Below are 104,506 nucleotides of genomic sequence, written 5' to 3'. Positions count from 1 at the left end.
CATCACCGGGATCGACACCGCGGCGATGATGCCGTCGATCATGTCCGGATCCGACATGCGGGACACGCCGCCCTGGGCGCGGATGTCGGCCGGCACCCGCTCGAGCGCCATGACGGCGACGGCGCCGGCGTCCTCGGCGATCTTCGCCTGCTCCGGGGTGACGACGTCCATGATGACGCCGCCCTTGAGCATCTCGGCCATCCCCCGCTTGACGCGGGCGGTGCCGGTGGTGGAGGCGGTGTCGGGGGTGTTCACGGGGGCTTCTTCCTTCGAGGGAACGGATATGGGTTCGAGCCGAGTCGGTGCGGGGGGGCGCGCACGCCCCCCCGCACCGACTCGTTTCAGACGGATGCCTGCGCCGGGGCGTGCCGGGATGCGAAGGCGTGGATGCTCGCGACCACGTGCGCGAGTTCCTCGTCGGTCATGCCGTGGCTCATGCCGAGCGACATGCCGCGCTCGAACACCTCGTCCGCGTTCGGCAGGCCTGCCTCGGGCACGCGGTATTCGACGTTGCGCATCATCGGATGGCGGGTGACGTTGCCGCTCCACACCGTTCGGGTGTCGATACCCGCGCCTTCGAGTGACTCCTGCAGGTCCGAGCGGGTGAATCCGGCGTCCTGACGCACCGTGACCGGGTAGCACAGCCACGCGGTGTGGAAATCCTCGAGCTGGCGGGGCAGGCGGAACAACGTCGGGTAGGCGCCGAACGCGGCGCTGAACGCCTCGAAGATCTGTTCGCGGCGCTGGTAGTTGGTGTCGAGCTTGCTCAGCTGGACGAGACCGAACGCCGCACCCAGTTCGGACGGCTCGAAGTTCCACGGGAGCACGTCGAAGATGAAGTCGTTGTCGTACGCGACGCCGTCGAGGTCCTCGCGGAACACCCGGCCCTCGCCGGCCGATCCGAAGAGATGCGGCTCCGAACGCCGGCCCCAGCGTCGCAGCATCAGGCCCTTGTCTCGGAGCTTCTCGTCGTCGAGGCACACCATGCCGCCGTTGCCGGCGCAGGTGATGATGTGGGCCATCGCGAAACTGGTCACGGTGATGTCGGACCGCGATCCGGTCTTGGTTCCCCGCAGCGTCGTTCCGATGCAGTCGCACGAGTCCTCGATGACCTTGAGGTCGTGACGGTCGGCGATCTCCCGGATCGCGTCCCAGTCCGGCGCGTTGCCGGCGAGGTTCGGGACCAGGATCGCCTTGGTCTTGTCGGTGATCAGCTCTTCGATCTTGGTGACGTCGACGTTGTAGGTGTCGGGTTCGACGTCGACGAAGACGGGGATCCATCCACCGCGCACGATCGGGGACACGTCGGTCGAGAACGTGAGCGGCGAGGTGATGACCTCCGACCCCTTGGGCAGGTCGAGCAACTCGAGCGCGAGGTAGAGCGCGGATGAACCCGAATTGCACATCAGGCCCAGCTTCTTGCCGTACAGGTCGGCAACCCGGCGCTCCATCTCGGCGACGTTCTTGCCGATCTTGAGGGCGAACGGGCCGCCCCGCAGCACCTCGAGACATGCGTTGATCTCGGCCTCGTCGTGAACGCTTCGGGCATAGATGACCCTGGTCATGGGACCTCCTCTGTCGGGGTGTGGCGATGGTGGTGTGACGTCGCGGGCGAATCGCCGAGCAGCCCGTGACGTACCGGCGGATCGGTGCAACGGGAGCGAGAGTGCTCGAGCCTCGCGACGGGCCGGCGACCACCGTGTCGGCGCTTCCTGATCGTTACCAACTGAGCGCTTGCTCTGGAAGCTAGCTCTGTATCCGGGCTTCTGTCAAGCCCATTCACCAGCCGATATCCTTCTCGTTGTGGGGTATTGACGAGGTGCCGGTTCCGACTTAGTCTCGTTCAAAACTGAGCAAGTGCTCAAATGGGAGCGTCGCGGCCCAGAGTGCGGAGCGTCCGCCGCGGCATCGGCGGCAGCTGGAACGAGTGACCGAGAACCGGCCGGAAGGACCAGCATGGGAAGTCGATTGTCTGCGCCCGCAAGGATCCAGGCCGGCGGCTGCACGAGCGGCGCCCGAGTTCGGGTCCGCGGCAACCCGCTCCGCGGCCGACGTGGCGTTGACTCGGTCATTCGGGTTCACCTAGTGTTCGCCGAGCAACGACGAGAGGACCGCTCACCATGCCGCGCGCTGCCAACACGCGTCAACACATTCTCGACGTGTCGGCCGAGTTGTTCGCCAAACAGGGCGTGGCGCAGACCTCGGTGCGGCAGATCGCCGATGCGATCGGTGTCTACTCGAGCGCGCTCTACCACCACTTCCCGTCCAAGGACGCGATCGCCGTCGAGTTGATGGGGAACTACCTCACCGAACTGGCGCACAGCTACGAGACGGCAGCACCGGAGACGCTGCCGCCTCGGCAGCGCCTCCACGCCATCGTCCTGGTGTCGCTGAAGATGGCGGTGCGCTATCCCGCCGCCACCGAGATCTATCAGCACGAACTCACGCTGCTGAAGGAATCTCCCCAGTACCGGGAGGTCAAGAAGCTCGGTGATCGTGCTCAGCGAGCCTGGCTCGACACCATCGAGGCGGGAATCGAGGCGGGAGTATTCCGGAAAGACCTCCCTGCCAAGGTTTTTCACCGGTTCATCCGTGACGCGGTGTGGTTGTCGATCAAATGGCGGAACCCCCGCGGACGCTACACCGTCGAGCAACTGGCCGACGACTGCATCGCGATCTACCTCGACGGCTACGCGGTCGCCCCGGAGAAGTGACGACCGCGTGACCGCCGGTGCCGCTCATGTCGTGCGGAGCGACCGGAGGAAGGTCCTCACGTCGGCGACGAGCGCATCCGGAACCTCCAGTGCGGGGGGAAGTGGCCCCCGGTCACCGAAGTTCCTCCGCCCACTGCGTGCCGCGCGACGACGACACCACGGCCGCAGACCGCGAATCGCCACCGTTGCCACCGAAGGGATCTCGACCAATGCGCACCGAACCCGGCCAGTTCCTCTACGACCTCGCCGAACTCCACCACGTCGGCATCGTCGTCGAGGACATCGAGGCGGCCGCGGAGTGGGTCGAGCGGCTTTACGGGGTGACGGTGGCCGTCTTCGACGAAACCACCTACGCGTGCCGCATCGAGGGTGTCGAGCACAGCACCGTGCAACGGATCGGGCTGTCGGTGTCCGGTCCCCCGCACATCGAGCTGCTGCGCGCCGTTCCGGGATCGACGGTGTGGACACCCAAGCCGGGGGTCCACCACCTGGGGTTCGTGGTGGACGATCTCGCCGCGGCGTCGAAGGAACTCGAGCGTCGTGGAGCCCCCTTGTGGATGGGCGGGCTTCGTGACGGCCGGGCGCCCGCCGGAACCTGCTACCACCGAGACCCGTTGGGTCAGACCATCGAGCTGCTCGACCGCGCCACCCGGGACGGACTCGAGCGGCGCCTGCACGCGCGGTCGACGTAGACGGCCCGATGCTGCGGCCGGAGCCACCGCACCACTGTCACGGGATGCGGTGGCTTCGTCCGGTGCCGTCCGGAGCGGCGCGGCGGATGGTGGCTACACGCCGACCCGGCCACCACCGGCCGGCCACACCGCGACCACCGCGGGCCGCGGCTGGCTGGTGCCGCCGTCCGGCCAGTGCGAGGCCGGGGCGTCGGCGCTGGCGCCGTCCAGTTCGCCGGGATGCTGCACGCACACCATCACCCGGCTGTCGCCGATGATCGGGCCGCAGGTCTCGGCGCCCTTCGGCACGGTCAGGAACTGCTTCGTCTCACCGCGGCGAGCGCCGTCGAGGACGACGCTGAACAGCCCGTCGTTCGACTTCAGCGCGTTGCCGTCGGTGGAGATCCACAGGTTCCCGTGCGGGTCGAACGCCAGGTTGTCCGGGCAGGAGATCGGGCTGACCCGGGACTTGTCGAAGCCGCCGAAGTAGGTGTCGGCGGCGGCCGGATCGCCGCACACCAGCAGCAGGTTCCAGGTGAACTCGGTGCCCGCGTGGTCGTCCTCGATCTCGAGGACCTGGCCGTTCTTGTTGTTGTTGCGCGGGTTCGGCTCGTCCGCGGCCGGGGTGCCGTCCGCGCCGCGCTTGGAATTGTTCGTCAGCGCGACGTACACCTTGCCGGTCTTCGGGTTCGGTTCGAAGTCCTCGGGCCGGTCCATCTTCGTCGCCCCGACGCGGTCGCCGGCCAGTCGGGTGAACACCGCGACCTCCTCGGCGCTCATCCCGTCGACGAGGGACTCGCCGCGACCGTCGTCGCCGGTGCGCAGCAACGGAATCCACTGGCCTCGACCGGCGAACCGCCCGGCCGGAGGCAGGGTGCCGCTGCCGTCGATGCGGTCGGGCTCGTCGCCGGTGAGCGTGGCGACATAGAGGGTGCCGGCGTCGAGCAGGGTCAGGTTGTGCCGCATGCTGGCCTGGCCCGCGCCGGGCATCATCTTTCGGCTGGAGACGAACTTGTACATGTAGTCGAACCGCTCGTCGTCGCCGCTGTACGCGACGACGGTGCCGTCGTCGGTGACGTGGATCGTCGCGGCCTCGTGCTTGAACCGGCCGAGGGCGGTGTGCTTGACCGGGGTGGAGGCCGGATCCCACGGGTTGACCTCGACGACGTACCCGAATCGGTTGACCTCGTTCGGTTCCCGCGCCAGGTCGAAGCGCGGGTCGAATCGTTCCCACTTGCGCTCGCTCGCCCCGCCGGTCACGCCGTACCGCTTCAGCCGGGCCGCGGCGGTCGGGTCTGTGACCTGGTCGGCGTTCGCGAAGTACTGGTTGAAGTTCTCCTCACCGGACAGCACCGTGCCCCACGGCGTGATCCCGCCGGAGCAGTTGTTCAGGGTGCCGAGCACCCGGGTGGCGGTGGGGTCGGCCGTGGTCGCGAGCAGAGGCGAGCCGGCCGCCGGGCCGGTGACGAGAAACTCGGTGTTCGCGGTGATCCGGCGGTTGTTCGGGCCGAATTCCGGTGTCAGCCGTCCGGATCCCGGCTCACCCGCGACCTGCACGACGGACAGTCCGTGCGCCGCGATCGCCGTCTGGAACTGCTCGAGGGTCGGATTCTCCGCGTCGTATCCGCGGAACATGAACGGCTCGGTCGTGTACTCGTGGTTGACGACGAGAAGGTGGGTGTTCGGCCGACCCTCGACCGGCAGCAGACCGGCGAAGTCGTTGTTGAAGCCGAACTGCATCTCCTGCGCCCGCGGGGTCTGGCGGTCGAAGTCGAACGCCGGGGCGCCGGGCAGAACCGGGTCGCCCCAACGGATCACGACCGCCTGCTCGTAGTTCTCCGGGATCACCACGGCGTCCTCGGTGTTCGGCGCGACCGCGGTGAAGGCGGTCCCGGCCGGTGCCTGTCCCCCGCCCGCGGTCGTGGTCGTGCCGTCGGCCCCGCTGCCCGACTCGTCGGAACACGCCGCGAGCGCGCCACCCGCGCCGAGGGTCAGCACGGCGACCGCGCCCGACTTGAGCACCCCGCGCCGCGTCATCGCGGTGCGCACGATGTCGCCGAAGTACTGCCCGCCGGACGTGTTCGGCACCGCGTGCGAGCAGGCGTCGCCGCACTTGTACCGGCAGGTGACGGACGCCCGCGACGAGGTGCCGTCGTGGTTGACGAACAGCGCGAGGGGCAAGAGCTTCACGTGGGACTCCCGATTCCATGGTGGGCAACTCGGGGCACCGTAGAAGCCGGAAGCAATGGCAAGGGAAAGCGCAAGTGAACGACCGACCAATAAGGTGACCCTAACTGTGCCGTGATCGAAACCCGAACGACCGCAAGGACGCTCGCGTTCTTACCGCACAGAGGGAAAGAGCCTTGTCCGGCCCTGGGGCAGCGCCGACCATCGGTCGGATTCGGCGATGTGAACGACGACACATGGAGGACCCATGACGCGCAGCTCCACCCCCGACGGCGCGGTCCGCGAGATCGAGGCCGTGGCCGCCCCGACCCGGTTCGCCCGCGGCTGGCACTGCCTGGGCCTGGCCCGGACCTTCCGCGACGGCACGCCGCACTCGGTCGAGGTGTTCGGCACCAAGCTGGTCGTCTTCGCCGACGGCGAGGGCAGGCTGAACGTGCTCGATGCGTACTGCAGGCACATGGGCGGCGACCTGAGCCAGGGCACCGTCAAGGGCGACTCGATCGCCTGCCCGTTCCACGACTGGCGGTGGGGCGGCAACGGCAGGTGCACCGGCATCCCCTACGCCCGCCGTGTCCCGCCGCTCGCCCGCACCCGCGGCTGGCTCACCCTCGAGCGCAACGGCCAGCTGTTCGTCTGGCACGACCCGCAGGGCAACCTGCCGTCGGCGGACGTGACGATCCCGGAGATCGAGGGCTTCGGCACCGACGAGTGGAGCGACTGGACCTGGAACGCGGTGCTGATCGAGGGGTCGCACTGCCGTGAGCTGGTCGACAACGTCGTGGACATGGCGCACTTCTTCTACGTGCACTTCAACGTGCCGCGCTCGTTCAAGAACGTCTTCGAGGGCCACGTGGCCTCGCAGTTCATGAGTTTCACCCCGCGCTCGGACATGGGGGACGTGGAGTTCGTCGACTTCGGCGAGGAGAGCGTCACCCAGTCCGACGCCTCGTACTTCGGGCCGTCCTACATGATCGACAAGCTGACCGCGGACACCCCGGCCGGACCGATCGAGACGATCCTGATCAACTGCCACTACCCGGTCAGCTCGACCTCGTTCGTGCTGCAGTACGGCGTGATGGTCAAGAAGCTTCCGGGCATGTCCGACGAGCAGGCCGAGGCCATGGCGCAGCAGTTCGGGTCGGGCACGATGGCCACGTTCGAGCAGGACATCGAGATCTGGAAGAACAAGGCCAAGATCGACAACCCGCTGCTCTGCGAGGAGGACGGCCCGGTCTACCAGCTGCGCCGCTGGTACGAGCAGTTCTACGTCGACGTCGAGGACGTCACCGAGGACATGGTCAAGCGGTTCGAATTCGAGATCGACACCACCCGCTCGGGCAAGCACTGGGACGAGGAGATGACCGCGAACCGGGCCGCGCAGGCGGCGGAACGGGCCGGCGTCTGACGGAGGCGGTGGCGGGCCGGCGCGGGCCGGTGCCCGTCACCGTGTCGTGTCTTCCGGGACAATCGCGGTCGGGTGCGGGACAGTCGAGGTGCCGCCCCGATCGTCCCGGCGGCCGCGACCGGTGAGGGGAACCGTCATGTTCGACAGCGCTGTTCGGTCCGAGGTCACGGACGCCGTCACGACGATCACCCTGGACCGTCCGGACCGGCGCAACGCGGTCGACGGACCGATGGCAGGTGACCTGCGGAGGGCGTTCGAGGCGTTCGAGGCCGACGACACGCAGCGGGTGGCCGTGCTGTGGGGTGCCGGTGGCAACTTCTGCGCCGGCGCCGACCTCACCGCGATCGGTGATCCGGCCCGGGTACCCGAACTCGACCCGGAGGGCGGTGGCACCGGGCCGATGGGACCGACCCGGATGGCACTGAGCAAGCCGCTGATCGCCGCGGTCAGCGGCTACGCCGTCGCCGGGGGCCTGGAGCTGGCCCTGCTCGCCGACCTGAGGGTCGTCGAGGAGACCGCGACGTTCGGCGTCTTCTGCCGGCGCTGGGGTGTGCCGCTGATCGACGGCGGCACGGTCCGGCTGCCCCGGATCGTCGGGCAGGGTCGGGCCCTGGACATGATCCTGACCGGGCGCCCGGTCGACGCGACCGAAGCCCTCGCGATGGGCCTGGCGAATCGTGTCGTCCCGGAAGGGGGCGCGCTCGGTGAGGCGCAGCGGCTGGCCCGCGACATCGCCGCCTTCCCCCAGGTCTGCATGCTCACCGACCGCGCCTCCGCGTACCGTGGGCTGGATCTGCCGCTCGCGCAAGCCCTTCGGGACGAGGGGAAGGCCGGGGTGCCGGTCGTGTTCGCGGAGGGCGCGGCCGGCGCGGCCAGGTTCACGGGCGGTGCCGGCCGGCACGGAGCGCAGGCCTAGAGCACCTGGGACAGGAAAGACCGGAGCCGGTCGGTCTGCGGGTCGTCGAACACGGCCTCGGGTTCGCCGGTCTCGACGACGACGCCGCCGTCCATGAACAGCACCGTGTCGGAAACCGTTCGGGCAAAACCCATCTCGTGGGTGACGACGATCATCGACATGCCGCCGGATGCCAGGTCCGCCATCAGTGCGAGTACACCCTTGACCAGTTCCGGGTCGAGCGCCGAGGTGGCCTCGTCGAAGAACATGATCTCCGGCTTCATCGCCAGCGCCCGCGCGATCGCGACCCGCTGCTGCTGACCGCCGGACAGGTTGGCCGGACGGGAGTCCGCCTTCGCCCGCAGGCCGACGAGGTCCAGCTGTTCGAGCGCCAGCGAACGGGCCTCGTCCTTGGACAGTCCGCGCAGTTTGCGGGGGCCGAGCGCGACGTTGTCGGCGACCGTCCGGTGCGGGAACAGGTTGAACTGCTGGAACACCATGCCGATGCGCTGGCGCAGCCGGTCGGGGTTGTCCCCGAGAACCGACCGGCCGTCGAGCAGGATGTCGCCGGCGTCCGGTTCGTGGAGGCGGTTCAGAACGCGGAGCAGCGTCGACTTCCCGGAACCCGACGGCCCGATCACGGACGTGGTGGTGCCGGCGTCGACGTGGATGTCGACGCCGCGGAGGATCTTGTTGCGGCCGAACGCCAGGTGCAGTCCGGTGCCGGTCAGCGAACCGGATTCGGCGTCGGAGGCGGGTGCGGTCACGTCTCTATCCCCTCTCCACGACGATCGCCTGTTCGAGATCGTCGAGTGTGCCCGACGTGTCGGCCCTCCCGGTTCGCAGGCGCTTGTCGATGAAGTTCACCAGGTGGGTCAGCGGGATCGTCAGCACCAGGTAGAACAGGCCCGCCGCCACCAGCGGCGACAGGTTCCCGGTCTGCGCGTTCAGGTCCCGCCCCACCGCGAACAGTTCCCGCTGGGTGGCGAGCAGGCCGAGGAAGTAGATCAGCGAGGAGTCCTTGATCAGGGAGATGAACTGATTCATCAGCGCAGGCAGCACCCGGCGGACGCCCTGCGGGATCACCACCAGTGTCATCGCCCGCCGGTAGCCGAAGCCGATCGCGCGGGCGGCCTCCATCTGTCCGGGTTCGACGCTCTGGATGCCGGAACGGAAGATCTCCCCGATGTACGCCGCGGCCAGCAGCGCCAGCGCCGCCGCACCGAGCCAGTACGGGTTGTTGCCGGTGACGTTCTTGACCACCGGTCCGACGCCGAGGCCGACGATCAGGATGATGACGACGGCAGGCAGTCCGCGGAAGACGTCGGTGTAGACACGCGCGGGCCAGCGCAGCCACCGGGTGCGGGAGATGCCGGCGATCGCCAGCAGCATCCCGAGGGCGGTGCCGATCACCCCCGACGTCAGGGCGAGGATGACGGTGTTCGGCAGGCCGGTCCGGAGCAGGTCCGGGATCGCCTTGCGGTACAGCCCCCAGTCCAGGAACGTCTCTCGCAGCTGGGTCAGCGTCGACTTCGGGGCCGCCTGGCCGGTGCCGCCCTCCTGGGTGTGTTCGGCCGCGAGCGCGGCGAAGTCGGGCAGCACCGGGGCCGGCGCGGCCTTGCTGCCGGGCTTCCAGCCCGGCGGCAGCTGCCGCGGCACCCACTCGGTGTACAGCTTCGACCAGGTGCCGTCCGCGATGACCGCGTCGAGCCCCGAGTTCAACGCGTCGATCAGGGCCTGGTTGTCCTTGTTCACCGCCCAGCCGACGAAGTTGTTGAGGCTGAAGGTGTTCTGCACGATCGACGTGCCGTCACCGGGTTTGATCGCCCCCTCCGCCTGCTGCGACGGCGCCACCCAGGCGTCGATCTGCCCGGACTTCAGATTCGCGTACGCGGTGTTGTAGTCCGGGAACTTCACCGGATCCAGTTTCAGGGTGTTGACGACATAGTCGTCCTGCACCGTGCCCTGGACCACCCCGATCCGGGTGCTCGCGTTCAGGTCGGAGAAGCTCTGCACCTTCCCGCCGTTCGGTGCGACCAGCGAGAAGTAACCGAAGTCGTAACCGTTGGTGAACCCGACGGTCTTGCGGCGGTCGTCGGTCGTGGTGATCGACGACGACCCCACGTCGAAACGGTGGTTCGCGACCTGCGAGAGCAGCCCCGCGAACTCGGTCCCGGAGAACTGGATCTGCAACCCCAGCTTGGCGGCGATCGCCTTCAGCAATTCGTTGTCGAAGCCGGTGAACGTGCCCGCGGAGTTCACGCAGATGCTCGGCGGCGCGTCGGAGAGCGTGCCGACGCTGATGGTGCCGGGCACGATCAACCCCAGCGCATTCACGTCGATCTGGTCTACGGGTTTCGTGGTGTCGGTGGTGTAGCGGTCCTCCCCCGCCGCCGCGGCCGCCGAGTCGAGGTTGGTCGGCGCCGCGGCCGCCGCCCCGACCCCGGGCGGGGAGCACAGGTCCGTCACGGAACCGTTCGATCCGCCGGAACAGGCGGTCAGTGCACCCACCAGCAGCACCAGCAGGACGAGCAGCCAGGCGGCGACCGATCGGGAGCGGAACATGGGGAGAGCGTAGTCGCGGCCACCGTCCGACGCGCGGACCGAACCCCGGTCAGGCCAGACCGGCCAGCGGCTGGGGGAAGTGGTCGTCCCGCCAGCGCACCGCCTCGGCGAGCGCGCCCAGGTCGTACTCGGGGCCGCCGGCATGGGCGGTGAACAGGGTGACCCCGGCGTCCACGAACGCCGCCGCCGTCTCGGCGCCCGGCCACGCGACCGAGCGTTCGATGTGGAGGGCGTCGCGGCCCACGGCGGCGCAGTGGTCGGCGAGCACCTGCGACTTGTGCTGGAGGGCGTCGAGGTCGGCGAAGCTGTGCCAGATGTCGGCGTACTCGGCGGCCAGGCGCAGCGTCTTGCGCTCACCGCCGCCCCCGATCAGGATCGGGATGTTCCGTGTCGGTGCCGGATTCAGTTCCCCGAGGCGGGTGCGGATCCGGGCCAGGTTCTCCCCGAGCAGCCGCAAACGGCTTCCGGCGGTGCCGAATTCGTATCCGTACCGGTCGTAGTCCTTCTGGAACCAGCCGCCGCCGATGCCGAGGATCAGCCGGCCGCGGCTGATGTGGTCGACCGTGCGGGCCATGTCGGCCAGCAGGTCCGGGTTGCGGTAGCCGCCGCCCGAGACCAGGGCACCGATCTCGACCCGTTCGGTCTGCTCGGCCCACGCACCGAGCATCGTCCAGCATTCGAAGTGGGCGCCGTCCTGGTCGCCGTAGAGCGGGTAGAAGTGGTCCCAGTTGAAGACGATGTCGGCGCCGATGTCCTCCGCGCGCAACACCGCGTCGCGGATCAGCGTGTACTCGGGCGCGTGCTGGGGCTGGAGCTGGACGCCGATACGCACGGGACGGGTCATCGGAACTCCTTCGCACCGGGATCGCATCTCACCGTATCCCCGTAACAGGTTCGTCGCACGACGTTGGGGCGCACCCGCGCGGTCCGCGAATCGCCCGGCGTCCGGACCGGCCCGCCGGCCGGAAGCGCGGCCCGCCACCCGGGCCCTCACCGGATGAACCAGGGCCACCACCTGGCGCCGGAGCGCATCGGGCGATAATCTCCGCACCACCCGAACACGGACAGTCCCGGCAGGCACGCCGCCGGTGAAGGGATCGACGACATCCGATGGCGACAGTCACCTACGACTCGACGACCTGCCTGTTCCCCGGCTCCGACAAGCCGGCCGTGGACAGTTTGCAGCTGGACATAGCGGACGGTGAGTTCCTGGTGCTGGTCGGCCCGTCGGGCTGCGGCAAGTCCACGTCGCTGCGGATGCTCGCGGGGCTCGAGGACGTGCACGCCGGCCGGATCCTGATCGGCGGCCGCGACGTCACCGCGTCCGAACCGAAGGACCGTGACATCGCGATGGTGTTCCAGAACTACGCGCTCTACCCGCACATGTCGGTGGCCGAGAACATGGGCTTCGCGCTCAAACTCGCGAAGACGCCGAAGGACGAGATCCGGCGGCGCGTCGAGGAGACCGCGAAGATGCTGGACCTGTCGCAGTACCTGGACCGCAAGCCGAAGGCCCTCTCCGGCGGCCAGCGGCAGCGGGTGGCGATGGGACGCGCGATCGTGCGGCAGCCGCAGGTGTTCCTGATGGACGAGCCGCTGAGCAACCTCGACGCCAAGCTCCGGGTGCAGACCCGCACCCAGATCGCCCAGCTGCAGCGCAGGCTCGGCACCACCACGGTCTACGTCACCCACGACCAGGTCGAGGCGATGACGATGGGCGACCGGGTCGCGGTCCTCAAGGACGGCATCCTGCAGCAGTGCGCGTCCCCGCGGGAGCTGTATGCGCGGCCCGTCAACGTGTTCGTCGCCGGCTTCATGGGGTCGCCGTCGATGAACCTGTTCACGCTGCCCGTCGTCGACGGCGGTGTCCGGTTCGGCGAGGCGGTCGTTCCGGTGCCGCGTGACACCCTCGGCCTGGTGCACGAGTCCGAGGTCGTCGTCGGCCTCCGGCCCGAGCACCTCGAGCTGGCAGGCGCGAGCGACGCGACGGGGAACGGAGCGCAGTCGGGTGTCGAGATGGAGGTCGACGTGGTCGAGGAGCTCGGCTCGGACGCCTACATCTACGGCCGCGCCGCGCTGGCCGGTGTCGGGCAGGAGATCGTCGCCCGCGCGGACTGGCGGCGTCCGCCCCGCAAGGGCGACCGGGTCCGGCTGCACGTCGACCCGTCGGAGGTACACCTGTTCTCCACGGTCGACGGCCGGAGGCTGGGCTGACCATGACCGATCCAGTGCGGGGGTAATGACCGACAATCCGCTCCGACCGTGCCACAGTAGGCGACGACACATGCCTCGGCCCGGGTCGGTTCGGTGGCCGCGGAGGGTCGCGGACTCGTCTCTTTTCGAAAGGTGGACCATGCGTTCTTTCAACACGCGGTCGCGGATCGCGGTGGCGGCCTCGGCCGTCGCGCTGCTCGCGCTCGCCGGCTGCTCCAGTGACAACGGCGGCGGCAGCGTCGACGAGGCCGTCGGTCAGAACCTCGACGGTCGCGGCGCGATCTCGTTCGCGATGGGCAAGAACGACGTCGACAAGCTGCAGCCGGTGATCGAGAAGTGGAACGCCGCGCACCCCGACCAGCAGGTGTCGCTGAAGGAGCTGCCCGGTGAGGCCGACGACCAGCGCAACAAGCTGGTGCAGTCGCTGCAGGCCGGCAACGCCGACTACGACGTGATGGCGCTCGACGTCACCTGGACCGCGGAGTTCGCCGCGAACGGCTGGCTGCAGCCGCTCGACGGCAGCCTGGCGCTCCCGGTCGGCGACCTGCTGCCCGCCACCGTCGCCAGCGCCACCTACCGCGGCACCCTCTACGCGGGCCCGCAGAACACCAACGCCCAGCTGCTGTACTACCGCACCGACATGGTCCCGGCCGCGCCGGCGAACTGGAAGGCGTTGACCGACAGCTGCGCGGTCGCCACCTCGAAGTCCGTGGACTGCATGGTCACCCAGCTCAAGCAGTACGAGGGCCTGACGGTCAACACCACCCAGTTCATCAACTCGTGGGGTGGCGCTGTCGTCGGACCCGACGGCAAGACCCCCGAGGTCGAGTCGCCACAGTCGAAGGCAGGCATGCAGGCGATGGTCGACGCCTACCAGGGCGGGCAGATCGCGAAGCGGTCCACCGGGTTCACCGAGGAGCAGACCAACCTCGCGTTCGTCGGCGGTGAGTCCATGTACGCCTACAACTGGCCGTACATGTACACCAACGCCGAGAAGGACGGTTCCGCGGTGAAGGGCAAGGTCGGCGTCGCGCCGATCGTCGGCCCGAACGGTCCCGGCGCGTCCACCCTCGGTGGCTACAACGACGGCATCAACGTCTTCTCGAAGAACAAGGCCACGGCCCGCGACTTCATCGCGTTCATCCAGAGCCCCGAGAACCAGATGGCGTTCGCGGACGCCTCGTTCCCGCCGGTGCTCAAGTCCGTCTACGACGACGCGGCGCTGGTCGCGAAGTACCCGTACCTGCCGGCGCTGAAGGCCGCGCTCGAGAACGCGGTCCCGCGCCCGGTCACCCCGTACTACAGCGCGATCTCCAAGGCGATCCAGGACAACGCGACCGCCGCGCTGACCGGCAAGGCGACCGTCGACCAGGCGGCCGCGAACATGTCGGCCGCGATCGTCAACGCCGCCAAGTAGCGGACGAGGCCGGTTCGGCAGATCCGTTCGAGACGAGGAATCAGGTAGTTGAAGATGGCCGACTCTGCCGAGCCGGGCACCCACGACGGGGACGCCGTGACCGAAGTGATCGACTTCGGCCGCGGCGTCCCCTCGTCGGGTACGCCCGCCGATCCGCCGACCCGCCCGAAGCGGGCCCGCGACTGGCGGCCGCTGTACCTGATCGCCCCGACGATGGTGATCCTCGCGATCGTCATCGTGTATCCGGTCGTCAAGGCCGTCCTGCTGTCCTTCCAGCGCAACCCGGGCGTCGACCCGAACACCGGACGGTTCGTCAAGGGCGGGTTCGCCGGAATCGACAACTACCTGCTGTGGCTGACCGGCAACTGCGGCGCCGGTCGCGGCACCTGCCCGCCCGGCACCCTCGGCGCCGACTTCTGGCCCGCCGTCGGGGTGACGTTCTTCTTCGCATTCGCGATCGTCGGCATCTCGACGCTGCTCGGCCTGTGGATGGCGACGATCATGAGCCGCACGTTCGTCGGCCGCTCGTTCGTCCGCGCCAGCGTGCTGATCCCGTGGGCGATCCCGACCGCGGTGACCGCGAAGCTGTGGTTCTTCATCTTCGCCGAGGACGGGATCGCGAACCGGCTGCTCGGCACCGACATCGCCTGGACCACCGACCCGTGGGCGTCGCGGTTCGCGGTCATCGTCGCCGACGTCTGGAAGACCACCCCGTTCATGGCCCTGTTGATCCTCGCCGGACTGCAGATGATCCCGCAGGACGTCTACGAAGCGGCCCGCGTCGACGGCGCGACCGCCTGGCAGCGGTTCACCTCGATCACCCTGCCCCTGGTCAAGCCTGCGCTGATGGTCGCGGTGCTGTTCCGCACCCTCGACGTGCTGCGGATCTACGACCTTCCGGCGATCCTGTCCGGGACCTCCGGCGCGACCCCGGTCACCAGCGTGTCGATCCTGACCGTCGCGGACATCCGTCAGGGCAACCTGCAGAGCGCGTCGGCGCTCTCGACGCTGATCTTCCTGATGATCTTCGCGGTGGCCTACATCATGGTGAAGTTCCTGGGCGCCAATGCGGTGCGTACCCAGGACGAGCAGCGCAAGGGTGGTGACCACTGATGGGTCGGCACAGCAGACCCGAGGGTGGGGGCTCGGCCCCGTACGAGCGGTTCACCTCCGAGGTCCCGAACGACTCCCTCGAGACGACCGTGCTCCCCGCTGTGCCTGCAGCCCCGGAGCCCGATCCGTCCCGTTCCGCGACCGCCGGCGCCCGGGTGATCGAGGCCCCGGCTCCCGCCGCGGTCGCGCCCGCGGCCGCCCCTGCCCGATCGGCCGACGAGGGCTCTCCCGCACCCGCGCGGCGCCGGACCGTCGGCCCCGCGGCCCGCAACTACATCGGCGTCGTGATCATCCTGCTGTGGGGGCTCGCCCCGTTCTACTGGATGGTGGTCACCGCCTTCCGGGACAGCGCGTACACATTCGACACGACCCCGTGGCCGACGCACCTGACCCTGGACAATTTCCGGGACGCGCTCGCCACCGACAAGGGCAACGACTTCCTCGGCGCGATCGTCAACAGCCTGATCATCGGCGCGGTCACGACCGCGGTTGCGCTGCTGCTCGGTGTGTTCACCGCGTACGCGTTGGCGCGGGTCGACTTCCGCGGCAAGTACCTGGTCACCGGGATCATCCTCGGCGCTTCGATGTTCCCGACCGTCGCGCTGGTGACCCCGCTGTTCCAGCTGTTCGGCGACCTCGGCTGGATCGGCCAGTACCAGGCGCTGATCATCCCGAACATCTCGTTCGTGCTGCCGCTGACCATCTACACGCTGACCTCGTTCCTGTCGGACCTGCCGTGGGAACTCGAGGAGGCGGCGCGGATCGACGGCGCCTCCCGCGGGCAGGCGTTCCGGTTGGTGATCGTGCCGCTGGCCGCGCCGGCGCTGTTCACGACCGCGATCCTCGCGTTCATCGCGACGTGGAACGAATTCATGCTGGCGAGCCTGCTGTCGACGGAGCGGACCGAGCCGGTGACCGTGGCGATCGCCCGGTTCGAGGGCCCGGACGCGTTCAGTCAGCCGTACGCGGCGATCATGGCGGCGGGCACGCTCGTCACGATCCCGCTGGTGATCATGGTGCTGGTGTTCCAGCGGCGCATCGTCTCGGGCCTGACCGCGGGCGGCGTCAAGTCGTGAGCGAGGACCGCCGCCGGGCGCGGCGGCGTCAGCAGCTGGAGATGCTGGTCGGCGTGCTCGGCTTCTTCACCGTGATGGCGTTCCTCGGCGCGGTCGTCGGCATCGTCCGCGGTGACCAGGCGGTGACGCCGTCACTGGTGCTGCTCGGCTGCGTGGCCGCCCTCGGTGCGGCGCTGATGGCATGGCGGCGGAGCCGTTGACCGTCACCACGACGGACACGCTGGCGGGCCGGGTGGTGGACCTCGCCGTCGGGTGATGCCACGATGCGGGAGGGACGGGCGCACCCGCCCCGACACCGTCACGTTCTTCTGACCCATCAGGAGAGTGCATGTGAGCCAGCCGCCCGGCGCGACCTCGGAACCGCCCACACCCCCGGACGACCCGGGAGGTGACGGTCCCCCGGGCGACGTCGGGCCTCCCGACGGCGGTGACGGTGCGCAGCCCCCGCCCCGTCGACGGAGGGGCCGCCGGATCGTGTGGGCGGCGGTCGCGGTGGTGCTCGCGCTGGTGGTGCTGCCCGCCGCGGCGTTCGCGATCGCGTACACGCGGGCGGTGGTGCCCCGGCCGGCGGACATGCGCACCAACCAGGTCGCGACCGTCGTCGCCGCCGACGGGTCACCGTTGACGAGTGTGGTTCCGCCCGAAGGCAACCGCACGGAGGTGGCGATCGACGACATCCCCGTGCACGTGCGGATGGCGGTGCTCTCGGCGGAGGACCGCAACTTCTACTCCAACCCGGGATTCTCGATCAGCGGCTTCGTGCGCGCGGCCCGTGACAACGTCCTCGGCAAGGAGAGCGCCGGCGGCGGCTCGACGATCACGCAGCAGTACGTGAAGAACACCCTCGTCGGTGCGGACCGCAACGTGGTCCGCAAGTGGCGGGAGCTGGTGATCTCCTCGAAGATGGCCCGGCAGTGGTCGAAGGACGACATCCTGGCCGCCTACCTCAACACCATCTACTTCGGCCGCGGCGCCTATGGCATCGCGGCGGCGTCGAAGGCGTACTTCGGCAAGCCGGTCGGCGACCTCACGGTGTCGGAGGGGGCGGTCCTGGCGTCGGTGATCCGCAGCCCGTCGTCGTTGGATCCGGAGTCCAATCCTGCTGCCGCGCAAGCACGATGGGGGTACGTTCTCGACGGCATGGTCGAGATGGGTGCGCTCACCGCCGCGGATCGGGCCGCGCAGGAGTTCCCGCGGGTTCTGCCGCTGGCGCAGCTCGCCGACGCGGGTGCCGCTCGCGGACCGGAGGGACTCATCCGGTCGCAGGTCCTGGCTGAGCTGGCCGCGTTGGGCATCAGCGAGCAGGAACTCAACACCGAGGGGCTGCAGATCACCACGACGATCGACCCGGTCGCGCAGGCGGCGGCGGTGGAGGCGGTGACCGAGACACTCGACGGGGAGCCGGCCGAGCTGCGCACCGCCGTGGTGTCGATCGACCCCCGAACCGGTGGTGTCAAGGCCTACTACGGCGGCGCGGACGGCGCCGGATTCGACTTCGCGCAGGCACCGCTGCAGACCGGGTCGGCGTTCAAGGTGTTCGGCCTGGCCGCCCTGCTCGAATCCGGCAAGGGGCTGCAGACGACGTTCAACTCGGCGCCGGTGACCGTCGGCAACGTCACCATCACCAACGTCGAGGGCGAATCGTGCGGCACCTGCACGATCGCCGAGGCACTCAAGAGGTCCCTCAACACCAGCTTCTACCGGTTGACGCTGTCGATGGAGGACGGAGCGCAGAAGATCGCCGATGTCGCCCACTCGGCCGGCATCCCGCTGCACATCCCCGGCGTCGAGGGCATCAGCCTCAGCCAGGACGGTGGTCCGCCGGAGAACGGAATCGTGCTGGGCCAGTACCAGACTCGCGTGGTCGACATGGCGTCCGCATACGCGACGATGGCGGCGTCCGGGGTGTACCGCGCCCCGCACCTCGTGCAGCGGGTCGTCACCGCCGAGGGACGGGTGCTGTTCGACCGGGCTCCCGATCCCGGCGAGCAACGCATCCCGGCGGCGGTCGCGGACAACCTCACCCAGGCGATGCTGCCGATCGCGTCGTACTCACGCGGGCACGCGCTCGCGGGCGGTCGGCCGTCGGCGTCGAAGACCGGGACCGCGCAGCTCGGCGACACCGGTCAGAACAAGGACGCGTGGATGGTCGGGTACACGCCGTCGCTGGCGACGGCGGTGTGGGTCGGGACGGAACAGTCGCGGCCGCTCGTGAACAGTTGGGGCGGACCGGTGTACGGCTCCGGGCTGCCGTCGGACATCTGGAAGAAGACGATGGACGGCGCCCTCGACGACACGGACTGGGAGTCCTTCCCGTGGCCCAAGCCGATCGGCGGGCAGGCCGGGGTACCGGCCAACTCGGGAGCGGGGGGCGCGACCTCGACCGCGGGTCCGGGTGCCCCGGCCCCGGCCCCGGCCCCGGCCCCGGCCCCGGCTCCGGCGCCGGACGTGGCGTCCGCGCCGTCGGCACCCGCCCCGGCCCCGGCCCCGGCCCCCGTCCCGGTGCCGGTGGCCCCGCCGCCCCTGCCGCGGTCCGTGGAAGTCCTTCCGGGCGTGGTCATCCCGCTCCCCGGCTGACCCCGCCACCGGGGGTGTCACCGGTCAGCCCCGTGCGGGCACCAGCTTGGGTGGCTGCCAGGTGCCGCGCCGCACCGTGGCGCGCGGCCGGTACAACCGGACGAGGTAGTTCCACCCGTCGGTGGTGGGGATCGCGTTGGGGGTGCCGTCCGGGAAGTCGCCGAAGCGCACGGTCACCGACCCGTCGGTGTTCGGGGTCCCGGTGATGTTGTTGACGCTGTAGACGTTCCGCGGGTTCTTCTCGAAGTAGCCCTGCCCGTTGTAGACGGAGATCGACCAGAACCCGTCGACGGGCACGTCCCGAAGCGTGCACTCGTAGTTTCCCTCCGGGACGTCCGGGGTGACTCCGATGTAGGACGCCTCGTCGCTGGGGAGCCCGCCCCACCCGGCGGCGGTGCCGATCAGGTGCCGCACGGGATCGACCTGGTCGGGGCGGCCGAACGTAGAGTGGAATCCGGTGAGGCCGCCCGCGAGCGTCAGCAGTGTCTCCCGGGTGCTGTCCATGCTGGCGGTGTCGTACTCCGGCGGGACGAAGGCCTGTGCGGAGCCGGCCGTGATCTGCAGCCGGTCCTGCAGTTCCGAGACCGTCCGAACGTCCTCCACCGCGTTCGGGTCGACGAGTGTGCGCACGGCGACCAGGGCGTGCCGCGTGCCGAAGTCGGCGGCCCGCAACTCGTATGCGCCGGGATCGTGGAAGATGGCGCCCACGTAGTGATCCTGGTTGACGACCATCGCCGACAGGTAACGGTCGCCGTGCTCCGGAATCGTCAGCGTCGCGCCCGCGGCGAGGTCGACGACGGCGAAGCTGTACAGGGTGTCCCGGTTCATGCGGATCACGGTCTGCCGGTCGATCGACGCGGGTTCGCGATGGTGCATGAAGGTGTTGACCGCCCCGGCATCGCGTTGCAGATCCGCGAACATCCGGTCGGTCTCGGCTCGGACGAAATTGTCGACGCTGACGTGAATGTGCACGACTGTCAGTCCTTTTCCTTCGTGCCCGGATCGGGGACGAAGGTCTTCCGGTGCACGAACCCGGACCCGGGCGTCGGAGGCTGCCGTTGCCCGCGCCGGGGTCGTCGTACCGGCGACCGAGCAGCGGCACCGCCATGATGATGACGGTCTTCACCGTAGGCCATCGGCGGCGCGAACCGGGTGAACACGCAGCCGTGTCCGGGACCGAGAACTCCGGACCCCGTGTCGGGAGTGGAGGAAGACGATACGCTACGCCACGACGGATCGAGGTCACCTCGATCGGGTGGAGGACGAGGGATGGGCAGGAACGCGACGCGCGGCAACATTCTCATCACCGGGGCCAGTTCCGGACTGGGCCGCGGGATGGCGCGCGAATTCGCGGCGCGGGGACGCAATCTCGCGCTCGCGGCGCGCCGGACCGAGAGACTCGAGGAACTGCGGAGCGAGCTGGTGGCCGCCCACCCGGGCATCAGGGTCGCGATCCGGACCCTCGACGTGGACCGGCACGACGACGTGTTCGGCGCGTTCCGCGAACTCGACGACGAGCTCGGCGGCCTGGACCGGGTGATCGTCAACGCGGGGCTCGGAAAGGGGCAGCCCCTCGGAACCGGGTACTTCCGGGCCAACGCGGCGACCGCGACCACGAACTTCCTCGGCGCGCTGGCGCAGAGTGAGGCCGCGCTCGAGTTGTTCCGGCCCCGGAACGCGGGCCACCTGGTGCTGATCTCGTCGGTGAGCGCGGTCCGCGGGATGCCGCGCAACCTCACCACCTACGCGGCGTCGAAGGCCGCGGTCGCGTCGCTCGGCGAGGGCATGCGGGCGGACCTGGCCAGGACCGGCATCACCGTCAGCACGATCTTCCCCGGCTTCATCCGCTCCGAGATCAACGAGAACCTGACCAGGGTGCCGTTCATCGTCGACACCGAAACCGGGTGTCGCGCACTGGCTGCAGCCATCGAGAAGGAGCCGAGCACGGCGTACGTCCCGGCGTGGCCGTGGCTGCCGGTGGCCCTGGCGATGAAGGTGCTGCCTCTGTCGGTCGTGTCGAAGATGGCGTAGTTCCGGCAGCGACAACGGCAGCACCTCCCCTCGCGTCCGCGGTCACAGGGTGAACCGGTCGCCGCGGAACCGTTGGCGCATACGGCGATCGTGGGTGACCAGGACGACCGCGCCCGCGAACGAGTCCAGCGCATCCTCGAGTTCCTCGACCAGAGCCGGGGAGAGATGGTTGGTCGGCTCGTCCACCAGCAGCAGGTCGGCGCCGGAGGTCGCCAGCCACGCGACCTCGAGGCGCCGGCGCTGTCCGAACGACAGGTCCGCCAGCGGGCGATGCAGATCGTCGGGTCGGAAGAGGCCGAGCGAGAGCAGTTCGGCGGCCGCGTCGTCGGGGAAGCCGCGCCGCTGCCCGGCGTAGGCCTGCGCCAGGGTCGTGGTGTCCGGCCAGGTGCCGCCGCTCTGCCTCAGGAAGCCGACGCGGGCCGGTGCGTGCACCTCGCCGCTGTCGGGCGCGATCTCCCCGGAGATCACCCGCAGCAGGGTGGTCTTACCCGCACCGTTGGGTCCGGTCACCAGGAGTCGGCCACCGTGTGGCACCTCCAGTTCGGGAATCGACAGCCGCGACCCGACCCGCACGTCCCGCAGTCGCACCAGCGGTCCGCCGGACGCCCCCGAGGTGTCGGCGGACAGCATCGGGGTGAACCTCAGTGGCTCGGGAGGCGGCGTCACCCGGTCCCGGGTCAGTCGCTCGATCCGCTCCTTGGCGTTGCGGATTCGTCCCATCGTTCCGTGCTGGCGTCCGCGTGCCCGGAACGCGCCGTGCCCGAACCCGGCCTTCTCCTGCTTGCGTGGGATGGCATCGAGCCGGGTCGCGTTGGTCGCCACGAGCCGTTCGCTCCGGGCGAGTTCGGCCCGCCAGGCCTCGTGGTCCTGCAGTCGCCGTCGCCGCTCGGCGGCCTTCGCGACCAGATACCCGTCGTAGCCGTCGCCGTAGCGGCGCACCCCGCGCTCGGCGACCTCGAGGATCACCGGGGTCAGGCGCGCCAGGAAGGTGCGGTCGTGGGTGACCGCGACGACGGTTCCGCGGTGCTCGAGCAGCCGGCCCTCGAGCCAGGCGACCGCGGCGTCGTCGAGATCGTTCGTGGGCTCGTCGAGCAGGAGCAGGTCGGCGTTCGACGCGAGAGCCGTCGCCAGCGCCAGCCGCGCCTGCTCGCCGCCCGAGAGTGTGTCGAGGCGGCGCGACCGGTCGAGGTTCGGCAGGCCGAGCGTGTGCAGCCCGACGGCGACCCGGTCGTCGACGGCGTAGCCCTCCCGACTCTCGAAAAGGCTTGTCGCCTCGTTGTATTCGTCGAGCAGTGCGATCAGGGCGTCTCCGGTGGCGTACGCCAGCCGCCGTTCGACGTCGCGGACCCGCGACTCCAGTGCCCGCAGATCGCGCAGGATGTGGTCGATCGCCGCCTGGACCGTGGCATCGTCCGGTAGGTCCAGCGACTGCGCGGCGTGGGCGATGCCGCCGGGCGCGAGGGCGTGGACGGCGCCGTTGTCGGGGCGGGTCCGGCCGGCGATCAGGGCCAGCAGCGTGGACTTGCCGGATCCGTTGTCGCCGACGACGCCGACCTTGGTTCCGGGCGGAATCGACAGGTCGACACCGTCGAGGACGACTCGCTCGCCGAAGCGTTTCGTGACCGCGTGCAGGGACAGTCGAGGGACGGGCATGGGCGTGCTCCTGTGTCCGGACAGATCCGGATCGATCGGGGAAATGTGCCCTCGCACAGACGATCCGGCCGTGTTCGGCAGGATTGCGCGTGCGCTCAGGACGCACCGCGGAGCAAGCTCGACGCGGTGTCCCGATCTAGTGAATCAGTGTGCCCACGAAAGTCACCGTAGCACCGGGCGGTTCGACTGCCCAGTGAATATCGGGCACGGCTGTGCCCGAGGACGCCTGTGGCGGTGGTCGACGAATCGACCACCGCCACAGGAGGTTCACGCGGAGTCAGGCCTCGATGATGAAGGCCTCGAGCTCGGTGCGCGCCTTGTCGTCGGCCATCTGGACCGGCGGGGACTTCATCAGGTACGCCGACGCAGGCAGGATCGGGCCGCCGAGGCCGCGGTCCTTGGCGATCTTCGCCGCGCGGATCGCGTCGATGATGATGCCGGCGGAGTTCGGGGAGTCCCAGACCTCGAGCTTGTACTCCAGGTTCAGCGGGGCGTCACCGAACGCGCGACCCTCGAGGCGGACGTACGCCCACTTGCGGTCGTCGAGCCACTCCACGTAGTCCGAGGGACCGATGTGGACGTTGCGGTCGTGGACCTTGCCGGACAGCGGGCCGTTGAGGTTGGAGGTGACGGCCTGCGTCTTGGAGACCTTCTTCGACTCCAGGCGCTCGCGCTCGAGCATGTTCTTGAAGTCCATGTTGCCGCCGACGTTGAGCTGGTACGTGCGGTCGAGCACGACACCGCGGTCCTCGAACAGCTTCGCCATCACGCGGTGGGTGATGGTGGCGCCGACCTGGCTCTTGATGTCGTCACCGACGATCGGGACACCGGCGGCGCGGAACTTCTCGGCCCACTCCGGGTCGGAGGCGATGAAGACCGGCAGCGCGTTGACGAAGGCGACACCGGCGTCGATCGCGCACTGCGCGTAGAACTTGTCGGCCTCCTCGGAGCCCACCGGCAGGTAGGAGACGAGGACGTCGACCCGGGCGTCCTTGAGGGCCTGGACGACGTCGACGGGCTCGGCGTCGGAGACCTCGATGGTCTGCGAGTAGTACTTGCCGATGCCGTCGAGGGTCGGGCCGCGCTGGACGGGCACGTCGAGCGGCGGGACGTCGGCGATCTTGATGGTGTTGTTCTCGCTGGCGAGGATCGCCTCGGACAGGTCGAACCCGACCTTCTTGGCGTCGACGTCGAACGCGGCGACGAACTGGACGTCGCGCACGTGGTAGGAACCGAACTTCACGTGCATCAGGCCGGGGACGGTGGAGTTCTCGTCCGCGTCCTTGTAGTACTGGACGCCCTGGACCAGGGACGAGGCACAGTTCCCCACGCCCACAATGGCCACGCGCACCGCGGTGCTGTTCTCACCCATGGTCGGGTTCTCCTTCTTTCTTGGGTAACGCAGTTGATGTTTGCTCGGCGGCGATCAGCTCGTTGAGCCACCGCACTTCACGCTCGCTCGACTCCAGGCCGAGCTGGTGGAGTTGGCGGGTGTAGCGGTCCAGTGAGCCGCTGGCCCGCCCGATCGCGTCGCGGAGCCCTTCACGGCGCTCCTCGACCTGACGGCGCCGGCCTTCGAGGATCCGCATCCGCGCCTCGGCGGGGGTGCGGCTGAAGAAGGCGAGATGCACCCCGAAGCCGTCGTCGGTGTAGTTCTGCGGACCGGTGTCGGCCACCAGCTCGGTGAACCGCTGCCTGCCCTTGTCGGTCAGCTCGTAGACGCGGCGGGCGCGGCGCTTGACCGTCCCGTCCGGGCCGGCGTCCTCGGCGATCAGCCCGTCCGCCTGCATGCGGCGCAGCGTCGGGTAGAGCGAACCGTACGAAAAGGCACGGAAGGCGCCCAGGAGACCGGTCAGCCGCTTGCGCAGCTCGTATCCGTGCATGGGCGACTCGAGGAGCAATCCGAGAATCGCCAGCTCGAGCATTCGTGTCCACCTCCCCTGTCGTCCGAATCCATCCGTGTGATGCGACGCCCAACTATATCGCAGCGATATATACGAACGCACGGTGACGGTTTGTGTGACGAGCGGTATCTCTCAGATGCGCGGCTCAGTCGGCCGCGGGATACACCGACACGATCTCCCCGTCGAGCCCGACGGTCATGTGTCCGGAGCGTCCCGCCCGCTGGTCGGACAGGTGGATCGTCACCGCCGGACCGTGGTCCTCCGTCTTGATCGTCACGAAGGTCGAGTCCGGCGTGATCACCCGCAGGGACTGCGGCGCGCCGAGCAGCAGTCCGGTGACCGCACGCACGTCGAGCGCGTCGAGATCCACCGGAACCGTTCCCGGGGTGCGACCCGGTGAGGTGCCGTTGTCGTCGAGTCCGTCGTCGTATCGCAGGTTCCGCGACAGTCCCGGAGCGCCCGGTTCCGCGCGTTCGATCACCGCGTAGTCGGCGTGGACCGTCATCTCGTCGACGGTCGCGTCGCCGTACCCGCGGTGCAGGTCGGCCACGATCCGGGCCAGTCCCGCGGCCGACAGCGGCGAGTCGGGGCGGGCGTCGTCGGCGGTCGCCGAGTCGGTGACCCGTGACGCGACCACGCCCCCGGCCACGGCGATCGCGGCGACGGCGAGTCCGGCGATCCACCGGCGCGTGTGCTCGGCCGCAGGTACCGGCAGCCGGTCCCGCATCGGGCCGCGAACCTGCAGGTCCCGGACCAGCCGGTCGAGGTCCGCGAGGGTGCGCGCCTGCTCGGCGGCCTCCGCCCGTTGCCGGTGCTCGTCGGCGGACAGCTGCCCTTCCGTGTATGCGGTGTCGAGGAGTTCGCGGACGCCGACGCGGTCGCTGTCGCGGGCGCGCAGCCGGGGTGCGGGATTGCCGCGCATCGCGGGCTACCGGTCCCCGTAGGTGACGCGGATCGGATTGCCCTCCGGCGACACCGTCAGGTATCCGCTCATGCCCTCCGCGTTGTCGACGTAGATCATCACCTCGGGTGTGCCGTCGTAGGTGCGCATGATCAGGTGCGAGATCGTGCCGCCCGGGACGCGCACGCTGTCCGCGGCCCCGGCCAGGTGGCCGGCGAGGGCGTCGAGATTCAGCGCGGCCAGGTCGAACTGGGGCAGGTTCGGGTCGCGATTCGAGTTCGGGCTGCCCGAGGTGTCGAAGCCGCCGCGGAACGACCAGTCCTGACTGCGGCGGGGCTGCCCGGCCACCATCCGCTCCACGCTGACGTACTCGTCGTGGAACGAGGCGTCGTCGATCAGGGTGTCGCCGAACTTCGCCCGGTAGGCGTCCCGGAACTTGCCGATCCCGCCCGCGGTCAGCGGGTCGATCTGTTCGATCACGATCGGCGCGATGCCGGCGTACGGATCCTGCGGGCCGGCCGGGGAGTCCGGTGCCGCGGGGGCCTGCGCGACGGGCACTGTCGCCTGCGCCGGCTCGCCGTCGTCCGTGCCGGCGAACATCACCACCGCCGCGACCGCCACGGCGGTGACCAGCGCGGTCCCGACCGCGAGCCGGCGGACCGGGACCGGTTTCCGCGGCTCCGGCCGGGACAGCGCCGTGTCGGACGGCAACTGCAGGTCGGAGATCGTCGCGTCGAGTTCGGCGAGCGTCTTCGCGGACATCGCCGCGCGGGTCCGGTCCCGGTGTTCCTCGTCGGTGAGCTGGCCGTCGCCGAGCGCGGCGTCGAGGAGTCCGCACGTCTCCACCCGATCGGTGTCGCGGGCCCGCAGGCTGCTCGGTCGGTTTGCCACGGAGTGAATGATAGGAGCGGGTCCGCGGGGTGTGGGGACCGTCACCTCACCGCGCGATGGCCTGGCGATTCGGGGCGATCTCGGACCCGAATCGTCAGGATGACCCGAGACCGCGAGGAGCCGCCCACGTACTCTGGTCACCGTGCGATTGCAGCGGCAGGTGGTGGACTACGCCCTCCAGCGGCGATCCCTGCTGTCCGAGGTGTACTCCGGCCGCACGGGGGTCACCGAGGTGTGCGACGCCAGTCCCTACCTCCTCCGCGCGGCGAAGTTCCACGGGCGGCCGTCCGAGGTGACCTGCCCGATCTGCCGCAAGGAACAGCTCACCCTCGTCTCGTGGGTGTTCGGCGACAAGCTCGGCCCGGTGTCCGGGTCGGCCCGCACGTCCGAGGAGCTGGTCCGGTTGGCGGCGACGCAGGAGGAGTTCTCGGTACACGTCGTCGAGGTGTGCCGGACCTGCAATTGGAATCACCTGGTCCAGTCGTTCGTTCTCGGCGCGGTCCCCGCGCCGAAGCGTCCGCGGACCCGTTCGTCGCGCGGCCCGAGCCGGCGCACGGCGAGTGAGTGAGCCCGCACCGACGACCTTGACCGACGCCACGGCGTGACCGAGTGACACTGCTGTGTCCACGCGAGTACTGGAGAAGCCCCACGTGAGTTCCCCCTACAACGACCCGCAGGGCGGTCGACCCATTGGAGCGCCGCGACCGACCGGCGCGCAGCCGGGTGGCCGGCCTCCGGGGTACTCGCAGCCGAACCAGCCACCGCCGCCCGGTTACGGCCGTCCCGGACAGCCGGGGCCGATGCAACCGCGGTACACCGTCGGTGGTCCCGGGGGGCGTCCGCAGCCGCCCCGGCCGCCGCAGGCCGCGCCGCAGCGTCCGCCCGCGCCCCAGCACTCTGCGGCCGGAGCGCCGCCGCGCCCGGCCGCGCCGCAGGGCGCGCAGAAGCGTCCGCCCCAGGGGGCGCAGCAGTCCCGTCCGGCGGCGTCGCGTTCGCAGCAGGGGTCCGCGTCCCGGTCGACCGCACCGTCGCGGTCCACCCAGGGGGGCGGCGGTGGTCGGCCACCGTCAGGTCCGCCTCCGAAGGGCCGCACCGGCGGCTCCGGCGGTCAACCTCCGAAACCCCCGAAGAAGATGAAGTCGAAACGCTGGAAGATCGCTCGCCGGACCGTCTATGCCCTCGTCGCGGTCGGCATCCTGGTGCCGCTGCTCACGTTCATGGTCGCCTACGTCGCCGAGGACGTCCCGCGTCCCGGTGACATGAAGACCAACCAGGTCGCGACGATCTACGCCAGCGACGGCGGCACCGTGCTGAGCACGATCGTCCCGCCGGAGGGCAACCGCACGGACGTCACCGTCGACCAGATCCCGCCGCACGTGCGTAACGCCGTGCTCGCCGCGGAAGACCGCGACTTCTACTCGAACCCGGGCTTCTCGGTCAGCGGCTTCGCCCGCGCGGCCCGCGACAACGTCCTCGGCAAGGAGAGCGCCGGCGGCGGCTCGACGATCACGCAGCAGTACGTGAAGAACGCCATGGTCGGGTCGGAGCGGTCGATCACCCGCAAGATGAAAGAGCTGGTGATCTCCGCGAAGATGGCCCAGCAGTGGTCCAAGGACGACATCCTGGCCGCCTACCTGAACACCATCCCGTTCGGTCGCGGCGTGTTCGGCATCGCGGCCGCGTCGAAGGCGTACTTCGACAAGCCCGTCGAGCAGCTCACGGTCGAGGAGGGCGCGGTCCTCGCCGCGACCATCCAGCAGCCGTACGGCCTGGACCCGTCCACCAACCCGACCGGTGCCGAGTCGCGCTGGAACTACGTGCTCGACGGCATGGTCGACGCCAAGACCCTCGACGCCGGTCAGCGGGCCCGAATGGTGTACCCGCACGTCGTGCCGCTGTCCGAGGTGGACACCGGCGCCAAGGGCAGCGGCCCGGCCGGCCTGATCCGCAACCAGGTGGTCAAGGAGCTCGAGGCCAACGGCATCAACGAGCAGGTCCTCAACACCGAGGGGTTGCAGATCACCACGACGATCGACGAGCAGGCGCAGCAGGCCGCCGAGGACGCGGTCAGCAACAACATGGAGGGCGAGAAGCCGGAGCTGCGGACCGCGGTCGTCTCGGTCGACCCGAAGACCGGCGGCATCAAGGCCTACTACGGCGGCACCGACGGCGCCGGCTACGACTTTGCGCAGGCCGGTCTGCAGACGGGCTCGTCGTTCAAGGTGTTCGGACTGGCGTCGGCGCTCAACGAGGGCATCCCGCTGTCGAAGATGTACGACAGCGGCCCGCTGACGGTCGGCGGCACCACCATCACGAACGTCGAGGGCGAGTCCTGCGGCACCTGCACGATCGCCGAGGCGCTCAAGCGGTCGCTGAACACGAGCTTCTACCGGCAGATGATGGCGATCGAGAACGGCCCGGAGAAGATCGCCGACATCGCGCACGAGGCCGGCATCCCGGAGCAGATCCCCGGTGTGGCCGGCACCAGCCTGCAGGAGTCGAACGGCAGGTCCGAGTACGGCATCGTGCTCGGCCAGTACCAGTCGCGGGTCCTCGACATGGCGTCGTCGTACGCCACGCTCGCCGCGTCCGGCGTGTACCGGTCGCCGCACTTCGTCCAGAAGGTCGTCACGGCCGACGGCACCGTCCTGCTGGACCGCGGCTCCGCGTCGCCCGGTGAGCCCCGGCTCAAGCCGGCGGTCGCCGACAACGTGACCGCCGCGATGCAGCCGATCGCCCAGTACTCGCGCGGCCACGGGCTCGCCGGTGGGCGGCCCTCGGCCGCGAAGACCGGTACCGCGCAGCTCGGTGACACCGGCCAGAACAAGGACGCATGGATGGTCGGCTTCACGCCGTCGCTGGCGACGGCGGTGTGGGTCGGCACCGAGCAGGGTCTGCCGCTGCAGAATTCGTGGGGCGGACTGATGTACGGCTCCGGTCTGCCGTCGGACATCTGGAAGGCGACGATGGACGGCGCGCTGAAGGGCTCGCCGGTGGAGAGTTTCCCGACGCCGGAGGCGATCGGCGGCCAGGCCGGTGTGCCCGCGTACACCGCGCCGTACACGCCGCCGAAGACCACGTCGGCGGCACCCACCACGGCACCGGGGGCGCTGCCCACCCTGCCGCCGGTGGTGGTGACGCAGTCGCAGGTCGAGATCCTGCCCGGTGTCACCATCCCGATTCCCGGCATCAAGCCCTCCCCGACCGCGGCGGCGCCGCAGACGACCGTCGGGCCCGCGCCCGGCCAGCCGACCGTCGGCGAGGAGGACGCCGTCGGACCGGGCAACAGGCAGGCCGTCCCGCGCGGACAGGGGCAGTAGTCGGTCGGTAACCTCGCGACGGTGGCCGACGACTCAGGGGACAGCACGGCGGACGGCGGTGCGGGCACCACGATCGTGGTGTCGCCCGCACCGCTGGCGGACGACCGGAGGTGCGCGGACCGGGACCTGCCGGGACGCACCGATCCCCTGACCGCACAGGCGACCAGGGTCGTCGGCGGTCCGGTCGGCCGCCGCGCGGTGGTCGGGCGGCAGCGCTTCTGGACGCCGCTGCGGGTGATCCTGCTGCTCGCCGTCGTGTTCCTCGGATTGGGCTGGTCGACGAAGGCGGCCTGCATCCAGCAGGCGCCGAACGGGCCGAACGGCGCGCTCGGCCTGGACTGGAGCGGCAGCCGCCAGTACACGGCGCTGTGCTATTCGGACACCGTCCCGCTGTACGGGGCCGAGCGTCTCGACGAGGGTGCGCTCCCGTACAAGAAGTCGTGGGAGGAGAAGGCGCCGGACGGGTCGATGCAGGCCCGGTACATGGAATACCCGGTGCTCTCCGGTCTCTACCAGTACGCGTCGATGGGGGTCGCGAAGGCCTGGCACGCGGCGCCGTGGCTGCCCGGCGCGCTGCAGGTCGTGCTGTACTTCAACGTCGTCGCGTTCGGACTCGCGGTGGCGTGGCTGGTGACGGTGTGGTCGACGGTGCTGCTGGCCGGCCGCCGGGTGTGGGACGCCGCGTTGGTCGCGATCTCTCCCCTGGTCGTGGTGCACGCGTTCACCAACTTCGACCCGCTGGCAACGGCTTTCGCGGGCACCGGGTTGCTGGCGTGGGCGCGGCGGCGGCCGGTGCTGGCCGGGGTGCTGCTCGGGTTGGGCGGGGCCACCAAGCTGTACCCGCTGATGCTGCTCGGTCCGCTGCTCGTGCTGTGTGTGCGGGCCGGTCGCGTCCGGGACTGGTGGCGGGCCGCGGGCGCCGCGGCCGCGGCGTGGCTGGTGGTGAATCTGCCCATCGCGCTGGCCTTCCCGGCCGGATGGCGGGAGTTCTTCCGGCTCAACTCCGAACGCGGTGCGGACCCGGACTCGCTGTACAACGTCGTCAGCTCGTTCACCGGGTGGGCCGGCTTCGACGGGGTGCTGGCGCCCGGTGAGAGCCCGACGATCCTGAACACGGTGTCGCTGCTGCTGTTCGTCGCGGTGTGCGTCGGTATCGGGTGGATCGCGTTGACCGCGCCGCGCCGGCCGCGGGTCGCCCAGTTGTGTTTCCTGCTCGTCGCCGGGTTCCTGTTGACCAACAAGGTGTGGAGCCCGCAGTACTCGCTGTGGCTGGTGCCGTTGGCGGTGCTCGCCCTGCCGCACCGCCGGATCCTGTTGGCGTGGATGACGATCGACGCCCTGGTGTGGGTGCCGCGGATGTTCTACTACCTCGGTGTCGGGAACAAGGGCCTGCCCGAGCAGTGGTTCACCGCGACCGTCGTGGTCCGGGACCTCGCGGTACTCGCGCTGTGCGTCCTGGTGATTCGACAGGTCTACCGTCCCGGCGAGGACCTGGTCCGGGCCGCCGGCGTGGACGACCCGGTCGGGGGCGTCCTCGACCGCGCGCCCGACGCCCCGCCCGGATGGTTGCCGCGGTGGCTGCGACCGCGGGTCCCGTCGGCCGCATGGTCGGTGTCGGGTCCGCCGGCGCACGTGGCCTGACGCCACCCCGTTCCCGTCCCGCCGCCCGCCCACTCCGAGAGATCCGATGGGCGCGTCGCATGGGTGGTTCGCCCGGTTGTTGCTAACGTTAAGGAACAATCGGCACTACAAAAGGGAGGGGGTGTACAGGAATGCTTCTCGGATCTCTCGGGCTGACCGTCGACGGTCTGCTCCACGTGCTCGGTGGCGTGCTGGGCGGTCTGCTCGGCGGCCTCGGCAGCGTCCTCTGATCGCATGCACCACGCGAAACCTCCGCCGAAACCCCGACCCTCGGCGGAGGTTTCGTGTGTCACGGCCCGGCCGGTAGTCCGCATGCGGCCGCCGCCGCGAGGCGCGGTCTGCGCGCCCCTGCCGTTCCGGTCCGCGCTTCGCGTACGGCAGCGGTCGCGGATCGTCCTGTGCCGCAGCGACGAGCGCGTCGGCGTCCGCGACGTCACGGATCGTCGCTGCATGCCCGGACAGCGTGCTGCCGGGGCCGCCGCACATGAGCGCGGCGGTGGTGCGTTCGAGCTGGGTGGGAAACCCGTTGTGCAGCAGAACGAGTCCGGGCCGGATGCGCTTCCGGGTACCGCCCTGCAGGCAGCGTGCGGAGATCGTCGCGGGTGCGGCACCGAATTCCGCGAGGACACGGCAGCCGGAGAACGGCGAGGCCGTTGGGACGGCTCCGGAGGCGCCCACCGGTGGATCGATGGCCGGCCTGTGGACAGGCCCGGTCGGATCCGTCCCGCCCCGGCCGCACCTTCCCGAACGGCCTCATTCGGTTCAACTGACCGAATGGGCCATTCGGGAACAGGGATGGTCAGCGCTCGTAGACCCGCATCATGCCGGGGCTCCAGAGGCCGGAGCGGGTGACCTCGGTGGTGTCGAGCGTCGCGGCGGTGGCGTCGGGATAGTGCTGGGTGTACCGCTCGAGCGCGCCCCAGTCCCGACCCCAGTCGTCCTTCAGATAGGTGGGGACGGTGGTGGATTCGGCGAGCATCTCGGTCCAGCCGAGCGGGCCGCCGTTCTCCGCGGACTGCCACGTGTCGGTGGAGCTGACAGCCAGCGGGCGGTCGGGCAGGATGCGGTAGCCCGGGACCTCCGCGACGCCGTCCAGGTGGTCGAACGGGCGCTGGCACGGGAACTGCAGGCCGACGGCCCAGTCCAGCAGGATGGGCTGATCGGAGCCGAGGTAGTCGCCGAGGCTCTGCAGCTTCGGCACCCGCGGCGGGGTGAACGCGAGCCACTGGTCGCCGGTCAGGTTGGGGTCGTTGGCGACGATCCGGACGACGTCGGTCTGCGCAGGCAGTTCGTCGATCGGGACCCGCAGGTTCCGCCACGACGGTGCCGGGCCGATGTCCTTGGGCAGGTAGGTGCCCAGTGCGGTGACGGATCCGTCCGACTCGCGGTGGCCGTACTCGAGTCGCAGCGACTGCCCGTAGGTGACCTCACCGTCCTTGCTCTCCGACCAGATCCGGCCGGCGGCGGTGATCACGACCAGCGGCGACTGGTCGCTGCGCGGGGGCAGGGCGTACCAACTCGACGTCAGCAGGGCCGGTTCCTGCACCCCGGTCTGGTAGCTGCCGAGGACCGGCGTGGTGGCGGGGTCGAGGCCGAACGGCAGCTTCACCGTCGACCCGTTGACGCCACGGGCCCCGGTGCCGCCCTCGGTGCCGGCGGACGACCCGTTCACGAAGGTCGCGCCGACGGACTGGTTGTCGGTGTTGGCCTGGCCGGGCTTGACCTCGGTGTAGTCGGCGGACAGGTCGGTGGGTACGCCGTTCGGGCTGAACCCGGTCGGGTTCGCCCCGCCGAGGGGGTCGTTCGGGTTGGTCGGCGGATTCGCCGGATCGGTGACCGGCTGCAGTCGGCCGGCGTTCGCGTCGGCCTCGGTGAGGACGTCGTCGGCGAGTCCGCACGGCGACCCGGCGACCGCGTCGATGTTGGACCGTGCCAGCGAGTACGCCGGGTACTGCGACACCGCACCCTTGACCAGCGACAGCACCTCGAAGAGCACCATCAGTGCCGCGACGACGGTCAGCGGCATCGCGGCCAGCGCCTTGACGCGTCGGCCGCGGGGGTCGGACGGCTTGATCTCCTCGCCGACGTAGTCCTGCCGGAAGTACTGCCAGCCGACGAACACGACCGCGATCAGGAACAGGGCCAGCAGCGCGGTGTTGACCTGGTACCCGGCGAGGGAGACGGTCTTGTCGAACCACGGGATTCCGTAGCTCGACACGTACCACCAGCCGTTGATGCCGGAGAACGAGAACGCCAGGACCAGCAGCAGCCCGGCCGCGAACATGGTGCGGTTGCGCCGTGACCGCAGCGCCGCCGCGGACACCGCCACGGTGGTCAGCGCCGCGAGGGCGCCGGCGATGCCGGCGTACGCCCCGAAGTGGTGGGTCCACTTGGTGGGGTTGAACATCATGAAGAAGACGGTGCCGAACACGACGCCCAGCAGTCGCCACGACGGCCCGACCGCGGCGCCCGGGACCCGCTTGCGGCGCAGCAGCACGAACAGCGTGGTGAACAGGCACAGCACCATCACGAGGAACGCGAAGCGGCGCGCGACGGACCCGTCGACGGTCTGCACGAACAGGTAGTAGTAGCGGAGGAACTCCTCGTACCAGTGCATGTTCGGGCCGATCAGGGTCCGCACCCGGGTGGCCTCCCGGACCGCGGCGAAGGTCTGGTCGGCGAAGACGACGACCAGGACGACCGCGCCGGCCGAGAGCAGCGGCGCGACCAGCGGCAGCGCCCCGACCTGGCGGTGTCGGCGGACGATGATCCGGATGATCGGCCGGGCGCCGGCGAGCAGGGCGGCGATGCACATCAGGCCGGTGGGGGCGGCGCCGAGCGAGAACGCGGCGATCAGGATCGCGACGGCGGCGGGCAGCAGCCGTCCGGTGGCGACGGCCCGTTCGACGGAGCACCAGGTCAGCAGGGCGCCGAGCGCGACGATCGGCTCGGGGCGCAGGCCGTTGTCGTAGGGCAGCCAGAACGCGAGGAACACCAGGCCGCCGGTCCACACCGCGGCGGCGTTGAGCCGGACCGCGCGGCCGAGGCGGGGGATCACCTCGCGGCTGATCACCATCCAGCACAGGATCCCGGCGATCAGCGCGGGCAGCCGCATCCACGGGCTGGCCGTCGACACCTTCGCGAACGCGGCGAGCACGTCGTAGTACCAGCCGAACGGCGCTTCGGGGACACCGAACCAGCGGAAGTAGTTGGCCATGTACCCGGAGTGTTCGGACACCCGGGCCATCGTCAGCAGGTAGCCGTCGTCGGAGGTGTTGGCGCCGACGAAGTGCCAGAGCACCAGGATGCCGACGACGACGCCGTCCACGGGTCGCACGCGCCACCAGTGCGACGGGAAGAAGCGGCGGGCGCGGCGGCCGTCGGTGCCGTCGAGGCGGTGCAACGCGGCCAGCGACGCGATCGTCAGCAGCACCGCCAGGATCATCGCGGTCAGCTTCACCACGGTCGGCGACGACGAGAAGCGCGAGTCGACGGCCGCGGTCAGCGACAGGTCACTCGGGGCGGCGCCCTGCAGGTCGGTGAACACGCCGACGACCTGGGGCCGCAGGTCGCCGGTCAGGCTGCCGGTCGCGGCCCGGCCGTCGACGCTCAGGCCCTCGAAGGTGGCGGTGGTCTGGTCGATGTCGGAGGCGATCGTGATCGCCGAGCAGCCGCCGGACGCGACGACACCGCGCGGCGCCGTGGCGACGACGACGTTGCGGTCGAGGACGTCGACGCTGGAGTCGGTGACCCGGACGAACATCGCGTTCAGCGGGGCGCCGGTGCCCTGCGGCGGCGCGGTGCCGAGCAGCAGACCGCCGGACGGCGGCAGGTCCCGCACCAGCGCGCACGGCACGCTCGCGTGCAGGTCGACCGGGACCTGTGCCATCAGCGGCGCGTCGACGCTGCCGACCACCCCGGATTGCGGCCAGTTCAGGGTGGCCGCGGTCTGCTTCACCGGCAGGAACGGGACGGCCAGGGCGAGCACGAACCCGAGCAGGCCGGTGGCGATCGCGATCAGCCGCGCCGTCCGGTACCGGGTGCGGAGGTCGGGTTGCGGCTCCGCCTCGGGGGCGGGCGCGGTGGCGGTCAGGGCATCGGACACGGTTGTCGATGGTATGACAGCAACCTGAGCGGCGATCACAGCATGGGAAATGCCGCTTTTGCCCGGCCCGTCGGGCTGCTACCGCGCGGCGATCGGTCCCGGCGACCACAGCCCCGACCGCGTCACCGTCTCGGTGGCGACGCGGGCCGTCGTCGCGGACGGATCCAGCGGCGTGTACCGCTCCAGCGATCCCCAGTCCCGGGCCCAGTCGCGGTCGAGGTAACTGGGCATCGTCTGCGCGGACAGCAGCAGGTCGATCCAGCCGAGCGGTCCGCCGCCGTACTTGTCCTGCCAGGCGTTGGTGGAGTCGGCGCCGACCCGGTCCGGCAGGATCCGGTACTCCGGCACCTCCGCGACCCCGTACTGGTGGTCGAACGGCCGCTGGCACGGGAACGACAGGCCCACCGACCAGTCGAGCAGCACCGGCGCCTGCGACCCGACCACCTCGTTCAGCGTCTTCGTCTGCGGCACCCGCGGCGGGGTCACGGCCAGCCACTGCTTCGGGGTGAGGTCGTGGTCGTCGGCGACGAGCCGGACCGCGTCCGCGTCGGCGGGGATCTGCGACATCGGAACCCGCAGGTTCCGCCACGACGGCGACGGCCCGATGTCGATCGGGGCGATCGAGCCGCGGACCTCCACGCCGCCGCCGCCGGTGCGTGTGCCGTACTCGACGTGCAGGTCCTGGCCGTAGGTGACGATGCCGTCGCGGTCGACGTAGCGGATCCGGCCGGCCGCGGTCACCACCAGCAGCGGGGTCGCGTCGCTGCGGGCGGGCAGCGCGTACCAGCCCGACGTCAGGTGCGCCGGCTGCTGCTCGCCGGTCCGGTAGCTGCCCAGGACCGGTGTCGTGGCGGGATCGAGCCCGAACGGCAACGCCACCGAGCTGCCGTTGACACCGGTCGCGCCGGTGCCGCCTCCGGTGCCCGCCGACGTACCGGTGGTCGTGGTGGCCTTGTTGTCGACGGTGTTGGGGCCGCCGGCGGCCTTGGCCTCCTCGTCGGCGGTCAGGTCGACGGGGACGCCGTTCGGGGTGAAGCCGGTGTTCTCCCCGCCGCCGAGCGGATCGGGACCCGGGACGAGCGGCGCCAGCATGCCGGCGTTCGCGTCGGGTTCGACGAGCACGTCGTCGGCCAGCGCGCAGGTGTCGCCGGTGAGGGTGTCGACGTTGGATCGGGCGACCGAGTACGCCGGGTACTGCGCGACCGCGGCCTTCGCCAGCGACAGCACCTCGACCAGCACGATGAACGCGGCGGCGAGCGTCAGCGGTGACGCGATCAGCGTGCGCAGGTTTCCGCGCACCGGCTCTTCCGGCCCGCGGTAGGGCTCCCGCAGGTGCTGCCAGCCCGCGTACAGCAGCATCAGCACGCTGAGCACCAGGAACGCGGTGGAGAACGGCTTGCCGCCGATCGAGGGCGCCTTGTCCCACCACGGGACGCCGTAGCTGGAGACGTACCACCAGCCGTTCGAGCCGGTGAACGCCAGCGCGAGCAGGAACAGCACACCGGACGCGAACAGTGCGCGGTTGCGACGTGAGCCGGCGGTCGCGGTGGCGATCCCGACCGCGGTGACCGCGGCGATGGACCCGGCCAGGCCCGCGTACACGCCGAAGTGGTGGGTCCACTTCGTCGGCGTCGCCATCATCAGCAGCAGCGAGACGAAGACGATGCCGAGGATGCGGCGCGACGGCCCGGCCGCGGCGCCGGGAATCCGGCCGCGGCCGCGCAGCAGCAGCATCGCGCACACGATCAGGCACAGCACCATCGCGAAGACGCCGAACCGACGCGCGAGGGAACCGTCGGGGGAGACGTTCAGCAGCGCCTCGTACCGCTGGTACTCGCCCCACCACTTCACGTTCGGCCCGATCGCGGTGCGCACCTTGATCGCCTCGAGCACGCCGGCGAGGGTCTGGTCGGCGAAGATCGCGACCAGCACGACGGTGCCCGCGGCGAGCACCGGTGCGACCAGCGGGACGACCCCGACGACGCGCGCGCGGGTCACGACCAGTTTCACCAACGGCCGCAGGCTGACGATCAGCGCGGCGACGGCGATCAGGCCGGTCGGGCCGGCGGCGAGGGAGAACGCGGCGAGCAGCACGCCGACCGCCGCGGGCAGGACCCGGCCGGTCGCGATGGCCCGTTCGATCGAGCACCAGGTGAGCAGGGCGCCGAGCGCGATCACCGGCTCGGGGCGCAGGCCGTTGTCGTAGGGCAGCCAGAAGGACAGGAACACCAGCCCCGCGGTCCACACGGCGATCCGGTTGCGGCGCACCGCCCGTCCGAGGCGGGGGATGACCTCGCGGCTGATCACCATCCAGCACAGGATCCCGGCGATCAGCGCGGGCAGCCGCATCCAGGTGCTGGCGGTGGAGACCTTCGCCATCGCGGCGAGCACGTCGTAGTACCAGCCGAACGGGGCCTCGGACGCACCGAACCACCGGTAGTAGTTGGCCATGTACCCGGAGTGTTCGGACACCCGGGCCATCGTCAGCAGGTAGCCGTCGTCGGAGGTGTTGGCGCCGATGAAGTGCCAGACGACCAGGGTGCCGATCACGACGGCGTCGACGCCGGTGAACCGCAGCCAGTGCCGCGGCAGGAAACGGCGGGCGCGGCGGCCGTCGGACAGGTCGAGGCGGTGCAGCGCGACCAGCGACAGCAGTGTCGCGAGCACACCGACGACCATCGCGAGCACCTTGAACGCGGTCGGGCTCGAGGAGAAGCGCGAGTCGACGTCGGCGTGGACCTCGAGACCCGCCGGGGCGGCACCCTTCAGGTCGGTGAAGAAGCCGACCATCTGGGGGCGCTGATCGCCGGCGACGTCGACGCTGACGGCGGACCGCTCACCGGACGCGGTCAGTCCGGCGAACGTCGCGGTGGTGTGGTCCGCGTCCGAGTGCACGACCAGAGCGGTGCACCGGGCGAGATCGGCCAGCGGGGCCGCGATCAGCCGGGTGCCCCGCAGGACGACCGAGACGGTGCGGTCGGGGTCCGATCCGACGGTGACGGCGAACCCGACCACCTCGGCGTCGGCGGACTGCTTCGGGACGGTCGACACGACGGTGGACACGTCGCCGGGCACGGACGCGAGGACCGGGCAGGGAATGTGGACGTCGAGGGCCAGCGGCTCGTAGGTCACCAGCGGTGCCTTGACAGCGGTCAGGTCGCCGTTCTGCGGCCACGACACGGCGGCGGCGGTCTGCGAGACCGGCAGCAGCGGGGTGACGACCGCGAGGAGGAAGCCGATCAGTCCGGCGACGGCGGCGATCAGGCGGGCGGTGCGGCCGGGATCGGGGGCCGGTGCAGCAGCGGGGACGGCGGGGGCCTCTGACTCGGCGGACACAAGGGTCGATCGTATGGGATGGCGGGGCGTCGGCGTCGCCGCCGGGGACGCGGGTCGGGACGATCGTTGCGAGGGAGCGGATCCCGACCCGCGTCCGGCAGGGTCAGGACCCGAAGTGGAATCCGCCGCCGCCGCCACCGGTGGCCCCACCGGTGCCGCCGCCCTCGGCGTTGCTGCCGAAGCTCGGGCCGAGCATCTGGGCGATCAGGGAGAACATCGTCGAGAAGGACATGGGTACTCCTGGTCTTGTCCGTGCGATCGGCACCGGTTGGTGCCGTTCGCCATTCGACCCTCCGGCGCCGCCGCCCGGCGACGTTCCGGCGCAGGTTAGGGGACGGTTAGGGAACAGTCGGGCATCCCCGTGCCCCTATCGGTGCCCCCCAACGGGGTCAGGCCCGGACCAGGGGTCGCACGTCCCACACCCAGACGTCGTCGACCCGGGAGCCGGGGGCGCCGAGCAGCGCCTCGACGGTCTGGCGCAGGACGCGGTCGTTGTCGCCGGCGGGCAGCACGACGACGTCGGCGCGCCAGAACGTCAGGTCGGCGACGGCCTGTGCGCGCATCGCGTCGGTCACGTCCGGGACGATCCCGGTCTGCTGGGTCTTGCCGAACAGTCGCGCGGTGGGCCGGTCGTCGGGCCCGTACTTGGCCTTCTTGTCGGGGCCGACCGGGCCGACGAAATAGCCGCCGGCCAGCGGGAACCCGAAGTCGGCGTCGACCTGCCAGGTCAGTGCCCGCGCATCCTCGGGCCGGGGCAGGGGGACGGTGACGACCGACCCGGCGGTGACGTAGTGGCGCCAGCTGCCGTCGGCGAAGAACTGCGGGTCCGGTGCCCGCTGCACGGCCTGCAGCGGCAGCGGGGTCAGCGGGACGAGCGCGACCGCGAGCGCCACCGTCCACGGGATCAGGGTGGCCCGCTCGCGCAGCGCCCGGTCCAGCGTCAGGGCGAGCAGCAGCGCGATCGCGGGGACCGCGCCCATCGCGAACCGGGTCTCGAGCACGGATTCGAACAGCGGCAGCCGTTCGAGCCACGACCACGGCAGATCGACGCCCGTCTTGTCGCGGCCGATCGTCAGTTCGGCGCCGAGGGACAGGACGCACAGGACGACGACGGTCACCGCGGCGGCGCGCGCGGCGACCTCGCGGCGCAGCCACACCGTCGAGGCGAGGACCACCACGAGCAGCGGCCACCCGAAGTAGGCGTTCTCCTCGGTGCCGTTGATCGCGACGTCCTGGCCGGGGCTGACGTGCCCGCCGACGGACTGGCGCGGGAACTGCAGCAGCCCCAGCAGGTCGTTGCCCATCGGGCCGTGGTCGATGAAGCGGTAGCTCTGCGGGCCGAAGAACTGCCACCACAGCGGGCCCGCGGTCAGCACCAGCGCGATCGCGGCGGCGAGCAGCAGAGGCCGGGTGGCGTTGCGGACCGCGGCCGCGGCGAGCCGCGGACGGAAGGCGAACCAGGCGAGGGTGAAGACGCCGAACGCGACCGCGGTGATCAGCAGCGGCTCCTCGCCGAGCGCGATCTGGGCGGCGACCAGCACCCCGAGAACGACCGCGGTGCGGGTGCCGCCGCCGCGCGACAACCGGATCACGCAGGCGAGGATCACCGGCAGCAGCGGGAGGACGACGAAGTTCGGGTGCCCGTTGGCGTGCGAGATCATCGCGGGGGCGAACCCGCAGAACAGGCCGCCGACCGCGGCCGCGATCGGGGACTGCACGGCGTAGCGGCCGAGGAACCAGTACCAGGCGTACGCGGTCGAGGCGAGTCCGAACGTCAGCACCAGCGTCCAGGTGAAGGTCGGCCCGAACAGCAGGGTGAGCGGGGCCAGCGGGACGCTCACGCCGAACATCGCGGTGTTCGCCATCAGGTTGACGCCCTGCGGGTGGTTCTGCAGCACCGTGCCGAGCGGATTGTCGAGGTGGGTGATCGAGCGTGCGGCGAGTGCGAAGAACCATTCCCACATCCGCTGGTCCTGGCCGCTACCGGTCAGGTAACCGGACGCCGGATGTCGCCACTGGTTTCCCATGACGTAGGCGGCGAGCGCGGTGAACACGAGTGCCGCGGCGGCGTCGGGACGGGAGAGGCGTAGTCGGCGGCGAAGGGGTGCGGTCGTGGTCGCGGTCGCGGTGTTCGGGCCTGCGACGCCCACGGGGAGTGCAGCCATTCGCCCTCCTTGTCCGTCGGTCGTCCGGCGGGTCGCCGGTCGTGGTGCTTCGAACACGGTACGCATCGACCCTGGGATTGCGCTGGGTGCGGTACGGCCGCCGGGGGGAGCTCAGGACGCGACGTCACGGGGGATCGGCGGTTCGGTCAGGGCGTCGGCGACCCGGTCGAGCGACAGCCCGAGGACCCGGGCGAGGGCGGAGACCGTGAAGAACGCGGGCGTCGCGATCCGGCCGGTCTCGATCTTGCGCAGGGTTTCGACCGAGATGCCGGCCGAGGTCGCCACCTCGACCATGCTGACCGCGCCGCGGGCCGTGCGCAGCAGGTCGCCCAGCCGTCGGCCCCGTTCGATCTCGTCCGCTGTCAGTGGCACGCGCACCATGGCCCTATAGTAATACCGGTATAGTTATTCGAAACGGGGTGTGGTGATGGTGGAACTGAAGACGGCCGGGGAGATCGACGCGATGCGAGAGGCCGGCCGCGTCGTGGCCGCCGCTCTGGCCGCGGCCCGCGACGCGGCGGCGGTCGGGGTGAGCCTGCGCGAGATCGATGCGGCGGCCGCCGCCGCGCTCGCGGACGCCGGGGCGCAGCCGGCGTTCCTCGGTTACCACCCGAACTGGGCGCCGACCCCGTTCCCGGGGGTGATCTGCGCCAGCGTGAACGACGCCGTCGTGCACGGGATCCCGGAGGGTCCGCGGCTCGCGGACGGCGATCTGGTCAGCATCGACTGCGGCGCGTTCGTCGACGGCTGGTGCGGCGACGCCGCGATCAGCTTCGTCGTCGGCGACGCCGACCCGGAGGACCTGCGGCTGATCGCCGACACCGACGAGGCACTCGCCCGCGGCATCGCCGCCGCGCGTGCCGGAAACCGGCTCGGCGACATCGCCGATGCGATCGGATCGTTCGCCCGGTCCCGCGGCCGCGGTGTGCTCGCCGACCACGGTGGGCACGGCATCGGTCGCGCGATGCACGAGGACCCGGACGTGCCGAACGAGGGCCCTGCGGGACGCGGGATGCGGTTGCGGCCGGGGCTGGTCCTCGCGCTCGAGCCGATGCTGATCCGTGGCGGCGGTGACGACTACCGGCACGACGCCGACGGCTGGACGCTGCGCACCCTGGACGGGTCGCGCGCCGCGCACAGCGAGCACACCATCGCCGTCACCGTCGACGGGCCGCTGGTGCTCACCGCGGTCTGAGCGCCGACCCGACCTCCTGATGTCGTTCTCGCTCATCGGGACTCCTCCGGTCGTGGGGCGCCGCTCGGTATGAACAGTCGATATCGGCGGATGATCTCGTGGGCGTCCGGAGACGAGCCCGATGTTCCCGACTTCGCTCCCGTGGGCGGCACGAACCACATGCCTGCCCGGTCGTTGGCTGAGGCGATCTGGGACGCCCTGCAGAATGCGGAGCCGGGTGCCGCGTATCTCGTTGGCGACCGGAATCTCTCGTTCCGCGAGTTCTTCCAGATGCTCGTCGACGCCGCCGGTGGGAATCGGGTCGTGGACGAGCGCGACGAGGAGCACCCGCTGCTACCGGATGCCTTCATCGTCCAGGGTCGCGGAAACAGGTTGTCCTATGAGCCGACGCCTGCGAACGTGTCCCGGCTCGGCTACACCCGCAACGACTGCGCGCGTGCGGCCGAACAACTGGTCCGGGTGGTGCGCGCAGCGTCTCGTTGGCCGCTCGAACGCATACGGCCCCCGGCCTGGCGAACCGAGTTCGCCAGGCCGGGGGCCGATTTGGTTGTGTCTGCGGGCAAGGACGTCATCGAGACAAGAATCCGGCCATGCCCGCCGACAAGGCCCCCAGCGCAATCACACACGCGCCCGCCGCCACCGGGTGACTGTTCGCGGTCGTTCTTCCCTCGCGTGGCCGGCGTGCCCGAAGGTGACCGATCGCCGCCAGCCCCAGCATCATGCCCGCCGTCGGCAACCAGGGGATTGCCGCGGCGCTCCGTTCCCGCTGCACGACCTGGTTGACGAAGAGCGCAGCAGCCGCCGGCGCACAGCGCGGTTCGACGCCAGGCGAGCGACGTGCGTTCGACCGCGGGCCGGGGTCTCGCGCCGGTGCCGTCGTCACGAGACGATCAGCGCGGCGCTCGTGAGCACGGCGATGGTGCCCGCGCCCGCGCGTCGTCCTCTCCTTCGTCCGCCCGTGCCGAGCGTCGACGGACGTCACATCCGCTCGATGATTGCCCCGCTCGCCATCGCGCCGCCGGCGCACACGGCGACGAGCGCCCGCTCACCGTCACGGCGTTCCAACTCGTCGATCGCCGCCGCGATGAGTCGTACCCCGGACGAGCCGACCGGGTGCCCCAGTGCGATCGCGCCACCGTTGACGTTGAGTCGGTCCTCGCCGACGCCATGGACCCGCGCCATCGACATCGGGACCGCCGCGAACGCCTCGTTGACCTCGAACAGGTCGATGTCCTTCACCGACATCCGCGAACGGTCGAGCAGCAGCTCGACCGCCTGGACGGGCCCGTCCAGGAGAAAACGGGTCTCGGCACCGATCAAGCACTGCATGACGATTCGGGCCCGCGGACGCAGGCCGAGTCCTCGCGCCACGGTCTCGTCCATCAGCACCGCGGCGGCCGCGCCGTCCGAGATCTGCGAGGAGGTGCCCGCGGTGTGCAGGCCGTCGTCGAGCACGGGCTTCAGGCGGGCCAGGGCTTCCATCGACGTCTCGCGCAAACCCTGGTCGCGCGTGACGACGGTGGGCTCGCCTCCGTCGGCACCTGGCGCCGTGACCGGGATGATCTGCCGGTCGAACCGACCCTCCTCCCACGCGAGCGCGGCCCGCTGCTGCGACCGGAGACCGAATGCATCCAGCTCCTGCCGGGTGAAGCCGCGCCGCCGCGCAATACGATCGGCGCCGAGGAACTGGGCGGGGATGTCGACCGTCCATCCCTGAGGCCGAGGGTGGCCGAACTCCCCGGAGATGTTGGACAACAACGGAACCCGCGACATTGCCTCGACTCCGCACGCCATGCCGGCCTCGATGACACCGGCCGCGATCTGGGCTGCGATCAGGTTCACCGACTGCTGCCCGGAGCCGCACTGCGCGTCGATGGTCGTCACGCCGGTGCGCTCGGGCAGGCCCGCGTGCAACCATGCGTTGCGGCTGACGTTCGATGCCTGTTCGCCCGCCTGGGTCACACATCCGCCGATGACCTGCTCGATGATGTTCGGGTCCAGCTGCAGGCGTTCGAGCAAGCCCGCCTGGACGGCCGCCAGCAGTTCCGCCGCGTGCAGTCCGGACAGCCAACCGCCCCGCCGACCGTACGGCGACCGCGCAGCATCAACGATGACCGGATTACCCACAATTTCTCCTCGCGCATTGGCGACGCCCAAGCCGCTGGACGCCGCGTGTTGTATTCGCCCATCACGTGTTTGGTGGACGGTCTCCGGAGTCGACGGCCGGTGTCACGTTCCGGGCTCGGGGTCTCGGGGGAGACCCAGGATTCGCTCGGCGATGATGTTCAGCTGGACGTTGGTGGTGCCGCCGGCGATCGACAGATTCTGCGAGCTCAGGAACATCCGCGTCGCGGACCGACCCTGGTCGCCGAGCAGTGCGCTCGGGCCGGCCCAGTCCATCGCGACCTCCCACACCTGCTGGATGTGCTCGACACCGAGCAGTTTCGAGATCGACGACTCGGCGCCGGGCTGACCGCCGGTGAGTGAGCGCAGTGTGGTGCGCAGGCCCATCAGTCCGCCGGACTGCGCGTCGCACAACACCTTCCCCAGTACGGCCAGCTGCTCGTGGTCCAGGCAGCTCGGGAGCTCGGCGGCCAGGTCCAGCAGCGCCTCACCACCGGAACCGAGGGACGAGTCGTTCGACAGCGACACCCGCTCGTTCGCGAGGGTGGTGCGGGCCAGCTTCCAGCCGTCGCCGGGCGCGCCGAGCAGGCACTCGTCCGGGACGAACACGTCGTCGAAGAACACCTCGTTGAACAGGGCCTCGCCGGTGATCTCGCGCAGCGGGCGGATGTCGAGGCCGCTGTTCTTGATGTCGATGAGGAAGTAGGACAGGCCCTTGTGCTTGGGGACGTCGGCGTCGGTGCGGGCCAGGCAGATGCCCCAGTCCGCGGTGCGGGCCATCGACGTCCACACCTTCTGGCCGTTGAGCTTCCACCCGCCGTCGACCTTGGTCGCCTTGGTGGACAGGGCGGCCAGGTCCGAGCCGGCGCCGGGTTCGGAGAACAACTGACACCACACGATGTCGCCGCGCAGCGAGGGCGGCACGAAGCGCTGCAGCTGCTCGTCGTCGCCGTGCGCGATGAGGGTGGGGATCACCCAGTTTCCGATGATCATGTCGTGCGGTGTGACCTGTGCAGCCCGCAGCTCCTGCGCGATCACGAGCTGGGTGACCGCGTCGGCACCCTTGCCCCACGGCGCGGGCAGGTGCGGCGCCGTGTATCCCTTCTCCGCGAGATAGGCCTTGCGGGCATTCCCTTCGAGGTCGAGGGCGGGTGCCAGTTCGGTGCGGACCTCCGTGCGGATCTGCTCCGCCTCCGCCGGTAGCTCGACGCTGAGCACCCGCCGCACACCGCCCAACGTCAGTTGCGCGACGCGGCGTCGCCAGAACGCGGTGGAGCCGAGCAGGATCCGCAGCGACTGTGCCCGCCGCAAATACAGGTGCGCGTCGTGTTCCCAGGTGTAGCCGATGCCGCCGAGGATCTGGATGCAGTCCTTGGTCACCTGGAACGCCGCCTCCGGTGCGACCGCGGCTGCGACCGCGGCGGCCAGCGACGCCTCGCGGTCGTCGGTGTCCTCGTCGAGGGCGCGGGCGGCGTCCCAGGCGGTGACGCGGGCCTGCTCGGTGAGGGCGAGCATGCGGGCGGCCTTGTGCTTGACGCCCTGGAATTGGCCGATCACCCGGCCGAACTGCCGCCGCACCCGCGCATAATCGGCTGCCGTCGTGGTGGCCCAGTCCGCGAGACCGGAGGCTTCGGCCGCGAACAGCGCCGCGGCGACCCCCTGGACCTGCCGCGAATCCAGTTCCAGCACCTCACCATCGGCCAGAGCCAGCCCGTCGACGGTGACCTCGGCGTTGCGGCGCACCACGTCGTGGCTCGGCAGCTCGGTCACCTCGAGGCGATCCCGCGGGACCACCACGAACGCGAGGTCGCCGGTGATGTCGGTGGCGGCGAGCAGGAACAGATCGCCCACCTGGCCGCCGAGGATGTGGCTGGACGTGCCGGACAGGGTGACCGTGCCGCCGCCCCGGGTGAGGCGAAGCCCACCCGGCTGTAGCGAGACGGCGCCGAACAGGCTGCCGTCTGCCAAACCGGGCAGTTCGGCGGTGCGGCCGGCCTCGTGCAGGACCGCGGAGACGATCACGGTCGGCAGGAACGGGCCCGGCACCATCGCACGGCCGAGTTCCTCTACGACGACGGCGGTTTCGACCAAACCGTAGCCACCGCCGCCGAACTCCTCGGGCAGGTGGAGGCCCAACAGGCCGAGCTCGGCGAGCGAACCCCAGAACACGGGCCGAGTCTCGGTCTTGGCGTCGACGGCCTCGCGGATCACGGTCGGGCCGGCGTGCCGGGCGGCCCAACCGCGCACCGAATCGCGGAGTTCGCGGTCCGCGTCACTCATTCCAATGGTCATGAACAATCCTCAGAAATAGGGGGAATCGATGTCGGATGCGCTCGGAGTGGTCAGCCGGCGGCTTCGAGAGTTGCCTTCGCCCAGCGGTAGTCCGCCTTTCCGCTCGGCGAGCGGACGATCTCGGGGACCACCACCACGGTCCGCGGCACCTTGTAGCCGGCGATCAGAGTGCGGCAGTGCGCGATGAGGTCGTCACGGCCGGGTGCGTCCGCGTCGGCGCGGGCCTGGATCACCGCCGAGACCCGCTGGCCGTAGGTCGGGTCGGGGATCCCGGCGACGACCGCGTCGAGTACGTCGGGATGAGCCTTGATGGCCTCCTCGACCTCCTCGGCGTACACCTTCTCGCCGCCGGTGTTGATGCACGAGGAGCCGCGGCCGAGGACGACGATCGAGCCGTCCTCCTCGACGCGGGCGAGGTCACCGAGCACGGACAGGCGGACGCCGTCGACCACCGGGAACGTCGCTGCGCTCTTCTCCGGATCGCCGAAGTACCCGATCGGGACGTGCCCCACGTGCGCGAGGTAGCCGATCTCGTCCGAGCCGGGAACGATCGTCGCGAAGTCGGCGTCGACGACGCGCACCTTGGGTGACGGCGACATCCGCAGCAGCCCGTCCTCGCTCGCCTTCAGCTCGCCGTCGTTTCCGGACTCGGATGAACCGAAACCGTTGCGCAATACCACATTCGGAAGGAGTTCCTGCAGCTGCTCGCGCACGGTGGCCGACCAGAGAGCGCCGCCTGAGCCGATGGCCCACAGTGAGCTGAGGTCGAAGCGGTCACGGTTCTCGGCGATGGCGTCGGCGAGCGGCCGGGCGATCGCGTCGCCGACGAGCTGAACGCAGCGGAGCTTGTGCTTCTCGATGAGCCTGAGCGCCTCGACGGGCTCGAACCTGGGCATGAGCACGTGCTTGGAGCCCATGAACATGCAGGTGAACAGTGAGTAGGACGCCGCACCGTGCATGAGCGGCGCGGTGAGCAAGTAGGACAGCGGGTCCGCGTTGGCGGCCGCGGCGGCCGCCAGCTCGGCACCGGACAGAATCGGTGCCCCCATGAGGTTGCCGCCGCTCAGCGCGGCGAAGTAGAAGTCCTCGTGACGCCACATGACACCCTTGGGCATGCCGGTGGTGCCGCCGGTGTAGATGACGTATCGGTCGTCGCTGCTGCGTTCGGGGAAGTCTCGTCCGGGTGACTGTTCGGCGACGGCCGTGTGGAAGTCGACCACCGAAACACCTGCCGCCGCAGCGGCGGTCGCGAGGGCCGGTCCGGCGGCCTCGCCGATGAGCACGATGTGTCGCAGCGTGGGGCACTTGGGCAGCACCTCGGCGATGACGTCGCTGAACTCGCCGTCCGCGACCACCGCGGCCAGTTCTGCGTCGTTGTAGAGGTACGTCAGCTCGGCGTCGATGTAGCGGAAGTTGACGTTGACCGGGACCGCGCGCACCTTGAGGCAGCCGAGCAGCGACTCGACGTACTCGATGCTGTTGCGGCCGTGGAGGCCGACGTGTTCGCCGGGCCGGATTCCTCGAGCGGTGAGGTGATGTGCGATCCGGTTCGCGCCGGCGTCGAACTCGATGAACGTCCGGGTGTCGTCGCCGCACACGAGCGCGATCTTGTCTGGAACCCCATCGATGAGCGCTTCGGTGAGATCCGCGAGGTTGAGTGACATGGCTGGTCCTTCAGGAGTATTCGCACGGTGAGAAGGTGTGAGGTGGTGCGACTGGGCGGAGCGCAATGACGGATTGCGGCTCTCGGCCGGAGAATGTCGCGTGACCGGTCGTCACGGAGTGGTCGGGGCAAGGCCGACGGGTTCGACGACACCGACGGCGTCCGGTGGGGTGTCCTGCCGCAAACCGCCCTGCGCAGGAGTGCGACCGTGCCGCATGATCAGCGCGACGCCGAGGCCCACGACGCCGACGAGCGCGGCGTACAGGTAGCCACGAGTGATCGCGCTGTCGGCATACAGCACGGCGTGCGTCTGCGGGTTCACCGCGAGCACGTGGCGTGACATCACCACCCCGGTCAGGGTGGTCGCGATCCCGCCGGCCAACAGCGAACCCATGCCACTGATCGCGTTGCCGATGCCGCCCTGCGAGGCAGGCAGCGCGTCCTGAATCAGGTTCGCATTCGACGAGTGCAGGAATCCGACGGCGAAACCCATGATGGAACTCATGACCGCGACCTGCCACTGGATCGTGAACAGACGCGAACCCAGGAACATCACGACCAGGAACGACACGGCTGCGGTCAACAGCACGTATCGTGCGCCGATTCGCTTGGAGATGATTCCGCCGACCGGACCCGCGAACATCGACACGACGCCGAGCGGGCACGTCCAGATCGCGAACTGCATCGCGGACAGGCCGGAACCGTAGCTGATCCCCGGCAGACCCGCGGGCGTCTGCAACATGGTCGGGACCAGCAGGGAATGGGCGCTCATCATCCACGAGATGCAGGCCACTGCGAGCACGGTCGGACCGAACCTTCTGCCGAACAAGACGTTGAGATCGATCAGGGGGCTGGGTGCAAAGCGTTGCCACACAACGAATCCCACCAGCATCGCGGCCCCGCCGATGAGAGCGGCGAGGGTCAGGGCATCGGTCCACCCGACCCGCGCGCCCCTGGTGATGCCGACGAGCATGATGCCGATCCCCGGACCGAGCAGGACGACCCCGAGGTAGTCCAGCGGCCGGTCCACCCGGACCGGGCTCTCTGGAACGATCAGTGCATAGAAGGGGATCAGGACGGCCACGTAGGCCGCCATGAACCAGAAGATTCCCTGGTATCCGGTGTGGTCGATGAGCCAGCCCGCGATGAACGGGCTCGCGATCGCCGACATCCCGATCCCTGTGACCGCGGCGCCGAGGGCGATCGGCACGACGTCGCGCGGAATGATGTCGCGGATCAAGCCATAGGAGATCGTGACGATTCCCATCAAGGAGCCCTGCAGGATCCGTCCGGCCATCAACATGGCGAACGACGTCGCCAGCGCGCACAGCACACTTCCCGCGATGAAGAACACGGCGAGCGAGAGAATCACCCGCTTCTTGCCCCATTTGTCCGAGGCCTTGCCGACGAGCGGCATCGTGGTGCCACCCGCCAGCGTCACGATCGAGACGACCCACGCGATGTCCAGGGTCTGGAAAGCGGGTGCCATGTGTGGCAACGCCGGGAGAACCATGAGGATCTCGAATGTGGCGATCTCCGACAGCAGGATGATGAAGGCGAGCACCGTGACGATGCGGCCCCGGCTCATGGATACGACTTGTGACTCCATCCGTTCACATCCGATCGCTCGCACCGGACACGCCCACAGGGGTGTCGCCGACGATCGAGATGCGCTCCATGACCCGACGAGCCGGGAAGTAGTCGCTCGCGGCATAGTGCTGACAGGATCGGTTGTCCCAGAACGCGATCGTGTCCTTCTGCCACCGCAGACGCACCTGGAACTCGGGACGCTGGACGTGTCGGTACAGCAGTCGGAGGAGTTCGTTCGATTCGTCGTCCGAGACGCCCAGAATCCGCTGTGTGAAGGCGGAATTGACGAACAACACGCGCCGGCCCGACTCGGGGATCACCCGCACCACGGGGTGGGTGACCGGCGGAAAGTGCGGGCGGAGGTGCGCCACCGCCTCCTCCGGCATCCTGGTCCCGAACGATTGCATCCAGTCGTGTTCGGCCTCGAGGCCGTCGATCCGGGACCGGATGTCCTCCGGGAGCAGGTCATAGGCGGCGCCGGTGTCTGCCCACAGTGTGTCGCCACCCACGGAGGGAATCTCCACGGCCCGCAGAACTGCTGCATACGAAGGGAACTCGTGCCAGGTGACGTCGTTGTGCCAGACGTTCTCCACGCCGACCGACATCGCGTCCTTGGCCAGGGTGGCCACATCGGCATCGCTCTGGCCCGGCTGGGTGTACTTGAAGAACGGGTGTTGCTCGAGCTCGCCCCACCGTGCCGCGAAGTCTCGGTGCTCGCTGCGATCGATGTCCTGGTCGCGGAAGAACAGGACCTTCCATTCCAGCAGTGCGCGGCGCAGCTCGGCGAGCACCTCGTCGGAAAGTCCACCGCTGAGCCTGATCCCCGCGATCTCCGCACCGATGGTCGGTGTGTGCGGCGTGAGCGTGAACAGTTCGTACGGACGCTCTTCCAGGGTTTCCGGCATTCTCGTGGCAACGAGTGGGCCGTAGGCCGCGAGCGGATCGGTGGGAGTGGGTACTGCGGTGACGGGAAGTGCATAGGTCATGGGCTGACTCCTTGGGTTCCGGGGTCTGTGCTGGGTGAGGTCTCGAGGATGGCGACGCAGCTGTCGATGAGATCGGTGACGGTCGCCGTTCTCTGGTCTTGCGTGCGGTCGCTGCTCTCGTACGCGGCGAGAACGGAAATGCTGAACACGACCACGTTCACGGCGCGCCACTCCGCGATCTCGCGTGGTGCCAGGCAGGCGTCGACCATCAATTGATGTACGCGCCTGTAGCTTTCCGAGCTCAGGTGTTGCTTGATCAGATCTGCCAGCGCGGGGTCGAACAGGGCCTGGACCAGGAACCGGGCATACCGGCTTCCGGGACGGCTCAGCGTCTCGGAGGCCAGCGGCCACACCATTGCCTCCACGGCCTGCCGCGCGGTCAGCGGGGTTCCGTGGCCTTCCATCTCGTCGAGTAGTGCCTGCCGCCGTGCATTCACGGCCGACCCGCGCGCCTCGACCACGGCCTCGATCAGTCCCTCCCGGGACCCGAAGTGGTACTTCGCTGCCGACTTGTTGGATTGCCCCGCCGCGATCTGGACGTCCTTGAGCGTCAGTGCGGGCATGCCTCTTTCGGCGACGATCTGTTCGGCTGCGTCGATCATGGCCTCGCGCGATGTGGTCCTGGTCACAAGGGCCACGTTAAGGCCGCGACCTTAATTGTGTCAATGCCGGAGTTCGAGCGGCGATCTGCGGCCGTCGGCGGACAAATGCGAGAACCCTCCGTGTCGGAAGGTGTTCACTGGTACGCACCGGCCCGGATCTGAAATCTCGTCGCCGGATCGCGATGAGTTTCGGTCGGCCGGAGAGTCTGTATGGACGACGACACACAACCGAGAGGTGGGGACCATGACCGACAGCGCGGTCCAGGAGGACTTCGCTCCGCTGGCGGAGCCGTATCGGCGCGAGCTGCTGGCGCACTGTTACCGGATGTCCGGTTCGGTGCACGATGCCGAGGACCTGGTCCAGGAGGTGTACCTGAAGGCGTGGCGCGCGTACGAGAAGTTCGAGGGGCGCTCGTCGCTGCGTACCTGGTTGTATCGGATCGCGACGACCACCTGCCTGACGGCGCTGGAGAGCAAGGGCAAGCGCCCGCTGCCCACCGGTCTCGGCGCGCCGAGCTCGGACCCGGCAGGCGAGCTCGTCGAGCAGGGCGAGGTGCCCTGGCTCGAACCGATCCCCGACGCCCTGCTCGGCACCGCGGCGAGCGATCCCGCGGTGGTCGCCACCTCTCGCGAGAGCATCCGGCTGGCGCTGATCGCCGCGCTGCAGTTCCTGCCGCCGAAGCAGCGGGCGGTGCTGATCCTGCGTGAGGTGCTGGCCTGGCCTGCCGCGGAGGTGGGGGAACTGCTCGGCATCAGCACGGCGGCCGTGAACAGCGCGCTGCAACGGGCCCGTGCGCAGATCGATCGGGCGGCGCCCGCTGAGGACGCCGTCGTGGAGCCGGTCGCGCCGGACCAGCGCGAGCTGCTCGACCGGTACATGGCGGCCTTCGAGACCTACGACATGGCCGCCCTCGAGGAGCTGTTCACCCAGGACGCCGTCTGGGAGATGCCGCCTTTCGTCGGCTGGTACCAGGGTCCCGACGCGATCCGCACCCTGATCGAGAACAATTGTCCCGCACAGGGTCCGGGGGACATGAAGCTGATCCCCACGGTATCGAACGGGCAGCCCGCGTTCGCGATGTACATGCGGGGCCCCGATGGCGTGTACTCCGCTTTCCAGCTGCAGGTGGTCTCGCTCGGGCCCTCCGGGATCGGTCATGTGACCGTGTTCTTCGACGTGTCGCTGTTCGGCAAGTTCGGACTGCCCGAGACGTTGCCGGCCGGGTCATGACCGGCGCCACGGTGGCGTGGCCGTTGGCCGACCCGGTTGCCTTGCTGGAGCGTTCGATCGCCTACACGGTGGGCAGCCTGCAGCTCGTGACCGAGGAGTCGATGGACAGAGCCACGCCCTGTCGAGGGTGGGACCTGCGAGAGCTGTTGGCGCACATGTACGACGCCCTCGGCACGTTGCAGGAGGCTGCCCTGGACCGGCACATCGCGCTCGAGTTCGTCGCGGCTGGGTCCGATCCCGCGGCCGATCCCGTTGCGGCGCTGTGCGATCGCGCCTGCCGACTGCTCGGGTCGTGGGCGCGCTCGGGCGACCCGGAGGGGATCCAGATCGGTGGCGTCTCGATGGCGGCGGGCATCGTGCCCGCCGCCGGTGCCCTGGAGGTCGCCGTGCACGGGTGGGACGTCGCCAGGGCGTGCCGTCGCGACCGGCCGATCCCGCCGGACCTCGCCGAGGAATTGCTTATCTGTGCAACGCTTTTCGTCAGCGATGCGGACCGTCCGGCCCGCTTCGCCGCCCCCGTCGAGATCCCGGCGGGGGCGGGACCGGGGGAGCGGCTGCTGGCCTTCCTCGGCCGGGACCCGCGAACCTAGGCGTCCGCGATCGCCCGGAGTACCTCGAACGTCGCCTGTTCGTCCTGCTCGGTGCCGTGGTCGCTGAGCTTGACGATGACGGTGCCGGTGGCCGGGTCGACATAGGTGTACTGGCCGTAGACGCCGAGCGCGGACAGGTCCGGGCTGTCGGGGGTGGGGTGCCACCACTGCGCGGAGTAACCCCAGTTCTCGTTCGTGACCCGGTGCGGGGCAGGGGTGCTGATGCGTTCGATCCAGGCGGGCGGGACGACCTGGGTGTCGCCGGCGCGCCCACCGTCGAGGACGAGCCGGCCGATCTTGGCGTAGTCGCGTGCGGTCGCGTTGAGGCAGCAGAACGCCTTTTCCCGGCCGCCGGGCCGGTCGAGATTCCAGGTGGCGCCGTCCTCGGCGCCGATCGGGGCCCACAGGTTCCGCTCGAGCAGGTCGGTGAGCGGCTTGCCCTCGACCCGGGCCAGTATCTGTCCCAGGAGCTCGGTCTCGACGCTCCGGTAGTCGCCCGCGCTGCCCGGGGTGTACGTGACCTGGCGGTGATCGGCGACGAATTCGTCGAGGTCCTGGGTCAGGTACATCCGGGCCGTGCCGGTCAGCGGCCAGTACGGGTTGTAGTTCTCGGACACGTCGACGCCCGCGGTCATGTCCAGCAGGTGCCGGACCGTCACGGTGTCGTACTCGCCGCCGGTCGCGAGCTCCGGCAGGATGTCGACGAGCCGGTCGTCCTCGCGGAGCTTGCCGGCGTCGACCGCCTGCCCGATCATCAGCGAGACGACCGACTTGGCCATGGACCACGAGGACAGCGGCGTGGTGGCCTCGACGCCGTCGCGGTACCACTCGTGGGTGAGCGCGCCGTTGCGCACCACCAGGAACGCGTTGGTGTGGGTGGTCTCGAGGAACTGCGCGACCGGGATCTGCTCCCCCTTCCACGGCACCGTCTCGGGCAGCGGAATCGGGTTCGCCTGCAGCGGAGCGGGATCGGGCGATGCCGCCACCGCACGGGACGGGTACAGCTGACCCTGCCTCGACGGTGCCTCGGTCAGCAGCCGGACCAGGGTGGGCGGCGCGGGGATCTCGAGCACCGCGGCGGCTGCATAGGTCGCCGCCACCAGCGTCGCGGCGACCACCGGGACGACGATCGCGGCCGTGCGCAGCCGGGAGCGCCGACCCGGGGGCTCGGGCTCGGCGGCGGGGGGCTCGGCGGCCGTGGTGGCGGGTTCGGTGGTGGTGCCGGGCTCGGTCATGCGCGGGTGATCCTCGAATCGGGTATGGGTACGGGTGGTCGGCGGCGCCGTGCGGGCGCGGTCAGTCCGTGCGCTCGCGGGTGGCCGCGGCGTGGGCCTTGGCGTCGACGGCCGTCCAGAACGCCTCGATCAGGGTGTCGAGCACCAGGTCCGGGCTCAGCTCGGCGAGCGCGGGGGCGTGTGCGGCGATCGCGGGATACCGCGCCGGGTCCGCGCCCACGTACTCGCGGGCCCAGGCGCGTTCGTCGCCTGCGCGCAGCGTGTCCGGCAGCATCGCGTAGCCGGCGCGCATCCCCGCGTAGGACAGCACCGATTCGGCGAGCATCCGTTGGTAGCGGACCACATCCGCCGGCTCCAGCCCCAGCTCGTCGAGCGCGGTGAGCATCATCTCGACCAGGGCGAACTCGCCGGGGCCGCGGGTAGTGCGCGGGGCAACGGCGGCGCCGACATGGGGATGCTCGGTGAACACCGCGACCACCGCACTTGCGAGGCGTTCCATCCGCTGCTTCGGGCCGAGCCCGGCGGGGACGCGATCGTGCGCCATCGTCAGCAGCCGGTCGCCGACCGCGCGCAGGAGCGCGTCCTTGTCGGCGAAGTGCCGCCACACCGCCGACCGGTCGACGCCGAGTTCCTCGCCGAGGGCTCGTCCGGTCAGCCCGTCGGGCCGGCCCCGGGCGGCGATCTGTACGGCGGCGTCCACGATGACCTCTTGCGTCAGTCGCGTGCGCGAACCGTCGTCGACCATCGTGTGCTCCCTCTCATGCTGCCACACCAGTGATGTCATCGATGATGACATCACTGGTGTGGCAGCGGGGCCGGTTCGCGAAAGTGCTGGGCGGCCGCTCAGGCGAACCGCGCGCACATGTGTCCCGGAGACCCCGTCGGCGATGTCGAGCACTGCGAGCGTGAAGGTCCGCAGCGCCTCCCGGGCCGCACTGCGCGTACGCCGGGCGCTCGACGGCCCCCGCCGGCGAGCCAGGCAGGCGGCCGGCACGACTATCGAACGACTCGAGGATCGGGGATATGTTGCGCGGCAGCCGTACTTGTCCGATGCGCGGGCGAAGCTGGTGGTGCTGACCGCGCGGGGGGCCGACAGCCGGCGCCGGGTCGGCGAGGATCTTCGACCAACTACGGGCCGACTGGGCCACGGTGATCGGGTCGCGAAGGTTGCGGGAGCTCGCGGATGACCGGGCGCCGTCACCTCCGGCCAGGGTCTCGCTTGGATGCGCAGGCGTGGTCCGGCGGGTAGCGCGATGAGTTTTCGGGCGCGCACGGGTCTATCTGAGCAACGGCTCCGCGCGCCCAGCGCGGAGCGCCCGGAACCCGAGGAGCCCGCCATGACCGCCACCCCGATCACCACCCCCGCGTCCACCGCTCCCGCCCGCCCGGTGTCGCCCCGGGCCCGCGTCGCAGGCCTCGTCGTCACCGCTCTCGTGGTGGCGTTCCTGCTCTTCGACGCGGCCATCCACCTGGCGAACATCGCGCCGGTCCGCGACTCGATGGTCGAGTACGGCTTCCCGGACTACGCGCCGTACGTGATGGGCATCGTGATGCTGGTGTGCCTGGCGCTGTACCTGACCCCGGTCACCTCGATCCTCGGCGCGGTCCTGCTCACCGGCTACCTCGGCGGGGCGGTCGCGTGCAACATCCTGACCGAGCAGCCGCTGCTCAGCACGATCCTGTCCCCGGTCTACGTCGGCATCCTCGTCTGGGGCGGGCTGTACCTGCGCGACGCCGGCGTGCGGTCGATCATGCCGCTGCGCCGGGCCTGACCGATCTCGGGACACGGCGGCCGGTCACCTCGACCGGCCGCCGTGTCGCGTCCGTTCCCGGACACCCCGAGCCGAAAGATCAGGGTGCGGATCAGGGCATCACCGGATGTCAGGACCCACCCCCGAACGGCAGGCTGGGCGCATGACATTCGAGAGCAACGCCCCCAAGCCCTTCGCCCGCTCCACGTCGCAGCGCATGCTCGGCGGTGTGTGCGGCGGCGTCGCCGAGTACTTCGGCATCGACGCCAACCTGGTGCGTGCCGGCGCCGTGATCGCGGCGTTCGTCACCGGCGGCACCGCGATCCTGCTGTACCTCGCGCTGTGGATGCTGCTGCCCGCGTGACGGTCCGGGCGAGAACCATCTCGTGACCCGTCGCGCGGAGCGGGATCACGCGGCCAGGGCCCATTGTTGCTGCGCCGCTGTCGGCCAATGCCGGTGTGCGGCGTCGATGACGAACACGTGGGTGTGCCGGTAGAGGTCGTCGGCCACCCGGTCGGCGCCGGCCAGTTCGGCGGGATCGAGGGATCCCGCGGCGTGCAGGTGCGTGATCTCCTCCGGATCGTGGCGCGGCCACATCCGCAGCGCCGCACCGAGCCCGACGGCACCGATCGCCGACAGCGTCACCCAGGTGGTGGTCATGCCCGCGGCGGCCAGCCAGCCGGCGATCGGATACGTGACCAGCCACGCCAGGTGCGAGAGCGAGAACTGGGCGGCGAACAGTGCGGGCCGGTCGCCCGGGTGCGACGACCGCCGCAGTACCTGACCGGTGGGGGTGAGCACTGCCGCGGTACCCGCGCCGACCACGGCCCACGTCCCGATCGCGGCGGCCCAGCGCCAGGCGCCCCCGCCCGCGAGGGACATCAGCACGGCCGCTCCGAGACCGGCGATCAGCGCCGTGCCTCCGGCCAGCATCACCGGCCGGGCTCCGGTCCGGTCGAGGACCCGGGGTACCGACAGGGCGACGAGCATCGTGCCGAAACCGTTGGCGGCCAACAGCAGTGCCACACCGGACTGGGTGCCGCCGAGTGTGTCCCGCACGTAGTTGACGGTGTTGACCATCACCACCGAGCCCGCCGCCGCGACCGCCAGGTTCAGGCCGAGCAGCCCCCGCAGCCGCGGCGTCGCGGCGAAGATCCGCATGCCGATCGTGATCCGGTCCCGGAACGTGCCCTCGGTGGCGGCGGAGGTGTCGGGAATGCGGGTGGCGATCACCAGGATGGCGGAGACTGCGAATCCGACGGCGGTGCCGACGAACAGCCAGTGGAAGCTGACCAGGGTCAGGGCCACCGCGGCCAGCATCGGGCTCAGCAGGGTCTCCATCGTCGCGGCGAGCTGCGCGGCCGACAGTGCCCGGGTGTACTCGCGCTCGTCGGGGAGGATGTCGGGGATGATCGCCTGGTAGGTCGGCGTGTATGCGGCCGAGGCGGTCTGCAGCACGGCGATCAGCACGTAGATCTGCCAGATCTGGTCGATGAAGGGCAGCGTGAGCACCATCGCGGCGCGGATCACGTTGAGCCCGACCAGGAACGGGCGGCGGGGGAACCGGTCGGCGTAGGCGGCGACGATCGGGGCGACCGTGACGTAGACGATCATCTTGATCGTCAGCGCGGTACCGAGCACCGCGGCCGCGTCCGAGCCGGCGAGTTCGTAGGCGAGCAGTCCCAGTGCGACGGTGGTCAATCCGGTGCCGAACAGGGCCGACACCTGGGCGGTGAACAGTCGTAGGTAGTCGCGGTGGGCGAACAGTGAGGTGATGGTCGGGCCGGTCATCGCTGTGTTTCCTTCGCAGGTGTGGAGGAGGGGAGGGTGGGCCGCGCGATCGTGGACAGCAGCAGTCGCACATGGGATCTCCTTCGGGCTCGGGTGTCAGTGGCGGTGTGCGGTGGTCAGGGTGAAGGCGGCGGTCCGGACGATGTCGCCGTGCTTGAAATCGAGGAAGAGCCGGTAGTTTCCGGTGCCGGGCACCGCGGTGTGGAAGGTGATGTCCGGGCCGGAAGCCGTGATGCCGTCGCCGGGTTCCCCCTTCGGGTGGACGTGGACGTAGGCCAGATCGCCGGCGCGGAGCACCACCAGGTGGCCGAAGGCGGCCAGGTAGGGCTGCAGGTCGGTGACGGGCCGGCCGTCCTTGCGCACGGTCAGCGTCAGCAGATCGCCGGCACCGGTGACGAGGTCCCCGTCGAGAGTCACCTCGTAGCCGTCGACGACGGCGGTGCGGTTCTGCTTCGGCGTGGGCTGCGGATCGTAGGTTCCGGCGACGGCGAGATCGGCACCTAGGGTGATGGTGTGCCCGAGGAGGGTCGGCGAGACGTCGGTGAACACGCGGTAGGCGCCGGCCTCGGGCAGGTTCAGTCGAACCGACCAGGTGCCGTCGTCCGCGAGCTCGGGGTGTACGTGCCGGAAACCCGTCAGCTCGCGTTGCACGACGATCAGGTGCAGGTCGCGGTCGTGGATCGGCGTGTAGTCGGTGACCGGTCGGCCGTCCGGGCCGAGGATGCGGAACCGGAGGTCGACGTCGCCGGGGTGGACGACGGTCTCGCCCAGGTCCAGCGTGTATCCGTCCTGGGTGATCTGCAGGCCGCCCGGGACGTCGGCTGCATGTGCGGTGTGACCGGTGGCGGCGTGACCGGCATGACCCGCATGGGTGTCCGCCGGGCCGTGGTGGTGGGCGGTGTGGTTCGTGTGGTGGGTGTGGACGTTCATCGTCGCGCCTCTCGTCGTGTCGGTGTTCCAGCGGCAACGATAATACCCCTAGGGGGTATACGCAAGGGGTGGTGGAAGGCCGACGGGAGTCGAGAGATGTGTGCCGGGTCGAGGTCAGGTGGAGAGCGGGCGGACCGGGGTCAGTGGCGCGCCACGACGACGAACGGCCCGACCTCGGTGACGCTGAACCGTGGGTCGTCGAACAGTGACTTGTCGAACGTGACGGTGTAGCGCTTGACGTTCGGGTCGTTCGGGTAGACGTCCTGCGCCAGGCGCAGGGTGTAGCCGTCGTCGCCGGACCGGAACACGAAGACGTCCGGTGCGCGCCACGGGGATTCGTCCATCGCCGCGATCAGGGCGTCGGGCGACCCCGACTCGGCCCACTTCGCGATCGCGGCGGCCCGCTCGTCGAACTGGGCGAGCGGATTGGCGTAGTGCGACGTCAGCGCCTGGAACCCGAGGTAGGGGTGGTACGACAGGAAGCTGGTGTCGGCGGTCAGGACGACGGTCCCGTCCCGCGGTCCCGGTCGCTGGGCCAGGATCGCCTCGTCGACCTTCCCGTAGTACGACGCGGCACCCGGCGGCCGCTTGTCCGCGCGCACGCCGTCGCCGTCGGTGTCGGTGTACGCGATGGTGATCTCCGGGCTCAGGTGGTGCGGGACGGACTGCGCGAACGCGAGCGCGCCGAGCGCGCCGACCGCGATCGCGACGGCCTTGATCCGTGGGTTCTCGCTGGTCGCGAGGATCAACCAGCGGGTGGCGTCGACGAATCCGAACACGCCTGCCGTGCCCAGCAGCACCAGCAGCACCGGTTCGAGCCGGAAGGAGAGCAGGGTGGTCCCGACCGCGGTGAACGCCATCGACAACAGCGACCACAGGTACACGGAGAGGGCGCCGATGCCGAGGGCCTGGGCGCGGCGCGACGACGCGGCCCGCCCGATCAGCCACACGGTCCCGAGCAGGCACAGCAGGCCGACGAGGGACGCGTCGAACATCGGCAACGGCAGGGTGGCGCCGGGCTCGGGCAGGTAGTGGGTGGCCGTGCCGGACCCGGCGAGCGAGTGGGTGGGCAGCGCCAGCAGGAACGGCGTCCACACCGTCAGCGCAACCAGTCCGGCGATCGCGGCGATCGCGACCAGCCGCAGCATGGGGTCGACGGCGGCGCGGATTCCGTTCGCGCGCACCGCGACACCGGCCGCGATCAACGCCATCACCGTCACCGCGAACGCGGCGTAACCGAGGTAGAGGGTGTAGAAGGTGGCGGCCAGGCCGAGGAACAGCCCGGTCCCGAGGGTCGCGCCCCAGCCGCCGCCGCGGACGTTCCCGGGCCGGTACAGCGCACCCCAGGCCAGCACCAGTGCCGGCGGCAGCAGCATGACGAGGACCGCGCTGTACGGCTCGGGGGACGCGAACGCGAGCGTCAGCGCCGTGGTCGCTGCGGTCGCGACGACGGCCAGGTCCCTGCGAATCAGCTTGGACCACAACACGAGCGAGACGACCGCCGCGACCGCGAGGGACGCGATCGCATACGGCTTGAACACCTCCCAGCCGTCCATGCCGAGCAGGTTCGCGACGCGACCGCCGATCCAGAACCATCCGGCCGGATAGAACGACGGCAGGTCCGCGTAGGTCATGTCGTCGAGGCGGGCGGTGTCCGTCATCCGGGTCAGGAACTCGGTGCGGAACTCCTGGTCGACGGAGACCCCGTGGAGGTACAGCGTCGTCGCCGCGAGCGGCATGCCGAGGGTGACGGTGACGAACCCCGAGACGCCCACCCACGACGCCAGCTTCGCGACCAGCGGGGCGCGGCCGGCGCGGAGCAGCCACACCGACAGCCCGAGCAGCGCCAGCGCGACCACCTGGCCGACGGTCGTCAGTGCGCGGGTGACGTTGGAGGAGTTGAACGCCGGCCAGTCGACGACCGAGAACGCGACGAGACCGACCGCGGCGACGGCCGCCGCGACGAGCGCCGCCAGCGCCATCTCCCCGGCGGTCAGCAGGGCCCGGCGGGCGGGCCGCACCGGGTCGGGGGAGACGGGGCTGGCGGTCGTCGTCGTCACGAAGTCGGAGTCTAGGGCGCTGCGCACGGTGAGTGAGGTTCACCCTGGTGGGGGTGAAATTCACTCACGGGCAGCGGAGCCGATCACACCGGGAGCTTGCGGAAGATCGCGCGCGGGACGTGCCGCAGGATCATCATCACGTAGCGGAACGGTCCGGGTGCCCAGACGATCTCCTTGCCGCCGTCGGAGGCCGACACCGCGAGCTTGGCGACGTCCTCCTTGTTCACGGTCAGCGGGGCTTCCTTGACGTGCGCGCTGAACTGGGTGCGCACCATCCCGGGGCGGACGACCGTCACCCGCGGGCCGAACTCGGCCAGGGCCTCGCCGAGGCCGAGGTAGAAGCCGTCGAGGCCGGCCTTGGTGGAGCCGTAGACGAAGTTGGCGCGCTTGACCCGCTCGCCCGCCACCGACGACATCGCGATGATCCGGCCGAAGCCCTGCGCCTTCATCTTCTCGCCGACGAGCACGCCGACCGAGACCGCGGCGGTGTAGTTCACGTTCGCCACCAGCACGGCCTTGCGCTGGTTCTGCCACAGCTCCTCGGCATCGGCGTCGAGGGCGAACGCGACGATCGCGACGTCGACATCGCCCTTCGCCCACGCCTGGTCGATCACCTTGGGGTGCGAGTCGGTGTCGAGCGCGTCGAAGTCGACGACGTCGACCTCGGTGGCGCCGGCGGCCTTCATCTGCGCGACCGCGTCCTCGCGCAGCCGGTCACCGGGCAGGGTGGCCAGGACCACCCGCATCGGCGCCTTGCGCAGGTACTCCTCGCAGATCGCGAGGCCGATCTCGGAGGTGCCACCGAGCAGCAGCAGGGTCTGGGGGTTACCCACGGCGTTGATCATCAGTGCAGCTCCAGCCTTCTGGACATGTCGGAGGCGAAAACGCCTGTGGGGTCGTACTTGCGGCGGGTGGCGATCCACTCGTCGATGCGCGGGTACATCGCGTGGAAGGTCTCGGCGGTGGTGCGCGAGTCCTTCGCGGTGTAGAGCCGGCCACCGAATTCGAGGACGCGCCTGTCGAGTTCGGTGACGAACTCGTTCAGGCCCGCCTTGATCGGGAAGTCGACGCAGACGTTCCAGCCCCGCATCGGGAAGCTGAGCGGGGCCTGGTTGCCCTCGCCGAACAGCTTGAACACGTTGAGGAACGAGTAGTGCCCGGAGCGCTGGATGTCGACGATGATCTTCTTGAACTCGTCGACGGCCTCCGGCGGGACCACGAACTGGTACTGCAGGAAGCCCTTCGAGCCGTAGGCGCGGTTCCACTCCCCGAACAGGTCGAGCGGGTGGTAGAACGCCGTCAGGTTCTGGACCTGGCCGGTGGCGTTCTTCGTCTTCCGGTAGTACAGCTCGCCGACGATCGTGAAGTCGACCTTGTTGGCGAGGCCGTTCGGAAAGATGTCCGGGAACGTGACCAGCGGCTTGGCGTTGAACCGCAGCGGATCCTTCTGCAGCTTCGCCGGCAACTGGTCCAGCTTCGCCAGCGACCCGCGGGACACGGCGGCGCGGCCGAGCTTCGGCGGCGCGGAGATCGCGTCGAACCACGCGGACGAGTAGTCGTAGTTCTCCTCGGAGCCGTCGCTGTGCAGCGCGATCGTCTCGTCCAGCCCGGTCGTGCGCACGCTGTCCGCGATGAAGTACGCCGTCTCGGTCGGCGTCATCTTGATCGTGGCCTTGAGGATGATGCCGGTCAGGCCCATGCCGCCGACCGTCGCCCAGAACAGCGCGCCCTTCGGGTCCTGCCGTCCGCCCTTCGGCGTCAGCGTCCGGACCTTGCCGTCCGCGGTCAGCAGGTCCAGCGACACCACGTGGTTGCCGAAGCTGCCGGCGCTGTGGTGGTTCTTGCCGTGGATGTCGGAACCGATCGCGCCGCCGATCGTGACCTGCCGGGTACCCGGCAGCACCGGGACCCACAGCCCGAACGGCAGCGCCGCCTTCATCAGCTGGTCCAGATTCACACCGGCGTCGACCTCGACGAGCCCGGTGTCCCGGTCGATCCGATGGATCCGGTTGAGCGCATTCATGTCGATGACCAGGCCGCCCGCGTTCTGGGCCGGGTCGCCGTAGGAACGGCCGAGGCCGCGGGCGATGACGCCGCGGCGCAGGTGCGAAGGCTTGCTCTCGTTCTGCTCGGCGACCTGGGCGACCGCGGATGCGATCACCTCGACGTCGGGCGTGGAGAGCACCTCGGCGGTGGTGGGCGCGGTGCGCCCCCATCCGGTGAGGGTTCGGGTCTGGGTGTGCAGAGGCCGCGGTGCCGCGGGGGCCTCTTCTGCTGTCGTGGACATCGGGGTAGAGGCTACCCGCCGGTCGGGTCGGCGTGCCTGGTCTCCGGCCGGTCGCCGGGTGCGCACCGGGGACAACTCCCTGCACGAAGGGCCCGGGTGAGGATCGCCACCGGTCGGGTGATCCTCCGGCAACCGCACGCTCGAGGCGGCGGATCCGGGCCGTCGCCTACCCTCTACTGCGTGTCCGGAACCGCGCCCGCCCCCGAACCGCACCTGCCGCTGCCCGTCGAGTTGCCGCTGATCGACGAGCCGGGAGGCACCGACGTCGACCTCAAGACGCAGATCGTCCGGTTCGTCCTCACCGGCGGGCTGTCCGCGGTCGTCGATTTCAGCCTGTACGTGCTCGGCATGGCGCTCGGCCTGCCGGTCGCGGTGGCCAAGTCGATCAGCTTCATCTGCGGCACCACCACCGCCTACGTCATCAACCGGCGCTGGACGTTCCAGGCCGAGCCGAGCCGGGCCCGGTTCGTCGCGGTCGTGGTGCTGTACGCGATCACCTTCGCCGTCCAGGTCGGGCTGAACCAGGTCATGTACCAGGCGTTCCCGGACACCTGGTGGAAGGTGCCGCTGGCGTTCGTCATCGCGCAGGGCACCGCGACGGTCATCAACTTCGTCGTGCAGCGCGCGGTGATCTTCAAGATCCGCTGAGCCGGGGCGCGCCCTACGGTTTCCCGGTCGTGAGCACCAGCGCGGCGGTGTGACGCTGCCCCGCCGCGTCCACCCACCCGAGTTCGACCCGGTCGCCGGGGTGCCGGGCGGTCATCTCGACGGTCAGGTCCGTCTGCGAGCGGATCGGCCGGCCGTCCCAGCTGACGATGACGTCGCCGCGCATGATCCCGACCTGCTCGGCGGGGCTTCGCGCGCCGACCGCGACCACCTTCGCGCCGTCCTGTGTCTGCCCGACGTCGGTGACCGCGACACCGAGCAGCGGGGTGGGGCCGATGTGGACGGTGTCCGAGGCGCGGCCGCCCCGGATCTGGTCGGCGATCGCGACGGCGTCGTCGATCGGCAGTGCATAGGACTCGATGGGGACCGGGGTGCCGGTGGCCCGATCGGTGGGGTCGGGGCGCATCCCGGTGTTGCCGGCGGTGCTGACGCCGACGACGCGGCCGTAGGCGTCGACGAGCGGTCCGCCCGAGTCGCCGGGCCGGATGTCCGCGTCGACCTCGATCATCCCGGTCAGCCGGTTGCGGGTGCCGACGCCGGCGTTGCGCGCGACCACCGACTCGCCCAGGCCGGTGACGACCCCGGGCGCAGGCAGCGGGACCCCGCCGCCGTCGGCGTTGCCGATCGCGGTGACGGGGTCGCGCAGGTGCAGGTCGGCCGAGCGGCCGAGTTGCGCGACCGGCAGGGTGTCGGCGCCGACGAGTTTCAGGACCGCGACGTCGCGGAACCGGTCGTAGCCGAGGACCTCGGCGTCGTAGCCGGCGCCGGTGGCCATCGCGACCGCGTTGACGTCGTCGGCGCCGTCGATGACGTGGTGATTGGTCAGGACCAGGCCGTCGGGGCTGAGCAGGATGCCGGTGCCGGCGGTGGTCAGCGGGCCGGCGGTCGCGGACAGCGTGACGAGGGTCGGAACGGTCCGCGCCGTGAGCGTCGCCGGGTCGAGCGGGACGGGTGCCTGTGTGGTGGGCACGGCGGCGGGCGGGGGCGCGCTCTGGGGGAGGTGGCCGGGTGTCAGCCGGTGGCCGACGAGCACGAGTACGAGGAGTGCGAGGAGGACGACGGCCGCGCGCAGCACCGGGTGCCGTCGTCGTCGGGTCCGTTCCCGTGCACTGCTCGTCATCGACCTGCATCTCGCGTTGGCGCCGTCGTGTGCACCGAACCTACTGCGTCGGGACAGGGCGTGTGGTGCGGTCGCCCGCGCCGATCGATGTGCGTTCCGTGTTGCGGACGACTCGCCGTGACGTCCAGGGCGAACGACCGCGGGGCCGGGGCGGTCGGAAGAAGGGTGAAGCCGCCGGCACCGGAGTGCCGACGGCTTCGAGTGCGACAACGCCCGCCATATCGCCTCTCGGCAAGTGGTCGCTCGCGGCGACGATTTTAATGTGGTACCCGGGGTATGCCCGGACGCTGTCGCACGGTCCAACCTACTCCGGTCCCCGGTTATTCCGCATCCGAAGGAGTCCGGGGCTACTCGCTGTGCTTGAGCTCGCGGGGTTCGGCGATCACGTCGACGAGTGCGCCGGAACGCCACACGGTGATCTCCACCGGGCGGTCGATCGCGTTCTCCATCATCAGCGACTGCAGCGCGGTGGCGGTGGCGACGTCGGCGCCGCCCACCGCGACGACGACGTCCCCGGTGCGCAGCCCGGCCCGATCGGCGGGACTGCCCGCGACCACCTGCGCGATCCGCAGCCCCGTCCGGCGGCCGGTCCGCTCGGCCAGCCCCGCGGGCAGCGGGGCCTGCGCGCCGGCGATGCCGAGCCAGGCCCGCCGCACCCGACCGGTGGACATCAGGGTCGCGATGATCCGGCGGGTGGTGGCGTTGATCGGGACCGCCAGTCCGACGCCGATCCCGGCGACCGCGGTGTTCACCCCGACCATGCGGCCCGCGCTGTCGGCGAGCGCCCCGCCGCTGTTGCCCGGGTTCAGCGCCGCGTCGGTCTGGATCACCTCGTCGACGACGCGTCCGTCGCTGGTGGGGAGGGAACGACCCAGACCCGAGACGATGCCGGCGGTCACGCTGCCCGCCAGGCCGAGCGGGTTGCCGACCGCGACCACCAGCTGACCGACCCGCAGGCGCGCCGCGTCCCCGTGGTCCAGCGGGGGCGGCACCGGTCCGCGGGCGCGCAGCACGGCGAGGTCGGACAGCACGTCCCGGCCGACGACGTCCGCCCGCACCTCGGTGCCGTCGCCGAACGCCGCCTCGGCGCCGGACGCGCCGGCCACCACGTGGGCGCTGGTCAGCAGGAACCCGTCGGCGGTCAGCACGCTCGCGCTGCCGGCGCCGGTGCCGCGGGGCAGCCGCACCCGCAGGCTCGCGACGCTGGGCAGCACCCGGCGGGCCACCTCGGTCACCACCGTCGAGTAGGCGTCCATCGCTTCGTCGTCTCCGGCCATGTTCGGTGAAACACGGGGCCGGCCGTGGTCATGCCCGATTTCGCCGACAGCGGAGCCCGGCGCCCGACCGCGCCGGCCGGTGCCCGGTCCCGCGTCAGCGTCCGAACCGCGGCAGCACGCCGTCGGCCGTCAGCGTCGCCAGCGACGGCGCCGCCGCGTCCTTGTCGGACAGCTGGTACTCGAGCGGGCGGCCGTCGCGGCCGACGGTCGGCCAGTCGATGCCGAGGTCCGGGTCGAGGGGGTGCAGGTCGCGGTCGAGGGACGGGGTGTACTCGATCGAGCACAGGTACATCACCGTCGAGGCGTCCTCGAGCGAGAGAATCGCGTGCCCGAGCCCCTCGGACAGGTAGACGGCGCGGCGGTCGACGTCGTCGATCAGCACCGAGTCCCACCGGCCGAACGTGGGGGAGCCGACGCGCAGGTCGACGATCACGTCGAGGAACGCGCCGCGCACGCAGGTCACGTACTTGGCCTGCCCGGGCGGAGTGTCGGTGAAGTGCACGCCGCGCAGCACTCCGGCCGCGGACACCGAGCAGTTCGCCTGCCGCAACTCGAGCGGCCTCCCGACGGCCGCGGTGAACGCGGAGTCCTTGAACCATTCGAGGAACACGCCGCGGTCGTCGCCGAACTGCCGGGGGGTGATCTCCCACGCGCCGGGGATGCTCAGCTCACGAAACTCCACGTCACCCGTCCTTGCCGCGCTCGAGCAGGTCGAGCAGGTAGTTGCCGTATCCGGACTTGACCAGGCCTTCGGCCCGGGTGCGCAGCGCGTCGTCGTCGATGAACCCGCACCGCCACGCCACCTCCTCGGGGACCCCGATCTTCAGGCCCTGCCGCTGCTCGATCGTGCGGACGTAGTTCGACGCGTCGAGCAGGGAGTCGAAGGTGCCGGTGTCCAGCCAGGCGGTGCCGCGGGGCAGCACCTCCACGTGCAACCTCCCGGCGTCGAGGTAGGCGAGGTTGACGTCGGTGATCTCGTACTCGCCGCGCGCGGACGGACGCAGGTCGCGGGCGATGGAGACGACGTCGTTGTCGTAGAAGTACAGGCCCGGCACCGCGAACTGTGAGCGCGGTGCCTTCGGCTTCTCCTCGAGGGAGATCGCGCGGCCGTCGGCGTCGAACTCGATCACGCCGTATGCCGACGGGTCCGACACGTGGTAAGCGAAAACGGCTCCGCCGTCGAGGGATTGGAATCGGCCCAGCCGGGTGCCGATCCCGGGGCCGTAGAAGATGTTGTCGCCCAACACGAGTGCGACGGTGTCGGACCCGACGTGGTCGGCGCCGATCACGAACGCCTGCGCGAGACCGTTCGGTTCCGGTTGCGCCGCATAGCGGATGGAGACACCGAACTGGGAGCCGTCGCCGAGCAGCCGCCGGAACTGGTCGGCGTCCTCCGGGGTCGTGATCACCAGGATGTCGCGGATCCCGGCCAGCATCAGCGTCGACAGCGGGTAGTAGATCATCGGCTTGTCGTAGACGGGCACCAGCTGCTTGCTCACCCCGAGGGTGATCGGGTGCAGCCGGCTGCCCGTGCCGCCAGCCAGAATGATTCCGCGCATGCAGTGCAGTGTTTCACGACGGGGCGCAACGAGGTCGCCGTCGGCTGTTCCTCCTCCGGCGCGACCCGCGCTGCGGCCGGTGCACGCGCTCCGCGCGGATCCCGACGACAGGAATCGTCATCCACTCGTCCTCCGCGCCGGCCGGTCCTCGTCGCGGGGGTGACGCTGGAACCAGGTGGCGTAGCGATCGGCGAGTGGTGCGGCACTGAGTCCGTGGGCCAGAACGGAGAGGGCGATGGTGATGATCGCCGTGGTCAGCAGCAGCTCCTCGTGGGGCAGGTCGCCCGGTTCCTCGAGGATGAGGATGACGAAGACGATGGTGGCCAGGCCACGCGGACCGAACCAGCCGACGAAGGCAACGGTCGGTACGCGTGGGTGGGTTCCGATCAGCGACAGGGCGACGGGAATCATCCGCACGGCGGTCAGGCTCACCACCGCATAGCCGAGCGTCGCCCAGGACAGCCGCCCGAGCGCGGGACCGAGCAGCACCGCACCGAAGACGATGAACGTCACGGCGCTGGCCAGGTCACCCGCCCCGTCCAGCAGGGCGGCCTCGCCTTCGGCACCGTCGGCCTCGTGGACGTCGGTGGCGCGGTGGCGGATCGCGCCGAAGGTCAGTCCGCCGACGAACGCGGCGATGAAGCCGGAGCCGCCCAGGGGGACGGCCACGGTGTAGGCGAGCACCGCCGCCGTCACCGGAATGGTCTGCGCCCACAGCGGGTCGATCCGGTGGCGACGGGCGACGACGACCAGAATCGCGGCGGCGATCGCCCCCGCCAGGAGACCGGCGAGGGTGCCGAACCCGATCTGTTCGGTGACCAGGATCGCGGCGGAGCCGCTGCCGAGGGCCCCCGCTTCGGCCTGCGCGATCGCGAGCACGATGAGGAACACGGGTACGCAGATCCCGTCGTTGAGCCCGCTTTCGACGTTCAAACCCTGGCGCACCCGGGACGGCAGGATCGGGAGCGTCACCACGGCCTGCCCGAGGGCGGCATCGGTCGGCGCGAGGATCACCGCGAGCAGCAGCGCCTCCGGCCAGGTGAGGTCGAGGAGCACGAGCGCGGCGGCGAAGCCGGCCGCGATGGTCAGCGGCAGGCCGATGCCGAGGAGGCGGGCGGGGAGGGCGATCTCGGTCCGAAGGGCGGGCAGGTTCACTCGGAAGGCGTCGGAGAACAGCACCAGCGCGAGGGTCACCTCGGCAAGCAGTTTGACCACCTCGGCGCCGGCGTGCACGTCGATCAACCGGAGCGCGTTCGCGCCGAGGATCAGGCCACTGCCGGTGAAGATCATCGGAGCCGTGATCGGAGTGCCCTCGACGCGGCCGGAGATCGCGGCGAACACGAGCAGCACTGCGGCGATTGTCGGCAACGCCCACGTCATGTCGTCACCGCCCGTCGTGTCCGAGGGGCCATCGCCGGCCCACCCGACAACGTCGAGCCTAGAACCCGATTCCGGTCCGGGTGGGAGAACCGCGGAGGAGCGTCGGTTCGGTGGCGGGCGGTACTGTTCGCCACATGAGGCTCCTGGTCACCGGCGGCGCCGGATTCATCGGCGCGAACTTCGTGCAGCAGACCGTGACCGAGCGCCCCGACGTCGCGGTCACGGTCCTCGACGCCCTCACCTACGCCGGCAACCGCGCGTCCCTGGACCCGGTCGCGGACCGGATCGACTTCGTGCACGGCAACATCACCGACCCCGACCTCGTCGACCGGCTCGTCGCCGCGTCGGATGCGGTGGTGCACTTCGCCGCCGAGTCGCACAACGACCAGTCGCTGACGGATCCGTGGCCGTTCGTGGAGACCAACGTCATCGGCACCTGCGCGCTGCTCGAGGCGGTGCGCCGCCACGACGTGCGCTACCACCACATCTCGACCGACGAGGTGTACGGCGACCTCGAGCTCGACGACCCGGCCCGGTTCACCGAGGCCACCGCCTACAACCCGTCGAGCCCGTACTCGTCGACGAAGGCCTCGAGCGACCTGATCGTGCGGGCGTGGGTGCGCTCGTTCGGGGTGCGCGCGACGATCTCGAACTGCTCCAACAACTACGGCCCCTACCAGCACGTCGAGAAGTTCATCCCGCGGCAGATCACGAACCTGATCGACGGCGACCGGCCGAAGTTGTACGGGCTCGGTCGCAACGTCCGGGACTGGATTCACGTCGACGACCACAACCGCGCGGTGTGGGACGTCCTCGACCGCGGCCGGATCGGGCAGACGTACCTGATCGGCGCCGACGGCGAGGTCGACAACCGGACCGTCGTCGCGCTGCTGCTGGAGATCTTCGGCCGCGACCGCGGCGACTTCGACGCCGTCCCGGACCGGCCGGGCCACGACCTGCGGTACGCGATCGACTCGACGCTGCTGCGCACCGAGCTCGGGTGGGCGCCGCGGTACCGGGACTTCCGGTCCGGACTGGAGGCGACGGTCGCCTGGTACCGGGACAACGAGGCGTGGTGGCGGCCGGCCAAGGCGGCGACCGAGGAGTTCTACTCGGCGGCCGAGCGACGACTGGACGCCTGACCACATCTCGGCGATTCGCCGCGCGGACGCGCACCGACGGCGGTACCGTCACGACCGCAGGACCGGATTTCACCGAGAGTTCGCTCGAATCGAGGAGCGCTCCATGGCAGTTGTCACGTTTCGGAGATCCACCGGCACGCTGGTCACCTGCTCGGCGATCGCGGTGCTCGGTCTCGGTGCGGCCGGGACGGCCCACGCCGACACCGGCTCGCTCAGCCCTGCCGCCGCCGTGCACGCCTGCGCGCCGCTCGGCCTGTCCGACGTCGCGGTGCTGGTCCAGGTGGCGGTGCCGGGTGCGGTGCTGCCGTGCCGCGACGTGGCGGGGAGCCTCGGGCTCGGCTCCTCGGGTCTCGGGTCGTCGAGCACGGCGAGCGCGGTCGGCTCCAACAACGTCGGACAGAACAACACCGGGTCGTTCAACGTCGGTCCGGAGAACACCGGATCCAACAACGTCGGCTCGCAGAACACCGGCTCCGGCAACGTCGGTTCCTCGAACACCGGGTCGGGCAATGTCGGGTCGGCGAACACCGGATCCGGAAACGTGGGGTCGGCGAACACCGGTACGGGCAACGCCGGGTCGGCCAACACCGGAAACCTGAACCTCGGATCGGCGAACACCGGGTCGACCAACGTCGGATCGGTCAACACCGGCTCCTCGAACACCGGGTCCGCGAACACCGGATCACTGATGGAGGGGTCGATGCTCACCGGGATCGGGTCGGTGGGAATCGGCTCGACCGGCATCAACTGGAACTGACGTCACGCCTCGCTCGGGCGCGGGACGCGCGAGTGCTCGTGCACCAGGGCGTTCCGCAGCACCCGGGATCCGGCCGTCGCGGCGACCACGCCGGCGAACACCTCGCACAGGGTGAACACGAGCCGGGAGGCGAGCGCCAGGCCCAGCGCCACCCCCGGATCCATGAACGGGGACAGGGCGGCGACGACCACGGCCTCGCGCACGCCGAGACCGGAGGGGACCACGAACACCAGCACGCCCGCGCACATACCGAGCGCGATCGCACCGACGCATTCGATCAGCCCGCCGAACTCGAATCCCGCGACGCTCGACGCGAGCAGCCACAGGTGCACCCCGTAGAGCACCCAGCTCACCGCGCACCAGCCGAGCGCGAGCGCGATCTTGTGCATCGTCAGCGGCCGGTGCAGCGGTTCGCGGCGCAGGATCCGCAGCGCCAGGTTCACCAGCCGGGTCAGCACCGGCGGGTAGGCACAGAGCAGGGCGATGGGGACGAGCACGATCACCGCGATCGCCGCGGCGGTGCTGACCTGGAACAGGGCGGGCAGTCCGAGCAGGCCGACCACCAGCGCCGAGGTGGTGCTCAGACCGACCGTCACCAGGACGGTGATGAAACCGGCGGCCCGGGACACGCCGGCCCGCCGCACCAGCTCGGTCTGCAGGACGAACGCCCACACGCTGCCCGGCAGGTACTTGCCGAGCTGCCCGACGAGGTAGCAGCGGGCGGCGTCGAACGCGGGGATCGGCTGTTCGAGTGCGCCGAGGGCGTGTTGCCAGGCCCGGACGGCGGCGCCCATGCCGAGGAAGACGAACAGCGCCGAGGCGAGCAGCGCCCACCAGCTGAGCTCGGTGATCGTGTCCTTGACGGCGGACCACTGGGTGCGGACCGCGAACACGATCCCGGCCACGATCGCCAGGGTGACGAGCGCCCGGAGGACGTTCGCCAGGACGGCGCGGACACCGGTCGGGGCGGGGGGTTCGGGGGCCTCGTCGTCGGTCGCGGGGGCCGGTTCGGACACGGCACTCATCGGCGGATCCTCCCCTCACACGACATGTCGACGCGGAAGTGACGATAACAGCCGGTGACGGCGCCCCTACACCATCAGCGGCCGCTGCGCGCGGGAACGCCACCAGTCGAACGCGGCGGTGGTCGCGGCCGGCAGCTCGGCCGCGGTCGGCATCCGGCCCGCCTCGTACGGCGACGCGATCGCCTCGACCTCGGTCTCCCCGAAACCGGACCGGCTCATGCCGACCCGGTTGGCGCCGCGCATCCGCACGGGATTGCCGAACACCTTCGCGAACGGCGGCACGTCCTTGACGACGACCGTCCCCATGCCGGCCATGACGCCGTCGCCGATCACCCGCCGCTGGTGGACCACCGTGTGCATGCCGATGTTCGCACCGGCACCGACACTGACGTGGCCGGCGAACGTGGCCCCGGCGGACAGCACGCAGCGGTCACCGATCTGGACGTCGTGTTCGACCGCGACACGGTTCATCAGGAAGCAGCCCGCACCCACCGTGGTCACCCGTTCGCTGCCCTGGTGCACGGTGCTCAGCTCGCGGATGGTGGTGTCGGGGCCGATGACGACGCCGCGGTGCGGGGACTGCTCGTCCCAGGTCTCCGGGTGCGCGGCGCCGAGGATCTCCGGCGGGGCGCCGAGGACGGCGCCGGCGCCGATCCAGCACCGGTCACCGATCGTGAGCGGCCCGGTCAGGACGGCGTGCGGCCCGACGGTGACACCGTCGCCGATGACCACTCCGTCGCCGATGAGGGCGGTGGGGTGGATGTGGCAGTTGCGACCTGTCGACATGGGTGTCGTTCGCATCCTTTCGGGCGTCGATGGCGGTTTCGTTACGCTCAGTCGGTTGCCACCTGTGAGTTCGGGGCGGACCGGCGAATGAATCTATCGGAGGGTTACCAGTGATTGGCATCTCGAGCATCTCGTTCGGAGAGGACGTCGAACGGGAGGTACTCGACACCCTGCGGTCGGGAATCGTGGCCCAGGGCCCGAAGGTCAAGCGCCTCGAGGACGAGTTCGCGGCGCTGGTCGGCGCCCGGCACGCGGTCGCCGTCAACAACGGCACGACCGCCCTGGTCGCGGCGCTCCAGGTGCAGGATCTGCAGCCGGGCGACGAGGTGCTCACCACGCCGTTCACGTTCGTGGCGACGCTCAACGCGATCCTCGAGGCCGGCGCCACCGCCCGTTTCGCGGACATCCGCGAGGACGACTTCAACATCGACCCCGCCGTCGTCGCCGACCGGATCACCGACCGCACCCGGGTGCTGATGCCGGTGCACCTGTACGGCCAGGCCGCGGACATGGGCGAGCTGATGCCGCTGGCGCGGCGGCACGACCTCGCCGTGGTCGAGGACGCCGCTCAGGCGCACGGCGCCACCCTCGACGGCAAGGGGGTCGGGACCTTCGGTGTCGGCTGCTTCTCCTTCTACGCCACGAAGAACCTGACCACCGCCGAGGGCGGCATGATCACCACCGACGACGACGCGCTGGCCGACCGGCTGCGGGTGCTGCGCAACCAGGGCATGCGGCAGCGGTACGTGTACGAGATGGTGGGGCACAACTACCGCATGACCGACCTGCAGGCGAGCCTCGCGTTGCCGCAGCTCGGCTCCTACCTGCAGCAGGTCGAGGCCCGGCGGCGCAATGCGGAGGCGCTGCGCACCGGGCTGAAGGACGTCGCCGGCCTCACCCTGCCGACCGAACTCGCCGGTCGCGGACACGTGTGGCACCAGTTCACCGTCCTCCTCGACGAGAACGCGCCGATCGACCGCGACACCCTCGCGGACCGGCTGACCGAGCGCGAGGTCGGCAGCGGCATCTACTACCCGAAGACCGCCTACGACTACGACTGCTACCGCAGCCATCCGCGGGTGGTCATCGAGGACACCCCGGTCGCGACCTCGGTCGCGGCCCGCTGCCTGAGCATTCCCGTGCACGCTCGACTCTCCGCCGGGGACGTCGACCGGATCATCGATGCCGTTCGCGGCGCCATGGAGGCCTGAGATGACGAACGCACAGCCGAGGATCGCCCTGATCGGGTCGGGCCAGATGGGTTCGCTGCACGCCCGGGTCATCGCGCAGTCGCCGCACTGCGAGCTCGCGATGCTGGTCGAGCCTCGCGAGGAACAGGGCCGGGCCGTCGCGGAACGCTTCGGCACCGCCTGGGCGCCCGACTTCGACGACCTCGACGGCATCGACGCGGTGGTCGTCGCCGCGGCCACGCCCGCGCACTACGAGGTCGCGGGCCGGGTGCTCGACCTCGGCAAGCCGGTGCTGGTGGAGAAGCCGTTGGCCGCGACGTACGAGCAGAGCGAGGACCTGGTGAAGCGGGCGGAGGCGGCCGCGGTGCCGCTCGTCTGCGGGTTGCTCGAGCGGTTCAACCCGGCGGTGCGGACCGCCCGCGAGTTCGTCGGCGAGGTCGTGCAGGTGACCGGCATCCGTCACTCGCCGTTCGTCCCCCGGATCACCACCGGCGTGGCCACCGACCTGCTGATCCACGACGTGGACCTGGCGATCCAGTTCATCGGTTCCGAGCCGGAGCTGTCGAAGGGCGTGTTCGGGTACTTCCACCCGACGTCGGTGGAGAACAACGCGGAGGACTCCGCGGACGCGGTGCTGCGGTTCGCCTCCGGGTCGGTGGCGACCATCTCGGCGAGCCGGGTCAGCCAGCGCAAGATCCGCCAGATCTCCCTCGCGGAGGTGGACCGGCTGATCGAGATCGACCTGCTGCGCAAGGACATCACGATCTACCGGCACATCGACCAGTCCCAGCCGGTGGACCGGGACGGCTACCAGCAGCAGACCGTCATCGAGATCCCGTCGATCCGGTACAGCGAGGAGCCCCTCGCCGCGCAGCTCACGCACTTCGTCGGCCTGCTCGCCGACGGGGCGGACATCGACGCCGAGCGTCGGGCGATCCTGCCCGCGCACCTCGCGGTGCACCAGGTCACCGAGTCGGCGGCGGAGTAGCCGACACCGGCCGGCCCGGCGCACCCTCGGCGGCCGGTTCGTCGTCGGAGGTCGGGGCGCCCTCGTCGGTGCCCGTCCGGCGGCGCCGGGTCACCTCGTAGGCGACGCCCTGCAGCACCGCGAGCACGGCGCCCACGCCGACCAGCGTCCACCCGAGCGCGCTGCCGGGCGGGGCGAACGAGATCGTCAGGGTGGAGCCCTCGGCGGCCGACGGCGGCAGCTGCACCTGCAGCAGCCCGCCCTCGCTCGCCTGGGTCGGCACCGCGCGGCCGTCCACGGTCGCGGTCCAGCCCGGCCAGGCCAGCAGGGCGAAGGTCGCGGTGCCCGAACCGGTGTAGCGCACGGTCTCCCGGGTGTCGGTCGCCGCGACGTCGGCGCCGACCTCGAGCCCGGGAGTCGTCGCGGACAGCCGGCCGTCGGGCCAGGGCAGCGGGGTGATCCGCCGTCCGACCGTGACCCCGTGCTCGGGGGTGACGGCCCAGTCCGCGGCGGGCAGGGAGTCGAGAGCGTGCTCGGCGCCGTACGGCCCGCTGTTCTGCACGACGACCGTCGCGATGCGCATCGCGTCCAGCCACGAGGTTCCGGTGCCGGGGGACTTGATCAGCAGCCGGTCGACCGCGTCCGGGCACTTCACGCCGCCGTAGTAGTTGAGGCAGAGGGCCTCGACGAAGTCGTTGTAGCTGATCCCGGCGTAGCTGTTGACGGCGTCGACCCCGGCCGGCTGCCAGGTGCTGCCGAACAGGATGTCGCCCCACTGTCCGGTGGGGTCGTTCTCCGCGATGTTCTCCGGGTCGCCGATCGCGAAGGTGGTGCCGGGGTAGCGGCCGGCGAACTTGTCCTGGAGGAACGCGACCTGCCGGGGGAACTTCCAGGCGGTGACGTTGTCGTTGCCGGTGAACCACAGATTCGTCTGCATCGTCAGCACGAGGACACCGCCGGCGACGAGCACCGCGGCCAGGGCGCGGGGCCACTGCCGGGCGACGACGATCGCCACGGAGCACAGCGCGGCCGCGACGCCCAGTGCCGCCAGGTGGGTCAGTGCCTCGTCCGGCACGCTCGACCACGAGAGGTAGAAGCCGAGCACGAGCAGTGCGGCGGTGAGTGCGGACCGCAGCTGCCAGCGGCTGCGGTGCAGTCCGGGCGACAGCGCCACCGCGACCGCGACCAGCACCGGGAGTTGGCCGTACTCGATCAGCCGGGCCGGCCAGCGGAACAGCCACAGGTTCGACGGGCCCAGCAGCAGCACCGCGTAGAGCGCGCCGAACACGATCAGCGACACACCGGATCGGCCGAGGTTCCGCAGCGCGGACCAGCGGATCCACGGGGCGAGCGGGATCAGGAACCACGCCAGGTACGCGATCGGCACCGTCATCGAGGGGTGGCCGAAGGCCGTCACGAACGGCAGGTGCGACGGAGCGCTGGCGTTGACCAGGTCCCCGAGGTCGGGCCGCAACGCGCCGTCGTTGCGCACCCCCGACTGCGTGCGGACCGAGACGTCGGTGGTGAACAGCAGCGGCAGGTAGACGATCAGCGACAGCAGCAGGATCGAGACGCCGCTCACCACCAGGGACCGGATGCCCCGGAAACGGCGGATCGCGACACACTCGGCGATCACGGCGAGGTAGACGACCGCGACCCCCACCGCGCCGTAGGGGTTGCCGGTCGTCATCGCGAGGGCACCGAACGCGATCGGCACCAGCGGGTTGACCCGCCCCAGCGCGCTGGCCCGCGTCGACCACCACACGTGCGGGATCCAGGCGAAGGCGATCAGTCCCGACGCCCAGCTGGACGCGTCGAAGTACAGCGTGTACCCGGCGAACGGCATCGCGAATCCGGCGACGAACGCCATCGAGCGGCTGGCCCCGTACTGCCGGGCGACGAGGTAGACGCCGACCGCGAGCAGGGCCATGAACTGCATCTTCACCAGGGTCATGCCGACGGCGAGATTCGGCACGAGTGCGATCAGCACGGACTCACCGAGCAGCACCGGGTTGTAGGTGCCGTACAGCGCCTCCGCGGTGATGTTGCCGCCCGCCCACAGCTGGGGCACGAGCGTGGGCCACGACCCGGACAGGATGCGTTCGCCGATCGTGTGCCAACCCGGTGCGAAGGCGGCGGCGCTGTCGTCCCAGTAGTAGAACCAGCGGTTGGACACGGCCGGGATCGCTGCTGCCAGGGCCACCGCGACCGCGAGAAGTGTTGGTGGCAGCACTCGTTGCGCGAGGGGCAGATCAGATTTCACGGTGCGCCTTCGTCGGTCGGGTCGATGGCGACACCGCCACCTCGTTGACCGGAGCGTAGTATTCGCCGCGACTTTGTAGCGAAATCGGGCGAATGGGGGTGGGTGCGTGGCTGCGTCACCGGCACCTTCCGGCGGATTCGACGCCGAGCTGTCGGTGGTGATCCCGGCCTACAACTCGGCCGCGGTGCTCGAGGCCACGGTGCGGCGCTTCGCCGACCACTTCGCCGGCCGCAGGGTCGAGATCATCGTCGTGGAGAACGGTTCGACCGACGACACCGCGCGGCTGTGCCGCGAGCTGGCCGACGGCTGGAGCGACCCGACCGTGTCGTTCGTCCCGCTGACCAGTGACAAGGGCATGGGGAACGCGCTGCGGGTCGGGGCGTTGGCCTCGACCGGTGCGCGGGTGCTGCTCACCGCCGACGACCTGCCGTTCGGCTTCGACGACATCGACGGCGCCGAGAAGCACCCCGCGGACGGCCGCGGCGGGCCCCGGGTGCTGATCGGCTCCAAGGCGCATCCCGACTCCCGGATCGACCGCGGAGTCGGCCGGGTCGTGATGACCCGCGGTTTCGCGCTGCTGCGGCGCGCGATCCTGGGCACCCGGACGGGTGATCCGCAGGGCACGTTCATCGTGGACGGAGTGCTGCTGCGCAACCTGGCCGGGCATCTCACCGAAACCGGCTTCCTGTTCACGACGGAACTCGACTACGCGGTCGAGCTCGCCGGGATCCGGCCGGTCGAGCTGCCGGTCCGGCTCAGCGACGAGCACCGCGCGCACGCCAGCCGCATCTCCCCGTCGGACGTCGCGCAGATGGCCCGGGGCCTGGTCGGGCTCCGCCGCCGGAAGAGCGTCCTGCAGGCGGCGGCTGCCGGATCGTGACCCGCATCGCCGACGACGAGGGCCGGGCCCTCCGGCGGACGTTGGTAGCCTTTGCTCCGATTGTCCACACGTCAGGGCAGCTCTGAGAGGTAGTCGTCTGTATGCACGAGCGTGATGAAGCCATGGTCGATCCCGGGGCTGTCACCGGCGTCGCAACCGGGACCGCGGCGCCCGCCGCCCGGCGGCCGGAGGGGGAGCGGACCGTGCAGCGGGTCCTGTTCACCGGGCCGACCGCGCTGGTCAGCGACAACATGTACGCGACCGCCAAGGGCTCGGTGACCCGCACCCGGGCCGCCGCTCACCTCGGCCGCCACAGCAGCGTCGACACCAACACCTACTTCGGCAGGTTCCCGGCCAGCTACTGGCAGCGGTGGACCACGGTCACCGAGGTCCGATTCGTCGCCGACGTCACCGGCGCCGGCACGATCGAGCTGGTCGCGACCGACGCGAAGGGCCGCAAGCGCACGGTCGCCACCGAGCGGGTCGCCGACAGCGGCGCGCCCCGCCGGGTCGCGCTGACCGCGAAGGTCGACCGCTTCCTCGACGGCGGCGCGTTGTTCGCGCGGCTGAGCACCGGCGGCGGCGAGCTCGACGTCGAACACGCCGAGTGGACCGTGCAGGCCGCCGGTGCGCCGCGCCCGGCCGCGGTCGTGATCTGCACCTTCAATCGCGCCGACGACTGCGCGAACACGCTCGCCGCGATGGCCGACGACCCGAGCGCGCTGGCCGACGTCGACGCGGTGTACGTCGTCGACCAGGGCACCGACCAGGTGCAGACCCGGGACGAGTTCCAGCGGGTCGCCGGGGTGCTCGGCGACAAGCTCACCTACATCACCCAGCCCAACCTCGGCGGCGCGGGCGGATTCACCCGCGGCCTGTACGAGGTGCAGGGCGCCGGCGGCGACCCCGCCAACGTGATCTTCATGGACGACGACGTGCTGTGCGAGCCTGAGGCCGTGATCCGCCTCAATGCGTTCGCGAACCTGACCGTCGAGCCCGCGATCATCGGCGCGCAGATGCTGTACCTGCTCCACCCCGACCGGGTGCACGTGGGTGCCGAGGTCGCCGACCTGCAGCGGCTGGAGGCGGGCCTGAAGGTCAAGGACGCGCTCGGCGACGTCAACGTGCTCAAGAAGCAGCAGGACATCCGCGTCGACGCCGGCTACAACGGCTGGTGGTCGTGCCTGATCCCGTCGGACATCGTCGCGAAGATGGGGTACCCGCTGCCCCTTTTCTTCCAGTGGGACGACATCGAGTTCGGGTACCGCGCACGGGCGAACGGGTTCGCCACCGTCACGTTGCCGGGCGCCGCGGTGTGGCACGCCGACTTCTCGTGGAAGGACTGGGACGACTGGCACCGGTACTTCAACCTGCGCAACGCGATGATCACCGCGGCGCTGCACGTGGACCTGGACGGCAAGAAGCTCGCCAAGCAGCTGCGCACCGACCTGTTCCGGTACCTGGTCTCGATGCAGTACGGCATGGCGTACACGCTGATCAAGGCCGTCGAGGACTTCCTGAAGGGCCCGGAGTACCTGGCCGACGGCGGCATGGAGGCGGCCGGGGCGATCCGCCGCGACCGCGCCGACTACGGCGAGACCATCCGCCACAACGCGAACAACGTGCCCGGGCTGTGCCCGGCCGACATGTTCATCACCCCGGCCGGGCCGAACCCGCAGAAGAGCCTCGAGTGGGCGGTGCTCGTCAAGCGTGCGATCAATCAGTGGTTCGGGCGGCTGCCGGCGCACCCGGTCGCCATCTCGGCGGACGACGCGCACTGGTGGCACGTGTCGCTGTTCAGCCATGCGGTCGTGACGGATCGTTCGCAGGAGGGCGTGCGGGTCCGCAAGCGGGACAAGCGCCGCGCGGTGGCTCTGCTCCAGCGGGGCCTGAAGGCGCTGCGTGCGCTGCGGGAGCAGGCGCCGGCCGTGCAGGACCGGTACCGGGCCGCGATGCCGCAGCTGACCAGCCGGGAGAACTGGGCGCGGCTGTACGGCAAGTAGCGGTGCGCCCGGGCTACCCGGTCACCCGCACCACGACCTGCTCGTTGTCACCGGTGTAGGCGAGGTACTCGAAGCGCAGACCGGTGCGGTCGACGAACTCCGTCCAGGCCCGGTACTCGTGCTGCTGCCAGCCGGGGTAGTTGAAGAACTCGTCGAACACCAGCACGGTGCCGGGCCGCAGCCGGTCGCCGATCGCGTCCAGCACCGTCGTGGTGGACGAGTACAGGTCGGCGTCCAGGTGCGCGAACGCCACCGGGCCGGGGTGTTCGGCGAGGAAACCGGGCAGGGTGTCCGTGAACAGCCCGGCGACGATCTCCGCGCCGGGCACGGTCGGCACCGACTCCTGGGCGAACTCGCCCGCGGGGAACCCGCTGCGCCAGGCCTCCGGCAGCCCGGTGAACACGTCGAACCCGAACACGGCCCGGCCGCGGGGGCGCAGCGCCGCCGCGACGATCCCGAGCGTGGTGCCGCCGGCCACCCCGAACTCGAGCGCCATCCCGTCGCCGTCGACCAGGTCCAGCGCGAAGCGCAGCGTCTGGTGCGGATGCCGGCACACCGTCGCCGTCGGCATGTGCTCGCGCACGAACGCGGCCGAGTCGGCGGCCGCGTCCACGTCGAGAGCGCGGGTGATGTCCCGGCAGGCCCGCTGCTCGAGATCGTCGAGGCGTTCGCGGACGACCGCGATCTGCGAGCGTGCCGCGGACAGTTCGCCGAGAACCCGCGCCAATTCACCCGTGGTGGCGGTCATTTCGGCGAGCAGCTGGTCGTGCCGGTCCTCCTGCTCGACCCGGGACTGGCGGTCGGATTCGTGGATCACCTCGGCGACGGCGCGCTGCAGCTTGAGCCGGGTCATGTGACGGACACGTGCAAACATTCGGCGGTGCCTCCGTTGGCGGTCGGCCTCGAACGACGGGAGTCTGCGAACACCGGCCACGCTACCCGCCGCGGCGACGACAAGTGGGCGACAAGTCGGGTGCGCGACAGTCGCCGCATGACCATCACACCTGCTCTGCTCCACCGTCTCAGCGGGCTCGCCCTCGTGGTCGCGCTCGCGTTCAACCTGACCGGGGGAATCCTGCACCCGGTGGCCGACGGGAGCGGCCACTCGGTGTCCGCGCTGTCCGCCCACACCGTGCCCTACCCGCAGTACCTGCTGTTCGTCGGCACCGTGCTCCTGATGTTGGGGCTGCCCGGCATGTACGCCTGGGTGTCGGGGCGTGCCGGCGTCGCGGGACTGGTCGCGTTCGTCGTCTACTTCGTCTCGTCGACGGTGGTCGGGATCGCCCACCTCGCGGTCGAGGCGTTCATCGCGGTGCCGCTCGCGGTCGGGGCGACCGGCTCGGGCGGTGCGGGGGTGCTGTCCGGGACGGACACGATCGTCGACACGGCGGCGTTCGGCGCGCTGATGACCGTCTCCGGTCTGGGACTGATGATCGGCATGATCCTGTTCGGGATCACGTTGTGGCCCTCCCACGCAGTGCCGCGGCGGATTCCGGATTACCGAGTGCCAGAGTGCTTCTCGCGTGCTCCTCCAGCGCGGTCCGGCGCAGTTCCTGCAGCCGGGTGATCGCCGGTCGCGCCCACTCGGTGTCGGCGAGCTCCTGGAACGGCGGACCGGTCCACACCTCCAGGGCCCGCTCGAACAGGCCGACCCGCAGGGCCGGGTCGACGGCCTCCAGTCCGCGTCCGACGAGAGCCTCGAAATGCCATGCGTCCACGGCGGTTTCGGGAAGATTCAGCGCGTAGCCGGGTGGCTCGCTGACCAGGACCCCGGCCGGGGTGCGGGCGCGCCGTCCCGGCTCGAGGGTGCGGCGCAGGTACGACACGTGTACCTGCAACGCGGCCAGCGCCTTCGGCGGCGGGCCGTCCGACCACAGGTCCTCGATCAGCAGATCGGTCGACACCGCCGACCCCTGCGCGGCCGCCAACCGGGCCAGCACCGCCCGTCGGCTGGGGCCGCCGAGGTCCACCGGCGCGCCCCCCCACCAGCGCCCGCACCGACCCGAGGACGTGCACCGACACGTCGGGCTCGGGGGCGGCGGGTGCGGTGCTCACGGTGACGAACAGTAGCGGGCGCGGCCGCCCGGAGGGGTTCCGTGATGTCACACCGGCTCACTCGGCGAACCCACTGTGACATCACGGAACCGCGGGGGGGCTCAGGGACGCTCGAACCGCTCCCGCCGCCCCAGTCCGCGCAGGCGCATCCACTCGGCGAACCCGCGGACGTCGCGGCGCTGGACGAGGAAGAACCAGCCGAAGCGGGCGTACTCCTGCGGCAGCAGTTTCCGCATGCCGGGCTGCGCCATCAGGTAGCCGCGGTTGCGGTACGTGAAGAACCGCTTCGTCTCGTTGTCCGGGTACTGGGTGTGCATCCGGCCGCCGAGGATCGGCTTGAACTCGTCGGCGCCGTTCGGGTGCAGGTACGCGGTCTGCAGGCAGGTGCCGAACGGCAGGCCGGACCGGGCCAGGCGGCGGTGCACCTCGACCTCGTCGCCGCGGACGAACAACCGCAGGTCCGGGACGCCGACCGCGTCGATCGCGGCGGCGGTGAACAGCGCACCGTTGAACAGGGACGCGATGCCGGGCAGGAAGTCCTCGTCGCCGAGTTCGGACCGCCGGCGCCGCCACACGACGCCGCGGCGCAGCGGGAACGCCAGCCGGTCCGGGTCGTCGATGTCGCAGACCACCGGCGAGGCCACGGCGAGGTCGTGCCGGGTGGCGCAGTCGAGGAGGGTGGCGAGCACGTCCGGGCCGTCGGGGCGTCCGTCGTCGTCGGCGAGCCACACCCGGTCGGCGCCGAGGGAGAGGGCGTACAGCATGCCGAGCGCGAACCCGCCGGCGCCGCCGAGGTTGTGCTTGGAGCCCAGGTAGGTGGTCGGGATCGGGCTCGACTCGACCAGTTCCCGCACCGCGTCCTCGTCGGCGTTGTCGACGACGACGAGATGGTCGAGAGGCCGGCTCTGGGCGGCCAGGACGGTCAGCGACTCGGCGAGCAGTTCGCGGCGCCGGTGGGTGACGACCACGCCGACAATGCGTTCGCTCACCGGGCCTGCCCGGCCTGTTCGCGTTCCATCTCGGTGATCACGTGCCGGACGTGGTCGGCGGCGTCGTTGCCCTCGTAGGCGCGCACCACGTCCTCGATACCGCCCTGCATCCGGATCTGCCCGTGGTCGATCCACATCGCGCTGTTGCACAGCTGGGCGAGGAACTCGTTCGAGTGGCTCGCGAACACCAGGATTCCGGACCGTTCCACCAGCGCCTGCAGCCGGACGCGGGCCTTCTTCATGAACTCGGCGTCGACGGCGCCGATGCCCTCGTCGAGCAGCAGGATCTCGGGGTCGATGGAGGTGACGACGCCCATCGCGACGCGCACCCGCATGCCCGTCGAGTATGTGCGCAGCGGCATGTTCAGGTACTCGCCGAGCTCGGTGAACTCGGCGATCTCGTCCATCTTCGCGAGCATCTGCTTGCGGGTCTGCCCGAGGAACAGGCCGCGGATGATGATGTTCTCGTAGCCGGAGATCTCCGGGTCCATGCCGACGCCGAGGTCGAAGACGGGCGCGACCCGGCCGCGGATGCGGGCGCTGCCGCGGGTCGGCTCGTAGATGCCGGACAGCAGTCGCAGCAGGGTCGACTTGCCGGCGCCGTTGTGGCCGACGAGGCCGACCCGGTCGCCCTCCTTCAGCGACATCGTGATGTCGCGGAGCGCTTCGACGACGACGACGTCGGAGTCGTTGCGGCCGATGGAGCCGCCGGCCTTGCCGAGGAACGCCTTCTTCAGCGAGCGTGACTTCGCGTCGAAGATCGGGAAGTCGACACACGCCTCGTGGGTGTCGATGCTGACCTTGGTGCTCATCTGTGTCCCCTAAACCCAGTAGGGCACACGGGCCCGGTACTTGCGCAGCGCGAACAGGGCGAGACCCCAACCGGCCACGGTGATCGCCAGGACGATGTACCAGTGGTACGCCTCCTGCGGCTTGCCGAGCATGGGGGCCCGGATGATCTCGAGGTAGTGGTACAGCGGGTTCAGCTCGGCCAGGCGAACGCGCTTGGCCGCCTCACCGCCCTGGCTCTGCAGGCTCTCGGTGGTCCACATGATCGGGGTGAGCACGAACAGCAGCAGCGTGAGACTGCCGAGGATCGGCGAGATGTCCCGGTAGCGGGTGGAGAAGATGCCGAACACGATCGACACCCACAGCGCGTTGAGCAGGATCAGCACGAGCGCGGGGAACGCGGACAGGTCCGGCCAGGTCAGGTGCCGCCACACCCCGAACGCGAACACCATGACCACGTAGATCATCAGGTTGTGCGCGAAGAACAGCAGTTGCCGCCACACCAGGCGGTAGACGTGCACGCTCAGCGCCGACGGCAGCTGCTTGATCAGGCCCTCGTTCGCGATGAACACGTCCGAGCCCTCGAGGATGGCCGCGCTGATCAGGTTCCAGACGATCAGGCCGACCGTGACGTACGGGAGGAACTCGTCGATCGGGATGTCGAGCAGCGCCGAGTACAGCAGGCCCATCGCGGCGGCCTGCACGCCGGTCGCGATCGTGATCCAGAACGGACCGATCACCGACCGTCGGTACCGCTGCTTGATGTCCTGCCAGCCCAGGTGCAGCCACAGCTCGCGCTGGCTGAAACCCTCGCGCAGGTCCTTGAACGCGCGGCGGAGGGTCTGCGAGTCGGACACCGGCGGGGTGGCGCTCGCGGCGGCGTCGGATTCGAGGGCGGATGCTGACACGAGGTCCGAGCCTACCGGGCGCGTCGGAGGCGGCTGCGACGCTCGTGCGCGGTCGCCGGCGGAGGACACCGCCGGCCGCGCACGAGCGCGCCCTGGTTCACAGGTACTGGCCGGTGCCCTGCGACTGCTGCGGCGACTGCTGCTGCGGGTGCCCGCCGCCGAGACCGGGCGGGAGCGCGCCCTGACGCATCTGCTCGAGCTGCGCGCGGGCGGCCATCTGCTGCGCGAACAGGGCCGTCTGGATGCCGTGGAACAGGCCTTCGAGCCAGCCGACCAGCTGGGCCTGCGCGATGCGCAGTTCGGCGTCCGAGGGGACGCTGTCGTCGGTGAACGGCAGCGCGAGGCGCTCGAGCTCCTCCCGCAGCTCCGGGGCCAGGCCCTGCTCGAGCTCCCGGATCGACGACTTGTGGATCTCCTTGAGCCGGGAGCGGCTGGCGTCGTCGAGCGGTGCCGCCCGCACCTCCTCGAGGAGCTGCTTGATCATGGTGCCGATGCGCATGACCTTCGCCGGCTGCTCGACCATGTCCGCGAGCGTCTCCTCGGGCTGCGCGTCCTTTCCGTCGGCGTCCTCCGGGGTGCCGGTGCCGTTGCGGGAGGCGCCGGCGGTCGGGTCCTGCGCAGGGCCGGCGGACGTGAGCGTCACGGGCCGCCCGTCGGGTCCGATCACCACGACCTGTTCGTTCTCCGGTTGCGTCATGACTCCATCTTGTCGGGTTTGGCGGCGATCCGCTAAGCCCTCCCGTCGGGCGGGCCTCCCGGCGTCTCGCCGGACGGCCTGCGACCCCCGCCGCTCGCGCTCACCCGGACCGGCTGCAGTCGTGTGTGATCGGTCATCCCGGTCACAAGCTCACGGCGACAAGTCTTAGGCTGTCGGGCATGGCTTACGACGTGGCCCGGGTGCGGGGACTGATCCCGTCACTCGGGGACGGGTGGATCCATCTCGATCCGCAGGCCGGCATGCTGCACCCCGATTCCGTGTCGACCGCCGTGTCGACCGCGTTCCGCGGGTCCGCGTCGTCGCACTCCGGTCGGCACGTCGGCGCGCGGCGGGCCGGTGCGGTTCTCGACTCGGCACGCGAGGCGGTCGCCGACCTCGTCGGCGCCGACCCGGCCGGGGTGGTTCTCGGGCCGAGCCGGTCGTCGCTGCTGGCGTGGCTGGCGGAGGCGCTCAGTTCGCGGCTCGGTCTCGGCACCGGGTTGGTCCTCTCCCGACTCGACGAGGAGGCGAACGTCGCCCCGTGGCTGCGGGTCGCGAACCGCTACGGCGCGCAGGTGCGGTGGGCCGAGGTGGAGATCGACACCTGCGACCTGCCGAGCTGGCAGTTCGCGGAACTGATCGGACCGACCACCCGGTTGGTGGCGTTGACGGCGGCGTCGCCGATGGTCGGGTCCGCACCGGACGTCCGGGTCGCCGCGGACCGGATCCACGAGATGGGCGGGCTGCTGGTGTGCGACGCCGTCGCGGCGGCGCCGTACGCCCACGTGGACATCCACGAAATGGGGGCCGACGTGCTCGCGGTCAGCGGCCGCAGCTGGGGCGGCCCGCAGATCGGTGCCCTCGTCTTCCGGGATCCGGCGTTGATCGACCGGATTCCCGCGATCTCGCTGAACCCGCACGCCCGCGGACCGGAACGCCTCGAACTCGGCGGTCACCAGTACGCGCTGCTGGCCGGCCTGACCGCGTCCATCGACTACCTCGCGAACCTCGACGAAGAGGCCAGCGGGTCGCGTCGGGAACGGCTCGAGACGTCGATCAGCTCGCTGCAGGACTACCACGACCGCCTGTTCGAACGGCTGCTCGCGTCGCTGCGCCGGCTGCCGCAGGTGACGTTGATCGGCACCTCGCACAGCCGGGTCCCGACGATCAGCTTCACGGTGTCGGGGGTGCCGGCGGAGAAGGTCGCCGAGCACTTCGCCGAGCGCCGGATCGGCACCGTCGTCGGCGGCAAGGGCAGCCGGCTGCTCGACTCGCTCGGCGTCAACGAGGAGGGCGGTGCCGTGACGATCGGCCTGGCCCCCTACACCACCCGCTACGAGATCGACCAGCTCGTCCGCGCCGTCGCCTCGCTCGGCTGACCGCCCGCCCGGGTCCAGCTCCCGCGGTCGGTTCCCTGATGTGACATTCGGTCACGTCGGGTGAGCCGATGTGACATCAGGGAACCACGTGCAGATCAGCCGACCCTCAGGACCACCTTGCCGACGGTGTCGGGGGAGTCGAGCAGTTCGTGCGCGGTGCCGGCCTCGGTGATCGGCAGCTCGGTGTGCACGACCGGGCGGACGGTGCCGTCCGCGACCAGCGGCCACAGCTTCCGGGTGACCTCGGTGACGATCTCGGCCTTGCTGGAGCGCCCCGTCTCGGGCCGGCCGCGCAGCCCGGTCGCGAACACGCGGGCCCGCTTGGCCAGCAGTTTGCCGAGATTCAGCTCACCGACCGCGCCGCCCTGCATGCCGATCACGCACAGCTGCCCGTCCTTGGCGAGGGCGTCGACGTTGCGGTCCAGGTACTTGGCACCCATGTTGTCGAGGATCAGGTCGGCACCGCCCTGCGGGGTGTCGCGGACCGCGGTGACGAAGTCGGCGTCGCGGTAGTTGACGGTGATCGTCGCGCCGAGGTCGCGGCAGGCGGCGAGCTTGTTCTCGGTTCCGGCGGTGACGGCGACGGTCGCGCCGAGCGCCTTCGCGACCTGGATCGCGTGGGTGCCGATACCGCCGCCGCCGCCGTGGATCAGCACCAGTTGCCCGGCGTGCATCCCGGCGATCATCACCAGGTTCGACCACACCGTGCACGCGACCTCCGGCAGTGCGGCCGCGGCCGCCAGGTCCAGGCCGTCCGGAACCGGCAGCAGCTGGCCGGCCGGGACGACCACCTTCTCCGCGTAGCCGCCGCCGGCGAGCAGCGCGCACACCCGGTCGCCGACCTGCCAGTCCCGGACCCCGTCCCCGATCTCGGCGATCGTGCCGGAGCACTCGAGCCCGAGGACCTCGCTGGCGCCGGGTGGCGGTGGGTAGAGGCCGCGGCGCTGCAGCACGTCGGCGCGGTTGACCGCGGTCGCGACGACGTCGAGCAGGACCTGGCCCGGGCCCGGCCGGGGATCGTCGACCTCCGACCAGGTGAGAACTTCGGGGCCGCCGGGAGTCGTGACGGTGATCGCATGCATCCCTCGACGCTAATGCCTCCGACACGAGTACGGCATCCGACGGCGTGGACCGGTGTCAGCGGTTACCGTCACGCCGTGACCTTCTTCGGCAACCTGCAGAACGAGATCTACTTCGCCGGCCTCGGTGGCACGCTGCCCGCCCTGCCGATGACCGCGGCCGGGCTCGAGGACCTGGCCCGGCAGCGGCTGTCGCCGGAGGCGTTCGGGTACATCGCCGGCAGCGCGTCCACCGAACGCACCGCCGCGGCGAACCTGGCCGCCTTCGACCGGCATCGGATCGTGCCGCGGATGCTGCGCGGCACCGCAGCCCCGGACGTCCGCGACCTGAGCGTCGAGGTGCTGGGAACGAGGTTGGCGGCGCCGGTGCTGACCGCGCCGGTCGGGGTGCTCGAACTCGTGCACCCGGACGCGGAGGCCGCGGTCGGGGCGGTGACGTCGGAGCTCGGTGTCGGGTCGGTGCTCTCGACGGCGGCGTCCACCTCGATCGAGACGGTCGCGCAGGTGTCGGGCGAGACGTGGTGGTACCAGCTGTACTGGCCGTCGGACGACGAGGTGGCCGAGTCGCTGGTCCGCCGGGCCACCGCCGCCGGTGCGAAGGCCATCGTGCTGACCGCGGACACTCCCGGAATGGGTTGGCGGCCAAGAGATCTCGAACTCGGACATCTGCCGTTCCTGCAGGCGAAGGGAATCGCGAACTACCTGTCCGACCCGGTGTTCCGGTCCCGGCTCGCGTCGCCACCGGAGGAGAGCGCCGAGGCCATGCAGATGGCGGTTCTGACCTGGGTCTCGATGTTCGGGAACCACGCGATCCGCGCGAACGACGTTGCGCGCCTGACGGAGTGGACCGACCTGCCGATCGTCGTCAAGGGCATCGTGCATCCCGAGGACGCCCACGCGGTCGTCGACGCCGGCGCGTCCGGGGTCGTGGTGAGCAACCACGGTGGTCGGCAGGTCGACGGCGCGATCGGTGCGCTCGACGCGCTGGTGCCGGTCGCGTCGGCGGTGGGGGAGCGGGCGACGGTGCTGCTGGACTCCGGGATCCGCTCCGGCGCCGACGTCGTCAAGGCGCTCGCGCTCGGTGCGGACGCGGTGCTGTACGGCCGGCCGTGGGTGTACGGGCTCGGGCTCGCCGGTGCGGACGGGGTGCGGCACGCGCTGCGGATGCTGCTCGCCGACCTCGACCTCACGCTCGGCCTCGCCGGCTTCGCGTCCGTCGCCGAACTGGACCCGTCGATCCTGCGCGACGCCTGAGCGCCACCCGCGGTCACTAGACTGGTCCGGTGGCAACAGAGATCGCCGACGCGACGGACGCGTCCCCCCGCTGGCTCGACACCGCGGAGATGCGGGCGTGGCGGGGGTTCATCGAGGGTAGTCAGCGTCTGAACGAGGTGCTCAACCGGGAACTGCAGTCCCGGCACGACGTCTCCCTCGCCGACTATCAGATCCTCGTCCTCCTCTCGGAGTCGCCGGACGGGTCGGTGCGGATGAGTGAGCTCGCCGACGGCATCCTGGCCTCCCGCAGCAAGCTCACCCACCAGGTCCGGCGCATGGAGTCGGACGGCCTCGTCACCCGCAGCACCTGCGTCGAGGACGGTCGCGGCGTGCTGGCCCAGATCACCGAGTGCGGCAGGGCGAAGCTCGCCGAGGCCGCCCCGACACATGTGCGGGGCGTCCGCAGCTACCTGATCGACCTGCTCGACAGCGACGAACTCGCCGCCTTCGCGGCCATCTTCGACAAGGTCGACGTCGCTCTCGACGCCCGCCCCGACGCCTGACGCGCCGAGCCGGGTTCGTCCGCACCGGGCCCCGGCGGCTAGGATTCGCGACGGAAGCGTGGCAGAGCGGCCGAATGCACTCGCCTTGAAAGCGAGCGTCGTGAGAGCGACCGGGGGTTCAAATCCCTCCGCTTCCGCCGTTGGGCCCCTGACCTGGTACCTCCAGGCCAGGGGCCCTTTTCGTGCACGCGTTCGGGACGCGAACACCGCTCCGGGTGTCCCCTGTCGGTCGTGGGCCGAAACGCCGCGTGGGGCCGGCCCGCTCCGGTGCTGCGCAGCGGGCGCGCCGTGCCGATCACACGCCCGCCGGGTGGCCGGCCCGGACCGCCAGCCGCGCGGCCGAACCCGCGGACGCCGTCGGCCGCGTGATGACGGTGACGCTGGGCCGGGGGAACCGGTAGCACGCGCACGCCGCGTCGAGCGCGTCGTCGACACTGGTGATCAGCTCGGCCTCGTGTCCCGCCGGTCGTCGCTCGAGCTCGATCGTCAGTTCGCAGAGGATCAGTCCGTGGTCGAGCCGGACCTGCTCCATCAGTGAGATCGCGAGGTCCACCGCGGCCCCGACGGCCCGGGGCTCGGTGGTGTCACCGTGCAGGGTGGTGCACAGCCCGACCGGCCTCAGCGTCGGCTCCTCGATCAATTCCGCGATCTCTCGGGCGATCTCGTCCCGAGTGGTGCCGTCGGCGTGTCGAGGTATCCGCACGAGGGTGTTCAACCGGGGTTGCCGGGACACCCGATGATCGCGACGGTGCAGGTGGATCGTCATCGCTGCCTCCTTCACCCTGCCCGGTGTTCACGCGACACCGGCGAAGCACTGCTCCGAACTCCACCTCTACCGGTGCACGAGGCCGGGGTGGGCGATCCTGACGCCGTCCTGACGCCGGCGGGCGAACCCTGACGGCGCGTTGACGCGGCGGCGGTGAAGCGAGCCGCGGTTCAGCCAGCGGGCGACCGACCGGACCGGCGGCGGTCGCGCCGTCGCGTGCCGGTGCCCCAGGCGCGGTCAGCAGTCGCCGGCGCCGGCGTCGCGGACGGCGCGCTCGACCTGTCGCTGCTGGTCGGGTGTGAGGTCACGCCAGGTCGGCTCGTCGGCGCCGATGCCGGCGTCCGCCGTCTCGACGCCGAGCTCGCCGAGGGACGCGTTCAGCTCGGACACCCAGCCCTCGATCTCTTCCGGGTCGGTGCGCATCAGCTCGAGGATCTCCTCTGCCGCCTCGGTCGAGTCGTAGGTTTCGCCGAACTCCTCGGCGAAGTCCCGCATCAGGTCGAGCGCATCCTTCGTCTCCGCGCAGACCTGGGCTCGCAACGCGAGTCCGGTCGGCGCCGCGCTCGGCTCGGGCGTCGAGGTTCGCGCCGCCGTTGCCGAACGGCTGTCCGCGACCGGAGTCGGGGTCCCCGACTCGATCGAGCTGCAGGCGCTCGCGACGACCGCGACCACGGCGAAGGCAGGCAGGAGCAGCGTTCGTGTCATGCCGTATCCATACCAGACCAAACGGACTGTTCGGGCAGTCGGGGATGCCTGCGGTTTGCTGTCTCGCCGGATCGGGTGGCCGCGTTCCTCACGACCCGCTGTCGTCCGGAGCTCGACCGGACGGACCCCGGCGACCATCCGATGAGGGGTGCCGACGGGTCCGATCCGTTCGCGTCGGCAGAGGCGGTGGACCCGTCGTCTCCCCGCCGGGGCCACCCGGATCGCGACGACGGCGCAGCGACAGCCGTTGTGCGAGCGCCCGCAACACCGCGCGGATCGGCGGCGGAAACGGACCGCGCTGCGGCGACGGGTCGTCCCACATCCGGTTCTGCCGACGGGTTCGAGGTCGAACGGTCCGCACGAATCACCCGATGCCGCACTCGTTTCCGTACGCCGCGTGGCGGCGGCGGACCGTGCGCCGGGAATCGTGAGATCGTGGCCGGGTGAGGCGCGTGGTGGCAGCAACCCTGTTCGTCGTGGTGGTCGGGCTGGTCGTCCGGTGGGCGCGCGCCGGCACCGGCGTGGACGCGGCGGTGTGGGCGGCCGATCCGATCGGCCCGGACGACCTCGCCGGGTAGTTGCCGCGGCCCGGGCCGCTACCCGGGCGTGTTCAGGTACGTCTCGATCGACTGCTGCGCCTTCGGGTTGCCGTTGCCGATGCCGACCAGGGCACCGATGACGGCACCGGTCGGGGCGCCGATGATGCAGCCCGCCAGGCTGCCGGGGAACATCGACAGGCAGCCGACGCCGAGTCCGATGACGGTGCCGATCGCCGTGCCTGCGGCGCCGCCCTGAGCCCAACCGAGGCCCAGTTCGTACAGCATGTTGTCGAGAGCCTGCTGTTTGGTGAGCGGTTGCGGTGCGGCCGGGGGCGGCGCCGGGTCGGCGTAGGCGGTCCCCCCTCCGACGAACACGGCCCCGGCGACCAGGGCGGATGCTGACATCTTCGTGATCAGGTTCATCGCGATCCCCACCTCGAGGACGAAGGACGAGTCGGACCGACTGTAGTCCCGTCGTCCGCCGTCCGCGGGTGTTCGGACCGTGTCGCTTCCGTGTGGTCGCCGTGACCGGCCGTCGGGGAGGGGCCGCGGTCCGGGGCGGCGGTGCGTGGTGCAGGTGCGTCCGACCTCCCGTTTCGGCGCCCGCAGGGCCGATCCCCCAGACTTCTGGGGCCCGAAAATCCCGGAAACCGGGGATGGTTGGCGCGCTCGCCGACCGGAAGGGTTTCGGTCATGACATTCCTGGACCGACTCACCCGCAACCGCAGCCGCATCGCCTCCGCCCCGGCCGACCCGATGGCCCCGCTCCGGGAGCAGCTCACCGGCCGGCTCGCCGTCCCGTCCGACGTCGACTGGGACGCCGCGTCGCAGGCCTGGAACCTCGCCGTCACGCAGCGGCCCCGGGCGGTCGTGCACGCGGCGACCGCCCGGGACGTGATCGCCGCCGTCGAGTTCGCCGCCGCCCACGACCTGACCGTGTCCGCGCAGCCCGGTGGCCACGGCGCCACCCGCGCCCTCGACGACACGATCCTGGTGCGCACCGGCGCCCTCGACGACATCTGGATCGACGCCGACGCCCGCGTCGCCCGCGTCGGTGCGGGCGTCAAGTGGGGGCAGCTGCAGAAGGCCCTCGCCGGTACCGGGCTGACCGGGCTGGTCGGCTCGAACGCCGACGTCACGGTCGTCGGGTTCTGCCTGTCCGGGGGGCTGTCCTGGTTCAGCCGGGCGTTCGGTGCCGGAGCGCACTCGCTGCGCGCGGTCGAACTCGTCGACGCGCGCGGCAAGCACCGCTGGGTCAGCGAGGAGTCCGACCCCGAACTGATGTGGGCGCTGGCCGGTGGTGGCGGCGACTTCGGCATCGTCACGGCCGCGGAGATCGCCCTGCACCCGGTTCCCGACCTGCACGGCGGCCGGGTCGCCTTCCCGGCGGCGCAGGCCCGGGAGGTGTTGGCGGCGTTCGCATCCGCGACCGCTGTCGCACCGGCCGAGACCACGCTGTGGGCGTCGTTGATGCATTTCCCGCCGCTGCCGATGCTGCCGGAGGAGATCCGCGGGCAGTCCTTCGTGTTCGTCGATGCGCTGCACGTCGGATCGTCGGCAGACCTCGACGGTGCCCTGGCGTCGATCCGGGCGGCCGGCACCGTGCTCCGCGACGGCGTCGGACCGCTGCGTCCGGAGCAGGTCGCCGACGTGTGCGAGGAACCGGTCGACCCGAGTCCCGCGACCACCCGGTCGTGGTCGCTGCGCACGCTCGACGACGAGGTGCTGGACCGGATCGTCTCGCTGGCGGGCGACGGTAGCGGAACCCCGTTGACGCAGGTGCAGATCCGTCATCTCGGTGCGGCGTTGCGCACGGCCGACCCGGCCCGCACGGCGACGGGGTCGGTCGCCGCCGAGTACCAGGTGATGACGCTCGCGATGGTGCCCGACGCCGGGTTCGCCGCGCCGGTCGCGGCCGCGACCACCGCGCTCGGTCGCGCCCTCGCCGACTGGGACGCCGGACCGACCGTCCTGTCCTTCCTCGGCGAGAGCCAGTCGGTGGCAGATGCTTTCGACGCCGAGACGCTGGAGCGGCTCCGGTCGGTCAAGGAGTCGGTCGACCCGGCCGCGACCGTGCGCGGCAACTACCCGGTGCGGGGGCGGTGACGCGTCAGGGGGCCTGACGCAGCGTCATCCCGCCGAGTTCGACGACGTACTCGTTGCTCGCCTCGTCGTGGCGCACCGAGTACGTCGTCGGGTAGTACCCGGACCTCGCGTACACCTGGGGCTGGCTGACGGGCTGGTCGACGCTCTGCTTCGTGAGCATCCAGTCGCGGGTCATCATCGGCTCGAGGAAGATGTACGAGCCGTCCCACGACCCGGCGCGCAGCACCTGCTCGAAGTCGAACCCGGGATGGATCCCCGCGGTGGTGTCGTCCCAGTGCAGGCCCATGTCGGGTGCGGTGTTCAGTACGGCCGGTCCCGGGTCGGGGACGTACCCGCTCGGCATGTGTCCGGCTGGAGGCAGGTTCGACGCGCGAGGCACGAAATCGATTCGCATGGGCGTGATCTCACCGACAGCGGCGGCGTCGATCATGTAGAAGTGCATGTCGAAGTGCGGCTCGGTGTACTCGCCGGCGGGCCCGTGCCCGTGCGGGTTCCAGTCCAGGGTGAGGTGGTCGAACACGGTCGCCGGAGCGTGCTGCGGCAGCGCGAGCGGGAAGCCCTGCATCTGGACGTCGGGGGCGTCGGTCAGCCCGTCCAGTGCGGCAGCGGTCATCCGGATGCCGGTGGCATTCGGGGTGCCGTCGGCGTTCACGGTCACGTACGAGTGGGCGGTTCCGTTGCCCACGTTCACGGTTGGTCCGTCCACGGTGGCCGTGGCCGCGGCGGAACCTCCGGGACCGGCACTGGTCAGGGCGAGTGCGGCGCAGGTGGTGAGGGCGAACCCGGCGGACCGGACGTAACGGAGCGAACGCATGACGCACCTCGATTCACGGCGTGACCGGAGTTCCCATGCTAACCCGGTGTCCGTCGCCGGGTGGGTTCTTCCGGCTCCGGGCGAGGTTCTGGACCGAGCGTCCGACTCGCTGAGTGAGTGATTGGCTGCGGCAACAGGATTCGCGTCGCCCTGCGTCACCGATCCTGATCCGTTACCGTTTCCGGCAGCGGGGCGCCCGCAACCGGCGTGGTGGCCCGCCCGAGGTGGGCCCATGAAGCGACTCGTGACCGTGGCTCTGTCTGCGGCCCTGTGCGGCCTGACCACCCCCGTCGCGCAGGGCGCACCCAGCGGACCGACCGCTCCGCCGGCCGCGACCGTCGAGCGGGTCACGATGCTCACCGACCGGCGCGCCGCCGTGTTCGTCCGCTCCCCGTCGATGCACGAGACCGTGCAGGTCCAGGTGCTGCTGCCGCCGCCCGGCGGCGGGCCCCGGCCCACCCTCTACCTCCTCGACGGCGCGGGCGGCGGCGAGGAGTCGAACTACCGGGAGAGCACCTGGACCCAGAAGACCGACGCGGTGGACTTCTTCGCCGACAAGAACGTCAACGTGGTGCTGCCGGTCGGCGGCACCGGCAGCTACTACACCGACTGGCTCCGGCCCGACCCGGCGCTCGGCGTCGACGAGTGGGAGACCTTCCTGACCGAGGAGCTGCCGCCGATCGTCGACAGCCGCTTCTCCGGCGACGGAACCAACGCGATCGCCGGGCTGTCGATGGGCGCCCACGCCGCGCTGAACCTCGCGACCCGGCATCCCGCCATGTTCGCCGGGGTGGCCGCGTTCAGCGGGTGCGCCGACAACGGGCAGCCCGACTCCAAGCTGTCGGTGCGGGCGACCGTCGCCTGGAAGGGCGGCGACGCCGACAACATGTGGGGGCCCGACGGCGACCCGGCGTGGGCCGCGAACGACCCGATGCGCAACGCGGAAGCGTTGCGTGGCAAGGAGGTGTACGTCTCGACGGGGAACGGGACGATCGGTCCGCTCGACGACCCGACGACCGTCGCCGGCATCAGCGCGATGACGCTCGGCGCCGTGCTCGAGTCCGCCGCCCTGCAGTGCACCCGGCTGTTCGACGCACGGCTGCGGGACCTCGGCATCCCCGCGACGTTCCGCTACCGGGACACGGGCACCCACTCGTGGCCGTACTGGCAGCAGGACCTGCACGACGCGTGGCCGACGCTGGCCCGTGCGCTGGGGGCGTGAGGCCGGGCGTCAGGCCGACCCGAGCACCTCGCGGCCGGCGTCGGTCGCGAACGCGAGGAACGTGTCGTTCTCGGCCGGGTCGCCGATCGTGACCCGCACCCCGTCCGCCCCGTACGGGCGCACCAGCACGCCCGCGGCGGCGCTGGCCTCGCCGTAGGCCGCGGATTTCTCGCCGAGCGGCAGCCACACGAAGTTGCCGTTCGACGCGGGCACGTCGTACCCGGCGGCGATCAGCGCGTCCCGCACCCGGGCGCGTTCGGCGACGACGGCGTCCGTGCGGGCGAGCAGCTCGGCGGCCGCGTCCAGCGACGCGATCGCCGCCGCCTGCGCGACCACGCTGACTGCGAACGGGGTGTGCACCTTGCCGATCGCGGTGATGATCGCCGGATCCGCGACCGCGTAGCCGACCCGCAGGCCCGCCAGGCCGTACGCCTTCGAGAATGTCCGCAGCACAACGACGTTCGGCCGGCCTGCGGCGAGCGCGATGCCGTCCGGGACCTGCTCGCCCGCGTCGTCGCCGGGGCGGACGTACTCGAAGTACGCCTCGTCGAGCGCCACCACCACGTGCGACGGCACCGCGTCGAGGAACCGCTCGATCTCGGCGGCGGTCAGGGTGCGGCCGGTCGGGTTGTTCGGGTTGCAGACGAAGATCAGCCGGGTGCGGTCGGTGACCGCCGCCGCCATCGCGTCCAGGTCGTGGCCGTGGTCCGCGGTCAGTGGCACCGGCACCGGGGTCGCGCCGGCGACCCGCGTCACCACCGGATACGCCTCGAACGAGCGCCACGCGAAGATCACCTCGTCGCCCGGGCCCGCGGTGGCCTGCACCAGCTCCTGGCACAGGTTCACGGAACCGCAGCCCGTCGCGATCCGGTCGACGCTCACGCCGAGCGCCGCACCCAGCGCCTCCCGCAAGGCGACGGAGCCGTTGTCCGGGTAGCGGTTCGCGCCCGCGACGGCCTCCGCGATCGCCGCCGCGATCGACGGCAGCGGACCCGCTGTGGTCTCGTTGCTCGCCAGCTTGATTGCGCCCGGGAAGCTCCGTCCGGGCACGTACGCGGGGATGTCGGCGAGGTCGGGGCGAATGCGTGCGGTCACGGTGTCCCATTATGCGCGGGGCCCGGAAACTGGTGGGGGCGCGGTGGGCCGGGTCGTGCCAAGGTGGACATATGTCGGGAATCTTCACGGACGGCGCGGTCCTTCGCGTCGTCGGGGAGCATCGCGACGATGCTCCCGAGCGGGTGCCACTGACCGCGATCGCCCCGGACGGGCCGGCCCGCGGCGGCATCGTGGTCCTGCACGAGTCACGTGAACTGTCCGCCGCCCTCGTCGACCTGATGCGGATGCTCGCCGCCGAGGGCTGGCTCGCGGTCACGCCGGACCTGTTCCACCGCGAGTCGGCGCACAGCGACGTCGAGGTGTTCGGGGACGCGTTGTTCGCCGACTTCGACGCGACGTTCGACTGGCTCGTCGCCCGCGGCGTCTACCCGGACTGCGTCGGGGTACTCGGCTTCGACGACGCCGGCACCGCCGCTCTGCTGGTGGCCACCACCCGCCCGATCGGCGCCGCGGTCAGCGTCGCCGCCCGCGGCATCGTCGCCCGGCTCGGTGCCGGTGTCCCCGCGCTCGTCGACGCGGCGCAGGACCTGCAGGCCCCGTGGCTGGGGCTGTACGGGGAGGACGACCCGCACACCCCGCCCGCCGAGGTCGAACGGCTGCGGGATGCCCTGGCGAGGGCCCCCGTCGCGACGGACATCGTGCGCTATCCCGGGCTCGAGCACCGCGCCGACGAGCCGCCGCGGCTGACCGCCGACGTCGAGGAGGGCGACCCGATCCTCGACGCACACCGGCGGATCCTCGGCTGGTTCGACAGCAACCTGCGATAACCCCGATCTGACCTGCCGTTTTGCGGAATCGGAGGGACCGTGTGTACTCTTTCGTCTCGGCGGTTCGAAAGGACCTGAGCCTAGGAAGCGTGCCAGAGCGGCCGAATGGGACTCACTGCTAATGAGTTGTCCTCCTTACAGGGGACCGGAGGTTCAAATCCTCTCGCTTCCGCCATGTCGATCCTCGGGTCGGCACAACTGAAGACATGCGCCCGTAGCTCAACGGATAGAGCATCTGACTACGGATCAGAAGGTTAGGGGTTCGAATCCCTTCGGGCGCACAGAGGAAAACCCCTCACCTGCAGAGATGCCGGTGAGGGGTTTTCTCGTTGTGCGCCGGTGGGTCGCGACGAGACGGAGCCGGCGCGGGGCCGGAGTGCCCACGTCGCGCGGAACGGCCGTGGCTCAGGTGCGGGACGACCACGTCGGCGGCCTGTTCGTCGCGGCCGGGACCGCGTGAATCCAGTCAGTCGTCGCAGCAGTCGCGGTCCTGCCCGGCCCCTGTGCCCGACGCGGAGATCGGTGTGGGGCAGCAGGTGTCGCCCTTCCATGCGTCGACGCCCTCCTTGACCGCGATCGCAGCGATGACCAAGCCCGCGACGGGGTCGGCCCAGGTCCACCCGAACAGGCTGTTGAGCAGCAGCCCGACCAGCAGAACGGCGGACAGGTAGGTGCACAGCAACGTCTGCTTGGAATCGGCCACCGCGGACAGCGAGCCGAGTTCGCGGCCCGCGCGCCGCTGCGCCCACGAGAGCACCGGCATGATCACCACACTGACCGCGGCCAGGGCGATCCCGATGCGCGAGTGCTGGGCCTCACCGGCACCGAGCAGCGCTCGGACCGACTCGACCGTCACGTAGGCGGCGAGGCCGAGGAACGAGAACGCAATGATCCGCAGTGCGACCTTCTCCCGCGCTTCGGGGTCCTTGCCGGCGAACTGCCACGCCACGGCGGCCGCCGACGACACCTCGATCACCGAGTCCAGCCCGAACCCGATCAGGGCGGTCGACGACACCCGCGCGCCCTCGGCGAGCGCGATGGCCGCCTCGATCACGTTGTAGCTGATCGTCGCGGCCACGAACCACCGTATCCGCCGTGACAGCACGCGCCGCCGCTCCTCCGTCGGCGCCGAGCGGGTGCCCGGCAGACCGAGGCCGGCGGCCATCAGCAGCACTCCTCGCTGTCGGCGGCCGGGCAGCAGTTCGGATCGACGGCCAGCACCAGCCCGATCAGATCGTCCAACGCCCGCCCGATCCTCGGGTCCGCCAGTTCGTACCGACTCCGACGCCCCTCCGGAACCGCCACCACCAGACCGCAACCACGCAGGCAGGCAAGATGATTCGACAGGATCTGCCGCGACACCCCGACCTGATCGGCCAGCTCGGACGGATACCCCGGCCCCGACCTCAAGCTCAGCAGAATCCGTGTCCGCGTCCCGTCGGACAGGGCATGACCGAACCGGGCGAGAGCATCACGATGAACCACCGTCTCCATACCCGGACGATACAACTTCGGATGAATTCAGAAAACCATGTACCAACAGCTGGTCGTGCGACTCCACCGAATGCGACATCCCCGTCACCCGGAGGCGGCGGGGATGTCGGTGGCGCTCCCGAATCGTTTCGGATCGGCGGCCTCGTTCGAGGCCGCCGGGCTACGGCACGATGACCGCGCGACCACGCAGGGTGCCTGCGGCGAGCCTGCGGTACGCCTCGACGCCGTCGTCGAGGGCGAACCGCTCCACGGCGATGTCGAAGATGCCCTGGTGCGCAAGGTCGATCAGCTCGATCAGCTCGCTGCGCGACCCCCAGTACGGTGCTGTCACCGTCGCCTCGAAGGGGGTCTGCCCGAAGCCGACCTTCGCGTGCGCGACACCGTCGCCCAGGCCGACGATCGTCACGTCGGAGGCGGTCCCGGCGACTCCCATCGCGATGTCGATGGTCGGCTGGTAGCCGACGAAGTCGAGCACCAGGGCGGCGCCGCCGGGACCGGTGATCTTCCGGACGGTCTCGATCGCGGACGCGTCCGACAGCACCGCCTCGTGCGCGCCGACGGACCGGGCGAACTCGAGCTTCTCCTCGCTGACGTCGAGGGCGACCACGCGGGCGGGCGACAGGTGCCGCAGCAGTTCGATCGCGACGTGGCCCAGTCCGCCGGAGCCGATCACGACGGCCGTGGACCCGCCGCGCAGCTTGGGCAGCGACCGCTTGATCGCGTGATACGGGGTCAGTCCGGCGTCGGTCAGCGGCACCGTGGTCACCGGGTCGAGGTCGCCGATCGGAACCAGGTGCCGCGGCGAGTCGACGATCATGTATTCGGCCAGCGCGCCGGGCGCGCCGAGTCCCGGCGGCCGGATCCCGAGTTCCGCGGCCCGGGGGCAGTAGTTCTCGGCGCCCTGCGCGCACTGCCAGCAGGTGCCGCACCCCCACGGCCCGTACACGACGACGTTGGTGCCGACCTCGATCCCGGTCGCGCCCTCGCCGAGTTCGACGACCGTGCCGGCGCCCTCGTGGCCGAGGGTCAGGGGCAGTCCGTAGACGTACTGTTCCTCGGGCAGGCTCATGATGAAGTCGTCGGAGTGGCAGACCCCGGCCGCGGTCACCTTCAGCAGCACTTCGCCGGGGCCCGGCGTCGGCGTCTCGATCTCGGTGACCTCGGGTTCCGCGCCGATGCGGGTGTACTGAATCGCCTTCATGCGGCGGACCTTTCCGCTGCGGTCGCGCCGGGCCGGAGGTCGGCCGGGACATGCGGGCCGCGAGCTGGTGCGCCTGCGACGTTAGGGCACGGCACCCGATCCCGCTCGGGGGCCCCGACGTTCGATTCCCCGGCGGTCCCGGCCGACGCTCGTGGCGCCGGGTGCAGCGGTCCGGCGAGCGCCGGACCCGCCTCGGGACGGTGGCGGACGGTGCGGGGTGCGTCCCGTCACCAGCTGCAGCCGCAGATCCCGGTCAGCGACTGCACCTGGAAACACTCCTTGCAGGTGGTGAGGAGTTCGCGGCGGCGGCTGAGGTTGCGCTTCTGCGCCTTCGCCCGGGCCTGCACGACGCTCGGCGCCAGCGTCGCGATCCCGCCGTCCGAGGGCAGGTCGATCGCACCGAAGTACCGGTAGCAGCGCAGCCGTTCCTCCGCGGCGTGTTGTTCGAGGTCGGCGGGCACGAGGCCGTACGTGGCGCGGACCGCCTTCGCGTAGCCGTCGCCGACGGTGCCGTTGACGCTGACGCACAGCGACGACAGCAGCGGCTCGCCGCGCACGCTGCACTCCGCGCCGACGCGGCTCAACGTCTTACCGATCCAGTTCTGCAGCAGGTTCCGGGTCCGGACTCCGGAGCGTTCCTGGATCGCGTCCGCGAGTTCCTGATAGGAGACCGTGCGCTGGTAGCTTCCGGCGATCTCGATGAGAACGCGGCGGGCTTCGGCTGACCAGATTTCCTGAGTGTCGGTCATGATGCCTCCTGGGGCTGTCATCCAATCCAGCCCATTCTGTGACCAATGCGTTATCGAACGCATCGGTTTGATCATTTTTCGCCGAAGTCGGCGCCGGTCGGGGACAATGCGCGGCTCCGCTCGGAGGGGTGTCCGGCGCCTTCGGGTCGAATTGTGTTTCGGGGCAACGGTGTTCGCGTCACGACCGGGTCCGGCGCCCGGTGACGCGTCGGGCTCGATCTGCGCCCCGGCTGCTGATCGCGTCGCCGTCGCTTACGGTAGACGGGTGACCAATCCTGCTCAGGGCACCGAAACCGTTTGGCCGGCGGTCCTCACGTGGCGGGCGCACGGCGCCCCTCGAATGGAATCGGTGCGGGTGCAGCTGGTCGGCAAGCGGATCAAGGCGTCGGGCCGGATCATCGGCGGCGAGTGTCCCGAGCACCCGGCCTTCAGCGCGTCCTACGACCTGGTCACCGACGAGTCCGGGGTGACGAGGCGGTTGTCGCTGCGGACCAGCCTGGCGTCGGGGGAGCGGCACGTGTCCATCAGCCGTGACGCCGAGGGCTACTGGATGGTCGAGGACGGCAGCACCCACCACCGGTCCGCGTTCGGGGGCGCCCTCGACGTGGACGTGGTGCTCAGCCCGTTCTTCAACACGCTGCCGATCCGCCGGTTCGGGCTGCAGCACGGGTCCGAGGACATCCAGGTCCCGGTCGTCTACGTCTACCTGCCCGACCTGAGCGTGCGGCCCGCCGAGCTCACCTACAGCTCCGGCTCCGACGGCATCCACGTCCTGTCGCCGGTGTCGAGCTCGTCGGTCACCGTCGACGCGGACGGCTTCATCCTCGACTACCCGGGGCTGGCCGAGCGGATCTGAGCGCCTCGCGACCGTGAGTGAGGGTCGTCCCCGCCGAGGGTGACACTCACAGTGCGCGGAACGCGCCGCCGCGGCGTCCGGCGTCGCGCAGGGCCCCGGCCCAGCCCGGTGCGCCGATCTCCACGCCGGTGACGTCCCAGCGCTCCAGGGTGTCGTGCCGCTGCCGCGCCGCGTGGCCCGCGTCCACCAGGGCCTCGGTGCTGCCCGCCGTCGCCAGCGCGCGGCGCGCGTCGGTGAGCAACGCGATCGCCTCGTCCAGCGCGACGGTCAACGCCGGCGCGTTCGCCTCGCACATCGCCCGGACCAGCGCCGGAGCGGTGCCGGCGACCCGGGTGCCGTCCCGGTACGACCCGGCCGCCAACGCCAGCGCCAGGTCGCCGCCCGCGGCCGCGGTCACCGCGAGCGCCTCGGCGAGCAGGTGCGGCAGGTGCGAGATCCGGGCGACCGCGGAGTCGTGTTCGGCGGCCCCGGCCGGCACGACCACCGATCCGCAGTCCAGGGCCAGCCGCGCGACCTGCGTCCAGCGGTCGGGGTCGGTGTCGTCCTCGGCGGCGACCACCCACACCGCGCCGCGGAACAGGTCGGCGTCGCCGGCCGGCCACCCGGAGTGGGCGGTGCCGGCCATCGGGTGCCCGCCGACGAACCGGTCGGCCAGGCCGTGCCTGCGGACGGCGTCGAGCACGGATCCCTTGACGCTGACGACGTCGGTGAGCGTGCAGTCCGGGGCGTGCGCGGCGACCTGCGTCAGGACGGTGTCGAGGGCGGGTTCGGGCACCGCGACCACGACGATCGCCCCGGTGTCGTTCGCTCGGGTCAGCACGGCCTGCAGGTCGGTGTCGGCGTCGAACCCGTCGGCGCGGGCCTCGTCGACCGCCCCGCCGGAACGGTTCCATCCCCAGGCGGAACGACCGGCCGCGACCGCCGCCCGTAACAGTGATCCGCCGATCAACCCGAGCCCGAGCACACACACGGAGGACGCAGCCGGTTCAGCAGACACCCGGATAGGTTGGCACATTCTCGGTTGGACTTCATGTAGGGGCCGCACGCGGACTACGGTTGCCGCATGGCTGCTCAGCGCGCGGGGAACAACGCCTCCTCCGACCGGTTCGACGATCTCGACGGCTTCGGTGTGGCAGTGGTGCTCGACGACGGGAAATGGAAGTGCACGGCGCTGAGCGCGAACGCACTGACCGGCCTGGCGGCGGCCGAGACGGAGCTGCTCGAGATGCGCGCGTCCGGTGCGGTGTTCGGCCTGCTCGACGTCGACGAGGAGTTCTTCGTCATCCTGCGCCCCGCGCCGACCGGAACCCGGTTGCTGCTGTCGGACGCGACGATGGCGCTCGACTACGACATCGCCGCCGACGTGCTCGAGGCCCTGAACATCGAGACCCCGGACATCGACCCCGACGACCTCGACGACATCGAGCCGTGGGAGGAGGGCGACCTCGGCGTCCTCTCGGACCTCGGTCTGCCGGAGCCGGTGCTCGGGGTGATCCTCGCGGAGACGGACCTGTACCCGGACGAGCAGCTGACGATGATCGCGCAGCGGCTCGGCTTCGGCGCCGAGCTGACCGCGGTGCTCGACGCCGCGCCGCGGTAGTGACGCTGCCGCAGTCGCCGCTCGCGCGCGACGAGGCGATGGTGCGTGCCGCGATCGAGGCCGCCGCCGCGGCCGGGGACGCGGACGTCCCGGTCGGGGCGGTCGTGTTCGACGCCGACGGGGTGGAGCTGGCGCGGGCCGCGAACGCGCGGGAGGCGTCCGGGGACCCGACCGCGCACGCCGAGATCCTCGCGTTGCGGCAGGCCGCGCAGGTGCACGGCGACGGCTGGCGGCTCGAGGGCGCGACCCTCGCCGTGACGCTCGAACCGTGCACGATGTGCGCCGGGGCGCTGGTGCTGGCGCGGGTGTCGAGGGTCGTGTTCGGCGCGTGGGAGCCGAAGACCGGCGCCGTCGGGTCGCTGTGGGACGTCGTCCGCGACCGCCGGCTCACGCACCGCCCGCAGGTCCGCGGTGGGGTCCTCGACGCGGAATGCGCGGCGCTGCTCGACGACTTCTTCCGCACCCACCGCCGGGCGGACTGCACCTGACCTGCGGATTTAGTGCCCCGCGGCCGCGTCGGGTAAAGTCACCAGCGGTGGCGTGTCCGAGCGGCCTAAGGAGCACGCCTCGAAAGCGTGTGACGGGTAACCCCCGTCCGAGGGTTCAAATCCCTCCGCCACCGCCAAAGCTCCCCACCTGTGTACGCAGGTGGGGAGCTTTTTGTGTCCGGAGCCGCACCGCGTTGTCGTGGATCGTCACGCGGTGGCGCCGGGTCAGGCGAGCTGGATCAGATCCAGGTACTCCTGCGACCAGTGATCCTCGGTGCCGTCGGG

General features: G+C 70.6%; 91 protein-coding genes, 4 tRNA genes and 1 pseudogene. 41 read left to right on the top strand and 55 right to left on the bottom strand.

From position 1 onward, the window contains the following. Together ABD951_RS23325 and ABD951_RS23320 are read right to left on the bottom strand one after the other, a co-directional pair. A pseudogene (locus ABD951_RS23325) lies at nt 1–255 on the bottom strand (pyridoxal 5'-phosphate synthase lyase subunit PdxS); the annotation flags it as partial. An 86-nt stretch (nt 256–341) separates the two neighbouring features. Next, complete coding sequence (locus ABD951_RS23320) at nt 342–1,565, bottom strand: DegT/DnrJ/EryC1/StrS family aminotransferase (RefSeq protein WP_345351001.1); 1,224 nt, start codon at nt 1,563–1,565, stop codon at nt 342–344. Between the two features lie 555 nt (nt 1,566–2,120). Here ABD951_RS23320 and ABD951_RS23315 point away from each other — a divergent pair. Together ABD951_RS23315 and ABD951_RS23310 are read left to right on the top strand one after the other, a co-directional pair. Continuing rightward, complete coding sequence (locus ABD951_RS23315; protein WP_345350998.1) at nt 2,121–2,714, top strand: TetR/AcrR family transcriptional regulator; 594 nt, start codon at nt 2,121–2,123, stop codon at nt 2,712–2,714. 209 nt (nt 2,715–2,923) lie between these two features. After that, complete coding sequence (locus ABD951_RS23310; protein ID WP_345350995.1) at nt 2,924–3,406, top strand: VOC family protein; 483 nt, start codon at nt 2,924–2,926, stop codon at nt 3,404–3,406. A 93-nt stretch (nt 3,407–3,499) separates the two neighbouring features. Here ABD951_RS23310 and ABD951_RS23305 read toward each other — a convergent pair whose 3' ends face one another. Beyond that, a complete protein-coding gene (locus ABD951_RS23305; protein ID WP_345350992.1) occupies nt 3,500–5,575 on the bottom strand; it encodes a PhoX family protein in 2,076 nt (691 codons plus the stop codon). Nucleotides 5,576–5,819: 244 nt separating this feature from the next. On the opposite strand from ABD951_RS23305, the gene ABD951_RS23300 reads away from it, so the two are divergent. Then, a complete protein-coding gene (locus ABD951_RS23300) occupies nt 5,820–6,977 on the top strand; it encodes a 3-ketosteroid-9-alpha-monooxygenase, oxygenase component (protein ID WP_345350989.1) in 1,158 nt (385 codons plus the stop codon). Between the two features lie 136 nt (nt 6,978–7,113). Beyond that, nucleotides 7,114–7,893: a crotonase/enoyl-CoA hydratase family protein gene (locus tag ABD951_RS23295; protein WP_345350986.1), complete on the top strand. Its 780-nt coding sequence runs from the start codon at nt 7,114–7,116 to the stop codon at nt 7,891–7,893. Here the strand turns inward: ABD951_RS23295 and ABD951_RS23290 are convergent. The 3 genes from ABD951_RS23290 to ABD951_RS23280 are packed head-to-tail and all read right to left on the bottom strand — an operon-like array spanning nt 7,890 to nt 11,281. Further along, nucleotides 7,890–8,639, bottom strand: a complete 750-nt coding sequence (locus tag ABD951_RS23290) for an amino acid ABC transporter ATP-binding protein (protein WP_345350983.1) — start codon at nt 8,637–8,639, stop codon at nt 7,890–7,892. The genes ABD951_RS23295 and ABD951_RS23290 overlap by 4 nt on opposite strands. Before the next feature lie 4 nt (nt 8,640–8,643). After that, nucleotides 8,644–10,437: an ABC transporter substrate-binding protein/permease gene (locus ABD951_RS23285; RefSeq protein ID WP_345350980.1), complete on the bottom strand. Its 1,794-nt coding sequence runs from the start codon at nt 10,435–10,437 to the stop codon at nt 8,644–8,646. 49 nt (nt 10,438–10,486) lie between these two features. Then, nucleotides 10,487–11,281, bottom strand: a complete 795-nt coding sequence (locus tag ABD951_RS23280; protein ID WP_345350977.1) for an LLM class F420-dependent oxidoreductase — start codon at nt 11,279–11,281, stop codon at nt 10,487–10,489. 266 nt (nt 11,282–11,547) lie between these two features. Here ABD951_RS23280 and ABD951_RS23275 point away from each other — a divergent pair, with 266 nt between their 5' ends. The 6 genes from ABD951_RS23275 to ABD951_RS23250 all read left to right on the top strand — a co-directional run bounded on the left by ABD951_RS23275 (nt 11,548) and on the right by ABD951_RS23250 (nt 18,834). After that, the gene (locus tag ABD951_RS23275; RefSeq protein WP_345350974.1) at nt 11,548–12,651 is read left to right on the top strand and encodes an ABC transporter ATP-binding protein; all 1,104 of its coding nucleotides are present in this window, start codon (nt 11,548–11,550) and stop codon (nt 12,649–12,651) included. Between the two features lie 139 nt (nt 12,652–12,790). Beyond that, nucleotides 12,791–14,068 (top strand): ABC transporter substrate-binding protein, encoded by a 1,278-nt coding sequence (locus ABD951_RS23270; RefSeq protein WP_345350971.1) that lies wholly within the window; start codon nt 12,791–12,793, stop codon nt 14,066–14,068. Between the two features lie 54 nt (nt 14,069–14,122). Next, complete coding sequence (locus ABD951_RS23265) at nt 14,123–15,181, top strand: carbohydrate ABC transporter permease (protein ID WP_345350968.1); 1,059 nt, start codon at nt 14,123–14,125, stop codon at nt 15,179–15,181. A 275-nt stretch (nt 15,182–15,456) separates the two neighbouring features. Further along, on the top strand, nt 15,457–16,257 hold the full coding sequence (locus ABD951_RS23260; RefSeq protein WP_345351010.1) for a carbohydrate ABC transporter permease: 801 nt from the start codon (nt 15,457–15,459) through the stop codon (nt 16,255–16,257). Beyond that, complete coding sequence (locus ABD951_RS23255) at nt 16,254–16,457, top strand: hypothetical protein (protein ID WP_345351013.1); 204 nt, start codon at nt 16,254–16,256, stop codon at nt 16,455–16,457. Before ABD951_RS23260 ends, ABD951_RS23255 begins: the two co-directional genes overlap by 4 nt. Nucleotides 16,458–16,587: 130 nt before the next feature. Beyond that, nucleotides 16,588–18,834, top strand: coding sequence for a transglycosylase domain-containing protein (locus ABD951_RS23250; RefSeq protein ID WP_345350965.1), 2,247 nt, complete (start codon nt 16,588–16,590; stop codon nt 18,832–18,834). 24 nt (nt 18,835–18,858) lie between these two features. Here the strand turns inward: ABD951_RS23250 and ABD951_RS23245 are convergent, their stop codons facing one another. Beyond that, nucleotides 18,859–19,806 carry a DUF1214 domain-containing protein gene (locus ABD951_RS23245; protein ID WP_345350962.1) on the bottom strand — a complete coding sequence of 316 codons (948 nt, stop codon included), beginning with the start codon at nt 19,804–19,806 and terminating at the stop codon, nt 18,859–18,861. A gap of 297 nt (nt 19,807–20,103) precedes the next feature. Here ABD951_RS23245 and ABD951_RS23240 point away from each other — a divergent pair, with 297 nt between their 5' ends. Beyond that, nucleotides 20,104–20,865 carry an SDR family oxidoreductase gene (locus ABD951_RS23240; RefSeq protein ID WP_345350959.1) on the top strand — a complete coding sequence of 254 codons (762 nt, stop codon included), beginning with the start codon at nt 20,104–20,106 and terminating at the stop codon, nt 20,863–20,865. A 42-nt stretch (nt 20,866–20,907) separates the two neighbouring features. On the opposite strand, the gene abc-f is transcribed toward ABD951_RS23240, so the two are convergent. The 5 genes from abc-f to ABD951_RS23215 form a co-directional block, all read right to left on the bottom strand. Beyond that, nucleotides 20,908–22,518 carry a ribosomal protection-like ABC-F family protein gene (abc-f, locus tag ABD951_RS23235; protein WP_345350956.1) on the bottom strand — a complete coding sequence of 537 codons (1,611 nt, stop codon included), beginning with the start codon at nt 22,516–22,518 and terminating at the stop codon, nt 20,908–20,910. A gap of 277 nt (nt 22,519–22,795) precedes the next feature. Next, nucleotides 22,796–23,890 (bottom strand): inositol-3-phosphate synthase, encoded by a 1,095-nt coding sequence (locus ABD951_RS23230; protein ID WP_345350953.1) that lies wholly within the window; start codon nt 23,888–23,890, stop codon nt 22,796–22,798. After that, entirely contained in the window at nt 23,883–24,443 is a 561-nt protein-coding gene (locus ABD951_RS23225; RefSeq protein ID WP_345350950.1) for a PadR family transcriptional regulator, read from the bottom strand. The genes ABD951_RS23230 and ABD951_RS23225 overlap by 8 nt, the downstream gene beginning before the upstream one ends. Before the next feature lie 124 nt (nt 24,444–24,567). After that, nucleotides 24,568–25,344, bottom strand: coding sequence for a DUF1707 SHOCT-like domain-containing protein (locus tag ABD951_RS23220; RefSeq protein ID WP_345350947.1), 777 nt, complete (start codon nt 25,342–25,344; stop codon nt 24,568–24,570). A 6-nt stretch (nt 25,345–25,350) separates the two neighbouring features. Continuing rightward, nucleotides 25,351–26,214: a DUF1707 SHOCT-like domain-containing protein gene (locus ABD951_RS23215; protein ID WP_345350944.1), complete on the bottom strand. Its 864-nt coding sequence runs from the start codon at nt 26,212–26,214 to the stop codon at nt 25,351–25,353. 142 nt (nt 26,215–26,356) lie between these two features. On the opposite strand from ABD951_RS23215, the gene ABD951_RS23210 reads away from it, so the two are divergent. The 3 genes from ABD951_RS23210 (at nt 26,357) to ABD951_RS23200 (ending at nt 31,175) form a co-directional block, all read left to right on the top strand. After that, nucleotides 26,357–26,782, top strand: a complete 426-nt coding sequence (locus tag ABD951_RS23210; protein WP_345350941.1) for a DUF5318 domain-containing protein — start codon at nt 26,357–26,359, stop codon at nt 26,780–26,782. A 565-nt stretch (nt 26,783–27,347) separates the two neighbouring features. Next, nucleotides 27,348–29,534 carry a transglycosylase domain-containing protein gene (locus ABD951_RS23205; RefSeq protein WP_345350938.1) on the top strand — a complete coding sequence of 729 codons (2,187 nt, stop codon included), beginning with the start codon at nt 27,348–27,350 and terminating at the stop codon, nt 29,532–29,534. Between the two features lie 21 nt (nt 29,535–29,555). Beyond that, nucleotides 29,556–31,175 (top strand): glycosyltransferase family 87 protein, encoded by a 1,620-nt coding sequence (locus tag ABD951_RS23200; RefSeq protein ID WP_345350935.1) that lies wholly within the window; start codon nt 29,556–29,558, stop codon nt 31,173–31,175. A 799-nt stretch (nt 31,176–31,974) separates the two neighbouring features. Here the strand turns inward: ABD951_RS23200 and ABD951_RS23195 are convergent. The 5 genes from ABD951_RS23195 to ABD951_RS23175 form a co-directional block, all read right to left on the bottom strand. Next, complete coding sequence (locus tag ABD951_RS23195) at nt 31,975–35,280, bottom strand: arabinosyltransferase domain-containing protein (protein ID WP_345350932.1); 3,306 nt, start codon at nt 35,278–35,280, stop codon at nt 31,975–31,977. A 78-nt stretch (nt 35,281–35,358) separates the two neighbouring features. Further along, nucleotides 35,359–38,616, bottom strand: coding sequence for an arabinosyltransferase domain-containing protein (locus tag ABD951_RS23190; RefSeq protein ID WP_345350929.1), 3,258 nt, complete (start codon nt 38,614–38,616; stop codon nt 35,359–35,361). A gap of 103 nt (nt 38,617–38,719) precedes the next feature. Then, entirely contained in the window at nt 38,720–38,848 is a 129-nt protein-coding gene (locus tag ABD951_RS23185) for a hypothetical protein (protein ID WP_345350926.1), read from the bottom strand. 157 nt (nt 38,849–39,005) lie between these two features. Beyond that, nucleotides 39,006–40,781 (bottom strand): glycosyl transferase, encoded by a 1,776-nt coding sequence (locus ABD951_RS23180; protein ID WP_345350923.1) that lies wholly within the window; start codon nt 40,779–40,781, stop codon nt 39,006–39,008. Nucleotides 40,782–40,892: 111 nt separating this feature from the next. Continuing rightward, nucleotides 40,893–41,162 carry a helix-turn-helix domain-containing protein gene (locus tag ABD951_RS23175; RefSeq protein WP_345350920.1) on the bottom strand — a complete coding sequence of 90 codons (270 nt, stop codon included), beginning with the start codon at nt 41,160–41,162 and terminating at the stop codon, nt 40,893–40,895. 46 nt (nt 41,163–41,208) lie between these two features. Here ABD951_RS23175 and map point away from each other — a divergent pair, with 46 nt between their 5' ends. Continuing rightward, nucleotides 41,209–41,976 (top strand): type I methionyl aminopeptidase, encoded by a 768-nt coding sequence (gene map / locus ABD951_RS23170; protein ID WP_345350917.1) that lies wholly within the window; start codon nt 41,209–41,211, stop codon nt 41,974–41,976. Nucleotides 41,977–42,954: 978 nt separating this feature from the next. Here map and ABD951_RS23165 read toward each other — a convergent pair. From ABD951_RS23165 to ABD951_RS23140, 6 genes are all read right to left on the bottom strand, one after another. Beyond that, complete coding sequence (locus ABD951_RS23165; RefSeq protein ID WP_345350914.1) at nt 42,955–44,103, bottom strand: steroid 3-ketoacyl-CoA thiolase; 1,149 nt, start codon at nt 44,101–44,103, stop codon at nt 42,955–42,957. 102 nt (nt 44,104–44,205) lie between these two features. Further along, nucleotides 44,206–46,392, bottom strand: a complete 2,187-nt coding sequence (locus tag ABD951_RS23160) for an acyl-CoA dehydrogenase family protein (protein WP_345350911.1) — start codon at nt 46,390–46,392, stop codon at nt 44,206–44,208. Nucleotides 46,393–46,442: 50 nt separating this feature from the next. Next, on the bottom strand, nt 46,443–48,056 hold the full coding sequence (locus ABD951_RS23155; RefSeq protein ID WP_345350908.1) for an acyl-CoA synthetase: 1,614 nt from the start codon (nt 48,054–48,056) through the stop codon (nt 46,443–46,445). Between the two features lie 111 nt (nt 48,057–48,167). Next, nucleotides 48,168–49,664 carry an MFS transporter gene (locus tag ABD951_RS23150; RefSeq protein ID WP_345350905.1) on the bottom strand — a complete coding sequence of 499 codons (1,497 nt, stop codon included), beginning with the start codon at nt 49,662–49,664 and terminating at the stop codon, nt 48,168–48,170. 4 nt (nt 49,665–49,668) lie between these two features. Continuing rightward, a complete protein-coding gene (locus ABD951_RS23145; RefSeq protein ID WP_345350902.1) occupies nt 49,669–50,631 on the bottom strand; it encodes a TauD/TfdA dioxygenase family protein in 963 nt (320 codons plus the stop codon). Next, complete coding sequence (locus ABD951_RS23140; RefSeq protein WP_345350899.1) at nt 50,628–51,260, bottom strand: TetR/AcrR family transcriptional regulator; 633 nt, start codon at nt 51,258–51,260, stop codon at nt 50,628–50,630. The genes ABD951_RS23145 and ABD951_RS23140 overlap by 4 nt, the downstream gene beginning before the upstream one ends. A gap of 136 nt (nt 51,261–51,396) precedes the next feature. On the opposite strand from ABD951_RS23140, the gene ABD951_RS23135 reads away from it, so the two are divergent. After that, the gene (locus tag ABD951_RS23135) at nt 51,397–52,464 is read left to right on the top strand and encodes a sigma-70 family RNA polymerase sigma factor (protein ID WP_425569926.1); all 1,068 of its coding nucleotides are present in this window, start codon (nt 51,397–51,399) and stop codon (nt 52,462–52,464) included. Next, nucleotides 52,461–53,054: a TIGR03086 family metal-binding protein gene (locus ABD951_RS23130; RefSeq protein WP_345350893.1), complete on the top strand. Its 594-nt coding sequence runs from the start codon at nt 52,461–52,463 to the stop codon at nt 53,052–53,054. The genes ABD951_RS23135 and ABD951_RS23130 overlap by 4 nt, the downstream gene beginning before the upstream one ends. Here ABD951_RS23130 and ABD951_RS23125 read toward each other — a convergent pair. Both ABD951_RS23125 and ABD951_RS23120 read right to left on the bottom strand, forming a co-directional pair. Continuing rightward, nucleotides 53,051–54,289: a serine hydrolase domain-containing protein gene (locus tag ABD951_RS23125; RefSeq protein ID WP_345350890.1), complete on the bottom strand. Its 1,239-nt coding sequence runs from the start codon at nt 54,287–54,289 to the stop codon at nt 53,051–53,053. The genes ABD951_RS23130 and ABD951_RS23125 overlap by 4 nt on opposite strands. Nucleotides 54,290–54,350: 61 nt before the next feature. Next, nucleotides 54,351–55,034: a TetR/AcrR family transcriptional regulator gene (locus tag ABD951_RS23120; protein ID WP_345350887.1), complete on the bottom strand. Its 684-nt coding sequence runs from the start codon at nt 55,032–55,034 to the stop codon at nt 54,351–54,353. A gap of 592 nt (nt 55,035–55,626) precedes the next feature. Here ABD951_RS23120 and ABD951_RS23115 point away from each other — a divergent pair. Both ABD951_RS23115 and ABD951_RS23110 read left to right on the top strand, forming a co-directional pair. Beyond that, nucleotides 55,627–56,061 carry a DoxX family protein gene (locus ABD951_RS23115; protein WP_345350884.1) on the top strand — a complete coding sequence of 145 codons (435 nt, stop codon included), beginning with the start codon at nt 55,627–55,629 and terminating at the stop codon, nt 56,059–56,061. Between the two features lie 142 nt (nt 56,062–56,203). After that, complete coding sequence (locus ABD951_RS23110) at nt 56,204–56,404, top strand: PspC domain-containing protein (protein ID WP_345350881.1); 201 nt, start codon at nt 56,204–56,206, stop codon at nt 56,402–56,404. Nucleotides 56,405–56,449: 45 nt separating this feature from the next. On the opposite strand, the gene ABD951_RS23105 is transcribed toward ABD951_RS23110, so the two are convergent. The 5 genes from ABD951_RS23105 to dprE1 all read right to left on the bottom strand — a co-directional run bounded on the left by ABD951_RS23105 (nt 56,450) and on the right by dprE1 (nt 63,109). Continuing rightward, nucleotides 56,450–57,832 carry an MFS transporter gene (locus tag ABD951_RS23105; RefSeq protein ID WP_345350878.1) on the bottom strand — a complete coding sequence of 461 codons (1,383 nt, stop codon included), beginning with the start codon at nt 57,830–57,832 and terminating at the stop codon, nt 56,450–56,452. A 96-nt stretch (nt 57,833–57,928) separates the two neighbouring features. After that, entirely contained in the window at nt 57,929–58,762 is an 834-nt protein-coding gene (locus ABD951_RS23100; RefSeq protein ID WP_345350875.1) for a hypothetical protein, read from the bottom strand. A gap of 140 nt (nt 58,763–58,902) precedes the next feature. Then, on the bottom strand, nt 58,903–60,744 hold the full coding sequence (locus ABD951_RS23095) for a galactan 5-O-arabinofuranosyltransferase (RefSeq protein ID WP_345351007.1): 1,842 nt from the start codon (nt 60,742–60,744) through the stop codon (nt 58,903–58,905). A gap of 161 nt (nt 60,745–60,905) precedes the next feature. Next, entirely contained in the window at nt 60,906–61,667 is a 762-nt protein-coding gene (gene dprE2, locus ABD951_RS23090; RefSeq protein WP_345350872.1) for a decaprenylphospho-beta-D-erythro-pentofuranosid-2-ulose 2-reductase, read from the bottom strand. Next, on the bottom strand, nt 61,667–63,109 hold the full coding sequence (dprE1, locus tag ABD951_RS23085) for a decaprenylphosphoryl-beta-D-ribose oxidase (protein WP_345350869.1): 1,443 nt from the start codon (nt 63,107–63,109) through the stop codon (nt 61,667–61,669). Before dprE1 ends, dprE2 begins: the two co-directional genes overlap by 1 nt. A 180-nt stretch (nt 63,110–63,289) precedes the next feature. On the opposite strand from dprE1, the gene ABD951_RS23080 reads away from it, so the two are divergent. After that, complete coding sequence (locus tag ABD951_RS23080) at nt 63,290–63,757, top strand: GtrA family protein (protein WP_345350866.1); 468 nt, start codon at nt 63,290–63,292, stop codon at nt 63,755–63,757. A 13-nt stretch (nt 63,758–63,770) separates the two neighbouring features. Here ABD951_RS23080 and ABD951_RS23075 read toward each other — a convergent pair whose 3' ends face one another. From ABD951_RS23075 to ABD951_RS23055, 5 genes are all read right to left on the bottom strand, one after another. Beyond that, entirely contained in the window at nt 63,771–64,895 is a 1,125-nt protein-coding gene (locus ABD951_RS23075; protein ID WP_345350863.1) for a S1C family serine protease, read from the bottom strand. A 347-nt stretch (nt 64,896–65,242) separates the two neighbouring features. Further along, the gene (locus tag ABD951_RS23070; protein ID WP_345350860.1) at nt 65,243–66,172 is read right to left on the bottom strand and encodes a S1C family serine protease; all 930 of its coding nucleotides are present in this window, start codon (nt 66,170–66,172) and stop codon (nt 65,243–65,245) included. A 94-nt stretch (nt 66,173–66,266) separates the two neighbouring features. Continuing rightward, nucleotides 66,267–66,854 carry a dTDP-4-dehydrorhamnose 3,5-epimerase family protein gene (locus ABD951_RS23065; RefSeq protein ID WP_345350857.1) on the bottom strand — a complete coding sequence of 196 codons (588 nt, stop codon included), beginning with the start codon at nt 66,852–66,854 and terminating at the stop codon, nt 66,267–66,269. 1 nt (nt 66,855) lies between these two features. Then, complete coding sequence (rfbA, locus tag ABD951_RS23060; RefSeq protein ID WP_345350854.1) at nt 66,856–67,731, bottom strand: glucose-1-phosphate thymidylyltransferase RfbA; 876 nt, start codon at nt 67,729–67,731, stop codon at nt 66,856–66,858. Nucleotides 67,732–67,848: 117 nt separating this feature from the next. Beyond that, nucleotides 67,849–69,111: a cation:proton antiporter gene (locus tag ABD951_RS23055; RefSeq protein ID WP_345350851.1), complete on the bottom strand. Its 1,263-nt coding sequence runs from the start codon at nt 69,109–69,111 to the stop codon at nt 67,849–67,851. A gap of 134 nt (nt 69,112–69,245) precedes the next feature. Here ABD951_RS23055 and rfbB point away from each other — a divergent pair, with 134 nt between their 5' ends. Both rfbB and ABD951_RS23045 read left to right on the top strand, forming a co-directional pair. Beyond that, complete coding sequence (gene rfbB / locus ABD951_RS23050) at nt 69,246–70,253, top strand: dTDP-glucose 4,6-dehydratase (protein WP_345350848.1); 1,008 nt, start codon at nt 69,246–69,248, stop codon at nt 70,251–70,253. A 103-nt stretch (nt 70,254–70,356) separates the two neighbouring features. Then, on the top strand, nt 70,357–71,010 hold the full coding sequence (locus tag ABD951_RS23045; protein ID WP_345350845.1) for a hypothetical protein: 654 nt from the start codon (nt 70,357–70,359) through the stop codon (nt 71,008–71,010). A 2-nt stretch (nt 71,011–71,012) separates the two neighbouring features. On the opposite strand, the gene ABD951_RS23040 is transcribed toward ABD951_RS23045, so the two are convergent. Then, entirely contained in the window at nt 71,013–72,035 is a 1,023-nt protein-coding gene (locus tag ABD951_RS23040) for a lysylphosphatidylglycerol synthase transmembrane domain-containing protein (RefSeq protein WP_345350842.1), read from the bottom strand. A gap of 66 nt (nt 72,036–72,101) precedes the next feature. After that, entirely contained in the window at nt 72,102–72,821 is a 720-nt protein-coding gene (locus ABD951_RS23035) for an acyl-ACP--UDP-N- acetylglucosamine O-acyltransferase (RefSeq protein ID WP_345350840.1), read from the bottom strand. 110 nt (nt 72,822–72,931) lie between these two features. Here ABD951_RS23035 and ABD951_RS23030 point away from each other — a divergent pair, with 110 nt between their 5' ends. Together ABD951_RS23030 and ABD951_RS23025 are read left to right on the top strand one after the other, a co-directional pair. Then, nucleotides 72,932–74,032 carry a DegT/DnrJ/EryC1/StrS family aminotransferase gene (locus ABD951_RS23030; protein ID WP_345350837.1) on the top strand — a complete coding sequence of 367 codons (1,101 nt, stop codon included), beginning with the start codon at nt 72,932–72,934 and terminating at the stop codon, nt 74,030–74,032. A 1-nt stretch (nt 74,033) separates the two neighbouring features. Next, nucleotides 74,034–74,999 carry a Gfo/Idh/MocA family protein gene (locus ABD951_RS23025; protein ID WP_345350834.1) on the top strand — a complete coding sequence of 322 codons (966 nt, stop codon included), beginning with the start codon at nt 74,034–74,036 and terminating at the stop codon, nt 74,997–74,999. Here ABD951_RS23025 and ABD951_RS23020 read toward each other — a convergent pair. After that, nucleotides 74,977–77,241 (bottom strand): hypothetical protein, encoded by a 2,265-nt coding sequence (locus ABD951_RS23020; RefSeq protein WP_345350831.1) that lies wholly within the window; start codon nt 77,239–77,241, stop codon nt 74,977–74,979. The two genes, ABD951_RS23025 and ABD951_RS23020, sit on opposite strands and share 23 nt — an antisense overlap. 106 nt (nt 77,242–77,347) lie before the next feature. Between ABD951_RS23020 and ABD951_RS23015 the strand changes: the two genes are divergently transcribed. Both ABD951_RS23015 and ABD951_RS23010 read left to right on the top strand, forming a co-directional pair. Next, nucleotides 77,348–78,121: a glycosyltransferase gene (locus tag ABD951_RS23015; protein ID WP_345350828.1), complete on the top strand. Its 774-nt coding sequence runs from the start codon at nt 77,348–77,350 to the stop codon at nt 78,119–78,121. 101 nt (nt 78,122–78,222) lie between these two features. After that, a complete protein-coding gene (locus ABD951_RS23010; RefSeq protein WP_345350825.1) occupies nt 78,223–80,124 on the top strand; it encodes a glycosyltransferase in 1,902 nt (633 codons plus the stop codon). Nucleotides 80,125–80,137: 13 nt separating this feature from the next. Here ABD951_RS23010 and ABD951_RS23005 read toward each other — a convergent pair whose 3' ends face one another. Continuing rightward, the gene (locus ABD951_RS23005; protein ID WP_345350822.1) at nt 80,138–80,998 is read right to left on the bottom strand and encodes a class I SAM-dependent methyltransferase; all 861 of its coding nucleotides are present in this window, start codon (nt 80,996–80,998) and stop codon (nt 80,138–80,140) included. Nucleotides 80,999–81,115: 117 nt separating this feature from the next. On the opposite strand from ABD951_RS23005, the gene ABD951_RS23000 reads away from it, so the two are divergent. Next, nucleotides 81,116–81,691 (top strand): hypothetical protein, encoded by a 576-nt coding sequence (locus tag ABD951_RS23000; RefSeq protein WP_345350819.1) that lies wholly within the window; start codon nt 81,116–81,118, stop codon nt 81,689–81,691. On the opposite strand, the gene ABD951_RS22995 is transcribed toward ABD951_RS23000, so the two are convergent. From ABD951_RS22995 to ABD951_RS22975, 5 genes are all read right to left on the bottom strand, one after another. Further along, nucleotides 81,579–82,094 (bottom strand): AfsR/SARP family transcriptional regulator, encoded by a 516-nt coding sequence (locus tag ABD951_RS22995; protein ID WP_345350816.1) that lies wholly within the window; start codon nt 82,092–82,094, stop codon nt 81,579–81,581. The two genes, ABD951_RS23000 and ABD951_RS22995, sit on opposite strands and share 113 nt — an antisense overlap. 186 nt (nt 82,095–82,280) lie before the next feature. Further along, complete coding sequence (gene glfT1, locus ABD951_RS22990) at nt 82,281–83,168, bottom strand: galactofuranosyltransferase GlfT1 (protein WP_345350813.1); 888 nt, start codon at nt 83,166–83,168, stop codon at nt 82,281–82,283. Continuing rightward, a complete protein-coding gene (wzt, locus tag ABD951_RS22985; protein WP_345350810.1) occupies nt 83,165–83,980 on the bottom strand; it encodes a galactan export ABC transporter ATP-binding subunit Wzt/RfbE in 816 nt (271 codons plus the stop codon). The genes glfT1 and wzt overlap by 4 nt, the downstream gene beginning before the upstream one ends. Nucleotides 83,981–83,989: 9 nt before the next feature. Then, nucleotides 83,990–84,865 (bottom strand): galactan export ABC transporter permease subunit Wzm/RfbD, encoded by an 876-nt coding sequence (wzm, locus tag ABD951_RS22980; RefSeq protein WP_345350807.1) that lies wholly within the window; start codon nt 84,863–84,865, stop codon nt 83,990–83,992. A 97-nt stretch (nt 84,866–84,962) separates the two neighbouring features. Continuing rightward, nucleotides 84,963–85,562: a bacterial proteasome activator family protein gene (locus ABD951_RS22975; protein ID WP_345350804.1), complete on the bottom strand. Its 600-nt coding sequence runs from the start codon at nt 85,560–85,562 to the stop codon at nt 84,963–84,965. A gap of 179 nt (nt 85,563–85,741) precedes the next feature. Here ABD951_RS22975 and ABD951_RS22970 point away from each other — a divergent pair, with 179 nt between their 5' ends. Continuing rightward, complete coding sequence (locus ABD951_RS22970) at nt 85,742–86,941, top strand: cysteine desulfurase-like protein (protein ID WP_345350801.1); 1,200 nt, start codon at nt 85,742–85,744, stop codon at nt 86,939–86,941. A 95-nt stretch (nt 86,942–87,036) separates the two neighbouring features. On the opposite strand, the gene ABD951_RS22965 is transcribed toward ABD951_RS22970, so the two are convergent. Next, nucleotides 87,037–88,023 (bottom strand): NAD(P)H-quinone oxidoreductase, encoded by a 987-nt coding sequence (locus ABD951_RS22965; RefSeq protein WP_345350798.1) that lies wholly within the window; start codon nt 88,021–88,023, stop codon nt 87,037–87,039. Between the two features lie 75 nt (nt 88,024–88,098). On the opposite strand from ABD951_RS22965, the gene ABD951_RS22960 reads away from it, so the two are divergent. The 3 genes from ABD951_RS22960 to ABD951_RS22950 all read left to right on the top strand — a co-directional run bounded on the left by ABD951_RS22960 (nt 88,099) and on the right by ABD951_RS22950 (nt 89,935). Then, nucleotides 88,099–89,274: an alpha-hydroxy-acid oxidizing protein gene (locus tag ABD951_RS22960; RefSeq protein WP_345350795.1), complete on the top strand. Its 1,176-nt coding sequence runs from the start codon at nt 88,099–88,101 to the stop codon at nt 89,272–89,274. 29 nt (nt 89,275–89,303) lie between these two features. Next, on the top strand, nt 89,304–89,798 hold the full coding sequence (locus ABD951_RS22955; protein WP_345350792.1) for a MarR family winged helix-turn-helix transcriptional regulator: 495 nt from the start codon (nt 89,304–89,306) through the stop codon (nt 89,796–89,798). Nucleotides 89,799–89,850: 52 nt separating this feature from the next. Continuing rightward, nucleotides 89,851–89,935 (top strand) — tRNA-Ser (locus ABD951_RS22950). Between the two features lie 158 nt (nt 89,936–90,093). On the opposite strand, the gene ABD951_RS22945 is transcribed toward ABD951_RS22950, so the two are convergent. Beyond that, complete coding sequence (locus ABD951_RS22945) at nt 90,094–90,564, bottom strand: decarboxylase (protein ID WP_345350789.1); 471 nt, start codon at nt 90,562–90,564, stop codon at nt 90,094–90,096. Between the two features lie 237 nt (nt 90,565–90,801). Then, nucleotides 90,802–91,269, bottom strand: a complete 468-nt coding sequence (locus ABD951_RS22940; RefSeq protein ID WP_345350786.1) for an AP-2 family transcription factor — start codon at nt 91,267–91,269, stop codon at nt 90,802–90,804. A gap of 452 nt (nt 91,270–91,721) precedes the next feature. Here ABD951_RS22940 and ABD951_RS22935 point away from each other — a divergent pair, with 452 nt between their 5' ends. After that, on the top strand, nt 91,722–91,847 hold the full coding sequence (locus tag ABD951_RS22935; protein ID WP_345350783.1) for a hypothetical protein: 126 nt from the start codon (nt 91,722–91,724) through the stop codon (nt 91,845–91,847). An 18-nt stretch (nt 91,848–91,865) separates the two neighbouring features. Here ABD951_RS22935 and ABD951_RS22930 read toward each other — a convergent pair whose 3' ends face one another. Continuing rightward, entirely contained in the window at nt 91,866–92,231 is a 366-nt protein-coding gene (locus tag ABD951_RS22930; RefSeq protein WP_345350780.1) for a hypothetical protein, read from the bottom strand. Nucleotides 92,232–92,501: 270 nt separating this feature from the next. Between ABD951_RS22930 and ABD951_RS22925 the strand changes: the two genes are divergently transcribed. Continuing rightward, a complete protein-coding gene (locus ABD951_RS22925) occupies nt 92,502–93,914 on the top strand; it encodes an FAD-binding oxidoreductase (protein ID WP_345350777.1) in 1,413 nt (470 codons plus the stop codon). Between the two features lie 4 nt (nt 93,915–93,918). On the opposite strand, the gene ABD951_RS22920 is transcribed toward ABD951_RS22925, so the two are convergent. After that, nucleotides 93,919–94,728 (bottom strand): DUF5602 domain-containing protein, encoded by an 810-nt coding sequence (locus ABD951_RS22920; RefSeq protein ID WP_345350774.1) that lies wholly within the window; start codon nt 94,726–94,728, stop codon nt 93,919–93,921. A 232-nt stretch (nt 94,729–94,960) separates the two neighbouring features. On the opposite strand from ABD951_RS22920, the gene ABD951_RS22915 reads away from it, so the two are divergent. Further along, nucleotides 94,961–95,950, top strand: coding sequence for an alpha/beta hydrolase (locus ABD951_RS22915; protein ID WP_345350771.1), 990 nt, complete (start codon nt 94,961–94,963; stop codon nt 95,948–95,950). A gap of 9 nt (nt 95,951–95,959) precedes the next feature. On the opposite strand, the gene hisC is transcribed toward ABD951_RS22915, so the two are convergent. Beyond that, on the bottom strand, nt 95,960–97,045 hold the full coding sequence (hisC, locus tag ABD951_RS22910; RefSeq protein WP_345350768.1) for a histidinol-phosphate transaminase: 1,086 nt from the start codon (nt 97,043–97,045) through the stop codon (nt 95,960–95,962). Nucleotides 97,046–97,116: 71 nt separating this feature from the next. On the opposite strand from hisC, the gene ABD951_RS22905 reads away from it, so the two are divergent. The 3 genes from ABD951_RS22905 to ABD951_RS22895 all read left to right on the top strand — a co-directional run bounded on the left by ABD951_RS22905 (nt 97,117) and on the right by ABD951_RS22895 (nt 98,114). Continuing rightward, nucleotides 97,117–97,833: a dienelactone hydrolase family protein gene (locus ABD951_RS22905; protein WP_345350765.1), complete on the top strand. Its 717-nt coding sequence runs from the start codon at nt 97,117–97,119 to the stop codon at nt 97,831–97,833. An 83-nt stretch (nt 97,834–97,916) separates the two neighbouring features. Then, a tRNA-Ser gene (locus ABD951_RS22900) sits at nt 97,917–98,008 on the top strand. A 33-nt stretch (nt 98,009–98,041) separates the two neighbouring features. Continuing rightward, nucleotides 98,042–98,114: transfer RNA gene (locus ABD951_RS22895), tRNA-Arg, on the top strand. Between the two features lie 185 nt (nt 98,115–98,299). On the opposite strand, the gene ABD951_RS22890 is transcribed toward ABD951_RS22895, so the two are convergent. The 4 genes from ABD951_RS22890 to ABD951_RS22875 all read right to left on the bottom strand — a co-directional run bounded on the left by ABD951_RS22890 (nt 98,300) and on the right by ABD951_RS22875 (nt 101,277). Continuing rightward, nucleotides 98,300–98,998: a cation efflux transmembrane domain-containing protein gene (locus ABD951_RS22890; RefSeq protein WP_345350762.1), complete on the bottom strand. Its 699-nt coding sequence runs from the start codon at nt 98,996–98,998 to the stop codon at nt 98,300–98,302. After that, nucleotides 98,998–99,327: an ArsR/SmtB family transcription factor gene (locus ABD951_RS22885; protein ID WP_345350759.1), complete on the bottom strand. Its 330-nt coding sequence runs from the start codon at nt 99,325–99,327 to the stop codon at nt 98,998–99,000. The genes ABD951_RS22890 and ABD951_RS22885 overlap by 1 nt, the downstream gene beginning before the upstream one ends. Before the next feature lie 160 nt (nt 99,328–99,487). Next, nucleotides 99,488–100,528, bottom strand: a complete 1,041-nt coding sequence (locus ABD951_RS22880) for an NAD(P)-dependent alcohol dehydrogenase (protein ID WP_345350757.1) — start codon at nt 100,526–100,528, stop codon at nt 99,488–99,490. A 227-nt stretch (nt 100,529–100,755) separates the two neighbouring features. Continuing rightward, nucleotides 100,756–101,277, bottom strand: a complete 522-nt coding sequence (locus ABD951_RS22875) for a hypothetical protein (protein ID WP_345350754.1) — start codon at nt 101,275–101,277, stop codon at nt 100,756–100,758. 265 nt (nt 101,278–101,542) lie between these two features. On the opposite strand from ABD951_RS22875, the gene ABD951_RS22870 reads away from it, so the two are divergent. Then, complete coding sequence (locus ABD951_RS22870; protein WP_345350751.1) at nt 101,543–102,133, top strand: putative glycolipid-binding domain-containing protein; 591 nt, start codon at nt 101,543–101,545, stop codon at nt 102,131–102,133. A gap of 46 nt (nt 102,134–102,179) precedes the next feature. Here ABD951_RS22870 and ABD951_RS22865 read toward each other — a convergent pair whose 3' ends face one another. After that, the gene (locus ABD951_RS22865; protein ID WP_345350748.1) at nt 102,180–103,148 is read right to left on the bottom strand and encodes a prephenate dehydrogenase; all 969 of its coding nucleotides are present in this window, start codon (nt 103,146–103,148) and stop codon (nt 102,180–102,182) included. Nucleotides 103,149–103,196: 48 nt separating this feature from the next. Here ABD951_RS22865 and ABD951_RS22860 point away from each other — a divergent pair, with 48 nt between their 5' ends. The 3 genes from ABD951_RS22860 to ABD951_RS22850 all read left to right on the top strand — a co-directional run bounded on the left by ABD951_RS22860 (nt 103,197) and on the right by ABD951_RS22850 (nt 104,358). Continuing rightward, entirely contained in the window at nt 103,197–103,733 is a 537-nt protein-coding gene (locus ABD951_RS22860; RefSeq protein WP_345350745.1) for a tRNA adenosine deaminase-associated protein, read from the top strand. Nucleotides 103,734–103,771: 38 nt separating this feature from the next. Beyond that, nucleotides 103,772–104,221 carry a nucleoside deaminase gene (locus ABD951_RS22855; protein WP_345351004.1) on the top strand — a complete coding sequence of 150 codons (450 nt, stop codon included), beginning with the start codon at nt 103,772–103,774 and terminating at the stop codon, nt 104,219–104,221. A gap of 46 nt (nt 104,222–104,267) precedes the next feature. Further along, a tRNA-Ser gene (locus tag ABD951_RS22850) sits at nt 104,268–104,358 on the top strand. The last annotated feature ends 148 nt before the right edge of the window (nt 104,359–104,506 follow it).

The organism is Rhodococcus olei (assembly GCF_039540555.1).
Lineage (GTDB): Bacteria > Actinomycetota > Actinomycetes > Mycobacteriales > Mycobacteriaceae > Rhodococcus_G > Rhodococcus_G olei.
This window is presented reverse-complemented; position numbering and strand designations above follow the sequence as displayed.

Excerpts from the sequence above, each read along its gene's own strand:
- ABD951_RS23320 (WP_345351001.1), bottom strand. The coding sequence starts at position 1,565 with ATGACCAGGGTCATCTATGCCCGAAGCGTTCACGACGAGGCCGAGATC.
- ABD951_RS23315 (WP_345350998.1), top strand. The coding sequence starts at position 2,121 with ATGCCGCGCGCTGCCAACACGCGTCAACACATTCTCGACGTGTCGGCC.
- ABD951_RS23310 (WP_345350995.1), top strand. The coding sequence starts at position 2,924 with ATGCGCACCGAACCCGGCCAGTTCCTCTACGACCTCGCCGAACTCCAC.
- ABD951_RS23300 (WP_345350989.1), top strand. The coding sequence starts at position 5,820 with ATGACGCGCAGCTCCACCCCCGACGGCGCGGTCCGCGAGATCGAGGCC.
- ABD951_RS23295 (WP_345350986.1), top strand. The coding sequence starts at position 7,114 with ATGTTCGACAGCGCTGTTCGGTCCGAGGTCACGGACGCCGTCACGACG.
- ABD951_RS23285 (WP_345350980.1), bottom strand. The coding sequence starts at position 10,437 with ATGTTCCGCTCCCGATCGGTCGCCGCCTGGCTGCTCGTCCTGCTGGTG.
- ABD951_RS23280 (WP_345350977.1), bottom strand. The coding sequence starts at position 11,281 with ATGACCCGTCCCGTGCGTATCGGCGTCCAGCTCCAGCCCCAGCACGCG.
- ABD951_RS23275 (WP_345350974.1), top strand. The coding sequence starts at position 11,548 with ATGGCGACAGTCACCTACGACTCGACGACCTGCCTGTTCCCCGGCTCC.
- ABD951_RS23270 (WP_345350971.1), top strand. The coding sequence starts at position 12,791 with ATGCGTTCTTTCAACACGCGGTCGCGGATCGCGGTGGCGGCCTCGGCC.
- ABD951_RS23265 (WP_345350968.1), top strand. The coding sequence starts at position 14,123 with ATGGCCGACTCTGCCGAGCCGGGCACCCACGACGGGGACGCCGTGACC.
- ABD951_RS23240 (WP_345350959.1), top strand. The coding sequence starts at position 20,104 with ATGGGCAGGAACGCGACGCGCGGCAACATTCTCATCACCGGGGCCAGT.
- abc-f (WP_345350956.1), bottom strand. The coding sequence starts at position 22,518 with ATGCCCGTCCCTCGACTGTCCCTGCACGCGGTCACGAAACGCTTCGGC.
- ABD951_RS23230 (WP_345350953.1), bottom strand. The coding sequence starts at position 23,890 with ATGGGTGAGAACAGCACCGCGGTGCGCGTGGCCATTGTGGGCGTGGGG.
- ABD951_RS23225 (WP_345350950.1), bottom strand. The coding sequence starts at position 24,443 with ATGCTCGAGCTGGCGATTCTCGGATTGCTCCTCGAGTCGCCCATGCAC.
- ABD951_RS23220 (WP_345350947.1), bottom strand. The coding sequence starts at position 25,344 with ATGCGCGGCAATCCCGCACCCCGGCTGCGCGCCCGCGACAGCGACCGC.
- ABD951_RS23205 (WP_345350938.1), top strand. The coding sequence starts at position 27,348 with ATGAAGTCGAAACGCTGGAAGATCGCTCGCCGGACCGTCTATGCCCTC.
- ABD951_RS23185 (WP_345350926.1), bottom strand. The coding sequence starts at position 38,848 with ATGTCCTTCTCGACGATGTTCTCCCTGATCGCCCAGATGCTCGGCCCG.
- ABD951_RS23180 (WP_345350923.1), bottom strand. The coding sequence starts at position 40,781 with ATGGCTGCACTCCCCGTGGGCGTCGCAGGCCCGAACACCGCGACCGCG.
- ABD951_RS23175 (WP_345350920.1), bottom strand. The coding sequence starts at position 41,162 with ATGGTGCGCGTGCCACTGACAGCGGACGAGATCGAACGGGGCCGACGG.
- map (WP_345350917.1), top strand. The coding sequence starts at position 41,209 with ATGGTGGAACTGAAGACGGCCGGGGAGATCGACGCGATGCGAGAGGCC.
- ABD951_RS23160 (WP_345350911.1), bottom strand. The coding sequence starts at position 46,392 with ATGACCATTGGAATGAGTGACGCGGACCGCGAACTCCGCGATTCGGTG.
- ABD951_RS23155 (WP_345350908.1), bottom strand. The coding sequence starts at position 48,056 with ATGTCACTCAACCTCGCGGATCTCACCGAAGCGCTCATCGATGGGGTT.
- ABD951_RS23150 (WP_345350905.1), bottom strand. The coding sequence starts at position 49,664 with ATGGAGTCACAAGTCGTATCCATGAGCCGGGGCCGCATCGTCACGGTG.
- ABD951_RS23145 (WP_345350902.1), bottom strand. The coding sequence starts at position 50,631 with ATGACCTATGCACTTCCCGTCACCGCAGTACCCACTCCCACCGATCCG.
- ABD951_RS23130 (WP_345350893.1), top strand. The coding sequence starts at position 52,461 with ATGACCGGCGCCACGGTGGCGTGGCCGTTGGCCGACCCGGTTGCCTTG.
- ABD951_RS23125 (WP_345350890.1), bottom strand. The coding sequence starts at position 54,289 with ATGACCGAGCCCGGCACCACCACCGAACCCGCCACCACGGCCGCCGAG.
- ABD951_RS23120 (WP_345350887.1), bottom strand. The coding sequence starts at position 55,034 with ATGGTCGACGACGGTTCGCGCACGCGACTGACGCAAGAGGTCATCGTG.
- ABD951_RS23115 (WP_345350884.1), top strand. The coding sequence starts at position 55,627 with ATGACCGCCACCCCGATCACCACCCCCGCGTCCACCGCTCCCGCCCGC.
- ABD951_RS23110 (WP_345350881.1), top strand. The coding sequence starts at position 56,204 with ATGACATTCGAGAGCAACGCCCCCAAGCCCTTCGCCCGCTCCACGTCG.
- ABD951_RS23105 (WP_345350878.1), bottom strand. The coding sequence starts at position 57,832 with ATGACCGGCCCGACCATCACCTCACTGTTCGCCCACCGCGACTACCTA.
- ABD951_RS23100 (WP_345350875.1), bottom strand. The coding sequence starts at position 58,762 with ATGAACGTCCACACCCACCACACGAACCACACCGCCCACCACCACGGC.
- ABD951_RS23095 (WP_345351007.1), bottom strand. The coding sequence starts at position 60,744 with ATGGCGCTGGCGGCGCTCGTCGCGGCGGCCGTCGCCGCGGTCGGTCTC.
- dprE2 (WP_345350872.1), bottom strand. The coding sequence starts at position 61,667 with ATGATCAACGCCGTGGGTAACCCCCAGACCCTGCTGCTGCTCGGTGGC.
- dprE1 (WP_345350869.1), bottom strand. The coding sequence starts at position 63,109 with ATGTCCACGACAGCAGAAGAGGCCCCCGCGGCACCGCGGCCTCTGCAC.
- ABD951_RS23075 (WP_345350863.1), bottom strand. The coding sequence starts at position 64,895 with ATGACGAGCAGTGCACGGGAACGGACCCGACGACGACGGCACCCGGTG.
- ABD951_RS23070 (WP_345350860.1), bottom strand. The coding sequence starts at position 66,172 with ATGGCCGGAGACGACGAAGCGATGGACGCCTACTCGACGGTGGTGACC.
- rfbA (WP_345350854.1), bottom strand. The coding sequence starts at position 67,731 with ATGCGCGGAATCATTCTGGCTGGCGGCACGGGCAGCCGGCTGCACCCG.
- ABD951_RS23055 (WP_345350851.1), bottom strand. The coding sequence starts at position 69,111 with ATGACGTGGGCGTTGCCGACAATCGCCGCAGTGCTGCTCGTGTTCGCC.
- rfbB (WP_345350848.1), top strand. The coding sequence starts at position 69,246 with ATGAGGCTCCTGGTCACCGGCGGCGCCGGATTCATCGGCGCGAACTTC.
- ABD951_RS23045 (WP_345350845.1), top strand. The coding sequence starts at position 70,357 with ATGGCAGTTGTCACGTTTCGGAGATCCACCGGCACGCTGGTCACCTGC.
- ABD951_RS23040 (WP_345350842.1), bottom strand. The coding sequence starts at position 72,035 with ATGAGTGCCGTGTCCGAACCGGCCCCCGCGACCGACGACGAGGCCCCC.
- ABD951_RS23035 (WP_345350840.1), bottom strand. The coding sequence starts at position 72,821 with ATGTCGACAGGTCGCAACTGCCACATCCACCCCACCGCCCTCATCGGC.
- ABD951_RS23025 (WP_345350834.1), top strand. The coding sequence starts at position 74,034 with ATGACGAACGCACAGCCGAGGATCGCCCTGATCGGGTCGGGCCAGATG.
- ABD951_RS23010 (WP_345350825.1), top strand. The coding sequence starts at position 78,223 with ATGCACGAGCGTGATGAAGCCATGGTCGATCCCGGGGCTGTCACCGGC.
- ABD951_RS23005 (WP_345350822.1), bottom strand. The coding sequence starts at position 80,998 with ATGTTTGCACGTGTCCGTCACATGACCCGGCTCAAGCTGCAGCGCGCC.
- ABD951_RS23000 (WP_345350819.1), top strand. The coding sequence starts at position 81,116 with ATGACCATCACACCTGCTCTGCTCCACCGTCTCAGCGGGCTCGCCCTC.
- wzt (WP_345350810.1), bottom strand. The coding sequence starts at position 83,980 with ATGAGCACCAAGGTCAGCATCGACACCCACGAGGCGTGTGTCGACTTC.
- ABD951_RS22975 (WP_345350804.1), bottom strand. The coding sequence starts at position 85,562 with ATGACGCAACCGGAGAACGAACAGGTCGTGGTGATCGGACCCGACGGG.
- ABD951_RS22970 (WP_345350801.1), top strand. The coding sequence starts at position 85,742 with ATGGCTTACGACGTGGCCCGGGTGCGGGGACTGATCCCGTCACTCGGG.
- ABD951_RS22965 (WP_345350798.1), bottom strand. The coding sequence starts at position 88,023 with ATGCATGCGATCACCGTCACGACTCCCGGCGGCCCCGAAGTTCTCACC.
- ABD951_RS22945 (WP_345350789.1), bottom strand. The coding sequence starts at position 90,564 with ATGACGATCCACCTGCACCGTCGCGATCATCGGGTGTCCCGGCAACCC.
- ABD951_RS22940 (WP_345350786.1), bottom strand. The coding sequence starts at position 91,269 with ATGACACGAACGCTGCTCCTGCCTGCCTTCGCCGTGGTCGCGGTCGTC.
- ABD951_RS22930 (WP_345350780.1), bottom strand. The coding sequence starts at position 92,231 with ATGAACCTGATCACGAAGATGTCAGCATCCGCCCTGGTCGCCGGGGCC.
- ABD951_RS22925 (WP_345350777.1), top strand. The coding sequence starts at position 92,502 with ATGACATTCCTGGACCGACTCACCCGCAACCGCAGCCGCATCGCCTCC.
- ABD951_RS22920 (WP_345350774.1), bottom strand. The coding sequence starts at position 94,728 with ATGCGTTCGCTCCGTTACGTCCGGTCCGCCGGGTTCGCCCTCACCACC.
- ABD951_RS22915 (WP_345350771.1), top strand. The coding sequence starts at position 94,961 with ATGAAGCGACTCGTGACCGTGGCTCTGTCTGCGGCCCTGTGCGGCCTG.
- ABD951_RS22905 (WP_345350765.1), top strand. The coding sequence starts at position 97,117 with ATGTCGGGAATCTTCACGGACGGCGCGGTCCTTCGCGTCGTCGGGGAG.
- ABD951_RS22890 (WP_345350762.1), bottom strand. The coding sequence starts at position 98,998 with ATGGCCGCCGGCCTCGGTCTGCCGGGCACCCGCTCGGCGCCGACGGAG.
- ABD951_RS22885 (WP_345350759.1), bottom strand. The coding sequence starts at position 99,327 with ATGGAGACGGTGGTTCATCGTGATGCTCTCGCCCGGTTCGGTCATGCC.
- ABD951_RS22880 (WP_345350757.1), bottom strand. The coding sequence starts at position 100,528 with ATGAAGGCGATTCAGTACACCCGCATCGGCGCGGAACCCGAGGTCACC.
- ABD951_RS22875 (WP_345350754.1), bottom strand. The coding sequence starts at position 101,277 with ATGACCGACACTCAGGAAATCTGGTCAGCCGAAGCCCGCCGCGTTCTC.
- ABD951_RS22865 (WP_345350748.1), bottom strand. The coding sequence starts at position 103,148 with ATGTGCCAACCTATCCGGGTGTCTGCTGAACCGGCTGCGTCCTCCGTG.
- ABD951_RS22860 (WP_345350745.1), top strand. The coding sequence starts at position 103,197 with ATGGCTGCTCAGCGCGCGGGGAACAACGCCTCCTCCGACCGGTTCGAC.
- ABD951_RS22855 (WP_345351004.1), top strand. The coding sequence starts at position 103,772 with ATGGTGCGTGCCGCGATCGAGGCCGCCGCCGCGGCCGGGGACGCGGAC.